The sequence below is a fragment of the Conexibacter sp. S30A1 genome, from assembly GCF_023330665.1.
GTDB lineage: Bacteria > Actinomycetota > Thermoleophilia > Solirubrobacterales > Solirubrobacteraceae > Palsa-465.
This window is the reverse complement of sequence record NZ_CP097127.1, coordinates 3231983-3343861: the sequence shown is the minus strand read 5'-3', so window position 1 is coordinate 3343861 and position 111879 is coordinate 3231983. Positions and strand designations below refer to the sequence as shown.

At 69.3% G+C, this 111879-nt stretch carries 111 protein-coding genes, 2 tRNA genes and 1 pseudogene (1 of these 114 running past the window's edge); 43 read left to right on the top strand and 71 right to left on the bottom strand.

All coding sequences use genetic code 11. From position 1 onward, the window contains the following. Positions 1–26 precede the first annotated feature (26 nt). The 4 genes from M3M54_RS16025 to M3M54_RS16010 all read left to right on the top strand — a co-directional run bounded on the left by M3M54_RS16025 (position 27) and on the right by M3M54_RS16010 (position 1436). A tRNA-Ser gene (locus M3M54_RS16025) sits at positions 27–114 on the top strand. Between the two features lie 201 nt (positions 115–315). Then, complete coding sequence (locus M3M54_RS16020; RefSeq protein WP_249020024.1) at positions 316–573, top strand: hypothetical protein; 258 nt, start codon at positions 316–318, stop codon at positions 571–573. After that, positions 560–856: a hypothetical protein gene (locus tag M3M54_RS16015; protein WP_249020023.1), complete on the top strand. Its 297-nt coding sequence runs from the start codon at positions 560–562 to the stop codon at positions 854–856. The genes M3M54_RS16020 and M3M54_RS16015 overlap by 14 nt, the downstream gene beginning before the upstream one ends. A gap of 409 nt (positions 857–1265) precedes the next feature. After that, positions 1266–1436 (top strand): hypothetical protein, encoded by a 171-nt coding sequence (locus M3M54_RS16010; protein WP_249020022.1) that lies wholly within the window; start codon positions 1266–1268, stop codon positions 1434–1436. Positions 1437–1691: 255 nt separating this feature from the next. Here M3M54_RS16010 and M3M54_RS16005 read toward each other — a convergent pair whose 3' ends face one another. The 8 genes from M3M54_RS16005 to M3M54_RS15970 all read right to left on the bottom strand — a co-directional run bounded on the left by M3M54_RS16005 (position 1692) and on the right by M3M54_RS15970 (position 6251). Beyond that, entirely contained in the window at positions 1692–2189 is a 498-nt protein-coding gene (locus tag M3M54_RS16005; RefSeq protein WP_249020021.1) for a GNAT family N-acetyltransferase, read from the bottom strand. Then, complete coding sequence (locus tag M3M54_RS16000; protein ID WP_249020020.1) at positions 2186–2437, bottom strand: DUF1778 domain-containing protein; 252 nt, start codon at positions 2435–2437, stop codon at positions 2186–2188. The genes M3M54_RS16005 and M3M54_RS16000 overlap by 4 nt, the downstream gene beginning before the upstream one ends. A 169-nt stretch (positions 2438–2606) precedes the next feature. Continuing rightward, on the bottom strand, positions 2607–2951 hold the full coding sequence (locus tag M3M54_RS15995) for a hypothetical protein (RefSeq protein ID WP_249020019.1): 345 nt from the start codon (positions 2949–2951) through the stop codon (positions 2607–2609). 275 nt (positions 2952–3226) lie between these two features. Then, positions 3227–3700 carry a MarR family winged helix-turn-helix transcriptional regulator gene (locus tag M3M54_RS15990; protein WP_249020018.1) on the bottom strand — a complete coding sequence of 158 codons (474 nt, stop codon included), beginning with the start codon at positions 3698–3700 and terminating at the stop codon, positions 3227–3229. Beyond that, positions 3697–4122, bottom strand: coding sequence for a hypothetical protein (locus M3M54_RS15985; protein WP_249020017.1), 426 nt, complete (start codon positions 4120–4122; stop codon positions 3697–3699). Before M3M54_RS15985 ends, M3M54_RS15990 begins: the two co-directional genes overlap by 4 nt. Positions 4123–4225: 103 nt before the next feature. Then, positions 4226–4990: an ABC transporter permease gene (locus tag M3M54_RS15980; protein ID WP_249020016.1), complete on the bottom strand. Its 765-nt coding sequence runs from the start codon at positions 4988–4990 to the stop codon at positions 4226–4228. Then, positions 4987–5925: an ATP-binding cassette domain-containing protein gene (locus M3M54_RS15975; RefSeq protein WP_249021793.1), complete on the bottom strand. Its 939-nt coding sequence runs from the start codon at positions 5923–5925 to the stop codon at positions 4987–4989. Before M3M54_RS15975 ends, M3M54_RS15980 begins: the two co-directional genes overlap by 4 nt. 104 nt (positions 5926–6029) lie before the next feature. After that, positions 6030–6251, bottom strand: a complete 222-nt coding sequence (locus M3M54_RS15970) for a DUF2892 domain-containing protein (RefSeq protein ID WP_249020015.1) — start codon at positions 6249–6251, stop codon at positions 6030–6032. A gap of 45 nt (positions 6252–6296) precedes the next feature. Between M3M54_RS15970 and M3M54_RS15965 the strand changes: the two genes are divergently transcribed. Further along, complete coding sequence (locus M3M54_RS15965; RefSeq protein ID WP_249020014.1) at positions 6297–7088, top strand: sigma-70 family RNA polymerase sigma factor; 792 nt, start codon at positions 6297–6299, stop codon at positions 7086–7088. Between the two features lie 78 nt (positions 7089–7166). Continuing rightward, complete coding sequence (locus tag M3M54_RS15960; RefSeq protein ID WP_249020013.1) at positions 7167–8609, top strand: glycosyltransferase 87 family protein; 1443 nt, start codon at positions 7167–7169, stop codon at positions 8607–8609. Between the two features lie 70 nt (positions 8610–8679). Here the strand turns inward: M3M54_RS15960 and M3M54_RS15955 are convergent, their stop codons facing one another. The 6 genes from M3M54_RS15955 to M3M54_RS15930 all read right to left on the bottom strand — a co-directional run bounded on the left by M3M54_RS15955 (position 8680) and on the right by M3M54_RS15930 (position 16304). Then, positions 8680–10146: an aldehyde dehydrogenase gene (locus M3M54_RS15955; protein WP_249020012.1), complete on the bottom strand. Its 1467-nt coding sequence runs from the start codon at positions 10144–10146 to the stop codon at positions 8680–8682. A 19-nt stretch (positions 10147–10165) separates the two neighbouring features. Next, a complete protein-coding gene (locus tag M3M54_RS15950) occupies positions 10166–10942 on the bottom strand; it encodes a GntR family transcriptional regulator (RefSeq protein WP_249020011.1) in 777 nt (258 codons plus the stop codon). Beyond that, entirely contained in the window at positions 10942–12000 is a 1059-nt protein-coding gene (locus tag M3M54_RS15945; RefSeq protein WP_249020010.1) for an ABC transporter permease, read from the bottom strand. Before M3M54_RS15945 ends, M3M54_RS15950 begins: the two co-directional genes overlap by 1 nt. Further along, the gene (locus M3M54_RS15940) at positions 11997–13661 is read right to left on the bottom strand and encodes a sugar ABC transporter ATP-binding protein (protein WP_249020009.1); all 1665 of its coding nucleotides are present in this window, start codon (positions 13659–13661) and stop codon (positions 11997–11999) included. The genes M3M54_RS15945 and M3M54_RS15940 overlap by 4 nt, the downstream gene beginning before the upstream one ends. A 51-nt stretch (positions 13662–13712) precedes the next feature. After that, positions 13713–14948 (bottom strand): hypothetical protein, encoded by a 1236-nt coding sequence (locus tag M3M54_RS15935; RefSeq protein WP_249020008.1) that lies wholly within the window; start codon positions 14946–14948, stop codon positions 13713–13715. Between the two features lie 207 nt (positions 14949–15155). After that, positions 15156–16304 carry an acyl-CoA dehydrogenase family protein gene (locus tag M3M54_RS15930; protein ID WP_249020007.1) on the bottom strand — a complete coding sequence of 383 codons (1149 nt, stop codon included), beginning with the start codon at positions 16302–16304 and terminating at the stop codon, positions 15156–15158. Positions 16305–16382: 78 nt separating this feature from the next. On the opposite strand from M3M54_RS15930, the gene M3M54_RS15925 reads away from it, so the two are divergent. The 3 genes from M3M54_RS15925 (at position 16383) to M3M54_RS15915 (ending at position 18776) form a co-directional block, all read left to right on the top strand. Then, complete coding sequence (locus M3M54_RS15925) at positions 16383–17357, top strand: LLM class F420-dependent oxidoreductase (protein WP_249020006.1); 975 nt, start codon at positions 16383–16385, stop codon at positions 17355–17357. Beyond that, positions 17357–18604 (top strand): aminopeptidase, encoded by a 1248-nt coding sequence (locus M3M54_RS15920; protein ID WP_249020005.1) that lies wholly within the window; start codon positions 17357–17359, stop codon positions 18602–18604. The genes M3M54_RS15925 and M3M54_RS15920 overlap by 1 nt, the downstream gene beginning before the upstream one ends. 84 nt (positions 18605–18688) lie before the next feature. Further along, positions 18689–18776, top strand: a tRNA-Ser gene (locus M3M54_RS15915). A gap of 66 nt (positions 18777–18842) precedes the next feature. Here M3M54_RS15915 and M3M54_RS15910 read toward each other — a convergent pair. After that, positions 18843–19439 (bottom strand): O-methyltransferase, encoded by a 597-nt coding sequence (locus M3M54_RS15910; protein ID WP_249020004.1) that lies wholly within the window; start codon positions 19437–19439, stop codon positions 18843–18845. Positions 19440–19498: 59 nt separating this feature from the next. Next, on the bottom strand, positions 19499–23203 hold the full coding sequence (hrpA, locus tag M3M54_RS15905) for an ATP-dependent RNA helicase HrpA (RefSeq protein ID WP_249020003.1): 3705 nt from the start codon (positions 23201–23203) through the stop codon (positions 19499–19501). 87 nt (positions 23204–23290) lie between these two features. Here hrpA and thyX point away from each other — a divergent pair, with 87 nt between their 5' ends. Continuing rightward, positions 23291–24076: an FAD-dependent thymidylate synthase gene (gene thyX / locus M3M54_RS15900; RefSeq protein WP_249020002.1), complete on the top strand. Its 786-nt coding sequence runs from the start codon at positions 23291–23293 to the stop codon at positions 24074–24076. Positions 24077–24113: 37 nt separating this feature from the next. Here thyX and M3M54_RS15895 read toward each other — a convergent pair whose 3' ends face one another. The 14 genes from M3M54_RS15895 to M3M54_RS15830 are packed head-to-tail and all read right to left on the bottom strand — an operon-like array spanning position 24114 to position 39103. Then, positions 24114–25751, bottom strand: a complete 1638-nt coding sequence (locus M3M54_RS15895) for an NADH-quinone oxidoreductase subunit N (RefSeq protein WP_249020001.1) — start codon at positions 25749–25751, stop codon at positions 24114–24116. After that, positions 25748–27418: a NuoM family protein gene (locus tag M3M54_RS15890; protein ID WP_249020000.1), complete on the bottom strand. Its 1671-nt coding sequence runs from the start codon at positions 27416–27418 to the stop codon at positions 25748–25750. The genes M3M54_RS15895 and M3M54_RS15890 overlap by 4 nt, the downstream gene beginning before the upstream one ends. Before the next feature lie 22 nt (positions 27419–27440). Further along, positions 27441–29456 carry an NADH-quinone oxidoreductase subunit L gene (gene nuoL, locus M3M54_RS15885; RefSeq protein WP_249019999.1) on the bottom strand — a complete coding sequence of 672 codons (2016 nt, stop codon included), beginning with the start codon at positions 29454–29456 and terminating at the stop codon, positions 27441–27443. Continuing rightward, the gene (gene nuoK, locus M3M54_RS15880) at positions 29453–29752 is read right to left on the bottom strand and encodes an NADH-quinone oxidoreductase subunit NuoK (protein WP_249019998.1); all 300 of its coding nucleotides are present in this window, start codon (positions 29750–29752) and stop codon (positions 29453–29455) included. Before nuoK ends, nuoL begins: the two co-directional genes overlap by 4 nt. Then, positions 29752–30426 (bottom strand): NADH-quinone oxidoreductase subunit J, encoded by a 675-nt coding sequence (locus M3M54_RS15875; RefSeq protein ID WP_249019997.1) that lies wholly within the window; start codon positions 30424–30426, stop codon positions 29752–29754. The genes nuoK and M3M54_RS15875 overlap by 1 nt, the downstream gene beginning before the upstream one ends. A gap of 13 nt (positions 30427–30439) precedes the next feature. Beyond that, positions 30440–30988, bottom strand: coding sequence for an NADH-quinone oxidoreductase subunit NuoI (gene nuoI / locus M3M54_RS15870; protein WP_249019996.1), 549 nt, complete (start codon positions 30986–30988; stop codon positions 30440–30442). 22 nt (positions 30989–31010) lie between these two features. Further along, on the bottom strand, positions 31011–32030 hold the full coding sequence (gene nuoH / locus M3M54_RS15865) for an NADH-quinone oxidoreductase subunit NuoH (RefSeq protein ID WP_249019995.1): 1020 nt from the start codon (positions 32028–32030) through the stop codon (positions 31011–31013). Then, positions 32027–34468 carry an NADH-quinone oxidoreductase subunit NuoG gene (gene nuoG / locus M3M54_RS15860; protein WP_249019994.1) on the bottom strand — a complete coding sequence of 814 codons (2442 nt, stop codon included), beginning with the start codon at positions 34466–34468 and terminating at the stop codon, positions 32027–32029. The genes nuoH and nuoG overlap by 4 nt, the downstream gene beginning before the upstream one ends. Next, positions 34455–35732, bottom strand: a complete 1278-nt coding sequence (gene nuoF, locus M3M54_RS15855; protein ID WP_249019993.1) for an NADH-quinone oxidoreductase subunit NuoF — start codon at positions 35730–35732, stop codon at positions 34455–34457. The genes nuoG and nuoF overlap by 14 nt, the downstream gene beginning before the upstream one ends. Before the next feature lie 7 nt (positions 35733–35739). Beyond that, on the bottom strand, positions 35740–36414 hold the full coding sequence (locus tag M3M54_RS15850; protein WP_249019992.1) for an NAD(P)H-dependent oxidoreductase subunit E: 675 nt from the start codon (positions 36412–36414) through the stop codon (positions 35740–35742). Beyond that, the gene (gene nuoD / locus M3M54_RS15845) at positions 36411–37652 is read right to left on the bottom strand and encodes an NADH dehydrogenase (quinone) subunit D (protein WP_249019991.1); all 1242 of its coding nucleotides are present in this window, start codon (positions 37650–37652) and stop codon (positions 36411–36413) included. The genes M3M54_RS15850 and nuoD overlap by 4 nt, the downstream gene beginning before the upstream one ends. Further along, positions 37649–38158, bottom strand: coding sequence for an NADH-quinone oxidoreductase subunit C (locus tag M3M54_RS15840; protein ID WP_249019990.1), 510 nt, complete (start codon positions 38156–38158; stop codon positions 37649–37651). The genes nuoD and M3M54_RS15840 overlap by 4 nt, the downstream gene beginning before the upstream one ends. Next, positions 38151–38693: an NADH-quinone oxidoreductase subunit NuoB gene (locus tag M3M54_RS15835; protein WP_249021792.1), complete on the bottom strand. Its 543-nt coding sequence runs from the start codon at positions 38691–38693 to the stop codon at positions 38151–38153. Before M3M54_RS15835 ends, M3M54_RS15840 begins: the two co-directional genes overlap by 8 nt. A 50-nt stretch (positions 38694–38743) precedes the next feature. Continuing rightward, on the bottom strand, positions 38744–39103 hold the full coding sequence (locus M3M54_RS15830; RefSeq protein ID WP_249019989.1) for an NADH-quinone oxidoreductase subunit A: 360 nt from the start codon (positions 39101–39103) through the stop codon (positions 38744–38746). A 102-nt stretch (positions 39104–39205) separates the two neighbouring features. Between M3M54_RS15830 and M3M54_RS15825 the strand changes: the two genes are divergently transcribed. Further along, positions 39206–39649: a hypothetical protein gene (locus M3M54_RS15825; RefSeq protein ID WP_249019988.1), complete on the top strand. Its 444-nt coding sequence runs from the start codon at positions 39206–39208 to the stop codon at positions 39647–39649. Between the two features lie 117 nt (positions 39650–39766). Here the strand turns inward: M3M54_RS15825 and M3M54_RS15820 are convergent, their stop codons facing one another. Further along, complete coding sequence (locus tag M3M54_RS15820) at positions 39767–40963, bottom strand: hypothetical protein (RefSeq protein ID WP_249019987.1); 1197 nt, start codon at positions 40961–40963, stop codon at positions 39767–39769. Between the two features lie 181 nt (positions 40964–41144). Here M3M54_RS15820 and M3M54_RS15815 point away from each other — a divergent pair, with 181 nt between their 5' ends. The 4 genes from M3M54_RS15815 to serS all read left to right on the top strand — a co-directional run bounded on the left by M3M54_RS15815 (position 41145) and on the right by serS (position 44504). Next, positions 41145–41792, top strand: coding sequence for an RNA polymerase sigma factor (locus M3M54_RS15815; RefSeq protein WP_249019986.1), 648 nt, complete (start codon positions 41145–41147; stop codon positions 41790–41792). A gap of 1 nt (position 41793) precedes the next feature. Further along, a complete protein-coding gene (locus M3M54_RS15810; RefSeq protein ID WP_249019985.1) occupies positions 41794–42489 on the top strand; it encodes a hypothetical protein in 696 nt (231 codons plus the stop codon). Positions 42490–42735: 246 nt separating this feature from the next. Further along, positions 42736–43224: a hypothetical protein gene (locus tag M3M54_RS15805; protein ID WP_249019984.1), complete on the top strand. Its 489-nt coding sequence runs from the start codon at positions 42736–42738 to the stop codon at positions 43222–43224. 53 nt (positions 43225–43277) lie between these two features. Then, positions 43278–44504 (top strand): serine--tRNA ligase, encoded by a 1227-nt coding sequence (gene serS / locus M3M54_RS15800; protein ID WP_249019983.1) that lies wholly within the window; start codon positions 43278–43280, stop codon positions 44502–44504. 26 nt (positions 44505–44530) lie between these two features. Here serS and M3M54_RS15795 read toward each other — a convergent pair whose 3' ends face one another. Genes M3M54_RS15795 through M3M54_RS15780 form a run of 4 tightly spaced genes read right to left on the bottom strand, consistent with a single transcriptional unit; the run spans position 44531 to position 48571 of the window. After that, positions 44531–46276: a cation acetate symporter gene (locus tag M3M54_RS15795; RefSeq protein WP_249019982.1), complete on the bottom strand. Its 1746-nt coding sequence runs from the start codon at positions 46274–46276 to the stop codon at positions 44531–44533. Further along, positions 46273–46623, bottom strand: coding sequence for a sodium/substrate symporter small subunit (locus M3M54_RS15790; RefSeq protein ID WP_249019981.1), 351 nt, complete (start codon positions 46621–46623; stop codon positions 46273–46275). The genes M3M54_RS15795 and M3M54_RS15790 overlap by 4 nt, the downstream gene beginning before the upstream one ends. Then, positions 46620–47399, bottom strand: coding sequence for a LytTR family DNA-binding domain-containing protein (locus tag M3M54_RS15785; RefSeq protein WP_249019980.1), 780 nt, complete (start codon positions 47397–47399; stop codon positions 46620–46622). Before M3M54_RS15785 ends, M3M54_RS15790 begins: the two co-directional genes overlap by 4 nt. Then, positions 47396–48571: a sensor histidine kinase gene (locus tag M3M54_RS15780; RefSeq protein ID WP_249019979.1), complete on the bottom strand. Its 1176-nt coding sequence runs from the start codon at positions 48569–48571 to the stop codon at positions 47396–47398. The genes M3M54_RS15785 and M3M54_RS15780 overlap by 4 nt, the downstream gene beginning before the upstream one ends. A gap of 183 nt (positions 48572–48754) precedes the next feature. Here M3M54_RS15780 and M3M54_RS15775 point away from each other — a divergent pair, with 183 nt between their 5' ends. Further along, the gene (locus M3M54_RS15775; RefSeq protein WP_249019978.1) at positions 48755–49381 is read left to right on the top strand and encodes an acetate uptake transporter; all 627 of its coding nucleotides are present in this window, start codon (positions 48755–48757) and stop codon (positions 49379–49381) included. A gap of 94 nt (positions 49382–49475) precedes the next feature. Further along, entirely contained in the window at positions 49476–51473 is a 1998-nt protein-coding gene (gene acs / locus M3M54_RS15770; protein ID WP_249019977.1) for an acetate--CoA ligase, read from the top strand. Positions 51474–51537: 64 nt separating this feature from the next. Here the strand turns inward: acs and M3M54_RS15765 are convergent, their stop codons facing one another. Beyond that, positions 51538–52392: a hypothetical protein gene (locus M3M54_RS15765; protein ID WP_249019976.1), complete on the bottom strand. Its 855-nt coding sequence runs from the start codon at positions 52390–52392 to the stop codon at positions 51538–51540. Positions 52393–52438: 46 nt separating this feature from the next. On the opposite strand from M3M54_RS15765, the gene M3M54_RS15760 reads away from it, so the two are divergent. Genes M3M54_RS15760 through M3M54_RS15750 form a run of 3 tightly spaced genes read left to right on the top strand, consistent with a single transcriptional unit; the run spans position 52439 to position 53702 of the window. Continuing rightward, positions 52439–52711, top strand: coding sequence for a hypothetical protein (locus M3M54_RS15760; protein WP_249019975.1), 273 nt, complete (start codon positions 52439–52441; stop codon positions 52709–52711). 18 nt (positions 52712–52729) lie between these two features. Next, positions 52730–53227 (top strand): GNAT family N-acetyltransferase, encoded by a 498-nt coding sequence (locus M3M54_RS15755; RefSeq protein WP_249019974.1) that lies wholly within the window; start codon positions 52730–52732, stop codon positions 53225–53227. A gap of 7 nt (positions 53228–53234) precedes the next feature. Beyond that, positions 53235–53702: an NUDIX hydrolase gene (locus M3M54_RS15750; protein ID WP_249019973.1), complete on the top strand. Its 468-nt coding sequence runs from the start codon at positions 53235–53237 to the stop codon at positions 53700–53702. A 40-nt stretch (positions 53703–53742) separates the two neighbouring features. Here M3M54_RS15750 and M3M54_RS15745 read toward each other — a convergent pair whose 3' ends face one another. Then, positions 53743–54141, bottom strand: a complete 399-nt coding sequence (locus tag M3M54_RS15745) for a type II toxin-antitoxin system VapC family toxin (protein ID WP_249019972.1) — start codon at positions 54139–54141, stop codon at positions 53743–53745. Continuing rightward, positions 54138–54368, bottom strand: a complete 231-nt coding sequence (locus M3M54_RS15740; protein WP_249019971.1) for a hypothetical protein — start codon at positions 54366–54368, stop codon at positions 54138–54140. The genes M3M54_RS15745 and M3M54_RS15740 overlap by 4 nt, the downstream gene beginning before the upstream one ends. A 173-nt stretch (positions 54369–54541) precedes the next feature. On the opposite strand from M3M54_RS15740, the gene M3M54_RS15735 reads away from it, so the two are divergent. The 4 genes from M3M54_RS15735 (at position 54542) to M3M54_RS15720 (ending at position 58246) form a co-directional block, all read left to right on the top strand. Beyond that, positions 54542–56515, top strand: coding sequence for a S9 family peptidase (locus tag M3M54_RS15735; RefSeq protein ID WP_249019970.1), 1974 nt, complete (start codon positions 54542–54544; stop codon positions 56513–56515). Positions 56516–56746: 231 nt separating this feature from the next. Next, positions 56747–57016: a type II toxin-antitoxin system Phd/YefM family antitoxin gene (locus M3M54_RS15730; protein ID WP_256465794.1), complete on the top strand. Its 270-nt coding sequence runs from the start codon at positions 56747–56749 to the stop codon at positions 57014–57016. Continuing rightward, positions 57000–57419: a type II toxin-antitoxin system VapC family toxin gene (locus M3M54_RS15725; protein ID WP_249019968.1), complete on the top strand. Its 420-nt coding sequence runs from the start codon at positions 57000–57002 to the stop codon at positions 57417–57419. Before M3M54_RS15730 ends, M3M54_RS15725 begins: the two co-directional genes overlap by 17 nt. Before the next feature lie 206 nt (positions 57420–57625). Beyond that, positions 57626–58246, top strand: a complete 621-nt coding sequence (locus M3M54_RS15720) for a DJ-1/PfpI family protein (protein ID WP_249019967.1) — start codon at positions 57626–57628, stop codon at positions 58244–58246. 67 nt (positions 58247–58313) lie between these two features. Here M3M54_RS15720 and M3M54_RS17105 read toward each other — a convergent pair. Beyond that, a pseudogene (locus M3M54_RS17105) lies at positions 58314–58664 on the bottom strand (type II toxin-antitoxin system VapC family toxin); the annotation flags it as partial. A 2-nt stretch (positions 58665–58666) separates the two neighbouring features. Here M3M54_RS17105 and M3M54_RS15715 point away from each other — a divergent pair. Beyond that, on the top strand, positions 58667–58852 hold the full coding sequence (locus M3M54_RS15715; RefSeq protein ID WP_249019966.1) for a hypothetical protein: 186 nt from the start codon (positions 58667–58669) through the stop codon (positions 58850–58852). A gap of 86 nt (positions 58853–58938) precedes the next feature. Here M3M54_RS15715 and bcp read toward each other — a convergent pair whose 3' ends face one another. The 3 genes from bcp to pstS form a co-directional block, all read right to left on the bottom strand. After that, positions 58939–59400 (bottom strand): thioredoxin-dependent thiol peroxidase, encoded by a 462-nt coding sequence (bcp, locus tag M3M54_RS15710; protein WP_249019965.1) that lies wholly within the window; start codon positions 59398–59400, stop codon positions 58939–58941. 34 nt (positions 59401–59434) lie between these two features. Then, positions 59435–60706: an MFS transporter gene (locus M3M54_RS15705; RefSeq protein WP_249019964.1), complete on the bottom strand. Its 1272-nt coding sequence runs from the start codon at positions 60704–60706 to the stop codon at positions 59435–59437. 142 nt (positions 60707–60848) lie between these two features. Next, positions 60849–61985 (bottom strand): phosphate ABC transporter substrate-binding protein PstS, encoded by a 1137-nt coding sequence (gene pstS, locus M3M54_RS15700; protein WP_249019963.1) that lies wholly within the window; start codon positions 61983–61985, stop codon positions 60849–60851. 159 nt (positions 61986–62144) lie between these two features. Here pstS and pstC point away from each other — a divergent pair, with 159 nt between their 5' ends. The 5 genes from pstC (at position 62145) to M3M54_RS15680 (ending at position 65587) form a co-directional block, all read left to right on the top strand. Further along, positions 62145–63140, top strand: coding sequence for a phosphate ABC transporter permease subunit PstC (gene pstC / locus M3M54_RS15695; RefSeq protein ID WP_249019962.1), 996 nt, complete (start codon positions 62145–62147; stop codon positions 63138–63140). Next, positions 63137–64039 carry a phosphate ABC transporter permease PstA gene (gene pstA, locus M3M54_RS15690; protein ID WP_249019961.1) on the top strand — a complete coding sequence of 301 codons (903 nt, stop codon included), beginning with the start codon at positions 63137–63139 and terminating at the stop codon, positions 64037–64039. Before pstC ends, pstA begins: the two co-directional genes overlap by 4 nt. Before the next feature lie 31 nt (positions 64040–64070). After that, on the top strand, positions 64071–64937 hold the full coding sequence (gene pstB, locus M3M54_RS15685) for a phosphate ABC transporter ATP-binding protein PstB (RefSeq protein ID WP_249019960.1): 867 nt from the start codon (positions 64071–64073) through the stop codon (positions 64935–64937). 138 nt (positions 64938–65075) lie between these two features. Continuing rightward, a complete protein-coding gene (locus M3M54_RS17100; protein WP_371878604.1) occupies positions 65076–65285 on the top strand; it encodes a type II toxin-antitoxin system CcdA family antitoxin in 210 nt (69 codons plus the stop codon). Continuing rightward, entirely contained in the window at positions 65252–65587 is a 336-nt protein-coding gene (locus tag M3M54_RS15680) for a type II toxin-antitoxin system PemK/MazF family toxin (RefSeq protein WP_249019959.1), read from the top strand. Before M3M54_RS17100 ends, M3M54_RS15680 begins: the two co-directional genes overlap by 34 nt. 54 nt (positions 65588–65641) lie before the next feature. Here the strand turns inward: M3M54_RS15680 and M3M54_RS15675 are convergent, their stop codons facing one another. Further along, positions 65642–66520 carry a DNA-formamidopyrimidine glycosylase family protein gene (locus M3M54_RS15675; protein ID WP_249019958.1) on the bottom strand — a complete coding sequence of 293 codons (879 nt, stop codon included), beginning with the start codon at positions 66518–66520 and terminating at the stop codon, positions 65642–65644. An 86-nt stretch (positions 66521–66606) separates the two neighbouring features. Between M3M54_RS15675 and M3M54_RS15670 the strand changes: the two genes are divergently transcribed. Then, complete coding sequence (locus tag M3M54_RS15670) at positions 66607–66906, top strand: hypothetical protein (RefSeq protein WP_249019957.1); 300 nt, start codon at positions 66607–66609, stop codon at positions 66904–66906. Between the two features lie 33 nt (positions 66907–66939). On the opposite strand, the gene M3M54_RS15665 is transcribed toward M3M54_RS15670, so the two are convergent. The 5 genes from M3M54_RS15665 to M3M54_RS15645 all read right to left on the bottom strand — a co-directional run bounded on the left by M3M54_RS15665 (position 66940) and on the right by M3M54_RS15645 (position 72138). Beyond that, positions 66940–68445: an aldehyde dehydrogenase family protein gene (locus M3M54_RS15665; RefSeq protein ID WP_249019956.1), complete on the bottom strand. Its 1506-nt coding sequence runs from the start codon at positions 68443–68445 to the stop codon at positions 66940–66942. Positions 68446–68460: 15 nt separating this feature from the next. Continuing rightward, positions 68461–68919 carry a peptidylprolyl isomerase gene (locus M3M54_RS15660; protein ID WP_249019955.1) on the bottom strand — a complete coding sequence of 153 codons (459 nt, stop codon included), beginning with the start codon at positions 68917–68919 and terminating at the stop codon, positions 68461–68463. Between the two features lie 141 nt (positions 68920–69060). Further along, entirely contained in the window at positions 69061–69873 is an 813-nt protein-coding gene (locus M3M54_RS15655) for a hypothetical protein (protein WP_249019954.1), read from the bottom strand. Positions 69874–70083: 210 nt separating this feature from the next. Next, a complete protein-coding gene (locus M3M54_RS15650) occupies positions 70084–71511 on the bottom strand; it encodes a DEAD/DEAH box helicase (RefSeq protein WP_249019953.1) in 1428 nt (475 codons plus the stop codon). 42 nt (positions 71512–71553) lie between these two features. Continuing rightward, entirely contained in the window at positions 71554–72138 is a 585-nt protein-coding gene (locus M3M54_RS15645) for a hypothetical protein (RefSeq protein ID WP_249019952.1), read from the bottom strand. A gap of 82 nt (positions 72139–72220) precedes the next feature. Here M3M54_RS15645 and lipB point away from each other — a divergent pair, with 82 nt between their 5' ends. The 3 genes from lipB to M3M54_RS15630 are packed head-to-tail and all read left to right on the top strand — an operon-like array spanning position 72221 to position 75353. After that, complete coding sequence (lipB, locus tag M3M54_RS15640) at positions 72221–72922, top strand: lipoyl(octanoyl) transferase LipB (RefSeq protein WP_249019951.1); 702 nt, start codon at positions 72221–72223, stop codon at positions 72920–72922. 4 nt (positions 72923–72926) lie between these two features. After that, positions 72927–73901, top strand: coding sequence for a lipoyl synthase (lipA, locus tag M3M54_RS15635; RefSeq protein WP_249019950.1), 975 nt, complete (start codon positions 72927–72929; stop codon positions 73899–73901). Between the two features lie 30 nt (positions 73902–73931). After that, entirely contained in the window at positions 73932–75353 is a 1422-nt protein-coding gene (locus M3M54_RS15630; RefSeq protein WP_256465793.1) for a Tim44-like domain-containing protein, read from the top strand. On the opposite strand, the gene M3M54_RS15625 is transcribed toward M3M54_RS15630, so the two are convergent. The 3 genes from M3M54_RS15625 to M3M54_RS15615 all read right to left on the bottom strand — a co-directional run bounded on the left by M3M54_RS15625 (position 75334) and on the right by M3M54_RS15615 (position 77865). After that, positions 75334–76086, bottom strand: a complete 753-nt coding sequence (locus M3M54_RS15625; RefSeq protein WP_249019949.1) for a phosphotransferase — start codon at positions 76084–76086, stop codon at positions 75334–75336. The genes M3M54_RS15630 and M3M54_RS15625 overlap by 20 nt on opposite strands. 64 nt (positions 76087–76150) lie before the next feature. Then, positions 76151–77398: an MFS transporter gene (locus M3M54_RS15620; RefSeq protein ID WP_249019948.1), complete on the bottom strand. Its 1248-nt coding sequence runs from the start codon at positions 77396–77398 to the stop codon at positions 76151–76153. Next, a complete protein-coding gene (locus M3M54_RS15615; RefSeq protein WP_249019947.1) occupies positions 77395–77865 on the bottom strand; it encodes a MarR family winged helix-turn-helix transcriptional regulator in 471 nt (156 codons plus the stop codon). The genes M3M54_RS15620 and M3M54_RS15615 overlap by 4 nt, the downstream gene beginning before the upstream one ends. A gap of 276 nt (positions 77866–78141) precedes the next feature. Here M3M54_RS15615 and M3M54_RS15610 point away from each other — a divergent pair, with 276 nt between their 5' ends. The 4 genes from M3M54_RS15610 (at position 78142) to M3M54_RS15595 (ending at position 82194) form a co-directional block, all read left to right on the top strand. Further along, positions 78142–79344, top strand: coding sequence for a glycosyltransferase family 4 protein (locus tag M3M54_RS15610; RefSeq protein ID WP_249019946.1), 1203 nt, complete (start codon positions 78142–78144; stop codon positions 79342–79344). Then, entirely contained in the window at positions 79337–81340 is a 2004-nt protein-coding gene (locus M3M54_RS15605; RefSeq protein WP_249019945.1) for a glycogen debranching N-terminal domain-containing protein, read from the top strand. Before M3M54_RS15610 ends, M3M54_RS15605 begins: the two co-directional genes overlap by 8 nt. Then, complete coding sequence (locus M3M54_RS15600) at positions 81337–81522, top strand: hypothetical protein (RefSeq protein WP_249019944.1); 186 nt, start codon at positions 81337–81339, stop codon at positions 81520–81522. The genes M3M54_RS15605 and M3M54_RS15600 overlap by 4 nt, the downstream gene beginning before the upstream one ends. A gap of 201 nt (positions 81523–81723) precedes the next feature. After that, a complete protein-coding gene (locus tag M3M54_RS15595; protein WP_249019943.1) occupies positions 81724–82194 on the top strand; it encodes a universal stress protein in 471 nt (156 codons plus the stop codon). 66 nt (positions 82195–82260) lie between these two features. Here M3M54_RS15595 and M3M54_RS15590 read toward each other — a convergent pair whose 3' ends face one another. The 11 genes from M3M54_RS15590 to M3M54_RS15540 form a co-directional block, all read right to left on the bottom strand. After that, a complete protein-coding gene (locus M3M54_RS15590) occupies positions 82261–83346 on the bottom strand; it encodes a DUF190 domain-containing protein (RefSeq protein WP_249019942.1) in 1086 nt (361 codons plus the stop codon). Beyond that, a complete protein-coding gene (crcB, locus tag M3M54_RS15585; RefSeq protein WP_249019941.1) occupies positions 83343–83708 on the bottom strand; it encodes a fluoride efflux transporter CrcB in 366 nt (121 codons plus the stop codon). Before crcB (M3M54_RS15585) ends, M3M54_RS15590 begins: the two co-directional genes overlap by 4 nt. Further along, the gene (gene crcB / locus M3M54_RS15580; protein ID WP_249019940.1) at positions 83705–84100 is read right to left on the bottom strand and encodes a fluoride efflux transporter CrcB; all 396 of its coding nucleotides are present in this window, start codon (positions 84098–84100) and stop codon (positions 83705–83707) included. Before crcB (M3M54_RS15580) ends, crcB (M3M54_RS15585) begins: the two co-directional genes overlap by 4 nt. After that, positions 84097–84546, bottom strand: a complete 450-nt coding sequence (locus M3M54_RS15575; protein WP_249019939.1) for a universal stress protein — start codon at positions 84544–84546, stop codon at positions 84097–84099. Before M3M54_RS15575 ends, crcB (M3M54_RS15580) begins: the two co-directional genes overlap by 4 nt. Then, the gene (locus M3M54_RS15570; protein WP_249019938.1) at positions 84546–86525 is read right to left on the bottom strand and encodes a proton-conducting transporter membrane subunit; all 1980 of its coding nucleotides are present in this window, start codon (positions 86523–86525) and stop codon (positions 84546–84548) included. Before M3M54_RS15570 ends, M3M54_RS15575 begins: the two co-directional genes overlap by 1 nt. After that, positions 86522–87289, bottom strand: a complete 768-nt coding sequence (locus M3M54_RS15565; RefSeq protein WP_249019937.1) for a hypothetical protein — start codon at positions 87287–87289, stop codon at positions 86522–86524. The genes M3M54_RS15570 and M3M54_RS15565 overlap by 4 nt, the downstream gene beginning before the upstream one ends. After that, on the bottom strand, positions 87289–88773 hold the full coding sequence (locus M3M54_RS15560; RefSeq protein WP_249019936.1) for a hypothetical protein: 1485 nt from the start codon (positions 88771–88773) through the stop codon (positions 87289–87291). The genes M3M54_RS15565 and M3M54_RS15560 overlap by 1 nt, the downstream gene beginning before the upstream one ends. After that, positions 88770–90296, bottom strand: coding sequence for a proton-conducting transporter membrane subunit (locus M3M54_RS15555; RefSeq protein WP_249019935.1), 1527 nt, complete (start codon positions 90294–90296; stop codon positions 88770–88772). The genes M3M54_RS15560 and M3M54_RS15555 overlap by 4 nt, the downstream gene beginning before the upstream one ends. Beyond that, complete coding sequence (locus M3M54_RS15550; protein ID WP_249019934.1) at positions 90293–91924, bottom strand: NADH-quinone oxidoreductase subunit H; 1632 nt, start codon at positions 91922–91924, stop codon at positions 90293–90295. Before M3M54_RS15550 ends, M3M54_RS15555 begins: the two co-directional genes overlap by 4 nt. 218 nt (positions 91925–92142) lie before the next feature. After that, the gene (gene eno / locus M3M54_RS15545) at positions 92143–93405 is read right to left on the bottom strand and encodes a phosphopyruvate hydratase (RefSeq protein ID WP_249019933.1); all 1263 of its coding nucleotides are present in this window, start codon (positions 93403–93405) and stop codon (positions 92143–92145) included. Between the two features lie 203 nt (positions 93406–93608). Beyond that, complete coding sequence (locus M3M54_RS15540; protein WP_249019932.1) at positions 93609–95144, bottom strand: MFS transporter; 1536 nt, start codon at positions 95142–95144, stop codon at positions 93609–93611. A gap of 115 nt (positions 95145–95259) precedes the next feature. On the opposite strand from M3M54_RS15540, the gene M3M54_RS15535 reads away from it, so the two are divergent. Next, positions 95260–95913: a TetR/AcrR family transcriptional regulator gene (locus tag M3M54_RS15535; RefSeq protein WP_249019931.1), complete on the top strand. Its 654-nt coding sequence runs from the start codon at positions 95260–95262 to the stop codon at positions 95911–95913. On the opposite strand, the gene M3M54_RS15530 is transcribed toward M3M54_RS15535, so the two are convergent. From M3M54_RS15530 to M3M54_RS15485, 9 genes are all read right to left on the bottom strand, one after another. Next, positions 95896–98046, bottom strand: a complete 2151-nt coding sequence (locus M3M54_RS15530; protein WP_249019930.1) for an NADP-dependent isocitrate dehydrogenase — start codon at positions 98044–98046, stop codon at positions 95896–95898. The two genes, M3M54_RS15535 and M3M54_RS15530, sit on opposite strands and share 18 nt — an antisense overlap. Before the next feature lie 20 nt (positions 98047–98066). Further along, complete coding sequence (locus tag M3M54_RS15525; RefSeq protein WP_371878686.1) at positions 98067–99722, bottom strand: FAD-binding dehydrogenase; 1656 nt, start codon at positions 99720–99722, stop codon at positions 98067–98069. A 30-nt stretch (positions 99723–99752) separates the two neighbouring features. Beyond that, positions 99753–101078: a C40 family peptidase gene (locus M3M54_RS15520; RefSeq protein WP_249019928.1), complete on the bottom strand. Its 1326-nt coding sequence runs from the start codon at positions 101076–101078 to the stop codon at positions 99753–99755. A gap of 43 nt (positions 101079–101121) precedes the next feature. Continuing rightward, positions 101122–101508 (bottom strand): DUF192 domain-containing protein, encoded by a 387-nt coding sequence (locus M3M54_RS15515; RefSeq protein WP_249019927.1) that lies wholly within the window; start codon positions 101506–101508, stop codon positions 101122–101124. A gap of 1 nt (position 101509) precedes the next feature. Continuing rightward, positions 101510–103147 carry an AMP-binding protein gene (locus M3M54_RS15510; protein WP_249019926.1) on the bottom strand — a complete coding sequence of 546 codons (1638 nt, stop codon included), beginning with the start codon at positions 103145–103147 and terminating at the stop codon, positions 101510–101512. A gap of 38 nt (positions 103148–103185) precedes the next feature. Then, positions 103186–104388 (bottom strand): hypothetical protein, encoded by a 1203-nt coding sequence (locus M3M54_RS15505; protein ID WP_249019925.1) that lies wholly within the window; start codon positions 104386–104388, stop codon positions 103186–103188. A 154-nt stretch (positions 104389–104542) separates the two neighbouring features. Continuing rightward, entirely contained in the window at positions 104543–105475 is a 933-nt protein-coding gene (locus M3M54_RS16770; RefSeq protein ID WP_256465792.1) for an NADP-dependent oxidoreductase, read from the bottom strand. Between the two features lie 55 nt (positions 105476–105530). Then, positions 105531–106214: a cation transporter gene (locus M3M54_RS15490; protein WP_249019924.1), complete on the bottom strand. Its 684-nt coding sequence runs from the start codon at positions 106212–106214 to the stop codon at positions 105531–105533. After that, positions 106135–107505: an aspartate aminotransferase family protein gene (locus M3M54_RS15485; protein WP_249019923.1), complete on the bottom strand. Its 1371-nt coding sequence runs from the start codon at positions 107503–107505 to the stop codon at positions 106135–106137. The genes M3M54_RS15490 and M3M54_RS15485 overlap by 80 nt, the downstream gene beginning before the upstream one ends. A gap of 223 nt (positions 107506–107728) precedes the next feature. Here M3M54_RS15485 and M3M54_RS15480 point away from each other — a divergent pair, with 223 nt between their 5' ends. The 4 genes in view from M3M54_RS15480 to hutI are tightly spaced (each overlapping or abutting the next) and all read left to right on the top strand, a layout consistent with a single transcriptional unit that may run on beyond the window. After that, positions 107729–108583 (top strand): MurR/RpiR family transcriptional regulator, encoded by an 855-nt coding sequence (locus M3M54_RS15480; RefSeq protein ID WP_249019922.1) that lies wholly within the window; start codon positions 107729–107731, stop codon positions 108581–108583. Further along, positions 108583–109869 carry an allantoate amidohydrolase gene (locus M3M54_RS15475; RefSeq protein ID WP_249019921.1) on the top strand — a complete coding sequence of 429 codons (1287 nt, stop codon included), beginning with the start codon at positions 108583–108585 and terminating at the stop codon, positions 109867–109869. The genes M3M54_RS15480 and M3M54_RS15475 overlap by 1 nt, the downstream gene beginning before the upstream one ends. Beyond that, positions 109862–111394, top strand: a complete 1533-nt coding sequence (gene hutH / locus M3M54_RS15470) for a histidine ammonia-lyase (RefSeq protein WP_249019920.1) — start codon at positions 109862–109864, stop codon at positions 111392–111394. Before M3M54_RS15475 ends, hutH begins: the two co-directional genes overlap by 8 nt. Next, positions 111391–111879, top strand: the 5' portion of a protein-coding gene (gene hutI / locus M3M54_RS15465) for an imidazolonepropionase (RefSeq protein ID WP_249019919.1). The gene runs 762 nt beyond the window's last position; the window shows 489 of its 1251 coding nt (coding positions 1–489); it begins with the start codon at positions 111391–111393; its stop codon lies beyond the right edge, outside the window. The genes hutH and hutI overlap by 4 nt, the downstream gene beginning before the upstream one ends.

Sequence of the window (111879 nt, the reverse complement as noted above, 5' to 3'; positions counted from 1 at the left end):
CGCTACCTTTGGTCACGCCTGACCCCGGAGAGGTGGCAGAGCGGTTGAATGCGCCGGTCTCGAAAACCGGTTTGGGCTTTCAGTCCAACGGGGGTTCGAATCCCCCCCTCTCCGTTTGTCCGTGGGCAGGCGGAGGTAGCCAGCCTCCTTGCGGGTCAACAGCTCAGCCCCGCTTATGGCGATTCTCGCCGGGTTGCGCTTTCGTGACCGCGCGGGCATCTGCTGAGGTCACGAGCGCGTCGTGACCTCAGCCTCGAACACAGCGGCGAGGTTTGGTGTATCCGTGAGGCCACAGGTGCGTGCCACAATTCGGTCATGACCAGAGCTGAGCTGCATGAGATGGTTGACCGCTTGCCTGATGAGGCTGTGGATGGCGCCGCGGTTCTGCTTGAGGAGATCACCGCTGGTCGGATCGATCCTGATCAGGCCTGGTTTTGGACGGGTGAGTGGCAGTCGATGGAGCGTGAGGCTGAGGAGGATCACCTCGCGGGCCGGGCTACCGCCTACGGCAGCGACGAGGAGTTCCTAGCGGCGCTGGACGCGCGCACCAAGCCGCTCGATGCCAACGCGTGAGGTGCTTGCGTCGTTCTGGCGCGATTGGGACCGGCTGACGCCGCAGCAGCAGCGCGCTTTTCGTGCCGCGCTCGTGCAGTTCGTAGCCGATCTGGGCGCGGGCGGGCAGGCCTTCAGTCCGGCGCTCGGGGTCAAGCGCACCCAGGGACATCCGCGTGTGTGGGAGATGAGCTGGGCACCTGATGGTCGCGCGACGTTCGCATACGGTCAGGAAGTCCGGTCAGGTGAGCCGCACGTGATCTGGCGGCTGGTTGGGACCCACTCCATCTTTCGCCGGCCGTAGGAGCAGGTGCCGCGAGCGCGAAGGCGCAGGCGGTCGGCCCGGTTCGCAAGAGTTGGTGGTTGGTGGCAATGCGGACGTCTGAAACGGTGGCCACACGGCTTCTTCCGGCCGCGCGAATAGTCCTGGGTTCGACGCGTCCACGACGCGCAGACAGCGCCGCCGTGGCGAGACTGGTGCCTGCATGCTGTTGCAGTGTGAAGTTCTCGATCGTTGTGCCAGAACAGCTCCAGTGGCTCACCCGCCCGCACGAACCCGGCGAGCCTGCTCGACACGTTGCCGAACTGCAGCCATCGGTAGGCTTTCGGGACAGTCGCGCAAACGTCTGGCGCTACGAGCCCGGGGCGCGCGGCAAGCGTCACGTGCACGACGAGCAGGAGGAAACCTTCGTCGTTCTCGCTGGCCGTCGACGATGCTTCTCGGCGATCCGCCAGAGCGCCACGAGGCTCCCGTGGGCGGCGTCGTCCACGTTCGAGCCGGAACTCCGCTGCAGACCGTCAACGATGGCGAGGAGGACCTCGTCGTATATGCATATCGGTCTCCTCCCGACGACGGCGCTGAGGTGCTCTCCTCCGCCGTGTAGACGTTGGCGGCGGCACTTGACGCGTCGCTGCTCCGCTGCTAAGGCGGCCACGTCGCACGCCCACGGGACGTCGCTGCTTGGCGCGGAATGCGGCCATGAGATGCGCGCCGACCGCGTGACCCTTATAGGCAAGCATGAGTCACGGTTGGGGCCGGCGCGGGGATGGTCGACGAGACCTGCCTTCGTTGCTGCACGGGCATCTCCTCGGCGATCACCCAGCGCCCTGCTTCGCGCGGCAAGCAGGGCGCTGGGTGATCAGCCGAATGTGCGGCGGAGGTCCTTGATAAGGACCATGAGGTGCAGCGCGTCCGTTGGTGACCGGGTGAATCCGAGGCGTTCGTAGAAGCTGGCGGCTCGTTCGTCTCGTGCGTGGACGAGCATCGCGCGGGCACCGACGAGATCGGCGGCCTGGAGCGTCCGGATGGCGGCATCGGCCATCAGCGCGCGCCCGTATCCTTGTCCCTGGAAGGACCCGTCGACCGCAAGGCGCGCGAGGAGGATGACGCCGATCGGACGGGCGGGCATGCCTTTGGCGTGCCGTTCGGGAAGCTCGTGTCGGTTGACCGCTGCGGGCGTCAGCGCGTAGTACCCAAGCACGCGGTTGCCGTTGGCTAGAACGTAAGTTTTGGCGGTGCCGGACGCGTCGGCCACGCGAGCGAAGCGGTGCAGCCATCGATCGAGCTCGTCGGCGCCACTCGCGAACGCTTCGAGTTGGTGGCCGCGCTCGAGTGGACCGATCCGAAGATCGCTCAAGGCGCGATCAGACGATCACGCAGCTCACGACCGCGCCGCAGCTCCGGCAAGTCCTTCGCCGGGCGATCCAGCTCCGCGACGAACCGATCCCAGGCCTCGGAGTCGAGAACGAACTCACGTCGATCAGCCAGCACCTTGTCGGCAGCCACGGACGCCGCACGCTCGACAAACGCACTCGTGCTTACGCCGGAAGCGGCGGCCGCGCGCCGGATCCGGTCGTCCGCTTCCTCGGCCAGCCGCAGGTTCATTCGTGCAGTCCTCACAGTGACACACATTGTATGCACTGAGCGGTCGAGTGCACCCCGCGACGGTCTCGGGGCCACGCCAGCGACCCGCATTGCCCTCAAGGCGTGCATCCTGACGCTCTTTCCGCAGGTCTGAGGGGCGATATCCCTCCCCCGCGGCGGGGCCGCTCGCTCAGTTGAGCGGGCCGCTGGTGTAGGCGCTGGCGGGAACGTCGAGGAGGTTGAGCAGTTGTTGCTGTAGCTCGGTCAGCTTGGGGTCGAAGGTCTTGAGGTGCTGGCCTTGGCTGGTGAGCTGGTGGCGTTGGACGCTGGCGAACTGCTCATAGACGCGGGCGGTGGTCGGCGCGGTGCAGGCGCGCTGCTCGTGGTAGAGCGGCAGCTCGCGGATCTCACGGCGTGCCATCGCTTGGCGCAGTTCCCGTTCGATCAGGCAGTTGATCAGCTGTGCGATGACCTGGCAGGTGATGAGAACGACGACTTCGCTTGGCCCCACCGTGACGGGGCGAGTTCCAGTCAACGTCGCAACAGTAGACAGGAAAACCCTACCGGTTGTGGTGGCGGAGCGCTACAGACCGGGGTGCTGCGACGGCGTGTGCCGAGCGTTCGACAGGGGGCGACGCGAGCCTCGTCGACGAAGTCGCAAGCGGGCCTACGAGTCGGTCGGTCGGTGCTTGTCGAAGCGCGCGCAAGCGGGAGCTCAGGGATCAGTCATCAGCGCTCGCAACGGTGCGGTCTGCACGGTCTGTTGCCGCGAGGTGTCGGTGCGCCAGCGCCCTTGCGCACGAGCGGCGGCTAACTGCCCCGCTCCGGGCCAGGCGACGATCCCGGTCGTAGTCCTGCCTCCTGCGCGAGCAGCCGCTGCAGCGTTGGTGTGATCGCCTCTTCACCGTCGAAGAACTGCGCGTCGATGTCCTCGACGATCGTGATCGCGCGCAGGGCCAGACCGACCCCCTGGGCGGTGAGGCGCAACCTGCGGGCACGGGTGTCGGCGGGGTCGATCTCGCGGGTGAGGAGCCCCTTGGCCTCGAGCTTGCGCAGCACCTGGGAGGTCATCTTCGGGTCGGTGCCGGCCTGGTGGGCCAGCTGGAGTTGATTGGGGGCATCTCCCTGGTCGGTGAGCCACCAGGTGCAAGCCAGCAGCACGAACTGCACGTGGGTCAGTCCCGTTGGCGCAAGCGCGCTGGTGATCGCGCGCTGCCAGGAAAGCGTGAGGCGCCAGAGCAGAAAGCCGGGACTGCTCGCCGGCCCCTCCGGGAAGCGGCTCACGCCCGTGCCGCGGAATCCAGCCGCGCGGCGTGTTCCACCAGCGCCTGAAGCGTCTCGGCGAAGTCCGCGCTGACGGCTGAGCCGATCTGCTCGGCCAGCGGACCGGTGGACTCCAGGCGATGGACGACCCGAGTGCGGGCGGCGTCCAAGCGCTCGAGGCTGTGGCTCATACGCACGACGGTGCCACCGAGCGTGGCCTCGTCGACGAATCGCACGCCGCCCACGACTTCGCTGAGACGCAGCTGGACCGGGTCCTGCCCGCGCGGTGTCATCGTGATCGTGCTGCCAGCGGCAAACGGGCCGCTCAGCTCGGCGCGGGTGACGCCCGCGTCCCACTCTGGCCAGCGCTTAACCTCAGCCCAGGCCAGCCAGATGGCGTCTCGTGAGACAGCCGTCTCGACGCTGTGTTCCATTCTCCACATACCCGTCTCCTTACTCTCCGCGTAGATGATCCGTGCGGAGAGCAACGTCCGTCGCTTGGCGCTGTCAACACTCTCATACCGCCGCAGGACCGCGCGGGCCTCGCTAGCGGCTGGCCGCGCGCCGGTAGCGGCGCACCGCCAGCGGCGAGAACACAAGCAGGATGAACGCCACCCAGGCGAACGCCTGCCACAGCTGGTCCGGTGAGGGTTGGCCGGTCCACAGCCAGCGCAGCTCGTTGACAATGATCGTGAACGGGTTGACATCGGAGAACTGGCGCAGCGGGGTCGGCAGCGACTGCCCCGGGACGAAGGCGGAGGAGATGAACGTCAGCGGGAAGACGGCGAGGAAGCCGACCGAGTTGGCCGCCTCGGGCGACTTCACGAGCAGCCCGAGGAACGCGAACACCCACGAGAAGGCGTAGCCGAAGGTGAGCGCCAGCACCAGGCCGATCAGCACATGCAGCACGCCGGTCTGGAACGAGAAGCCGATGATCAGGCCCGTGACAACCAGGATCGTCATCGACAGAGCGTTGGTCACGATGTCCGCCGAGGTCCGGCCCGCCAGCACCGCCGCGCGCGACATCGGCAGCGAGCGAAAGCGGTCGATGATCCCCTTCTGCATGTCCTCGTTGAGGCCGAGCGCGGTGACAAACCCACCAAAGGCGATGTTCTGAACGATGATCCCCGGGATCAGGTACTCCGCGTAGGAGCCACCCGGGACCCGGATCGCGCCGCCAAACACGTAGCGGAACAGCAGCACGAACATGATCGGCTGGAGCGTGAAGGCCAACAGCAGCTCGGGGGCGCGCGGCAGCCGGATGAGGTTGCGCTCGGTTACCACGAGCGTGTCTGAGAACAGGCGTCTCATGCCTGATCCCCGTCCTCGGCCGCGTGCCCGGTGAGCGCCAGGAACACGTCGTCGAGCGTCGGTCTGCGCAGCGCGATGTCGTCGACGCCGACGCCGGCGCCGTCGAGCCTGCGCACCGCCTCGATGATTGCACCGCTGCGGCCCTTGACCCCGATGCGAATCAGCGCCTCCGAGAGCAGCGGCTGCTCATCGGACATCGTCGCGAGCGCCTGCGCGGCGGCGGTGGCCTGCGAGGCGTCCTCCAGGTGCACCTCTAGCCTTTCCCCGCCGACCCGGTCCTTGAGCTCGTCGGGCGTGCCCTCGGCGATCACGCTGCCATGGTCGATCACCGCAATCCGATCAGCCAGGCGGTCGGCCTCATCCAGGTACTGAGTGGTCAGCAGCACGGTCGTGCCCTGGCTGACGAGCTTCTCAATCACGTCCCAGAGATCGAGCCGGCTGCGCGGGTCAAGGCCCGTGGTCGGCTCGTCCAGGAAGAGCACCGGCGGCTTGGCGACGAGCGCCGCCGCGAGGTCGAGCCGGCGGCGCATGCCGCCGGAATAGGTCTTCACCGGCCTGCTGGCGGCCTCGACGAGATCGAACTGCTCGAGCAGCTCGCGGCCACGGCGCTTCGCGACCGCGCGCCGGAACCCGTAGAGCCGGCCCACCATCGTCAGGTTCTCAAGGCCCGTCAGGTTCTCGTCCACGGCGGCATACTGGCCCGCCAGCCCTATACGCTCGCGCAACCGGTTCTGGTCTGCCACAACGTCAAGGCCCGCGACTGAGGCTGAGCCCGCGTCGGGTGCGAGCAGCGTGGCGAGGATGCGGACCAGGGTTGTCTTGCCGGCGCCGTTGGGGCCGAGCAGTCCGAGCACCGTACCCTGCCTGACATCGAGATCGACCCCGCGCAGCGCGCGCACATCACCAAAGGACTTGGAGATGCCGCGCGCGCTGATCGCAGCCGCTGCGTTGACGGTGGTCTCGCTCCCGCCCGAGCCTTGCCCTTCGATCCTCGCGCGCACGCCCCCACTATGCCGCATCAAGGGGCCGCCACGCCGGCTCAGGAGCGGGCGCGGCGCGGCTTGCCGCGCAGGTCACAACCGAGCGCCGGGGCGAGCAGGCACACGTTCAGCGCCCCGGCGCCGAGCGGAACGAGCCCGACGATCGCGAGAATGATCCCGCCGGTGGAGCCGATCGCCAGGCCGGCCACGATCATGGCCGCACCAACGACGATCCTCGCGCCTCGGCCGACTGAGCTTCCCATGAATGAAACAACCGACATGACATCTACCTCCGGTTTCGTTTACCTGTACACCTGTTAGACGCGATGAGCGCCGAGAACTGGACAGCAGCGGCGGGCGAGGCGCGCGACCGGGAGCTCGCGAGCCACATCGAGCGCGAGCTGCCGGGCCTGCTGGCGTTCGCCACCCGCCTGACCGGAGACCCAGGCGAAGCACGCGGCGCCGTGCAGGACGCGCTCGAGCGCGCCTGGCGATCACGGGAGCAGCTGCGCGATCCCGCCGCCGCCGGCGGCTGGTTGCGGAGCATCCTCGCCCGGCGTGTGATCGACCGCCACCGCCGGCAGCGTGAGACGCCCGCGGGCGATTCGGTCGCGCTCGAGGAGCTCCTGCTCCCGGACGTGGCAGACCCTGCCGCCATCCTCGCGGCCTCCGAGTCGACGGCCGCGATGCGTGCCGCCCTGCGATCACTGGGCAGCGAGGATCGCATCGCGGTGGTGCTGCACGACGGCGAGGACTGGACCGCCTCAGAGCTGGCGGCGCTGCTCGGCATCAGCGTCGAGGCCGCGCACAAGCGTGTGCAGCGTGCCCGTGTGCGGCTGCTCACCGCGCTCGCCGCACCACACACGATCACGGCCCCATCGGGCGCGTGTGCCACGGTCCGCGCACACGCGCACGACTACTTGGACGGCGGTCTTGACGAGCCGGCCCGCTCGAGCGTGCGCGACCACCTCGACAGCTGCCCCCGCTGCCCGGCGGCGCTGCAGGCCGCTGCCGCGGTGGTCGACTCACTGGGCGCCGACCACGAGGTCGCCAGCGTCCCAGCCGCCCTGCGCGAGCGCCTGCGTCTGCTCGTGGCAGAGGCTGAGAACACCGACTGAGGCCCGACGCCCGGGCGTGACGGCGTTGGCTCACGCAGACCTATCTGCGGTTTATCTCACCAATCGAAAATGCGCGCCGTGGGGAACCACGACACATCGGCAAGGGGCGGCCGGCACAGCGAGACCTGGCTTGGCTGGTTGGCGCCGCTTGTCTTCATCGCCTCGGCCGCGGCGCTGGGGGCGATGCTCAAAGGGCAGCTGCAGGTGCCGCTCGTGCACCCGCTCAACCACTTTGGCTTCTTTGACCTGAGGATCTACCGGCGTGCAGCCGGGGTCCTGAGCGCGGGTCGGGCACTGTATAAGGCGAAGCTTGGACGCGGGCTGGGCTTCACCTACCCACCGGCGGCGGCGGCGATGTTCCTGGCGCTGCGCGTGCTCAGCGTCCACCGTGACGAGATCGCCGTCACCGTGCTCAACGTGCTGCTGGTCGCGGCCGGCGCGCACCTGGCGCTGCGCCTGCACCGGCCCGACGATGATCGCCGGCTCGCGCAGTTCGGCGTGGCGCGTCTGCGGCGGCGGCGCTGGGTGATCGCCTGGCTGGCGGCAGCGGCCGCGCTCTGGGCCGAGCCGGTCAGCACCGCAATCGGCTACGGCCAGATCGACGTGCTGATCGCGGCGCTGGTGGTCTTCGACCTCGCCTACAGCTCGACCGCCCCGCGCCGAGCCGACGGCACGCGCGCGGAGCGACCGTTGGCCGGTGTCGCGATCGGCGTTGCCGCCGCGATCATCCTGACGCCGCTCGTGTTCATCCCCTACCTCGCGCTGAGCGGCCGCTGGCGCATGGCGCTGCGCGCCGGCAGCACCTTTGCGCTGTCGATCCTCGCCGAGGTGATCGTCTTTCCGCGCGACGCCTGGACCTACTGGATCGACGGCAGGTTCATGGACGTCACACGCGTCACCGGCCGGCTTCACCTCGCCGGCTCCGGCGCCGCGGACCAGTCGCTGCGCGGGGCGCTCCTGCGCTTTTTGCCGAACCTCGCCGACCAGCACCAGGTATGGCTGGCCTGCTGCCTGGTGGTCGGGTCGGTCGGCCTGCTGCTCGCCGCCCGCGCCGCCCGGCGCGGCGACGACGCCTGGGGCTTTATGCTGACCGCCCTGACCGGCCTTTTGATCTCGCCGGTCTCATGGACACACCAGTGGGCGCTCGCTGTGGTGGCAGTGATCGGGCTTGTCGGCTCCCGCGGCTGGTCGCCGGTCGGCGCCCTGCGCGCGGGGCTGGCGGCCGCCTGCGGGCTGGCCGCCGGCAGGATCTGGCTGGTCGTCGCGCTCGGCCCCGGCCGGCAGCTCAGCCCCGGCGAGCTTTTGCTCGGCAACCTCTACGTGATCGCCGCCGCCGCCACGCTGGCGGTGGCAGCGGTGATCGACCAGCGCCACGGCGCACGCGCGCGGCCGGACACAGAAGCGGGGGCCACACGCCGACCAGCCCTGCCCGAGCCCGCGGCGCAGCCTACGCTGGCCGCACTCTCGGCCGGGGGTGGCGAGCCACCCGCGCTGGTCGGCAACGCGCTCCTTCAGAGCTGATTGGCGCCGGCGGAAGCGCCATGGCAGGGGCCGGCCAGCGGGCCGGCCCCACCGCTGTCAGGGTCGAGCGTCAGATCGGGTATTCGCGGCGCTCGTCCTGCACGCTGATCCAGCGCAGCTCGGTGAACTCCTCGGCCGCCCACTCGCCGCCGAAGCGGCCCCAGCCGGAAGCCTTGACGCCACCGAAGGGAGCCTGCGGCTCATCGTGGACGGTGGCGTCGTTGATATGGCACATGCCGCTCTGGATGCGGGCCGCAAGCTGCTCGGCACGCTTGACGTCGCGCGAGAAGATCGCGGCTGAGAGGCCGTACTCGGTGTCGTTTGCGACCTCGATGGCTTGATCGGAGCCGTCGACCTCGACGATCGACACCGCTGGGCCGAAGGTCTCCTCGTGGTAGATGCGCATCTGTGGTGTGACGCCGCGCAGCACGGTCGGTTGGTAGACCAGCCCGTCCGCGTCGCCACCGGTGAGCAGCTGCGCACCCTTCTCGACGGCGTCCTGAACCAGCTCACTGACACGGTCAAGTGCTGCGGCGTTGACCAGCGGACCGATCTGAGTGGAGGGGTCGCGCGGGTCGCCGACGTTCAGCGCAGCGGCGCGGGCGACGAGGCGCTCTGCGAGCTCGTCACAGACGCGGCGGTCGACCACGACGCGCTCGGTTGACATGCAGATCTGTCCCTGGTGCATGAAGGCGCCGAAGCTGGCGGCCGCCGCCGCGGCATCCAGGTCCGCGTCGTCGAGCACCACCAGCGGTGCCTTGCCGCCGAGCTCCAGCAGCACCCGCTTGAGATGCCGGCCGGCCTTTTCGGCGATGATCCTGCCGACGTGGCTTGAGCCCGTGAAGTTGATGCGGCGCACCGCCGGATGAGCGATCAGCGCCTCGACGACCTCGGCGGCGTCCGCGGGCGCGTTGGTGATCAGATTGACAACGCCGTCGGGCATGCCGGCGTCCTTCAGGCAGGCGACGATCAGTCCGTGGGTCAGGGGCGAGTTTTCCGACGCCTTCATCACAACCGTGTTGCCGTGGGCGAGCGGCGCCGCCAGCGCGCGCGTGCCGAGGATCACCGGGGCGTTCCACGGCGCGATCCCGACCACCACGCCCGCCGGCTGGCGCACCGCGCGCATGCGCTTGCCGGGAATGTGGGACTCGATCTCGCGGTCATGCACGGCGGCGGCATGCACCCCGGCGTCGCGCAGCATGCCGGTGGCGAGCATCACGTTGAACATGCCCCAGCCGAAGGTGCCGCCCGTCTCCTCGGCAACGGCCCGCGCGAAATCGGTCTGGCGCTCCTCCATCAGCGCCGCCGCCGTGGTGAGCAGCTCGCCGCGCCGGGCGACCGGCGTCTGCGACCACTGCTCAAACGCCGCCTGCGCCGCGTCGGCGGCGCGGCGCGCGTCGGCCACCGTTGCCGCCGCGGCGACCGAGGCCGGCTGCGCCGTGTAGGGGTTCTGGACCGTGAAGGTCGCGCCGCTGGCTGCGTCGCACCACTCACCACCGATCAGCAATTGCTGCCGGCTGACGCTTGCATCGCTCATCTGCTTGTACCTCGCCTTCTCATCCGCGCTCGAGCCCGGCGACAGCCTGGACGGACCAGGCCGCGTCGGCGCTGATCAGGCTGCTGCCCGGCAGCCGTTCATAACCCCCGTCGCGCATCACTGCCTCGAGGTTGCGCACGGTCAGCTCCGCATGAGCGCGCGCAAGCCGCTCGGCCTCGTCACCGTCACCGGCTTCGATCGCGTTCAGGATCTCGTGGTGCTGGGCGTTGCCGGTGGCGAGCGTCGGCTCGAACTGGCTGGTGTCAGCCTGCGCCTTGAGGAACGAACTGGGCTGCGCGAACGGCAGCGCGAGCACGTGCTCGTAGGCGGCACGCAGCACCTCGCTTCCAGCGAGCACAAACAGCTCGTTGTGAAACTCGTCGTTGAGCTCGACATAGAGCTCAAACTCCTCGCCGGTTGGCGCGCCCTCGGTTGCGACGATGCGGTCGAGCTTGGCCACGCAGGCGACGAGGTTGCCGAGGGCACGCGGGCCGTTGTTGCGCCGCGCCGCCAGCCGTGCCGCCGTGCCCTCGAGCACGCCGCGCAGCTCGATCGCGTCCACCACCTGCCGTCCGGTGAAGGAGCGCACGACGAAGCCGCCGCCGGCCACCGGCTCGAGCAGGCCCTCATGCTCGAGCTGGGCGAGCGCAAGGCGCAGCGGCGTGCGCGAGACCTCCAGGCGTGCCGCCAGGCGCACCTCTGAGAGGCGGTCGCCGGCGCGCAGCTCGCCGTCCATGATCAGTTGACGCAGCCCCAACACGGCGGCGAGGCCCTGCGAGACCGGGGCCTCAGCCATCAGCCCGCGCCCCTTGCAGCAGCGGCGGCGGCTCGGCGGCGGTTGATCACACGCGAGGCGACGACCGCGACCACCAGGAAGATGCCGTAGAACAGCGACTGCACATAGCTCTGCGCGCCGAGCAGGTTCATGCCGTTGACGGCGATCGCCAGGAAGAACACCGAAACACCGGCACCGATCGCGTTGAAGCGCCCGGGCTGGATCGTCGTGAACCCGAGGAAGGCGGCCGCGTAGACCGACAAGAGCAGCGTGCCCTGGTTCTGCGGCGTGGCCGCGCCCAGCACCCCGTCGTTGATCACACCGGAGAGCGCGGCGATCAGGCCCGCCACGACAAACGCCCAGAAGCGCGTGGAGCTGACCCGGAAACCGCTCAAGCGAGCGACCTCGCGCGACTGCCCGACAAACAGCGCCCGCTGTCCGAACGGCGTGAAGGTGAGCACATAGAACATCACGAGCATCAGCACTATCCCATACCAGAAGTCCAGTGGAATGCCGAGCACGTGTGTGAGCACCGTCCAATCCGCCAGGTGGGTCGAGATACCGGGGATCGTCTGCTGGTTTGGCAGCCAGAAGGCGATGCCGTCAAAGATGCTGCCGGTCGCCAGCGTGATGATGAACGGGTTTACGTCGAAGCGGACGATGATCCAGCCGTTGAGCGCACCGCAGAGCAGGCCCACGGCCAGCGCCACGAGGATCGCGGGCACGATCGCCCAACCCTGGTTGACGTTCAGCCAACCGACCAGCACCGCCGTCATGCCCGAGATCTCGGCCACGGAGAGGTCCAGATCGCCGTTGGTCAACGGGATCAGAAGGGCCATCACGAGGATGAACTCGACCGAGTTCAGCCCAAAGATGCTGGTGAAGTTAGACCACTGAAAGAAGGTGTCCGGCCTGGCGATGCTGAAGCCGATGATCACCAATAGGAACGCGAACGGCAAAAGCGACGCCTCCGCCAGGCGTGGGCTCAGGCGCCCACGTGAGCGGCGGGCGGCGGGCGGGGGCCCGCCGGCCTTCGCGGGGCCAGCCTCGTCGGCAGACGGCTCGACGTTGGTTGTCATGATCCGGTGCTCACCTCTCTGGCAGCGCCACCCGCGGTGGCTGAGTAGACAGCGCTCGTTATCTTGTCGCGGCTGTAGGGCGCTGCGAGCACGCCCTGGATCTCGCCGTAGGCGCAGATCAGGATCCGGTGAGATACGGCCGCAAGCTCGTCAAAGTCAGTCGAGACCCACAGGATCCCCGCTCCCTGCGCGGCGCGCTCGCGCATCAGCTCATAGATCTGATGGCGGGTCGCGACATCCACACCCTGGGTCGGTTCGTGCAACAGCAGCACGCGCGGGCCGCGCTCGAGCCAGCGCGCGAGCACCACCTTCTGCTGGTTGCCACCCGACAGCGAGGACATGCTGAGCGATGCGTCACGCGGTCTCACGTCGTACTCTTCGGTGCGCTCGTTGGCGACGCCGAGCAGTCGGTCAAGCCGCAGAAATCGGCTGTGCATGAAGCTCTCAAGCGAAAGCGACAGCATGTTCATGGAGACCGGCAGCTCCGGCACCGCGCCATGCGCCTTGCGGTCGGCCGGCACGAGCGCGACGCCGTGCCTGATCGACTCACGCGGGCTGAGCTGCGAGACCTGCCCGCGCCAGTCGCCGATACTGACCTCACCACCACCGCCCGGCAGATCGCCGAAGAGCAGGTACGGGAGATCCTCGCTGCCGGCCCCCAAAAGCCCAGCGATACCGAGGATCTCGCCGGCATGCAGCTCAAAGTCCACGTTGCGCACACGCCCGCCGCTGACACCGTGCGCCGCAAACACCACCGCTCCAGAGGCCGCCGCGCCGTCTGAGCTTTCGGCCGAGTCGCGCGCTGCGGCACCACCGGTCACGCGCTCGATCTCGGAGCGATCCAGGCGATGACCGGAGACCAGCTCGATCAGATCGGCGTCACTGGCCTGCTCCATGAGCACGTCGCCGACCTTGGCGCCATCGCGCAACACGACCGCGCGGTGGGCGATCTCCCGCACCGCGGTCATGTCGTGAGAGACGAACAGCACCCCGAAGCCCTCGGCGCTGATGCGACGCACAAGGTCAAACAAAAACACCTTCTCGTGCTCGGGCAAAAACACGGTCGGCTCGTCGAGCACGAGCACGCCACCGGCGCCACGGTTGTGCTCACGGTAATCGCGCAACTCGTAGGCGGCGCGAACGATCGCAAGCAGCGCCTGCGAAGTGGGCCGCAGGCGACCGACCTGCGCTGACGGGTCAAGCTCGACGCCGTAGCGCGCAAAGATCTCGCGGGCATGACGGCGCTCTGAACGCCAGTCAATCCGAGCCGCCGAGCGCAGGCCGCGGGTCACGCGCTGGCCGACAAAGAGGTTCTCCACCACCTGCAGCTCACCCGCCAGACCGAGGTCCTGGTATACGAAGCTGAGACCCACGGTGCGTGCCTGGCCAAGCGGCACCGGCAGCGGCACCTCGACACCGCTCATCCGCAGTGACCCACCCGGATCGGGCTCGTGGTAGCCGGAGAGGATTTTCACAAGCGTCGACTTGCCCGAGCCGTTCTCGCCCAGCACCGAAACGACCTCGGCCTCGCCGATCTCAAGATCAACGCCCTTCAGTGCGCGAAAGGCCCCGAACGTCTTGGCGAGGTTTCTCGCCTCAAGCGCCGGGGCGTTCGCGTGCGCGGGCCTCCCGGACGTCGCCTGCTCCATACCGCTGCTCATCTGATCAACTTGTACAGAACGAAAGTGCAGGCGACGCCCTGGGTCAGCGCTCTACTTCTTGACTTCCCAGAGCTTCAGGAAGTCGGTGATGAAAGCACCCTTGCTGTAGGCCTGGTCGCTGTATGCCTGGCCCCTGCCACCGACCGAGAAGATCTTCGCGTTCTTCTTGGTGAAGAAGATGTTGGGCGCGATCTCCTTGCCGACCGGTGCGGCACGCTTGTGTGAGAGCAACCGGATCACCTGGTCAAGCTGGTTGTAGGCGTCCCACTGCTCATTCGGACCGGAGTCACCGAGGAAGGTGTTGCTGATGCTGACGTCCTTGATCTCCGCCAGGCCGCCGCCCCACGCGTACATCTTGAGGCCCGGGTGGCTCGAGGCGTCCTGCGCGATCGTGCTCTCGATGCCGTCGGTCATGCCGTCGAAGGTGACGATCACCGTGTTGATGCTCGGGTTGGCCTGCAGATCGCTTGAGATCGCGGCGGTCTCGGTCGGGCCGCTCCACTCGGTCGTCGGGAAGTTCTCCTGCTTGACGATCGAGCAGCTGGTCGGGCACCACGCCTTGATCGCCGCCTTGAGGCCGCCGAGCGCACCCGAGTCCTGGGCAACCTGCGAGCTGTCCAAAAACAGGATCTTGGCCGGCTTGCCGTTCAGGTTGACCAGCGCGTCGGCGAGGTCGGTCTGCACGCCCTGAATGGTGTTGACGCCGCTCTCACCGGAGAGCCCCTTGAACGGGAACGCGGGGTTGCCGCCGGTCTGGTTGTAGTTACCGTCCACAACCGGGATGTGGTGGGCGGCAAGCGTCGCCAGCTGTGGCGCGAGCACCGCGGCGGTCGGACCGCAGAGCATGACCACGGCGCTTGCCTTGTCGGTCACCGCCTGCGCGAGGTTTGCCTGCCAGCCGGCGGGCCCGGTGTTTGACGACAGCGCGCGCACATGCGCGCCGAGCGCCGCGGCCTCCTTGTCGAGGTAGCCCTGCTGGCCCTTGGTGTTGCAGGCGTCGATCTCGGAGCTGATCGGGAACGTGACGATCGTCTTGCCGCGGAGCGCCTTGCGGGCGTTGACGGGCGGGCCGGGGGCGTACCACTTGGGCGCCTGCTGGGCCTTGGCCACGTCGACCTTCAGCTTCGCGAGCGTGGCCTTGCTGATCGTGGCGCTCGCCGGATGTCCGACCTTGCGCGCGGACGCGCTTGACGTCGCGATCACGCCACCTGCGACCGCGGCCGCGGCGACGAAGGGGACCGCGGCGATGCGCCCACGAGCCACCAGTCTCTGATACTTCGAACTCATGGAGGTACCTCTCTCCTCTGTGCTTTACACGCCGGACGCACAGCACAAGCCAAGCGCCCGTCAATCCTCACACCAGTGAAGCCGTCGGTGATTGCGCGCCGGTTAGGTTCGCGTTTTCCCCTTGGCTGCATGCAAAGGGTACCGAAAGCACGCAGGAAGTGCCAAGCGCATTTTTGAAGGCCATGCGCACGCCGCGCCGGGGGCCGCTCACAGCCCCAGCGAGCGCCCGATTATCTCCCTCATGATCTCGTTGGTGCCCGCGTAGATGCGCGAGACGCGCGAGTCGACGAAGGCGCGCGCGATCGGATACTCGAGCATGTAGCCATAGCCGCCGTGTAACTGCAGGCAGCGGTCGACGACACGCCCCTGCATCTCGGTGCACCAGCTCTTGGCCATCGCCGCGTCCACCGCCGAGAGCTTCCCCTCGTTGTGAGCGAGGATGCAACGGTCAACGTAGTGGGTGGCGATCTCAACCTCGCTGGCGACCTCCGCGAGCACGAAGCGACTGTTCTGAAAGCTGCCGATCGGCTGCCCGAAGGCCCTGCGCGACTTCACGAACTCGAGCGTGTGCGCAAGCGCCGTGCGCGCCATCGCCACCGCCGAGACGGCGATTGACAGACGCTCCTGCGGCAGGTTCGAGGTCAGGTAGCGAAAGCCCATACCCTGCTCACCCAGCAGGTTGGCCTCCGGTACGAACACGTCGTGGAAGAACATCTCCGCCGTGTCGGCGCTGTGCAGGCCGACCTTGTCGAGGTTGCGTCCGCGCTCGAAGCCGTCCATCCCACGCTCCACCACCAGCAGGCTCAGACCACCGTGGCGGTCGCCGGGGTCGGTGCGAACCACGACCACCACCAGGTCCGAGTTGATGCCGTTGGTGATGAACGTCTTGGCGCCGCTGACCACCCAGCCACCATCGGCGCGCACCGCGCGGGTCGCGATCCCGGCGAGATCCGAGCCGGCGTCGGGCTCGGTCATCGCCACCGCGGTCAGGTATCGGCCGCTCACGATCCCCGGCAGCCAGCGCTCCCGCTGTTCCTCGTTGCAGTAGCTGGTGAAGTACGGCAGGCAGATGTCGTTGTGCAGGGTGATCCCGCCGACGACGCCGCTCAGCCCCAGGCTCAAACCGACCTCGTGCAGCATCGCGTTGAAGCGGAAGTCGCGCACACCGGCACCGCCGTAGCGCTCATCGACCTCAAACGCGAAAAAACCGTCACGGCCCGCGGCGCTGAAGAAGTCGCGCGGGACGATCCCGTCGCGCTCCCACTGCTCGTAGCGGTCCTGCGCATGGCGGCGCAGGAACTCGCCAAACGACTCTCCCAGATCCCTGTGCTCAGCCTCGTAAAGCGTCCGTTCCATCTAGAAAACCCGCTCCTTTCCACCTGTGCCTGGCGTACCTGCCTGAGCTCCGAGTATGTCGCGCTAGGGTCTGGGCCCATGCGCGTACCAATCACACTCTCGCTTCACATTCCGAACTACAACTTTCCGGGCGTTGGCTCAGACCGGGTGTTTGAGCGGATCATCGAGATCGCCACCACCGCCGAAGCATCCGGTTTCAGCTCCATCTCGGTGATGGACCACCTACACCAGATCGGGCCCGTCGGCCCGCCGGAGAACTGGATGTTCGAGGGCTCGACGATGCTCGCAGCGATCGCGGCACGGACCTCGAGGTTGACGATGGGTCTGCTCGTCGGCAGCGTCACCTACCGCAACCCGGCGCTGGCCGCCAAGATTACCACAACGCTCGACATCATCTCCGGCGGGCGCGTCTGGCACGGGATCGGCGCCGGCTGGTTCGAGGCCGAGCACGTCGCCTACGGCTACCACTTCCCGACGCTGCGCACGCGCTTTGAGATGCTCGAGGACGCACTCCAGATCGCGCGCGCGATGTTCACCCAGGAGCGCGCACAGCACAGCGGCAGGCACTACCACGCAAGCGGCGCCTTCAACAACCCCAAGCCCCTGCGCGGCGACATCCCGATCCTGATCGGCGGTAGCGGTGAGCGCAAGACGCTGCGTCTGGTGGCCAAGTACGGCGACGGCTGCAACCTGTTCGGCGACGCGCAGCAGGTCAGACACCTGCTCGGCGTGCTTGAGACCCACTGCGAGGCGGTCGGCCGCGACTACTCGCAGATCACCAAGACGGGCACCGGGCGGGTGCTGATCGCCCCCACCCACGAGCAGGCGGAGGCAAAGAAGCGGGCGCTGCGCGAGCGCGGCGTACCACAGGAGTCGATCGACTCGATGATCGCCGGGGACCCCGACACGGTCGCCGAGCAGGCCTCAGAGCTCAAGCAGGCGGGGCTCGAGGGCCTCTGCTTCTCGATGGTCGGAAGCGAGGATCCGGAGACGGTCGCGCTGGCCGGACAGACCCTGTCCAAGGTCTTCCCGATGACCACGGAGGCCGCGTGATGACGCCGGCACAGCAGTCACACGCCACCCCGAAAGGCACGGGGCGATTTGAGCAGCGCGTCGAGGCGCTCGCGCAGCTGGCGGTCGGGATCGGCGCCAACGTCCAGCCTGGGCAGATCGTGACGCTGGCGGTCGAGCCGGGGCAGGAGCCGATCAGCCGCGCCGTGGCCGAGGCGGCCTACAGGCGCGGGGCGCAGTTCGTCGACGTCGGCTACTTCGACCCGCACGTAAAGCGCTCGCGGCTGCTACACGCCCCCCGTGAGACGCTCTCCTTCGTGCCGCCGTGGATCGGCGAGCGGATGCTTGCGATCGGCGAGGCCGGCGCGGCGCGGATCTCCTTCCAGGGACCGGTCGAGCCTCACCTGCTGGACGGCATCGACGCGGAGCTGCTCGGAATCGACATGCTGCCGCGCACCAGGGAGTCGATCATCGTCACCGGCAAGCAGCAGACCAACTGGTGCATCGTGCCGTTCCCGACCCCCGGCTGGGCGGCTCTGGTGCACCCGGAGCTCGAGCCGGAGGCCGCCTACGAGCGGCTCTGGCTGCAGATCGAGCGGATCCTGCGCCTGGATGAGCCCGACCCGACCGCAGCCTGGGAGGCGCGGCTCGCGCAGCTGAATGCGGTCTCAGCCCGGATGAACGAGCTGGCGCTCGACCACCTGCGCTACGAAGGCCCTGGCACCGACCTGACGGTCGGGCTGCTGCCGGGCTCCACCTGGATCAGCGGGGCGATGCAGAGCATCCACGGGGTGCGCTTCACCGCCAACCTGCCCACCGAGGAGACGTTCACCGCCCCGGACCCGATGCGGGTCGATGGCGTCGTGACCGCGACCAAGCCGCTGCTGGTCCCGGGAGCCGCCCCGATCGAGGGGCTGCGGGTGCGCTTCGAGGGCGGGCGCGCGGTGCAGATCGACGCAGAGACGGGCGCCGAGACGCTGCGCGCGATGTGCGCCAAGGACGAGGGCGCGAGCCGCCTCGGCGAGGTCGCCCTGGTCGACCGCGAGAGCCGCGTGGGCCAGAGCGGCTCGGTCTTCTACTCGATCCTGCTCGACGAGAATGCCGCCTGCCACCTGGCGCTCGGCAACGCCTACCCGTTCAGCGTCGCCGGCGGCCCGGACCGCGCGCGCGCCAACCAGAGCTCGATCCACGTCGACTTCATGGTCGGCTCAGAGCAGGTGGCGGTCACCGGTGTGCGCGCCGACGGCAGCGAGGTGCCGCTGCTGCGCGACGGGGCGTTTGTCATCTGAGCAAACCGTTGCGGGGGTGGTCCCGCTGGACCACCCCCGCCACCCACCGCGCCGCCGGCGACCGCTACGCTAGGCGAGATTCCCGGAGAGGTGCCGGAGCGGTTGAACGGGCACGACTGGAAATCGTGTAACGGGGATAACTCGTTCGGGGGTTCGAATCCCCCTCTCTCCGCTGGTTCACCCACCCAGCTCAGGACGCCAGCGCATCGCCGCGACCTGAGCACCGCTCCCACCGGGGTCAGCCAGAGAGCCGCGCCCGGACGACGAGCAGCAGCCCCGCGCCGACCGGAACCAGCGCCTCGCTGACGCCCCGCTCGGCGCTGACGAGAGCCCGGAAGGCGGCCACCTCATCGGCATGGGAGAGCACGTTGTCCACGGCCAACAGCCCCCCGGGTCTCAGCACGCGCAGCAACTCGGGCCAGTAGCCAGGGTAGGCGGGGCGTTCGGCGTCAAGGAAGACGAGGTCCCAGTGCGCGTCAGCGGAGCGCGCAAGGGCGTCAGCGGCGTCCTCGACGCGCAGCTCAACAACATCTGCAAGGCCGGCACGCTCGAGGTTCCCGGCGGCCTGTGCGCTGCGCCCGGCGTCGAGCTCGACGCTGGTCAGGCGCCCGCCGTGCTCGCGCACGGCCGCGGCCAGCCAGAGCGTCGAGTAGCCGTTTGATGTGCCCAGCTCGAGCACCGAGCGCGCGCAGGTCGCGCGGACCAGCAGCGCGAGTAGCGCCGCAGTCTCAGGCTCGAGGTTGCGCAGCCGGTCCAGGCGGTCGGTCTTGCCGGCGTCGTGTGCGACACCGTACTGGTGCAACTCGTCAAGCAGTGCGCTCAGGTGCTGATCCATTGGCGACCGGTTGCGGCAACGCTACCACCGGCCCAGCGGCGGCCGGCGGGCAACAGACGTCAAGCCCGCGGCGGCTGCGCAAGCACCTCGCGCACACGCCTGACGGTCGCGCCCGGCCGCACAAGCGGCCCGGGCGCCAGCTCCGTGACGCGCAGCTCTTCGAGCAGCCAGAAAAGCTCGCGCCACCGGCCGGCCGCATGCGCTTCGGCCTCGAGCTCATTGATGACCGCCATGCGCTGCTGGTCGGCTGCCAGGTTGCGCGGCAGACGTTCCAGCCGCCAGAGCGCCGCCCGCAGGTAGCGCTCGACGTCGGCGAGTCGCGCCATGCCGCTTGAGGCGAGCATGCCCTGGTAGACCAGCCGGCCGAGTTGGCGGGCAACATCCTCGCGTGCGGGCGCGAGCGGCGCGCTGGCGGGCAGCGACGCGAGCGCCGCGCGCACGGCGCTGGCCGTCTCGAGGATCGCGCCGAGCGCCTCCAGAGCCGCGAGCGTGGTGGGGCGAAGCTCGCCGCGGACGTGCTCGCACAGCGCCGCGAAGGCGGCCGCGTCCCAGGCCGGCCCGCCGCCGCTCGCGATCAAGACGTCCATTGCGGCGCTCACCGCGTCAGCCATGACCGCATCGAGTGAGCCGTGTGGCGCGGTGGCCAGGGTGAGCGTCAGCCGCGTCCCGAGCTGCGCCTGCACCCAGCTGCGCGGCGAGGGCACGGTGAGCAGCAACAGGCGGCGTGTGCCGCGCCACATGCTCGCCGCCTGCCGCTGCGCGCTGTCAAAGACCGCCACACCGACCAGTTCGCCCTCGTCGACGAGCGCCGGGTAGCCGAGAAGGCCGCCGGCGAGCGGCACCGTGCGCGGCAACGCCTCCAGCTCAAAGCCGCGCATCCCGCGGCGCTCGAGCTCCGGCGCCGCGCGCAACACCCGCGCCATCAGCACCGGCCGAAGCTCTTCGCGCAGCGCCGCAAGCGACGGCCCTGCGGCAAGCACGCCGCCGTCCTCGTCCTCGATCGAGAAGGTCATGCGCAGATGCGCGGGCAGCGTCTCAAGCGACCAGTCACCGGCGCCGATCGCCACGCCCCGCAGCCTCAGGATCGCCTCGGCCAGCACCTCCAGCAGCGGCCCCGAACGCGGCCTGAGCGCTGCCAGGAGCGCTCTGGCGGTGTCGGGGATCGGCACGAGCTGGGTGCGCAGGCGCTTGGGCAGGGAGCGCAGCAGCGCCACCACGAGTTCCTCGCGCAGGGCGGGCACAAGCCACTCAAAGCCCTCCTCCCGCACGGCGCCAAGCAGCGCGAGCGGGACGTGCACCGTCACCCCGTCGGCCGCCGCGCCGGGGTCGAAGCGATAGGAGAGCGCAAGCTCGGTGGTGCCCTGCCGCCACCGCGGCGGCCGACCGGCGCCGTCGGGCGCCACCTCGCCCCTGATCAGGAGCTCCATCGGGTAGTGAAGCAGCGCCGGGTCTGAGCGCCGCGTCTGGCGCCACCAGCGGTCAAACTCGCGCCCACCGACCACCTCGGCGGGCAGGCGCTGCGCAAAGAAGTCCTCGCGCAGCGATTCGTCGGCCAGCAGATCGCGGCGACGCAGCCGCGCCTCGAGCGACTCGACCTCCGCCACGCGCCGCTCGTTCTCGCGCATGAACGCGTGGTGCTGATCCCAGTCACCCTCAACCAGCGCGCGGCGGATGAACAGCGCGCGCGCAGCCTCGGGGTCGATCCGCCCGTACTGGACGGTTCGCGAGCTGACGATCGGCAGGCCGTAGAGCGTCACGCGCTCGGGCGCGACCACGGCAGCGCGCCGGCGATCCCAGCGCGGCTCACCGTGGGAGCGCTTGACCAGGTGCTCGGCCAGCCGCTCGACGCGCCGCAGCTCAACTGGTGCCGCCGTCCTACCCCACAGGCGACCGGTCTCGACGAGCTCTGCGACCATCACCCAGGCCGGTCCGCGGCGCGCGAGCACCGACCCCGGCGCGATCGCAAAGCGCGCGCCGCGGGCGCCCGTGTACTCGCGCCCCGCACCGTCCCGCAGGCCGATGTGCGACAGCAGCCCGGAGAGCAGCGCCGCATGGATCTCCGCGGGCTGCGCCGGTGCCTCGTTGAGCACAAGGCCGGCTTCACGGGCGGCGTCCTTGACCTGCGCGACGAGGTCCTGCCATTCGCGCACGCGCAGGTAGTGCAGGAATTCGGCGCGGCAGCGTCGGCGCAGCTGCGAGCGGGAGAGCTCCTGCTCAAGTGCGGCCAGATGGTTCCAGAGGTTCAACAGACCGATGAAGTCCGACGTGCGATCCACAAAGCGGGCGTGCAGCTGATCGGCCTGAGCGCGCTGTTCGCCCGGACGCTCGCGGGGATCCTGGATCGACAGGCCGGCGGCGATCACGATCACCTCGCTGGCGCAGCCGAGACTGTCTGACTCGATCACCATGCGCCCCAGCCGCGGGTCCAACGGCAGCCGCGCGAGCGTCCGCCCAATCGGCGTGAGCGGCACCCTTGCACCCGGGTCGAGCGCCCGCAGCTCGTGCAGCAGCGCCACGCCATCACGCACCTGACGGCGATCCGGTGGGTCCAGAAACGGGAAGCTCTCCACCTCACCGAGCCCGAGCGCGGCCATCTGCAGGATGACGCTGGCGAGATTCGTGCGCAGGATCTCGGGATCGGTGAAGGCCGGGCGCGCCGCGTGGTCCTCCGGCGAGTACAGCCGCACACAGACGCCGTCCGAGACCCGGCCGCAGCGACCCGCGCGCTGGTTGGCCGACGCCTGGGAGATCCGCTCCACCGGCAGCCGCTGCACCTTCAAGCGCGCGCTGTAGCGCGAGATCCGGGCGAGGCCGGTGTCGACCACGTAGCGGATGCCCGGCACCGTCACCGAGGTCTCCGCGACATTGGTCGCGAGCACCACGCGCCTGCCCGCCGGCCCGCCTGGCCGGCGGGCGAACACGCGCTGCTGGTCGGCGGCCGCCAGACGCGAGTAGAGCGGCAGGACCTCGACCTGGGGGCCCAGCCGCCCGGCGAGAAGCTCCGCGGCGTCGCGGATCTCGCGCTCACCGGAGAGGAACGCGAGCAGGTCCCCGTCGCCCTCGGCGAGCAGCTCGACGACGGTGTCGGCCAGCGCCTCCAGCAGGTCCTCGTCCTCGCCCGGCGGGCGGTAGCGAACCTCGACCGGATAGGTGCGGCCCGAGACCTCGACGATCGGCGCGTCGGCGAAGTGGGCGCTGAAGCGCTGCGGGTCGATCGTGGCGCTGGTGATGATCAGCTTCAGGTCCGGACGCCGGGGCAGGATGCGGTGCAGGCAGCCGAGCAGGAAATCGATGTTCAGCGACCGCTCGTGGGCCTCATCGACGATCACCGTGTCGTAGCGGCGCAGCAGCGGGTCGCGGCGCAGCTCGGCCAGCAGCAGGCCGTCGGTGACCACACGCACGAGCGTCTCAGCCGAGCCGCGGTCGTCGAAGCGGACCGCATAGCCGACGGCGCCGCCAAGCGGCACGCCCAGCTCATCGGCGATCCGCTGGGCGATCGTCCGTGCTGCGATCCGCCGGGGCTGGGTATGTGCGATCGTGCCGCTCACGCCGCGCCCGAGCTCCAGGCAGAGCTTGGGCAGCTGCGTGCTCTTCCCCGAGCCGGTCTCACCGGCGACGATCAGCACCTGGTTTGAGGCGATCGCCGCAAGCAGCTCGTCGCGGTGGGCCGTGACAGGCAACTGCTGCGGGTAGCTGATCTCCGGCACCGACTCGCGGCGCCGGCGCATCAGCTCTCCCCGGGCTGCCTTCTCCACACGCGCCATCGCGATCCGAGCATAGGCCGCGACAGCGCCCGCGCTCGCCCCTGCCCACCGCTTACGTCCGGGCGATGCGGTTGCATGTGCAACCCCATGCATGAGACCACGCCAGAGGTTTTCCTGATCGCGCGGCCGTCGGTTGACCTCGAGGCCATGCGCGCCTACCTGGCCGCGGTCGGCGGGGACTCGTGGCTCGAGCTGCGCGAGGCCGACCGTGAGGAGCTAAACGACGGGGAGCTGCTGGCCGAGTTCGCCGGACGCATGTGCTATCGCAGCTGGGAGCCGGGGCTCAACCGCAATGTCACGCGGATCCGCACCGACCAGCGCGAGTACTTCGCAAACGTCCTGGCCAGCGCGCACGGCAGCGTGCTTGAGCACGCTAACTACAGCTTCGCGTTTCGCAACGTCTCACGTGTTTTCACTCACGAACTTATTAGGCATCGCGCCGGGTCGGCCTTCAGCCAGGAGAGCCTGCGCTACGTGCGCCTGGCCGACATCGGCTTCCGCGTGGCGCCGGCGCTCGAGCCGCTGCGCGAGCAGGTGATCAGCATCGTCGAGCAGCTTGAGGAGTTTCAGCGAGACGCGGCCGAGCAGCTTGACCTAGATGGCGAAGGACTGCCGTTTGCGGTCAAGAAGGAGATCACCTCGGCACTGCGGCGCCTGGCGCCGATCGGCCTCTCGACCGACATTCTCTGGACCGCTAACGTCCGGACGCTGCGCCACGTGATCGAGATGCGCACGGCGCCGGGCGCGGAGGAGGAGCTGCGGCTGGTCTTTGACGCCGTGGCAGCGCTGATGCTCGCGCAGGCACCCAGCCTGTTTCAGGACTTTGAGCGCCGCGAGGATGGCGCCTGGGTCCCGCAGTGGCGCAAGGTCTGAGTCCGGCTCGGAGCGTGGCCCCAGGGCGCGCGTGGCCTCAGCGCAGGCCGACGAGCGCCGCGCCGGCGTGCGCGACGAACTCGAAGACCGGACCGGGAATCACCCCGAAGACGATGCACAGCGCGCCAAACACGCCAGCCACCAGCAGCAGCTCGGGGTCGCCGGTCAGCCGCTCCACGCCGAGCGCACCACCGCCGGCCGACGCCTGCAGATCGGCCTCGGGCGAGCCGCCTGCGATCGGCGGAAAGGCGGCCACGGGGGCGCCGGCCAGCGGGCCGGCGCCGGCGACTGCGACACCGCGCGCGTCGGCGGGCGTCATCCAGATGGCAGCCACGACGCGCAGGTAGTAGCCCAGTGAGATCATCGCGCCGACCACCAGCACGATCGCAAGCCAGCCGTAGCCGCCGTTCACCAGCGAGTGGATCAGCTGGACCTTGCCGATGAAGCCGATCGTGCCCGGGATGCCGGCGAGCGCCAGCATCGCGATCGTCAGCGACCAGGCCAGCAGCGGCGACCGGCGCCCGAGGCCGGAGAGGGCCGCCATGCGGTCGCTGCCCGAGACGCGCTCCTGGTGGACGATCACGGCGAACGCGCCGAGGTTCATCAGCAGGTAGGCGACGACATAGAACATGGTTGCCGAGACACCCAGCCGGGTGCCGACCACCAGGCCGGTCAGCATGTAGCCGGCCTGCGCCACCCCGGAGTAGCCGAGCAGGCGCTTGAGCGAGCTCTGGCCCAGCGCACCGACGTTGCCGACGATGATCGTGACGCTCGCGAGCGCCGCCAGCGCCGGCGCCCAGTTGACGTGTTCGGCGGTCAGCGTGAAGTCGAAGAAGCGCAGGAACACGGCGATCGCGGCGGCCTTGGTGGCGGTCGCCATGAAGGCGGTGATCGCCGTCGGCGCGCCCTCGTAGACGTCGGGCGTCCACTGGTGAAACGGCGCGACGGAGGCCTTGAAGGCAAACCCGACGATCACCAGGGCAATGCCGGTGAGCAGCAGCGGGTCGCCGAGCAGACCGCCGCCCGACTGGCTGGCCAGCACGTGCGCGACGGCACCGAAGCCGGTCTGGCCGGTGGCGCCGTAGATCAGCGCGAGCCCGTAGACCAGCGTGGCCGAGCCGACCGAGCCGATGATCAGGTATTTGAGCCCGGCCTCGAGCGAGCCCTCGCGGCGGTATTCGGCGGCGCACAGCACATACAGCGGGATCGACAGCAGCTCGAGGCCGAGGAAGAGCGTGATGAGGTCCTGGGCCGAGACGAGCACCGCCATACCCATCAGGCTGAACAGCATCAGCGAGTGGAATTCACCCTGGCCCGCCTCCCGCGGCGCCCGGGCGCGCCACGCGAGCAGCACCGCCGCAACCGCTGCGACCGCACAGACCAGATCGGCGATCAGCGCCAGGTCATCGATCCGCAGCGCCCCGGCGACGATCGTCTGCGGGGCGTGGCTGAAGCGCCAGATCTCGGTGCCGATCGCGCCCGCGATCGCCACCAGCGTGAGCGTCGGCACCAACCGGGCGCGGACCATCTGGCTGCTCGCCAAGCCGACCAGCAGCACGACCAGGGCGCCGACGCCGAGCACCGCGATCGGCGAGAGCTCGGCCCAGCTGATGTGCGGTCCGTGGATGTGCGCGGTGGCGAGCAGGAAGCTCATGGCGTAGGGGTGTGCGTTCATTGCCCGCTCCCGGACCCGGATGACGCGGTGGTGTAGGTGTAGATCCGGCGAGGCTTGCCCGGCAGGCTGTGGCTGACACCCGCAAGCAGCGGGTAGGCCCACCAGCCGGCCGGGCCGTCCAGCGAGGCGAAGGTAGGCAGCAGCGCAGCAGCGGACTGCGAGCCGCGGAAGGCGCTCGTTGTGGCGGGCGCGATCGCCAGGTTGACCGACGCCTGCGAGCGGCTGAGGCCGAACTGCGGGTAGAAGGCGAGCACCAGGATGATCAGGCACAGCGGCACGATCGCGATCGCCTCAGAGCGCTTGATCTCAAACGACTGCACCCGGCCGCCGACCCGGTTGTGCATCGCGCCGATGAATAGGCGCAGCCCGTAGAAGGCGGCGCCAACGACGCCGAGCGACGCGATCAGCGCGATCGCCAGGTGCGACTGGAAGGTCCCGAGCAGGATCATGAACTCGCCGATGAAGTTCGAGGAGCCGGGCATCGCCAGGTTCGCGAGCGTGACGATCAGAAACAGTGTGGCGAGCAGCGGCGCGCGGAAGGCGATGCCGCCCATGTCATCCATGCGTTCGCTGCCGCCCGAGCGCGCGGCCACCGCGGCCACGATGAAGAACGCCGCCGCCGTGACCAGGCCGTGGTTGAGCATCTGCAAAAGCGCCCCCTGGGCGCCTGGGGCCTGCAGCGAGAAGATGCCCAGCAGGATGAAGCCCATCTGCGCGACGCTCGAGTAGGCGATCACGAGCCGCACGTCGCGGGTGGTGAACGCCATCGCCGTCGCCCAGAGGATCGAGACCAGCGCGATGATCAGCATCAGCACCTGGAAGTGGTGTGAGGCCTGCGGGAACAGCGGCAGCACGATCTGCAAGAAGCCGTAGCTTGCGACCTTCGCGACGACACCGGAGAAGACGGCCACCGCGGGGATCGGCATCGACTTGTAGGCGTCGGCCAGCCAGCCGTGGAACGGCACGACCGGCATCTTGACCAGGAAGGCCACCGCGAAGCCGAGGAACAGCCACTCGCCGTCGGTGCGCGAGACCGGCAGGTGCTCGAGCGCCCCGAAGGTGAAGTTCAGGGCGGTGTGGTGGTCGCCCGCCGCGATCACGCCGGTCGCGATCGCCGCCGCCAGCATCAAAAACGAGCCGACGGCCGTGTAGATGACCATCTTGATCGTCGCGCGCACACGCTCGCCGCTGCCCCAGGAGCCGACCAGGAAGTAGAAGGGGATCAGCATCAGGTCAAAGAACGCGACGAACAGGATCAGGTCCTGGGCGAGGAAGGCGCCGAGCACGGCGCTCTCGGCCAGCCCCAGCCAGAAGTAGTACAGCCGCGGACGCTCGATGTCGCGCAGCGCCGACCAGGCGAGCGACACCGTGAAGAGCACCGTGGTCAAGAGCACCAGTGAGACGTTCAGGCCGTTCATCGCGAGCGCGTAGTGGATCCCGAGCGACGGGATCCAGCTGTGGTCTGTGACGAACTGCGGGAACGGGTAGCTCGAGTTGAAGTTCGCCACGAACGTGACCGCGAGGGCGAGCGGCAGCAGGCTGAGCGCCGCCAGCGCCCGGCCCGTGACGCGCGCAGGCAGCGCCGCGCAGACCAGTGCCAGCGCAAGCGGCAGCCAGATCAGGATCGAGAGCGAGAAGGGCGCGGATGAGGCGTGGGCGAAGATCACGGTGCGAGGTCGAAGGTGACGGTTACTTTGCGGAGATCAGGAAGTAGAGGACAACAGCGGTCAGGCCGAGCACCACCGCACCGGCATACAGGCGCAGCAATCCGGTCTGGGCACGGCGCACGGCGGCCGACCCGGAGCGGACGATGCCGGTGACGCCGCCGGTCAGCGCACCGGAGATGAAAACCCGCTCGAGCACGGCCTGAGCGAAGCGTCCGAGGGTCAGCGCCGGGCGGACCACCACCACGTCGATCAGCTCGTCGAAGTACCACTTGTGCACGAGGAAGTTGTGCAGCGCCGCAAAGCGCGCCTGCAGCGCCGCGGAGGTGCCGGGCTTGGCGATGTAGACCCGGTAGGCCACGCCGATGCCCAGCAGACCGACGATCGCGCCGACGACCAGGCCGATCCAATCGAATCCAACGGATGGCTGATCTGCCGGAGATGCAAGCGGCGTGTGCACGAACGCCGTGGCAAGGAATTTGCTGATGACTGCGTCCACTCCGGCAACCTGAACAAAGCCTCCGACAAGCGCGAGGATCGCGAGGATCCCCATGGCGACCTTCATCGCCGGCTCGCGCTCGGCGATCACGTGCTCGGGACCGGGGAAGCCGACGTCGGTGTCCTCCTCTTCGCCGTTGGCGGGGTTGCGGTGCACCTCGGCGTGGGCCAGGTGCCCGTGCTCCAGCTCGCGCGCCTCGGGCGATGGCTCGCCGTAGAAGGCCCGGAAGATCAGGCGGAAGGTGTAGGCACCGGTCAGGAAGGCGCCGACGTAGCCGAGGATGCCGAGCACCTCGTAGATGCCGCCGCGGTGGTCCATGAAAGCGAGGATGTCGTCCTTGGAGAACCAGCCGGCGAACGGGGGCACACCCGACAGCGCGAGCCCGCCCGCCAGGAAGCAGATGAACGTGAACGGCAGCGCCTTGCGGAAGCCGCTCATCCTGTCAAGCGACTGCTCGCCGGCCATCGCGCCTATGATCGAGCCGGCACCCATGAACAGCAGCGCCTTGAAGAAGGCGTGCGTCATCAGGTGAAAGAGCGCCCCCGCATAGGCGCCCGAGGAGGCGCCCATGATCATGTAGCCGATCTGCGACATGGTCGAATAGGCGATCACCCGCTTGATGTCGGTGACGACCAGCGCGATCGTGCCGGCGATGAGCAGCGTCATGCAGCCGACGATCGCGCCGACCTCCGCGGCCGTCGGCGCGAGCTGGAACAGCGGGTGCAGGCGCACGATCAAATACACGCCGGCGGTGACCATGGTGGCAGCGTGGATCAGCGAGGAGACCGGGGTCGGGCCCTCCATCGCGTCCGGCAGCCAGGTGTGCAGCGGCACCTGCGCCGACTTCGCGAACGCGCCGACCAGAAACAGCAGGCAGCCGGCCACGAGGTCCGGCGAGTCGGTGTGGAAGACGTGCGGCGCCGCGGCGAAGCTGCCCAAAAACGACACCGTGTGGGTGTGGCGATAGATGAAGAACGTCCCGAGCACCAGGCCGACGTCGCCGAGCACGTTGATCACAAACGCCTTGATCCCCGCGCGGGTGGCGGTCGAGCGGCGGTACCAGAAGGAGATCAGCAGGTAGGAGGCGGCACCGACGAAGGCCCAGCCGATGATCAGCATGATGAAGTTGCCGCCGGTGACAAGCACGAGCATCGACAGCACGAAGAAGTTCAGGTACGCGAAGTAGCGCGAGTAGCCCTTGTCCGAGCGCATGTAGGCCGTCGAATACAGGTGGATCAGCGTCGAGACGCCGGAGACCACGAGCATCATGAAGACCGAGATCGGGTCGATCAGGATCTGCAGCTTGGCGTCGACACCGGCGCTCACGTCGTAGTTCCAGAGGCTCGAGACGACCTCGCGGTGGGTGCCCGTGCGTCCGAGCAGCGCGATCAGCGCGCCGACCGAGCAGACGAAGGCGAGGAAGATCGCGGCGGTTCCGATTACGCCGGCGGCCCTGCTGTAGGTCCGAAAGCCGAGGCCGATCGTGATCGTGCCCAGCAGCGGAAACAGCAGGACGAGCCAGCCCCAGGTGGTCGGGCTCATCCGTTCAGCTCGTGCAGTTTGTCGACATCGATGGGAAGGTTGCGGCGGCTGATCGCGACCAGCAGGCCGAGCCCGACGGTCACCTCGCAGGCTGCGACGACCATCACGATCAGCGCGAAGATCTGGCCGGCCTCGCCGCCGTGCATCCGCGCGAAGGTGATCAGCGCCAGGTTGGCCGCGTTCAGCATCAGCTCCAGGCAGAGCAGGACGACCAGGGGGTTACGTCGCACGAGCACGCCGCCGGCGCCGATGCAGAAGATCAGGGCCGAGACGGCCAGGTACCAGTCGAGCGCCATCAGCTCTGCTCCTCGGAACCGGGGGCGCCAGCGGGCACAACTTCGGTGACGCCGCCGTGGGCCTGTTCGAGCTGCTCGCGCACGCGCCGCACACCGACACCCTCGGCGATCGTGCCGGTGTAGGCCGGACGCGGCATCGCCAGCAGGTCCTTGAGCTCGAGCGCGCCCTCCTCAAGGCCACGCCGGCGGCGGGCCAGGACGACCGCGCCGATGGCGGCGACCAGCAACAGCAGCGAAGCCACCTCGAAGGGGAACAGGTAGTCGGTCAGAAACAGCCGGCCGATCTGCTCGGGTGTGCCGAAGCCGAGCTTGTAGGGCGCGCCGTAGCGGTGGATGCCGGAGAGCGCCGAGCCGAGCAGGGCGATGAACAGCTCGACCGCCAGCGCCAGGGCGAACAACGGCCCCAGGATGCGCAGCGTGCTGCCGGCTGAAACCTCCTCACCCCCGCCGACATACGCCACCACGAACACGTAGAGCACCATCACCGCACCGGCGTAGACGACCACCTGCGCGGCGGCGACGAACTCCGCGCGCAAAAGCAGAAACAGCGCCGCGAGCGCGACCAGATGACAGACCAGCGCGAGCACCGAGTACAGCGGGTTGCGCAACGTGACCACGCCGATCGCGCCGATGATCGCCGCACCCGCCGCCAAAAAGAACATGACAACCGACATCGCTTAGCTCCCGCTACTCCGCCGCCGTCCGCAGTGGCGTGCGCTCAAGTGGCTCCGCCAACAGCATCTCCTTGGTGAAGATCAAATCAGAGCGCGTGTAGTCGGACATCTCGTAGTCGTGGCCCATCGTGATCGCGTCAAACGGACAGGCGACCTCGCAGTAGCCGCAGAAGATGCAGCGGCTCAGGTTGATCTCATACACGGCCGCGTAGCGCTCGCCGGCCGAGACCCGGTGCTCGGGTGTGTTCTCGGCGGCGACGACACGGATGCAGTCGGCCGGGCAGGCGGCGGCGCACAGCGAGCAGCCGACGCACTTCTCGAGGCCGGGGTTGTCGGGATCGCCGGTCTCGAAGCGGTGCAGCTTGTGGCGGCCACGAAAGCGCGGGTAGACCGGCGTCTTCTCCTCCGGGTACTGGATCGTCAGGGGACCCTCGACCACGCGCGCGAGCGTCGTCTTCATGCCGCGCAACGTCTCGCCGAAGATGCGGTAGGTGCTGGCCGCCGCGCTGCGCGGCGGGTGGCGCATCACCTCCACTACGTCTTTACCGGGGTCGTATGGCATCGGTCTGTCCTGATCTTCCTCGCTAGTGGACGACGATGATCGCCGTGACCAGCAGGTTGAGGGTTGCCAGCGGTAGCAGCACCTTCCAGCCGAAGGACATCAGCTGGTCGTAGCGCAGGCGCGGTAGCGTCGCGCGTATCCAGATAAAGAGTGTCATGAACAGCATCATCTTGGCGAGCACCACGAACGGGTCCACCCAACCGGGCGGGTGGATGCCGAACGGCAACAGCCACCCACCCAAAAACAGGGTGGCCGCCATCGCCGAGACGACCATCATGTTCACGTACTCGGCGAACAGGTAGGCGACAAAGCCGGTGCCGCCGTACTCGGTGAAGTAGCCACCGACCAGCTCCGCGTCGGCCTCGACGAGGTCAAACGGCGCGCGGTTGGTCTCCGCGAATGAGGCGACCATGAAGATCAGAAAGCCGACGATCTGCGGGATGAAGTACCACATGCCACGCTGGGCGTTGACGATTCCGGTGAGCGAAAGGGTCTGGGCGGTGATCAGCACGCCGACCAGCGCGAGCCCCTGCGAGACCTCGTAGGAGATCAGCTGGGCAGCAGCCCGCATCGAGCCCAGAAACGAGTATTTGGACCCCGAAGCCCAGCCGCCGAGCAGGATCCCGTAGAAGGAGATGCCACCGAGCGCAAAGACGTACAGCGGCCCGATCGACACGTCGATGCCGTAGAGCCCGATGCGGGTGCCCAGGATGTTCTGCACGTTGCCCCAGGGGATCAGGGCCAGGCCGCCGACGGCGGTCAGGATCGAGATCGCCGGCGCCAGGCGGAAGAGGAAACCGACCGAGCCGGTCGGCCTGAACGCCTCCTTGCGGGCGAACTTGACGATCTCCGCCAGTGGCTGCATCAGCCCGTAGGGCCCGACGCGGTTGGGCCCGTAGCGGTGCTGGAAGCGTCCGAGCAGCTTGCGCTCATACACGGTCAAAAGCGGCAGCACCCCGAAGATCACCAGGAAGATCAAAAGCGCCTTGACGATCTGGATCCACCAGGGCTCAAAGTAGTTGACGTCGGCGAAGGCGATCATGCCCGCGAGACCTCGACCAGCGGCTCGGTCAGCGCGTTTGCCGACTCCTTGGCGATCCCGGCTGCCATAAACGCGGTGCCGGCGGGCACGCCGGAGCGGATCGCCGCGCGGCCGTGCAGCCGCGTGCCGTTCTGTGCCACCAGCACCGCACCGCCGTCCTCGATGCCCAACCGGTCGGCGTCGTGCGGTGAGAGCTCGACGACCTGCTCGGCGATGGTGAAGTGCAGCGCCGGTGAGATCTCGACCTCCGGCGCGGCCCAGATCGGTCGGTAGGTGCCGAGCCGCAGCCGGCCGTTCATCTCCGCCTGCGGCCCGCTGGCCGCAGACGTCGCCCCAGCGCCAGCGTGGGCGGTGATCGCCCCGGGCTCGGGCATCGCGTCGGCGGCCTCGGCCTGCGGCCAGCGCACGCCGCGCCCGCCGATCGCATCGAGCGTCAGACCCTCGTAGAACGGCACCGCGGCCACCAGTTGCTGGAAGGCCATGCCGGCGGTGAGCACGCCCGTGTCAAGACCGACCGCCTTGGCGAGGTCTGAGAGCACCTGCCAGCCGGCGCGCACCTCGCCGGGACGCCTGATCGCGCTGCGCAGGCGCTGCAGGCGGCCGTCGGGATGGACGATCGTGCCGTCCTTCTCGGCGCTCGACTCGGCCGGGAAGACCACGTCGGCGTGGCGGGCCAGACCGTCCGTGAGCGTGCTTGCGTGCGCGACCACAAGCTTTGCGCCTGACAGCGCCGCCTCCCAGGCTTCGCGGTCTGGCAGCTCGCGCAGCGGGTCGATCTGGAAGAGGTGAAGCGCGCCGATCTGTCCGGCCGCCGCGGCGGCGGCGATCTGCGGCGCCCCACGGCCGGCGGGCGCGTCGCTGTAGCCGGGTCCGGCACCGGGCAGCGCCCCCGCCTCGCGGATCCCGCGCGCGTTGGTGCCGAGCGGCACCTCGAGCAGGCCCGCCCCCTCGCGGCCGGCGAGCCCGAGCCGCTGCGCGATGCGCAGAAGCGACGCGCGGGCGGGCGCCGAGAGACCTTCGCCCCAGAGGATCACGACATCCTCGCCGCCGTCGCGCAGCAGCGCCGCGAGCTGGTGCGTCTCACCGGAGCCGGGGGTCCCGAGCGCCCACTCAAGCGACTCCAAGAACTCCGCCTCGCCGCCCGGGGCGTAGCGGATCGAAAGCTCGGCGTTTGCGTCCAGAGCACTGGGCCGCGCGCTTGCGATCGCGAGCTTCACACCGTTGCGCCTGACCCCCTTGCGGATGCGCAAATCGAGGATCGGCGAGTCGTCGAGCGGCTCGGTGCCGAGCACGAGCACGGTGTGCGCGAACTCGATGTCGGCCACGCCCGCCTGCAGCGCGGGCGCGGCCAGCGCCCGCATCAACCCCAGGTCAAGCTCGGTTGCGCCCGTCAGCCGCGAGTCGATGTCATGAGAGTCAAGCCCCTCGCGCAGCAGACGCGCGAGCAGGAAGGCCTCCTCGTTGCTCGCCTGGCCGCCCACCAGCGTGGCCGCCTGGCCGCGGTGCCCGGCCAGCGCGCTGGCCGCACGCAGCGCCTCATCCCAGCTGGCGGGCTCAAGCGTTCCGCCGGCGGCGCGCACGAGCGGCGTGGTGACGCGCTCGTCGACGTGGATCGCCTGGTAGGCGAAGCGCCCCTTGTCGCACAGCCAGCCGTCGTCGACGCCCGGGTTCTCGCGCGCAAGCACGCGCGTGACCTTGTCGTCGCGCACCGTGAACTCGACGTTGCACTGTGACGGGCAGAGCGTGCAGATCCCGCCTGAGCCCTCGATGTCCCAGGGCCTCGCACGGAAGCGGTAGGGCCGCGAGGTGAGCGCCCCGACCGGGCACAGCTCGATGATGTTGCCGGAGAACGGGGCCACGTAGGGGTGGCCGTCGTGGGTGCCGACGAACGTGTGCGCGCCGCGCTCGGTGAAGATCAGCTGCCAGTCCTCTGAGATCTCCTGGCTGAAGCGCACGCAGCGATAGCAGAGGATGCAGCGCTCACGGTCGATCGCGATCAGCGGCGAGAGCGCGAGCGGCTTGACGAAGTGGCGCTTGGGCTCGATCACCCGCGTGCGGCCCTTGCCCCAGCCGAAGGTGATGTCCTGCAGCGGGCACTCACCGCCCTTGTCGCACACCGGGCAGTCGAGCGGATGGTTGACAAGCAGGAACTCGACGATCGCGTTCTGCGCCTCCTTGACGCGCTCGACGGTCGTGTTGACGACCATGCCGTCGCGCACCGGGGTCGAGCAGGAGGTCTGCAGCTTCGGGATGCCCTCGATCTCCACCAGGCACATGCGGCAGGCACCGACCGGCGCCCCCAGCTTGGGCTCGTAGCAGAAGTAGGGGATCTCAACGTCCGCGGCCTTGGCCGCGTCCACCAGCATGGCGCCCTCGACGGCCTGCACCTCGCGACCGTCGATCGTGAGGTTTATGAGCTTGCGTTCAGGCCGTGGCATAGGTGAGTGAGTTGGCGCGCTCGCGCGCGGCCTCGATCTCCTCCGCGAGCTCGTCGCGGAACTTTTCGACGATGGAACCGACCGGCATCGCCATCGCGTCGCCGAGCACGCACAGACAGTGTCCGATGATCTGGCTCTGCGCAGAGGCGAGGATATCCAGGTCCATCGGCGTTGCCTCGCCAGCCTCGATCCGCTCGATCATCTTGAGCGTCCAGTTGGTGCCCTCACGGCAGGGCACGCACTTTCCGCAGGACTCGTGCGCGTAGAACTTGACGACCTTCTGCATGACCTCCAGCGCGCTGTGGCTGTCGTCGACGACGATGATCGCGCCGGAGCCGAGCATCGAGCCGGCCTTGGCCAGTGTGTCGAAGTCGTAGGCGAGATCGAGGTCGGACTCGAGCAGCACCGGTGAGCTCGAGCCGCCGGGAAACCACATCTTGACGCTGCGCCCGTCGCGCGGGCCGCCGCACAGCCCGTAGATGATCTCGCGGCTCGGGGTGCCTAGCTCGATCTCGTAGTTACCGGGCCGCTGCACGTCGCCGGAGACCGAGATCAGCTTGGTCCCGGTCGAGCCCTGGGTGCCGATCTTGGCGTACTCGGCGCCGCCCATGTTGATGATCGTCGGGACGGTACTCAGCGTCTCGACGTTGTTGACGAGCGTCGGGCCGGCGTAGAGCCCCTCGATCGCGGGGAACGGCGGCTTCAGGCGTGGGTTGCCGCGCTTGCCCTCGAGCGAGTCGAGCAGCCCGGTCTCCTCGCCGCAGATGTAGGCGCCGGCGCCGCGGTGCACGACCAGCTCGAGGCTGTGGCCGGAGCCGAGGATGTTCTCGCCGAGCAGGCCGGCCGCCCTGGCCTCGGCGACCGCCTGATCGAGGATGTCGGCCTGCAACTGGTACTCACCGCGGATGTAGATGAAGGCGCGATGGATTCCGGTCGCGTAGGTCGTGATGATGATCCCCTCGATCAGCGCGTGCGGGCACTTCTGCATCAGCTCGCGATCCTTGAAGGTGCCGGGCTCTGACTCGTCGGCGTTGCAGACCAGGTACTTGGCCATCTCGCCCTTGGGCAGAAACGACGCTTTCTGCCCCATCTGGAAGCCGGCGCCGCCGCGGCCGCGGATCGCGGACTGCTTGATCTCCTCGATGATCGCCTCCGGCGGCATCGCAAGCGCGCTGCGCAGGGCGCTGTAACCGCCGCGGCGCTCGTACACGGGGATCGTGTTGAGGCCCGGCTCGTCGATCCTGTCAAAGAGCAGATGTGGCATTGCGCTCCTAGTTTCCCTCTTGCCCGACCGGGGCGAGCCCGTCGAAGTTCTCCACCCGGCCCTTGGCGTCGGCGACCGCTCGGCGGCGCAGCTGCTTGTGCTCGAGCACCGGTCGGCCCGCCTCGACGTCCTCGACGATCAGCGCCGGGTCGTCGAGGTTGAGCGGCCCGACGTACTCTCCGTCGACCGATGCCATCGGCGCGATGTCGCAGGCGCCGAGGCACTCGAAGCCGCGCACGGTGATGTCGTGGCCCTCGGCGGCCTGGCACATGCGCTCATACAGCTCGTCGGCGCCGAGCAGCGAGCAGGTGATGTTGGTGCAGACGTAGACCTCGTGGGCGGCCTTGGGCTGCAGGTAGAACATGTCGTAGAAGCTCGCCACCGAGGTCAGGTAGGCCGGTGTCAGGCGCATCACGCAGGCGACCTGGGTGATCGCCTCCGGCGAGCACCAGCCGTGGTGGCGCTGGGCGATGTGCAGGGCCGGGATCGAGGCGGAACGCCGGTCGGGGTACTTGGCCATCTCGGCCTCGATCGCCTCGCGCAGCTGTTGGGGCACCGGCGTGAGCGCCGGGTCCGGTACGGTGGCGGGCGCCTTCTCGAGGTCGACCGCCTCATCCCACCCGGGCACACGCGAGCCGTGCGCGTAGCGCGGCACGGGCGGACGACGGTCGATCGCGCTCATCGGTCCACACCTCCAAGGACCGGATCCACCATCGCCAGGGTGGCGATCAGGTCGGCTATGTAGGCGTCCTTGACCATCGGCGCGGTCGCCTGCAGGTTGACGAAGCTGGGGTCGCGCATGTGCACGCGCGCGGGCTTGGCGGAGCCGTCTGCGCGCACGAAGCAGCCGAGCTCGCCGCGCGGCGACTCGATCGGGTAGTAGCACTCCCCCTCCGGCACGCGGAAGCCCTCGGTCACCAGCTTGAAGTGGTGGATCAGCGACTCCATGCTGGTCGCCAGCTCGTGGCGGGGCGGCAGCGCGACCTTGCGGTCCTCAACGATGTGGGGCCCCTCGGGCAGGCCGTTCAGCGCCTGCTGGATGATCTTGGTCGACTCATACAGCTCCGCGTGGCGTACCCGGAAGCGGTCGTAGTTGTCGCCGACGGTGCCGACCGGGATCCTGAAGTCGAAGTGGTCGTAGCTCGAGTACGGGGCCGCCTTGCGCAGATCCCAGGGGTTGCCCGCGGCCCGCAAGAGCGGTCCGGTGACGCCCCAGCCGAGCAGCGTCTGCTCGTCCAGCACGCAGGTGTCGCGCAGGCGCGAGAGCAGGATCTCGTTCTTCTCCAGCAGGTCCGCGTACTGGTCGGCGCGGCTGGGCATCTCGTCGATGAACCTCTGGACGTTGCGGGCGAAGCCGGCAGGGATGTCCTCGATCACACCGCCGACCTGGAAGTAGCGGGTGTGCATGCGCTGTCCCGATGACATCTCGAACAGGTCGAGGATCGTCTCGCGCTCGCGGAAGCAGTACCAGAACATCGACATCGCGCCCAGGTCCAGGGCGCTCGTGCCAAGCCACACCAGGTGCGACATGATCCGGTTGAGCTCGAGATGGATTATGCGCAAGTACTGGGCGCGGGGCGGCACCTCGATCCCGAGCAGCGTCTCCACCGCGCCGCAGTAGGCCATTGCGTTGAAGTAGTAGGAGAGGTAGTCCATCCGCTCGACGACCGGGATCGCCTTCCAGTAGGACTTCTGCTCGGCGGTCTTCTCGATGCCGGTGTGGACGTAGCCGATGATCGGCTTGATGTCGCGCACGACCTCGCCCTCGAGCGTCGCGATCAGCCGCAGGACGCCGTGGGTGGCGGGGTGGTGAGGGCCGATGTTGAGCGTCAAAAGCTCGTGGGTCTCACCCATGCCCACCGGCTCGCTGGACATCGTGATCGACTCCTCGCGGCGCCGGTAGTCGCTCAGGGCGCTCATCGGTCGGCTCCGTAGCCGTCGGTCTCGTTGTAGGTGAACAGCACCGGCTCGCCGCCGACCGGGAAGTCGCGCCGCTGCGGGTGGCCCTCGTAGTCCTCTGGCATCAGGATGCGGCGCAGATCAGGGTGGCCGTCGAAGCGCACCCCGAACATGTCGTAGACCTCGCGCTCGGGGAAGTCGGCGCCCGGCCAGAGCTCAAGCACGCTCGCGATGCTGGGCTCGTCGGTGGAGACGCGAGCCTTGACCGACACGCGGTCGACGTTCCTCATGTCGAGCAGCTCATAGATCACCCCGAGGCGCGGCTCGTGTGGGTAGTAGTCCACGCCGTGCAGGCTGGCCAGGAAGCTGTAGCCCTGCGCGCGCAGCCACGCAAGCACGGCCACGTTCTGCTCGGGGGCGATCTGGATCTCGGCGCGGCCGTGGGCGTGGCTGGTTGCGAGCACGCTGCCGGCGAGCGCTTCGCTCAGTTGCTGCGCGAGGGCCTCGAGCCCGGTCTGGTCAGGCACCCAGGATCTCCTCGGTGCCGACCGCGCCGTAGCGCTCGCGCCAGCCCTCCCGATCGGTTCCCTGCACCTTGTCGCGCAGCTTGAGGATGCCGTGCGCCAGCGCCTCAGGCCGGGGTGGGCAGCCGGGCACGTGCACGTCGATCGGCATGAACTTGTCGCTCGGCACCAGCGCGTAATTGTTGAAGACGCCCATGCTCGAGCAGCACGCCCCCATGCTGATCGCGAACTTCGGCTCGAGCATCTGATCGTAGATGCGGCGTATCACCGGGGCCATCTTCATCGAGACGCGCCCGGAGAGAATGATCAGGTCAGCCTGGCGCGGCGACGCGCGGAACGCCTCAAAGCCGAAGCGTGCGATGTCGAGCCTTGCCGCCACGATCGACATCATCTCGATCGCGCAGCAGGCAAGCCCGAAGGTCAGCGGGTAGATCGAATTGCCCTGCGCCCAGGCGACGGCGCGGTCGAGCGTCGTGGTCATCACGGCCTGCTCCACGTAGCGGTCCAGGTCATCACCCTCGAGCGATCCGCGCAGCATGTCGCGCGCCATCAGCTGGCGTGAGCGGAACTCGTGGTCCGGCTGGCGTGTCACTTCCATTCCAGTGCCCCCCGTCGCCAGACGTAGATGAAGGCGATCATCAACAGGATCACGAACGTGATCGTCTCGCCGAGCGCGAAACCGCCGAACGAGCGCAGCTCGACCGCGATCGGGTAGATGAAGATGACCTCGATGTCAAAGAGGATGAACAGCATCGCGATCAGATAGAAGCTGATCCCGAAGCGAAAGCCGCGCTGGATCTCAGACGGCAGGCCGCACTCGTAGGGAGTGGAGCGGTTGAGGTTCGGGCGCGTGCGGACGCCCGTCAGCAGGTTCAGGGTCGAGAACAGGCCCCCGACCGCACCGCCGAGGATCAGGAAGACAACCGCTGGCAGGTAATCCCTGAGCACATTTAGGAGTTTTATCACCGCTCGCCATAAGAAGGCTCCGCCAGGCGCCGCCGCGGCCTGCGAACGCGCACCGGGCGCGAAGGCTCTATCTTCGCTTGCGCCGTGAGGGATGTGCACATCGTCGTCGGAGTGCTCGCACTGGCACTCAACCTGGTCGCCTTCGTGATCGGCGCGGTCGCGTGGTTTCGCCGGCGCCCGAGCCGCGTCTTCTGGCGGACGCTGCGGGCCGGACAGGCCGCGGTCGCAGTCGAGGCGGCGCTCGGCGGGATCCTTTTGCTGATGGGCTATACGGCGGTGCCGCTGCACTACCTCTACGGCGCGCTGCCGCTGATCGTGGGCCTGATCGCCGAGCAGCTGAAGATGTCAGCGGCGATGATGATCCTCGACGCGCGCGGGCTCGCGAGCGCCCAGGCGGTCGCCGCCCTGCCCGCCGCCGAGCAGCGGGAGGTGGTGGTGGCGATCCTGCGCCGCGAGACGGGCTCGATGACGCTCGCCGCCCTGGTCGTGACCGCGCTGTTGTTCCGCGCCGCGACCGTCGTGCACTGAACCTCAGGCTTCCCCTGAAGCCCGTGTGGGGGCGGGCTGCATGCTCAGCGCATGCAGCCCGCCCCCACGTTGCGGCCGGCCGCGGTGCTCGCGGCCGCCACTGCCCAGAAGTGCTGCTCAGCGAGCCACGGCCGGCAGGTTGGGCCCTCCCATCGGGCCGGTCAGCTGGTAGAGCATGTTGTTGTCGTCGTCGCCGAAGTAGATCGCCATCTGACCGGGGCCGGTCATCGTCGCGGCGATCCCAAACAGCGCCCCTGGGGCCTGGTTTGGCAACAGGTCGCGGCTCGCGACCAACTGGCCCATTGGCGTGTATTCGAGCAGATCGTTGTTGCCCGCGCCGTTGACAACGAGGAGGTCGCCGTTGGCCGGGTTTATCGCGATGCCCTGGGGCGTGTTCAGCGCGCCTCCGCTGACCAGCGTCGTGGTCATGGGGCCGCCGACACTGTCGATGCCGGTGATCGCATCGATCGTGTTGTTGTAGTCGTTGGTGACATACAGGGTGCTGTTGCTCGGGTCATACACCGTTCCCTGTGGCCCGGCGGCGGTGGCCGCGGTCGTGCCCGGCATGTTGTTGTAAGGCAGACCGCTGGCCAGCTCGGTGTAGGAGGCGCCAAGCGGCTGACCGCTTACACCCGCCCCAGGCGTGAGCTGCCAGACGGTTCCGCCACCCATGCCGGTCGTGCCGTCGCCGACGTTGGTCCATATGAACGAAGGCTTGCCGTTGATCGCGGCGAAGGCCTGGCCCCAGACGCCCGAGAAGATCTTCGTGTCGGTGGTGGCTGCGTTGAAGGTGTACTTCAGCGTGCCGTTCGGCAGGATCACGTCGACGTTGGCGGCGGAGCCGTCGTACGCGCCAGAGGTGGCGTTCGCGGGGCCGTAGTCACCGACCCAGACGATGTCGTTGGTCGGGTTGATCGCGATCGCGACCGGTCCGACCAGCGTTGTCTTCCCCTGGAAGAAGGTCATGCTCTGCCCGGTCGTCGGGTTGATCTCGACGATCGTCGTGCCCGCACCCGCAGTGCCGGCAGAGTTGTTGAAGTTCGCCACCAGGACATCACCCTTGACGAGCTTGCCGGAGGTCAACGGCACCACCGCGACCCCGTAGGGGTTGGTGTCGCCGTTTGTTGCAACGGTCGATCCGACCGCCATCTCGTGCAGTCGGCTGAGCTGCCCCTGTACGCCGGGCGCCGGCATCGGCGGGGTCATCATCGGCTTGGCGGCCAGCGCCGAGCCGCCGCCGAGCGCCAGCGCCGCGACCGCGCCGGAGACGCCGAGTGCTCCCGCGATGACCTGCCTGCTTGTTCTTACTTTCATTGGTCCTCCTACGTCTGTCTTTGACGCCGCGGGCGCGGTCGCGCCCGTGGCCCTTGGACACACCGCCAGCAGACGGCCTGTCCTAGAGGTCTACGGGCCAGACGCCGAGATGGATTGCGCTGAGCGGAGACTTCGGAAGTTCTTAGCTTCAGATGCGCCTCGGCGCTAGCGTTTAGCCATCGTGCTGACCACGGCGCCAACCGACGAAGCGCTGCTCGAACTCGTCGCCGCAGGCGATCAGGAGGCCACGAGCGTGCTGGTCAGGCGCTATGAGCGTCGCGTGTACGGACTTGCGCTCGCCGTCCTCGGCGACCCGCACCGCGCCCAGGAGGCCGCCCAGGAGGCGATCGAGCGCGTTTATCGCCGCGCCGCAAGCTTCGAACCAAGCCGCGGCAGCGCCGCCGGCTGGATCCTCACGATCGCGCGCAACGCCGCGATCGACGAGCGCCGCCGCACAACCGGAGCACAGCAGGCGGTCGCACTGGACGGCCTGGAGCTCTCGAGCCAGGGTCCGGACCCGCTCGATCAGGCGATCACCAACGAGTCGCTGGCGGCGATCCGCAGCAAGCTCGCCGGGCTGCCGGAGGGCCAACGCCGGGCGCTCGTGCTCGCGGCCTGGGGCGGGCTGACCGCCGCCGAGATCGCCGAGCGCGAGCAGGTGCCGCTGGGCACGGCCAAGACACGCCTGCGCAGCGGCCTGCTGAACCTGCGGAGCGCGCTGGACGGACCGAATTCACCGCTGCCGCCGGCAAGCCACCAGCCGGCCGTCGCGTTCGGGCTCGCCGGCGCAACCCATGCCTACGCCGCCCGGATCGAGGAGGGCGCCTGAGATGAACGCCGATATGCACGGGACGCGCAGCCCGGAATGCCAGGCGGTGGCGTCCATCAGCGCCGAGCTCGCGCTCGGCCTGCTTGACGCCACCGAGCACGAGTCAGCGCTCAGGCACATCCACGCCTGCGACGCCTGCGCCCAGGAGATGCGCGCGCTCGAGCACACGGCCGTGGCTCTACTCGAAGCGGTGCCAGCGGCCACCCCCCCGGCGCCGCTGCGCGTCCCGCGGGCCCCACAGGAGCAGGCACACCCCGGACGGATGCGCCGCGGCTTCCCACGCCGAGGTTCACTGCGACGCGGTTCACTGCGACGCGGCCTGCTCACGCCGGCCTTTGCGGTCACGGCGGCGGCGCTGGCGGCGATCATCATCCTCGCCGGCGGCGGTCAGCTGTCGGCTCCGAGCCGCGCCTCCGCACAGCTGACGCTGGCCGGGCGGACACTCGGCCAGGTCAGCCTGACCACGGGACAACGGGTGGCGGTCGCGATCTCGCTGCGCAACGCAAAGGGCGTGCGCAGCGTGCGCTGCATCGTCTGGCAGCACTCGGGTCGGGGCGCGGTGATCGGCAGCTTCGCGGTCAGCGGCGGCCGCGCGAGTTGGAGCGGGCAGAGCCCGTGGCCAATCTCGACGCTGCGCTCGGTCGAGCTGGTCTCCACCGCTGGCCACAAGGTGGCCGTCGCCCGCATCCACACCTGAGCGCCCGAACTCGACCTGGCAGCCCGCTCCGCCGCCGGCCGCCGGCAGGCGGAGCTTCGCCCCAGCGCCGGCCGTTTCAGGTTGCCGCCTTGAGAGACGCCCGCGAGCCCAAGGGGGTGACGGGGCGGGCGTCGGCGGCCGGCGCCGGGGGTTGCTCAGCGCACCAGTTCGCCGTGCGGACGCGAAAACCTTCCGCTCACCGCTGGTGAGACCTTCTCGCTGTTGGTTCCGTATGATCCGCGGCGGATGCGCCACAAACGACTCTTCGCAAGCCTGCTGGCCGCAGTGGCCGTTGCCTTCGTGGTATCAGCCTGCGGCACCGAGGCGATCGGGGTCCCGAAGTCCGACCCCACCTACGCCTCCGACAGCATCGCCGCCCACCTCTTCAACGAGCGCTGTGGTGGCTGCCACACGCTCTCCTACGCAGGCACGCACGGCTCCGGGGTGAACCCCACGACGTTTGCCACGATCAGCGGCCCGAGCTTCAACCAGCGCTGCGAGCGGCCCGCGATCCGCGTGCTTTACGCGATCGAGAACGGCGGCTTCTCCGGCGCCTACATGCCCCAGAACATCTTCGTCGGCAAGCAGGCACGCGAGGTGGCTGACTTCGTCGCACGCTTCTCCGGCCGTGACGCCCCACCGGAGCCTGGTGTCACCCCGTGCGTCAACAAGCCGCTCCAGCTGCTGCCACTGACCGGGCCGCTGCCCGAGCTGAGCGGCTCAAACCACAGCTGAGCGCGCCACCCGGACCGCAGAACCACGCCCGCTGGTAGCGTGCTAGCGCAGAGATGCTGGACATCAGGCTGATTCGAAGCGAGCCAGACGCCGTCGCCGCCGCGCTGGCAAGACGCGGCGACGTGCCCGCGGACGCGATCAGCCAGCTGCTCGCGCTGGACGAGCGCTGGCGGGCTCTGACCGCGGAGCTTGAGGAGCTGCGGGCGCAGCAGAACCGCGCAAGCCGCGGGCGGCGAGGCGCGCCCAGCGAGGACGAGCGCGCGCAGATGGCCGCGCTGGCGGCGCGCGGCCGCGAGCTCACCGACCAGGAGACCCGGGCGCGCGCCGAGCTCGACGCACTGCTCATCACGCTGCCGAACATCCCGGCGCCGGACGCCCCGGCCCGTGACACGGTGCTGCGCGAGGCCGGCAGCGCCGGCGCAACCGGGCGTGACCACCTCGAGCTGGCCGGCACGATGATCGACATGGAACGCGGCGCCAGGCTCTCGGGCTCGCGCTTTGCCTACCTGCGCGGCGGGCTGGTGATGCTCGAGCTCGCGCTCGTCCAGTACGCGCTCTCCAAGCTGGTCGCCGAGGGCTTCGAGCCCGTGCTGCCGCCGGTGCTGGTGCGCGAACGCGCGCTGGTTGGAACCGGAATGCTGCCCGACACCGAGCAGCAGATCTACCGCCTGCCCGAGGACGACCTCTACCTGGTCGGCACCTCGGAGGTCGCACTGGCCTCGCTGCACCGCGACGAGATCCTCGACGCCAGCGAGCTGCCGCGCCGCTACGCCGGCTTCTCCGCCTGCTTCCGCCGCGAGGCCGGCGCCGCCGGCAAGGACACACGCGGGATCTTCCGCGTGCACCAGTTCGACAAGCTCGAGATGTTCTGCTTCGTCGAGCCGGACGCCTCGCAGGCCGAGCACGAGCGCATCCTCGCAATCGAGGAGTCGATCCTCACCGAGCTTCAGATCCCCTACCGGGTGGTGGCGATCGCGGTTGACGACCTCGGCTCATCGGCCGCGAAGAAGTACGACTGCGAGGCCTGGATGCCCGGTCAGGGCCAGTACCGCGAGGTCACCTCCTGCTCCAACACGACCGACTTCCAGGCCCGCCGGCTCGACATCCGCTACCGCCCGGCAGACGGGCGCCCGGCGACGCTGCACACGCTCAACGGCACCGCCGTCACCTGGCGCCACATGATCGCCCTGCTCGAGAACGGCCAGCAGCCGGACGGCAGCGTCGTGCTGCCCGAGGTGCTCACCCGCTTCGGCGCGCCGGCGACGCTGGACGCCGCCTGACGCGCCGCCGCACGAACGCGGCCGCCTCAGGCCAGCAGCTGCGCCCGCTCCTCGTCGTCGAGCCGCAGCCCGAGTCCCTCGGGCGCGTGCAGCGCGAGCATCTGCTGCTCCACGTCGCTCACGCGCAGCGGATCAACGAGCGAGATCCCGATCATCGTCGCAAACGCGACCGGCACCGAGACGATCGCCGGCTGCTCGAGCAGCGCCAGCGCCCCGCCGGTCGGCTCCCCGAGCGCCAGCCCCGCAAAGATCATGCCGGTTGCGACCAGCATGCCGGCGACCATGCCCCAGGCCGCGCCGCGTGCGGTCAGCCGCGTCCACCAGATCCCGAGCAGGAACATCGGGCAGAACGAGCTCGCCGCCAGCGCAAACGCCCAGCCGACGAGAATCGCGATGTCGACCCCCTGAGCAACGAGCGCAACCAGCGCCGGGATCACAACGGCGCCGAGCGCCGCCAGGCGGAAGTGCAGGCGCCTGAGCGACGCGCCCTGCGGCCGCCCGCGCGCAAGCCGCGGCCAGACATCGTGGCTGAAGGTGCCGGCCAGCGACACCAAAAGGCCGCTTGAGGTTGACAGGAAGGCGGCGAACGCGCCCGCGCAGGTGACCGCCGTGAGGATCGTGCCGCCCGCGCCCGGCCAGGCGATGCGCGGCAGCGAGAGCACCACATCGTCGGTCTGGCCGGTGATGTAGAGCTGCGGTGCGAGCACCCGGCCGAGCGCCCCATAGATGGCGGGAAAGAGGTAGAAGAGCGACAAAAGCCCCAGCACGCGCACGGTCGTGCGCCGCGCGGCGTAGCCGTCGGGGTTGGTGTAGAAGCGCACGAGCACGTGCGGCAGACCCATCGTGCCCAGAAACGTGGCGATCAGCAGCGAGTAGACCAAAACCGGCGCGCCCTGACCGGTCCCACCCACCGGCCGTGACCACCGCGCCCCGGTCAGCGCGGGTGTGCCGGCGGCGACCGGGACGACCCCGCCCGGCGGGATGCTGATGGGCGTGTGCGCGGGCAGGCTGACCCAGCCCCCGGCGCGCACGTGCACCGTCTGTCCGTGCACGATGAAGCTTCCGGCCTGCGGAAACTGCGCCCGCTGGCGGCTGCCCAGGCGCACCGTGAGCCCTCTGGAGCCGGCGTGCGGCAGCGAGCGCCCAAACAGCGCGGCACGCTCAGGCAGCCCACCGAAGTGGATCAGCAAAAGGATCGCCGGCACCGCGATCGCAAACACCTTGATCCAGAACTGAAAGGCCTGCACGAAGGTGATCCCGCGCATGCCGCCGAGCGCGACGTTGACGGCCACGATCACCGCCACCACCACCACACCCACCCAGTAGGGCGAGCCGATCACAACGTTCAGCGCCAGGCCCGCGCCCTTCAGCTGCGGCACCAGATAGAAGCCGGCAATCACCAGCACGATCGCCGCCGCCACCAGCCGCAGCGTCGGGCTGTGCAGCCGTGCCTCGGCAAAGTCGGGGATCGTGTAGGAGCCGTAGCGGCGAAGCGGCGCGGCGACGAACAGAAGCAACGCCAGGTAGCCGGCGGTGAACCCGAGCGACTGCCACAGCGCGCTTGCGCCGATCTGCATCTCGAGGCCCGCGATCCCCAGAAAGCTCGCGGCCGAGAGGTACTCGCCGGAGATCGCGGCGGCGTTCCACCACGGCGTCACGAGCCGGCTTGCCACCAGCAGATCCGAGGTCGTGCGGGCAAAGCGCATCCCCCAGGTGCCGAGCCCGAGCGTGCCGAGCGTCACCCCGGCGACGGCAACCAGCGCGACGATCAACGCTCGACCAGCTCGCGGAAGGCCTCATCGGCGGCGTCGGCGCGCCGCTGGTAGATCCAGCCGATCAAAACGAAACCGGGCAACATCGGCACGACCACGATCCACAGGCCCAGGGGCACGCCGAAAAGCTCGAGCCGCGCGAAGGCCGGCACCAGGTAGAGCGCCAGCGGCAGCACGCCGAAGATCGCCCCAAAGGTGACGAGCGCCAAAAGCGACAGCGTCAGCTGCTGGCGCTGCAGGCCGCGCAGGTAAACATGGCCGTGGGCGGTGGCGTCGGCGAGCTCCTCGCGCGGCGTGCGCAGGCCGCGGCGCACGATCCGGCGCCGTCCCGGTACCGAGGGGCTCACATCCGCAGCCTCCGGCGCAGATCCGCCACCTGGCGGCGCGCGACCGGCACCTCGCTGCCGTCGACCATCATGATCGTCACCGTCCCACCGAGCTGCGGCCTGATCTCAACCGCCCGGCGCAGGTTGGCGATGTAGCTGCGGTGCACCCGCACGAACCCGTGCTGGGCCCAGCGCTCCTCGATGTCGGCGAGCGCCGCCCGCACCAGAAAACGCCCGCTGTCGGCGTGGATGCGCACGTAATCGCCCTCGGCCTTGATGTAGAGCACGCTGCTGCGGTCAAGCAGCTTGGTCGTGCCGCCACGCTGATGCTCGACGGGGATGATCTCGCCGGCGCCGTCGCCGTCCGGGCCAAGCCACTCCTCTCGGCCGCCGGCCCGCTGGCCGGCGGCCGGACCCCGGCCGCCCACCCCGCCGCCCCCCAGGACCCGCTCGAGCGCCTGCTCGACCCGCACGCGCGAGACCGGCTTCATCAGGTAGTCAAGCGGCGTCAGGCCGTGCTCGAAAACCGATACCGCACCGTCCTCGTAGGCGGATACGAAGATCAGCGCTGGCGGGTCGGCGAAGCGCTCAAGCGCCTTGCCGAGCTCGAGGCCATCGATATCGGGCATGCGCACGTCCATGAAGACCACGTCGAACTGACCTGCGGCCAACAGTCTGAGCGCCTCGGTGCCGCCGTCGGCGAGCACCACGTCCTCCACGTTCGGCGAGGTCTCGAGCAACCGCCCGAGGTCCTCGAGCGCGGGCCGCTCGTCGTCCACCACCAGCACGCGGGTCATGCCGCCCGGACCCCGGCGCGAAACTTCGGCAGGGTCATCGTGACGGTCGTGCCGTGACCAGGCTCGCTGCGCAGCTCCAGGCCGTAACCGGGCCCGAAGATCGCCTGCAGCCGCGCCTGCACGTTGGCGATGCCGACCCCGCCGCCCTGACCCGCCAGCACCGTCGCAGCCCGCTCCGCGTCCATGCCGACACCGTCGTCTGTGACCCGCAGCTCCACGTCGTGGTCGAGGTGGCGACCGACGATCTCGATGCGGCCGAAGCCGCGCCGCTCGACCCCGTGGCGCACCGCGTTCTCCACCAGCGGCTGCAGCGAGAGCACCGGCACCACCACCGGCAGCACCTCGGGCTCGACCTGCAGGCGCACCTGCAGGCGCTCGCCGAAGCGGGCGCGCTCGAGCCGCAGGTACTTCTCCACGTAGCCGAGCTCGTCGGCGAGCGTCACGTACGGGCGCTGGCTGCGGAAGGCGTAGCGCGTGAACTCGGCGAACTCGGTGAGCAGGTCACGCGCCTCGTCGGGGTTTGAGTGGATGTAGCCGGCGATCGCCGCCAGGGCGTTGTAGATGAAGTGCGGCGAGATCTGTGCCCGCAGCGCCCGCAGCTCGGCCCGCGCGAGCCGCTCGGCCTGCTCGTCCATCGCGTTCAGCTCGAGCTGCGCGCTGACCAGGCTCGCGGCCTCGGCGGCGGTGCGGGTGTCGTTGGGGGTGATGCGACGCCCGCGCGCGTAGAGCGCCACAAACGAGCCCACGAGCTCGCCGGCGACCAACAGCGGCGCCGCGATCACGGGGCCGAGCGGGCAGTCGGGATGCTCGCAGGCCAGGCGCGACTCGACGTGCAGGCGGTCCTCTCGCGCGGGCGCTGTGATCTTGATCAGCTCGTCACCGGCGTGGTGATGATCGTGCCCAAGGCCGTCAAACGCCAGCACCCGGCGCTTGTCGCCGAGCGCTACGGCGGAGGCCTGGGTGAGCGTCAGCAGATGACCGGTGACCTTCCGCGCCGAGTCCTCGGAGAGGCCGCGGCGCAGGTCGGGCAGCATCCCGTTGGCGGCGTGCAGCGCGGTCTGCAGGCCCCTGACCTCGTCGGAGACCACGCGCGGCGGTCGCAGCAGACGAAGGGCCGCCACCGCCGAGGCGGCTATCGCCAGGCCGACGACAACACCGATCAGGAACCCCACGCTCTGACAGCAGAGCATACCGACGCCCGCGAAGCGCCGGAGCAGCCGTCAGCGGACGCCGTTTGGCTCGCTTATCTGACCGTTCGGCGCACGGCACGCACCGAACGGCGCTTGCCGCACTTGACCGCCGCCGCGGAGGATATTGTGCCGCCTGTCACGTGTTCTCTTAGGAGAGGAGAGAAGTTGGCCACAGTAAGTGAATCAGGGGGCGCTCAGGGGCAGGCAGCGAGCAGCTCCTCCATGACCGGCGGGGCGAGCTGGATGCCGGCAAACCCGGCGCCGCTCGGGCTGATGGGCTTCGGCATCACAACCTGCACGCTGAGCTTCATCAACGCCAATCTCGTCGGCGCCGGGGCGACTGGTGTCGTATTGGGCATGGCGCTTGCCTTCGGCGGGCTCTGCCAGCTGTTGGCTGGCATGTGGGAGTTCCGCACCGGCAACACCTTCGGGGCGGTTGCGTTCTCGGGGTACGGCGCCTTCTGGATCTCGTTCTGGGTGCTCGTTAACTTCAACGCCGCCGGCCTGGGCAAGGAGGCGGCCGCAGGACTTGGTCTGTACCTGTGGATGTGGGGCATCTTCACGGTGTGCCTGTTCCTCTGCACGTTCGCATCGCCGCGGGCTCTGCAGCTGCTGTTTTTGCTGCTGGCGCTCACGTTCATATTCCTCGGAATCGGCAACAGCGGCGGCAACGCCAGCATCATCCACATCGGTGGATACCTCGGCATCGTCACGGGCGGACTCGCCCTCTACATCGCAACAGCCGACATCATGCAGGCGGTCTACAAGCGCTCCGTGCTGCCGGTCGGCTGAGCGCTCGCAGTTTCACAGATAGGAGACCGCGGACGCGCCCGACCAAGCCCTTGGTCGGGCGCGTCCCACGTTTTTAACGCGAGGGAGATTCGATATGGCACAGGGACAGACGGCGCGCGACGAGAACGAGCTCGAGCACGAGCTGGCGGCGATGCTCGACATCGAGCGTTTCGAGCCACCGGCGGAGTTCGTCAAACACGCGAACCTCACCGATCCGGCGATCTACGAGCAGGCGGACTCGGACTGGCAGGGCTGGTGGGCCAGCCAGGCTGAGCGTCTGCACTGGTTCAAACGCTGGGATCAGGTGCTCGATGACTCAAACCCCCCGTTCTACAAGTGGTTCACCGGCGGCAAGCTGAACGTCTCCTACAACTGCCTTGACCGCCACGTCGAGGCCGGCCTCGGCGACCGCGTGGCCTACCACTGGCATGGTGAGGAGGGCGAGGAGCTCGATATCACCTACGCCGATCTGCTCGACCGTGTGCAGCGCTTCGCCAACGCGCTGAAGGACCTCGGGATCGAGAAGGGCGACGTCGTCGGGATCTACATGGGCATGATCCCCGAGGTTGTCGTCTCAATGCTCGCCTGCGCGCGCATCGGCGCGATCCACAACGTCGTCTTCGGCGGCTTCTCGGCCGAGTCGGTGCGCGAGCGCATGGAGTTCTCGCAGGCCAAGGCGCTGATCACCGTTGACGGCGCCGCCCGCAAGGGCAACGTCGCCCCGGTCAAGCAGAACGTGGATGCGGTGATGGGCGACCTCGAGCACCTGAAGCACATCATCGTCGTGCGCTCCAAGGGCACCGAGTGCGAGATGAAGGCGGGACGCGACGTCTGGTATCACGAGATCGTCGCGGCGGCCGCCGAGGTCTGCCCACCGGAGGAGATGGATGCCGAGGACCCGCTGTTCATCCTCTACACATCGGGATCGACGGCAAAGCCGAAGGGGATCGTCCACACCACCGGCGGCTACCTGACCGGCGCCTCAAGCACGCACCAGAACGTCTTTGACCTCCACGCCGACACCGACACCTACTGGTGCTGCGCGGATGTGGGCTGGATCACGGGCCACACCTACATCGTCTACGGGCCGCTGGCCAACGCCACCACCGGGATCATGTATGAGGGTGCGCCGGACTACCCGCACCGCGGGATCTGGTGGGAGCTCGTGGAGCGCTACAAGGCGACGATCTTCTACACCGCGCCGACCGCGATCCGCGCCTGCATCAAGTGGGGCGCCGAGCATCCCGACCGCTTCGACCTCTCCTCGCTCAGACTGCTCGGGACGGTCGGTGAGCCGATCAACCCCAAGGCGTGGCTGTGGTACCACAAGGTGATCGGCGGCGAGCGCTGCCCGATCGTCGACACCTGGTGGCAGACCGAAACGGGGGCGATCATGATCTCGCCGCTACCCGGCATCACCGCCACCAAACCGGGGTCTGCGACCAGGCCGCTACCAGGCGTCCTCGCCGAGGTGGTGGACGAGCACGAGGGCAAGCCGATCGATCAGGGCCAGGGGCTCTTGGTGCTCAAGCGGCCGTGGCCGTCGATGCTGCGCACCCTCTACAAGGAGGATGACCGCTTCGTCCAGGTCTACTTCAAGAAGTTCGGCATCGACACCTACTTTGTCGGTGACGCCGCCCGCAGAGACAAGGACGGCTACTTCTGGGTGATCGGCCGGGTCGACGACGTCGTCAACGTCTCCGGCCACCGCCTCTCAACCGCCGAGGTGGAGTCGGCGGTCGTGGCCTGCGAATCGGTGGCCGAGTGCGCCGTGATCGGCCAATCCGACGAGCTGACCGGACAGGCGATCACAGCCTTCGTCACCCTGCAGGGCACAATCGACGGCACGCCCGAGATCGAGGATGAGATCCGCGCCGGCGTGGCCGAGCGGATCGGCAAGTTCGCCCGCCCCAAGCGGATCATCTTCGCCGACGATCTGCCCAAGACCCGCTCGGGCAAGATCATGCGCCGGCTTCTGCGCGACATCGCCGAGGGCCGCGCGCTCGGCGACGTGACAACCCTGCGCGATCCGAGTGTGATGGCCGTCCTGGAGGAGAAGATCCAGGCCGAGCAGGCCGCCGAGGAGAGCTAGGCCGCCGGAGCGCTGCGGCGGTGGGGGTGGCCAGCGGGCCACCCCCACCGGCTGACGGCCCCGCCTACTTGCGGCGCTTGCGCTTGGCGCGCCCGGCCCGGGGGTTCGGCGGCGTCTCGTGTGACTCGACCGCGGCAAATACCTCTGAGTCTGAGACACGGCGGCGGCGCTGCGCCTTGGTGCCGCGCTGGTCGGGTCCGCGCTGCAGTGGCGTCCACGGCATCGCTGTGCCGCTCTCCCAGGCCGGAGGGTCGCCGCTCGGCCAGCGGCGGTAGAGCAGCACCGCGGTTGAGGCCAGCCAGAAGCCCTGAACGATCGGGGTCAGCAGCGGCACGCCGATGATGAACAGCGCGCCCGCAACCACGCCCGCGTAGCCGATCGTGCGCGGGATCAGGCCGACGCGCATGACGCTCAGGACGACCAGCACGACGCCGACCGCCATCAGCAGGTCACCGAGTTCGAGCACGAGCTGTGGCAGGAACCAGATGGACGAGCTGAACAGGTGCGCCGCCTCCGGGTAGCCCTGGTTGCCGGTGGTGACGAACTGGTGGGCCTTGATCGTGAACAGCACGGTGTACACCATCGCCATCACCGCCGCGATCGCGGCGCCACCGGACGCCGTCCAGCGGGTCGCGGTCCGCAGCGTCGGCTCGCGCGCCTGGGAGATTCGGTGCAGCCAGTAGACCAGGGCGGACATGGCCAGCAGACCGATCATGTCGACGGCCGAGCCGATCAGGTCGATGGTCGCGCGGGCGTTCTCGGTGATCAGGGTGACGGTCGCTTCGCTGACCGGCGGCTGGGGTCCGGAGAGCTCGAGAAGTTGGGACAGGACCAGGCCGATCGCCGCGACAAAGGCGACCACCGCCCAGCGCGAACGGGTGCGCGACTCGTACTGAACCTGGTCTGAGACGATCGCCATTCGCAGGCGATGTTAGAGAAGCGCGCCGAGGGAGTACGATTGGGTCATGGAAGGCAGCGGCTTTGGCGGTCTCTTCGGGGACCCAGACGAGATTCAGCGGCGGCTAGGTGAGTTCGCCGAGCAGATGCAGGGCGCTCAGCGGATCGCCTGGGCGGACAATGCGATCAAGCTGGCCGTGGACCTGACGGTCGCGGCCATTAACCGCATGAACATCCAGGGGACCACCGAGCAGCAGGCAGAGCAGCTGCGCGCCACGATGGCGGTCGTGTTCCCTGAGGCAGTGACACTCGTGCGCGAGGCGCGCGAGGGTCTAGCCTGACATCGGGCGCGAGGCCGCGTGCTGCGGCTGCGTCCCTTTCGGGCTGATGACGAGCTGGCCGCCCGGGCCGCGCACGAGGAGATGCGGGCCGAGTTTCCGTTCCTGCTCGACTACGTGCCCAGCGACCCATGGTGGGAATACCTGCGACGCCGCGAGGCCAACCGGCATGGCGAGCTGCTGCCGACTCGCTGGGTGCCCACCACCTTCCTGGCGGCCGTGGACGACGGCCGCCTGGTGGGACGCGCATCGATCAGGCACGAGCTCAACGACTGGCTTGCCCGCTACGGCGGGCACATCGGCTACGCGGTCATGCCCGCCGAGCGCCGCCGCGGGTACGGCACCGAGATCCTGCGTCAGTCGCTGGTGGTCGCGCGGTCGCTCGGGATCGAACCGGTGCTCGTCACCTGCGACGTCGACAACATCGCTTCGGCCGGGGTGATCGAGCGCTGCGGTGGTGAGTTCGAGTCAGTCGTCGCCGGCGACGGCGCACCCAAGCGCCGTTACTGGTTTCGGTGAGCTGCCGATGACCGGCCATGGGATGCCGAGTCCGTTCTACCGCGTGTCGGTCAAGGCGCTGGTGGCAGACGGCGCGGGACGCCTGCTGATCCTGCAGAACAGCGACCTGACCTGGGAGCTTCCGGGCGGCGGCTGGGAGCACGGAGAGACGCTCGAGCAGTGCCTAAAGCGCGAGATCGACGAGGAGCTGGGAGTGGCGGTGGCGGCGATCGACAGCGGGCTCGTGCACCCGAGCGTCGGGCTCTCCCAAAACGCCAGCTACCCGTGGTTGAAGCTTGCCCTGCCGGTCGCGCTGGCCAGCCACGAGTTCAGGATCGGACGGCGGGAGGAGCGAATGCGCGCGGTGCGCTACATGACGCTTGCGGAGTTCGCCCAGGTGCAGATGCACCGCTCGGATCGCTGCCTGCAGAATGACGCCAAGCGGCTGTGGGAGATCGCGGCCTCAAGCAGCCTGGCCAGCGGGCACCAGACGTGAAGGACGAGGTCCCGACATGGCTGCTGGGTGTCGGCCGGTGCTACGGCGTGCTGACCGCGCAGCGCAGGCCGGGAGCGGCGGCGATGCGCCTGTCCAGCGTGACCAGGGCAGTGCTGGTGAGTTCGGCGAGCGCAACGTAGCTGCCGTCGTAGGTCGACAGGTTGTCTCGCAGCTCCCAGGCGCGCTTGGCGAGCAGCTCATACGGCCACTGTTCGATGGCGAGATGGAGCAGATCGAGGTGCGCCTGGGCCGCCTGATCGGCGCTGATCAGCCCGGCCAGCTCGTGGCGGCGGATGATGTTGGCGGCTTCGAACTCGATCAGGCTCGGCGCCAGCAGGCCCGCATCGCTCAGCTCGCTGGTCGCCCAGCGGCCATCCGGCCCGCCATCCAGCAGCATGGCCACGATCGCCGAGGCATCGCAGACGACTCGCCGGCTCACCGGCGGTCAGCGTCACGGGCGACGAGGATCGCCGCAGCATCAACGCGCGCGCCTGTCGCCTCCACCCGCCCGCGCGCGCGGGCGATCACATCCGCGACCGGCGGGTGCGCGGTCGCGTCGATCAGCATCGCGCGCAGGTACTCCTGCAGCGACTTGCCGGCGCGCGCAGCCCTTGCTGCAAGCTCGTCCCGAACATCGTCGGGCACGTCCCGAACCGTGATTGCCACACCCACTAGCTGCACTTTAGCAGCATTGCTGCTGTGATGCCAGCAACAACTGCATGGTTGCCTGCTCATCGCTGATGCCAGGAGTTGTCGCGGAGCCGGGGATCTGGGAGACTCGGGTCGGGAGCATGGGACGCAAGCCGCTTGAGGCGAGAGATCTGGGCAGTGTTCGGTGGGTGGGTGACGCACAGCTGTCTGCGGACGGCGCCCAGATCGCCTGGGTGCAGACCGCGCTCGACCGCGATCTCGACCGGCCGGTCACCAACATCATGGTGGCGCCGAGCGAGGGTGGCGCGCCTCGCCGTTTCACCGAGGGTCCCGGTGACAGCACTCCAAGGTGGTCCCCTGACGGGCGTTATCTCGCATATCTGTCGGTGGTCGAGGACTCGCCCGCGCTGCACCTCGCGCCGCTGGCTGGAGGCGTGCCACTGCGGGTCAAAGCGCCCGGACCGGTGAGTTTTCTGGCGTGGTCGGCGTCCGGGCACGCGTTGGTGTTGGTGGTCACCGTGATCGCTGAGCCGCCCGCAGCGGACGGCCCGAGCAGAGAGAGCGCGCCGAAGGTGGTCCGCGGTCTGCTCAACCGGCTCGACGGGCGCGGCTACCTCGCCGGCCGCAACCAGCTCTTCATCTACACCGTCGCTGACGGGTCGCTGCGACAGCTGACCACCGGTGACTATGACCACAGTCAGCCGTGCTGGTCGCCGGACGGCAGCGTGATCGCCTGCTTCTCAAACCGCACGCGTCAGCGCGACGACGACCTGCTCTTCACGGATCTCTGGCTGATCCCGACCGCCCAAGGACGCTCGCGCAAGGCCGTGTCGAGGGTGCTCGACGGGTCAGAGCCAGCGTTCTCGCCCGACGGCAAGCAGATCGCGTTTCTTGGCACGGTCGGCTCCGCCCGGCCACTGGTGGGCCGCAACCAACGCCTGCAGGTGATGCCGGCCGACGGTTCGGACCAGCCCATGCCGGTGGCAGCCGACCTTGACCGCCCGATCACGGCAGGGCTCTCGGGTAGCGCCTACACCTGGATCTCAAACCGTGAGCTGCTCTTCTGCGTCGCCGACCACGGCACGATCAGCATGCAGCGCGCCAGGCTCGGCGAGCGGCTGCCGCGGACCGTTGTCACCGGTGACCGGCAGGTCATGGGCGTGAGCGTCGCTAGGCGCGGTAAGACACTCTTGGCAGCCTTCACCGCCACCTGGGTCGATAAACCGACCGAGGTCTTCTGCCTTGACCTAGACGCGGAGAACGGTCGCGCCCGCCGGGTGAGCGACGCAGGTAGGGGCGTTCTGGATGCCTTTGAGCTTTTGCCGGCCAAGCGCCTCAGCGCCAGGGCGCGAGATGGCAAGGAGATTGAGTACTTCATCATCAGCCCCCGCTCCGGCGAGCGCCCGCCGCCGATGTTCCTCGAGATTCACGGTGGCCCCCAGATGTGGAACCCCCTCGACCCTGTGTTCTACAGCTACCAGGTGCTCGCCGCCGCCGGTTATGCGGTCGTTTTGCCGAACCCGCGCGGCAGCATCGGCTACGGCGAGCAGTTCGCAATGGCGGTCAACGAGGACTGGGGAGGCGAGGATTACCACGACCTGCTCGCGTGTGCCGATGATGCGATCCGGCGCGGCCTGGCTGACGAGGATCGCCAGTTCGTGGGCGGCTACTCCTACGGCGGCTACATGTCGGCCTGGATCATCGGCCACACGGACCGGTTCCGGGCGGCCTGTGTGGGCGCGCCCGTGATCGATCTGGTCGCCGAGTTCGGCGCGAGCGATGCCGGCCCGTGGCTGGCCGAGGAGCTTGGTGGCGACCCCTGGGATCCAAGCGGTGTGCTGCAGGAGCGCTCGCCGCTCAAACACGTGCCCAACGTGAACACGCCCGTGCTGCTGTACGTCTTCGAGGGCGACCTGCGTTGCCCGCCCGACCAGGCAGACGCGCTCTATACCGGCCTGCGCTGGCACCACAGGGAGGTCGAGTACGTGCGCTACCCGGGTGGGTCGCACATGTCCATAGCCGACTTTGGCGCGCCGCCGTCGCAGAGCGAGGACCGCCTCAACCGGATACTCGCGTTCCTGGCCAAGCACGGCGGCGTCAAAACTGGGCGCGCCGCCGTGGCCACGCGGCCAGCGCGCAAACGCCGCAAGCCGAACGCCTGACGGTCGGCGCAAGGCTCGCGTTCGGCGGCGGGCATCGCGGCTTCCTTGACCGCCTCCAGCCCCCAAACCTCCCGCCGCGAGCGAGCTTTGTGCACTTGGGGCGATGGCAGCGCACCACGTGCACAAAGCTCATGCCAGAGCGGAGATTTGGGGCCGAGGGGCGGTCAGAGGGGCCACTCCAGGGCTACGAAGCGATCGACTTCGCCCCTGGACGGTGATACCGTGTGATACATGGGCGCGAATGTCACGGTCAGAGACCTTCGAAACCACGGCGGAGAGGTCCTGGCACGCGTGCAGGAGGGCGAGACGCTGACCGTCACGTCGCATGGCGCGCCGGTCGCGGAGCTGCGCCCGATTAAAGGCCGCTATCTGACCACGGCCGAGCTCCTGGCGCGCAAGCGGAAGCTGTCGGCGATGGATGCGGACCGCCTGCGCGCCGACATAGACGCGGTCATCGACCAGACCATCGACGACCCGTACGCGCGTGCCCAGCAATCCTGAGCGCGGGTTGCTAGACACATCGACGTTCATCCACAGTGAGCGGGTGGCCAGTCCCGGCGACTCGCTGCCCGCCCAAGTCTGCCTGAGTGCAATCACTCTCGCCGAGCTTTCACTCGGGCCGCTGCTTGTGGACGATCCGGCCGAACGCGCCAGGCGCCAGCAGCACGTTCAACTGGCCGCCGAGGTGGAGATGCTGCCGTTCGACGCCGCCTGTGCGCAGATGTTCGCGCCGATCGCCGCGCACCTGCATGCCGAGGGCGGCAAGCGCCGAGCGCGGGCCTTCGATGCGCTCATCGCGGCGACAGCCATCGCGAACGGTCTGCCGCTCTACACCGGCAACTCCAAGGATTTCGAGGGCATTCCTGGACTCGACCTCCGTCCCGTGCCCGTACCGGCTGCCTGACGAGGCTCAGCCAGCCAGCACGGCCAGCACCTGCGCGTCGTGCTCGGAGTAGTCAAAGACTGTCGCGGACTGACGTCACCGCCAACGACATCGGCGACGCTACGGAACCTACGCGAGTCCAGAGAAGGGAGCAAAGCAGGCTCAGGATTAGTCATATATGCGGTGCGCGGGTGCTCGCGGTAGTGGGGCTTTCGTAAGCGTCGCCGGTGCCCAACGACCCGCGTCGCCTTTCCGTCGTGCTCTTCGAGGGATTCGAGCTGCTGGACGTGTTCGGGCCGGTGGAGCTGTTCGGCCTGGTGCCCGACCACCTCGCAGTCGAGTTCATCGGTCCCGAGGCGGGGCCGGTTGCGAGCAGCCAGGGCGTTGAGGCGGTCGCGACCATCCGCTACGCGAGGGCCCCGACCCCGGACATCGTGCTCGTTCCCGGCGGACAAGGCACGCGATCACTCGTCAGTGACAGCGCGTTTCTAACTTGGCTGCGTGACTGGTCCGCCTCCGCGTCGTTGGTGACATCGGTATGCACGGGTTCCGCGCTCCTGGCGGCGGCAGGCTTGCTCGACGACTACCGGGCGACATCTAACAAGGCGGCTTTCGAGTGGGTGCGCCAGCATGGCGAGAACGTCGAGTGGGTTGCGGAGGCTCGATGGGTCGAGGACGGCGACCGTTGGACATCATCGGGCATAGCGGCAGGGATGGACATGGCCGCCGCGCTGCTGGCGAACCTGTTCGGCAACGACGTGGCGGAGACTGCCACGACCCGCGCCGAGCTTGAAACTCACAAAGACGCGACCTGGGACCCATTCGCCAAGATCCACGGCCTGGTCTAAGTGTGCAGCGACTCAGGGCAGACGGAGAACGCGGGCTCGTGCCAAGGACGCCGACGGCAGCTTGGTATAGCCCGTTGTCGCCGGTCAGCAGCGTCGACCCTCTGACGGCCTCGGCCAGCGCGAGGTAGCTCGCGTCATAGCTTGAGAGGTTGTGGCGCAGATCCCAGACGCGCGGACGAAGCATCCGGTGGCGATAGCGCACGATGTGCGCGGCCTCCAACTCCTGCGCCGCTGCGTCGCCGTCGGCCTCCGTGATCTCGCTCCGACGGACTAGGCGACGAAGCGTATTCAGACACTCAAGGTCGATCATCTCGGGGGCGTGCATCGGCTCTCGGCCGACGACCTCGGCTACGAACGCAGCACCACCAGACCTGTCGAGCAACAGCTCGACAAGCGCCGTCGCGTCGATGACGATCACCGGTGACGGAGGTTCCCGTCAAGCTGCTCTTCGCGCTCAGCACGTTGGGCGCGTACAGCCTCAGCGATTGGCGGCCCGGTGTACGGCTTGTGGCCGGGCCGGGAGCGGATCTCCGCGAGCAGATCAGCGGCGGCAAGCTTCCCCCCGGCGTTGCGGAGCTGGTCATCCATCTCCGCTCGCTCGGCTAAAGTCATCTCTTTCCAGATATCGCGCGCGGTGCTTGACATACCCGCATCGTATTACTGCGCCCAGCAGCAATCCGCCCAGGCGAGCGCTACTCAGCCAGCGCCGCCAGCACCTGCGCGTCGTGCTCGGCGGGCTTGACCTTGCGGAAGACCGCCTTGACCACGCCGTCGGGGTCGATCACGAAGGTCGTGCGCTCGTTGCCGAAGTAGGTCTTGCCGTACATCGACTTCTGCACCCAGACGCCGTAGGACTCGGCCACCGCATGGTCCTCGTCGGAGAGCAGCGTGAAGCCGAGCTCGTACTTTTCGGCGAACTTGGCGATCGGCTTGACGGGGTCCGGTGAGACGCCGAGTACAACCGCGCCCAGCTTCGCGTAGTCGGCGCGGTGGTCGCGCACGCCGCAGGCCTGCGTCGTGCATCCGGGGGTATCGGCCTTGGGGTAGAAGTAGAGGACGACCGGCTTGCCGCGCAGCGCGGAGAGGGTCACAGGCTCGCCGTGCTGGTCAGGCAGCGTGAAGTCGGGGGCGGGGGTTCCAGGTTCGATGGCCATGGGGGCATCGTAGCTGCCGCTGGCACCACACCCGCTACGGACCCGCTTGCGCCTGGGCCAGGGCGCCCGACTCGTGCTGCAGGTCGGTCATCCGGTCCACACCTGCCAGCTGCGGGAAGAGTCCGGCCCAGCCGGCCGCGATCGCGACCGTCAAGAGGCCACCACCGACCACGGCGGTGATCGTGCCAAACAGGGTGGCTGCCAGCCCGGACTCGAAGGCGCCCAGCTGGTTTGAGGCGGAGATGAACACGAGCTCGACAGCATTGACCCGGCCGCGCAGCGCATCCGGCGTGGCAAGCGCCGAGGTCGTCGAGCGGATGTTCATCGAGAACATGTCGACGAACCCGCTCGCCGCCAGCGCCGCTAGCGACAGCTCGAAGTTGCGCGACAGGCCGAAGACGACGATGGACAGGCCAAAGGCCGCAACGACACCGAGCAGGACACGGCCCGCGTGCCTTGAGACCGGCCGGCGCAGCATGAAGAGCGCCCCAAAGATGGCGCCCACCGCGGGTGCCGCACGCAGCGCACCAAGGCCGACCGCGCCCACGTGCAGGTAGTGGGCGGCAAAGATCGGCAGCAGCGCCACCGCCCCACCGAACAGGACCGCGAAGAGGTCAAGCAGGATCGCGCCGAGCACGATCGGCGTGCGGCGCAGGAAGCGCAGCCCCTCGAGCACCGAGCGCAGGCTCGCGGCCTGCCTGCGAGCCTCAACGCCAGCCTGCGCCCCCACACCCGGGCCGATCAGCAGCGCCAGGGCGGTGCTGACGAGCAGCGCGACTGCGGCCAGCAGGTAGACCGCGGTGGGCGAGAGCGCGTAGACCAGCCCGCCGACCGCCGGCCCGATGATCCCCGCCCCCTGCCCGGCGAACGAGCGCAGCACCATGGCGTTGGGGATCAAATCGCGGCCGACGAGCACCGGCGGCATCGCGCGTGAGGCGGGCGAGCCGATCGCCATCGTCACCCCAGCACCGAGCGCCAGGGCAAAGTACGGTGTCGGCGCGTGCACGCCGGCAGCGGTGATCGCGGCCAGGCCGAGCGCGACGCCTGAGCCGAGGAAGGTTGCGGTGGCGAGCACGCGCTGGCGCGGGAAGCGGTCGGCGATGTGTCCGGCCGGCAGCGCCAGCACGAACAGCGGGATGAACTCCGCCAGCCCGATCCACCCCAGATCCAGCGCGCTGTGCTGGTGGGAGTAGACCGACCAGCCGATGATCACCTCGAGCATCTGCAGCGCCACGCTCATCGCGAAGCTGGCGCCAAACCACATGCGGAAGTCGCGCACCGCGAGCGCTGGAGCAAGTCGCCTCACGCGCTCACAAGCTAGCGGCCTGGGCAGAGCGTGCCGCTCGAGCGAGCAGTCAAGGCGAGGGGGGCGGCAGGCAAAGCCTGCCGCCCCCCTCATAAGGACAACCGCTAACGGCTCGGCCCTGTGGGCCGGTCCCGAAGTGCAGCTACAGAGAGCCCACGACCTTCGCGTCGGCCGCCGCGACCGCGGCTGGCAGCGGGGCAAACTGGATCGAGGGACCCTTCGCCTGCTCCTTGGCGCTGATCGCGAACTTGATGAACCGCTTCACCAGCGGCAGGTTCGCGGAGTTCGGGCGGACGAGCACATAGGTGAAGGTCGAGAGCGGGTAGGCATTGGCCTCCTCCTTCTGGAGGGCGGTGAGCTTCGGCGTGACCATCACCATCTTCTTGCCGCGCTTGACCTTCCGGGCCTTCGGGCCCGTGTAGGGGCAATCGACCACCGCCAGCGCGTTGGCGATCGTGTCGGCCGTGCCCGGGTTGAGGTTGCGGAAGTTAGGCACCTTCTTGAGGATCGCGCTGGCCGCGTCGGCCACGTTCTTCACGTACGGGTAGATGAACCTGCCGGCGTTGTTCTCGACAGCGACCGCGTGCAGGTGGTCGTCGTGGATGTAGAACCACGAGTTGTTGCCGATCGCGCCCACCGTGGAGCTGACGATCTCAGCCACACCGCTGTTGCCGTCGCCGCCGGTGCCGGTCGGCCAGTTGACCGACGTGGCGTAACCGACATTGGTCGCCCACGCCTGGCTGACATCGGAGAGGTAGTGCGTGAAGGCGTAGGTGTCACCCGAGCCGTCGCTGCGGTGCACGGGCGTGATCTTCAGGTTGGGAAGCTTCTCGCCAGGGTTGAGCTTCTTGATCGCCGGGCTGTCCCAGTTGGTGATCCGTCCGAGGAAGATCTCGGCGATCACCGGCCCGGAGAGCTGCAGCGTCTTGACGCCGGGCAGGTTGTAGGAGAGGCCCGTCGAGGCAAGCGCCCACGGGATCTCGATGCAGCCCGAGCAGGCGGCGGACTGTGACGAGGTCAGCGGCCCGTCGGAGGCGCCGAAATTGACCGTGTTAGCCGTGATCTGGGAGATCCCGGCGCCGGAGCCGACGGCGCCGTAGGTGACGGTGTTGCCCGTCGCTTTCTGAAAGTCTGGCGCCCAGATGTTCTCGACCGCCGGCGCGACGAGCGTGGAACCGGCGCCGGTGATCGAACCGGCAAAGGCGTTGGCACTACCGGCCAGCGCGAACGAGCCCACAGCCGCTGCGGCGACCGTCAGGCTCAGCAAGTGACGTCTCATAGTTACGAGCTTCCTCCTGGTTGATACGGGTACGCGCCACAGCGTCGCGCCTAACTCCAGGCTGCGCGTGACCAACCGGTGAGCATGCTGTTTCTATCTTGTGAACGCTTACGGCCCACTCCCCAGATGTGAACACAGGGCTGTTTATGATCCGCCCGCATGAGCATCCAGGGCACCGCCTCGAGCACCTCACTTTCACCCACCGGCCGGGCCGGCGGGCGCTTCGGCGACCGGCTGCTGACCGTGCTCACCAGTGGTGCAGCGCTCGCGACGATCGCGGTGCTGGTGCTGCTGGTCGAGCAGGTGGTGAACGGCTCGAGCCTCTCGATCTCGGCGTTCGGACTGGGCTTCCTGTGGCACTCGACCTGGAACCCGACGCTCTCAGCCGGCGCGGTGAACGCGAACGTCTACGGCGCCGCCGTGCTGATCTATGGAACCGTCGTGACCTCGGTGATCGCACTGGTCATCGCGGTGCCGCTGGGGGTCGCGATCGCCGTGTACCTGGCCGTGCTCGCACACGGGCGCGTGGGTGCGGTGATCGGCCCGCTGGTCGAGCTGCTCGCGGCAGTTCCAAGCGTGATTCTCGGCCTGTGGGGGATCATCGTCCTGGCACCCTTTTTGCGCACGACGATCGAACCGGCGCTGCACGCGGCGCTGGGCTGGATCCCGATCTTCGGTGCGCCGAACCCGACCGGCCTGGGCGTCTTCACCGCAGGTGTCGTGCTGGCGATCATGGTCCTGCCGATCATCGCCGCCGTCTGCCGCGACCTGTTTTTGACCGTGCCACAGGATCTCAAGGACGGCGCGCTTGCACTGGGCATGACGCGCTGGGAGATGATCCGCGGCGTGGTGCTCGACTCCTCGCGCGCCGGCATCGGCGCCGCCACGATCCTCGGCCTCAGCCGCGCACTGGGCGAGGCGATCGCGGTCACCCAGGTGATCGGTACCGGCTCGACGATCACCGCAAGCCTCTTTCAGAACGGCGACACGCTCGCAAGCCGGATCGCCGAGCAGTTCATCGGCACCGTCAGCCGGCTGCAGACGGCGTCGCTCTTTTACTGCGCGCTTGTGCTGCTGGTGATGGAGCTGATCGCAAACCTCGCCGCACAGCTCATCACCCGCCGCTTCCAGAAGCGCAGGGGGCTCGCGCTGTGAGCACGGCAACCGGCTCTTCGACAACGCTGCTTGGCGCCGAGGACCGCAACCTGCGGCGCCGACGCTTGACCGACAGGCTCATGCGCCTGAGCGCAACCGCAGCCGCCGGCCTTGCGGTTGCAGTGCTCGCGATCGTCGTCGGCTCGGTCCTCATCAAGGGCGCAAGCGCGCTCTCGATCCCGTTTCTCACGCAGAACCCTGCGGTGGGCCTCGGGGCCGTGGGCGGCGGGATCGCCAACGCGATCGTGGGCAGCGCGCTGATCGTCGCCGTCGGCACCGCGATGGCGCTGCCGCTGGGCATCCTGATCGCGCTCTACCTCACCGAGTTTGCGACGCCGCGCACGGCGCCGCCCATCAGGCTCGTGCTCGACCTGCTCAACGGCACGCCGACGATCGTGATCGGCGTCTTCATCTTCGGCCTGCTCGTGGTCTCCCACAGCCAGACCGGCTTTGCGGCGTCGATCGCGCTGGCGATCATCATGCTGCCGCTCATGGCGCGTACGACCCAGGAGATGCTGCTCTTGGTTCCAGGCGACCTGCGCAACGCCGCGCACGCCCTCGGCGTCAGGCGCTGGCGCATGATCCTCGGCATCGTTCTGCCCTCGGCGCTCGGCGGCATCCTCACCGGCGCGATCCTGGCCATCGCCCGCGCCTTCGGCGAGACCGCGCCGCTGCTTCTGTGCGACTCGGTCTTTGGCAACACCACCACCCTGAACATATTCGGGACCGCGATCCCGAACATCCCGATCGACATCTACCGCTACTCGGAGTCTGGATTCCCCAGCGATCACGCCCGCGCGTGGGGTGCCGCGCTGGTGCTGATCGCGCTCATCCTGGTGGGCAACCTCTCCGCTCGTGCGATGCTCGCAAGGCAGCGGCGGAAGCTGGCCGGCCGATGATCGCACCCAATCGACAAGGAGACCTGCGCAGATGAGCCTCAGCCCCCCCGAGAAGACCGCCGAACAGGAGCGCTCGCTGCTGAACGTGGAGGTCGCAGGCGAGAGCGCGGTGGCCACCGGCAGCACCGAGGTCGTCTATGAGCTGCGCGGCGTCGATGTCCATTACGGCCAGGCGCTCGCGGTCGGCGGCATCAACATGCGGATTCACAAGAACGTGATCACCGCGATCATCGGCCCGTCGGGCTGTGGCAAGAGCACGATGCTGCGAACCCTCAATCGCATGAACGATGCGATCCCCGGTTTCAGACTCTCCGGCGAGGTCCTCTACCACGACCGCAGCATCTACGAGCGCAACATCGACCCCGTCGAGGTGCGCCGGCGCATCGGCATGGTGTTCCAGCGCCCCAACCCGTTCCCGAAGTCGATCTACGAGAACATCGCCTGGGCGCCCCGCATACTCGGCCTGCGCGCCGATCTCGAGGAGCGGGTCGAGAACGCGCTGCGCGGCGCCGCGCTCTGGGACGAGGTCAAGGATCGCCTCAAGCAGAGCGCTCTGGGACTCTCTGGCGGTCAGCAGCAGCGCCTGTGCATCGCACGCGCGCTGGCGATTGAGCCGGACGTCCTGCTGCTCGACGAGCCGTGCTCGGCGCTTGACCCGATCGCCACCGCCTCGGTCGAGGAGCTGATGCACGAGCTCAGGCGCGACTACACGCAGGTGATCGTCACCCACAACATGCAGCAGGCGGCGCGCGTGGCTGACCGCACCGCCTTCTTCAGCCTGAACGTGGAGAACGGCTCGCGCAGCGGCGTGCTCGTCGAATACGACACAACCAAGACGATCTTCACGAGCCCCGGCGATCAGCGCACGGCCGATTACATCGCCGGCAGGTTCGGCTGAAGCAGCGAGGCAGGCAACGCCAGCAGGCAGCGGTGCGGTTCACGGGAGCGGCTCCGGCCTCGCCGGCCCACAGCAGCGCCAACCACGATGCTCCCGGCAGGCATCATCTACCGCGACACAAGTAGCTAGCATCAGGGTATGGCACCGACCCGGACGACCTTTACCTTGGACAGCGAGCTAGCCCTCCAGGCGCAGGGGTTGGGCATCAACATCTCAGCAGCAGCACGCAAGGGAGTGGCTGACGCCGTACGGACGGCGATGGCACAAGCCGATCGTGACGCGTACCTGCGAGCACCCGAACGGCCCGACAGCGGTTGGGTCCAAGCCGAATCCTGGGGCACGCCCTGAAGCGCGGCGAGGTCTGGCTCGCCGAGGTCGGCGCCAAGCGGCGTCCTGTGCTCGTGCTCACCCGGACCGCGGTGCTGGATGTCCGGCTGCTCGTGACCGTTGCCGAGATCACCACGTCCGTCCGCGGGCTCGCAGCGGAGGTCGCACTGGACGACACGATCGGCCTTGACCAGCCGTCGGTGGTCAACTGCGACGGCCTTCACACCGTGACGCAGGCGTCGCTCAGCGAGTTCGTCGGCTCGGTCAGTGACAGCACGATGTCACAGGTGTGCATCGCCGCCCGCTATGCGCTTGGCTGTTGATCGGGCATCACGTTTGGGGTCGAACGTCCTCTCCACGGGTCGCGCACGCCATGACTACTTCAAAAGCCGGCTGAGCCTGCGGTCCTTGAGCACCCTGCCGCCGGTCTGGCAGGTCGGGCAGTAACACATCACGTGCTCCTCGTAGAAGACGGCCTCGATCGTCGTCGCGCAGCGCGGGCAGGGCTCGCCGTTGCGCCGGTGCACGGCCAGCGGCATCGGCAGCTTGTCGGGCAGCGGCAGCGCGAGCTCCCGCTCGTAGTGGGCGACCGCCCGGCCCAGGCACTCATGGATCGCATCGGCCAGCAGCGCGGCCTCCTCGAGCGTCAGATCGCTGCCGCGCTTGAAGGGTGAGAGCCGCGCGGCGTGCAGGATCTCGTCAACCCACGAGCGGCCGATGCCGGCGATCACGTGCTGGTCACGCAGCGCCGCATGCACCGGGCGCGGCTCCCGCAACGCCGCGCGCAGCGCCTCCGGCTCGAGCGTGTCCGGCCACGCCTCCGGGCCGAGCGCCTGAAGCGTCTCATCGCGACCGAGCTCGCTGTTGCGGATCAGCTTGACCCAGGCCTGCTGCCTTGTCCCGAACTCGCGCAGGCGCAGCTCACGCCCGTCGGCCAGGCGCAAGAGCACCCGGGAGCTGCGGTCGCGGGGCGCGGCGGGGCGGTCGAAGAGCTGCAGGCGCCCCGCCGACATGAGGTGCACCACCAGCGTCAGGTCAGCCGGCGGTCCAGCAGGACCGCCGGCGTGCAGATCGATCAAAAACAGCTTGCCGCGGCGGCGAATCGCCAGCACCTCAGCGCCGGCGAGCACGGTGAGCGGCGGGTCGAAGCTCTTCACGGCGTTGATCCCGGGGGCGGTAGCCGACTCGATCACGGCTCCGGCCAGGGTGGCGCCGATCAGCCTCGCGGTGATTTCTACCTCGGGCAGTTCGGGCACGGCTGATCAGGGTATAGAGCAAGGTGCGATGCGATTCCTAACAAACCTTGATCTGGCTTTAACTGACGCGACCGAAGCTGAGAGACATGAGTGACATTCTCGCCATCGTCGAGCAGGCCGACTCCGACGAGCAGCTGATCGACGAGATCGCCCTGCGCCACCCGGATCGCGTGACCGTGCTGGTCGAGGACGGCTCGCTCGAGACAGCTCAAGCGGACGGCAGCCCTCGGTCGGGCGCACTCAGCGAACGGCTCGCCAGGCTCTTGGCCGCGATCGAGCAGCGCACCGGCGCGGTCGTGGTGGGTCTCGCGGGCAGTCGCGAGCAGCTGCGGGGCTGGCGCTTTGACCGCATCGTCGGCGCCCACGGCCCGATCCCGGCGCTCTGACGCCACCGGCCGCTGGCGGACCTGGGTGCCGGCTCAGCCCCGCAGCCGGGCGCGCCGCCCGTAAACCGTGCGCTGCAGCCGGGCCAGGAGTCGTGTGACGCGCGCGCTGTAGGGGAACATGAAGAGCTCCCGGCGCAGGCCGAAGCCGCTCACCAGGATCGACTGGGTGTGGCAGTACTTGCGGATGCCCTCGGCGCCGTGGCGGGTGCCCAGGCCCGAGCGCTTCCAGCCGCCCATCGGCAGGTTCAGCGCGAAGTAGTTTATCTGGGCCGCGTTCACACACACCGCGCCGACCTCAAGCCGGCGGGCGAGCCGCTCGCCGCGCGGCGCATCGCGCGTGAACACGCTGGCCTGCAGGCCGTAATCGGAGTCGTTGGCGAGCCTGACCGCCTCGTCGATATCGGCGACGCGCATGATCGGCAGCACCGGGCCGAAGGTCTCCTCGCGCATCGTCAGCATCGTGTGGTCAACGTCGACCAGCACCGTCGGCTCATAGAAGCGGCCGTCCCCGGAGCCGCGGCCATGGCCGCCCACGAGCGCCCGCGCACCGCGCTCGAGCGCGTCGCGCACGTGCGCGTCGATCGTCTCGAACTGCGGCGGGAAGGTGATCGCGCCGAGCTCGACGCTGCCGGGGCCGGCGGGCGGGCCCTGGCGCAGGGCGCGGACCTTCTCAACTACCCGGCGTACGAACTCGTCATAGACCGGCGCCTCGACGTAGACACGCTCGACCGAGATGCACACCTGCCCCGAATTGTTCATCGCGTAGTAGGCGGCGGCGTTGGCCGCCTTCTCGATGTCGGCGTCGGCGCAGACGATCATCGCGTCGTTGCCGCCGAGCTCGAGGTGACAGGGGATGAGCCGCTCGGCGGCCGCGACCGCCACCGCCCGGCCGGTGCGCGTGGACCCCGTGAACATCACGCAATCAACGCGCGCGACCAGGGCCACGCCCGTCTGAGCGTCGCCCGTGGCGACCTGGAAGACGCCGTCCGGCATGCCGCAGGCGGACAGCATCTCCGCCATCAGCAGCGCTGATAGCGGCGTCACCTCGCTGGGCTTGAGGATCACGGCGTTGCCGGCCATCAGCGCCGGGATGCAGTCGCCAAAGCCGTTGACAAGCGGGAAGTTCCAGGGCCCAATCACGCCCACCACACCCAGCGGCACACGGCGCAGCACGAGCCGCTTGCCCGCCAGGACCGGGTTGCCCCAGTAGTGGGAGCGCTCGTCTGCCAGGTAGCGCTCGCTGTGAGCGGCCCAGAAGCCGAGTGCCTGCACGCTGTAGCCGAAGTCGGTGAGCTGCGCGTCCTCGTAGGTTTTGCCGGTCTCGGCCACGACCGTGTCGATCACCCGCTGCGTGTTCTCAAGCAGCCAGCGCTGCGCCCGCCACATGACCGCCGCACGGGCTGCGAAGCCCAGCTCCTGCCATGCGGGCTGGGCCGCGCGCGCACGGCTGTGAAGCTCCGCCACCTGCGCGGCGTCCATCAGCGGCACCTCGGCGAGCGTCGCGCCGGTTGCCGGGTTGGCGACGGCGATCGTGCCCACTGCGCGAGCGGCCCGTCAGTCGCCGAGCTCGACCGACTCGATCACAGCGGGCTCCTTGGGCCGGTCACGGCCGTCGGTCGGCAGCCCCTCGATCGCGTCCACCGCATCCATGCCCTCGGTCACCTGCCCAAACACCGTGTGCTTGCCATCGAGCCACGGGGCCGATGCGGTCGTCACGATGAAGAACTGCGAGCCGTTGGTGTTCGGGCCCGCGTTGGCCATGGCGATCGCCCCGCGCACGACCTTGTGGTCGTTGAACTCGTCGGCGAACGTGTAACCGGGCCCGCCCGTGCCGGTGCCCAGCGGGCAGCCACCCTGAATCATGAAGTCCGGGATGACGCGGTGAAAGCTCAGGCCGTCGTAGAAGCCGTCCGTTGAGAGCTTGCGGAAGTTCGCGACGGTCTCGGGGGCATCAGCGTCGAAGAACTCGAGCGTGATCGTGCCGTGGTTGGTGTGCAGCTTTGCTGTGCTCATGCTCTGACCGTAGCTGTTCGGAAGACAAAACGGCCCGCCCATCCAAACCCGAGGCTTCAGAGCACGGGTGTCGGACCGACGGGCCGCTGTGCGACCGGTTCCGCCGCGCCCATCAATGCGGGCGCGGCGGAACCCTCCACGTTACGGCCGGACTGAAGCAGCCGTCGTGGTCGTCGTCGTCGTTGTCGCCGTCGTCGGCGGCGCCAGCGTCGTCGCGTAGACCGTGGCCGAGGCGTTGAGCACGCCCGCGCCGGTGATGCCACCGGTGGTGGCGTCCATGCAGGTCACCGAGGCGGTGCTGCTGTTCGGGCTCTCAGGCTGGATCACCGTCAGCGGGATCGACGCGGAGGCCGTCGCCTGGCCGACCGGCAGGTAGATGCTGACCATGCGGGTCTCGGTCGCCGTCGTGGCGGTGCCGGAGGCCAGCGTGCAGCTCACGTTGATGGTCTGCGCCGCCACGTCGTTGTTGCCGGTCACCGTGATGTATGGGGCGGCCTGCACCATGTACTCGGTCCCTCCGGCCAGCGACATGCTCGCGATCGTGGCCGCCGTCGTCGTGAACGGCTTGGCGGTCGCCACACCGGTGTCAAACTCGCTCGGCGAGGTGGACCCGCAGGTCACGCCACCCTCGATGTTGACCGAGGTCATCGCCTGGTTGGCAGCCATGCACGTGCCATTGACACGCAGCTGCACCTGGTTCTTGTCGACGCGTACGACGCCGACCGCGCCCGGCATGATCTTGCGATAGCCAACCGACTCGTTGGCGAGCTTCGGGTTTGTCACGGCAAACGTCCTCAGCTGGGCTGAGCCGACGCTGTGCGCGGGCAGCACCACTGCCGCATAGCTTGCACCACCGAGTGACAGGAACAGGGCGGCCAGTGCCACCATCATCGCCGGGGACGGCCGGTGCAGCCGGCTCGTTCGGCCGCGCAGCAGGGAGCTTGGTTTGCGCATATAACGCCTCCAGTTGTCTTTGAGTTACTTCCACTGAATCCAACACGGCGGGGCGTGCGGAGTCGCGGTCTTGGCTTTGTCCTGCCTATACCCGGATCGGCCCATTCCGAACAGGTCGCACGGGTAACTGCACAGACCGGGCCTGTAACTGCCCAACGCGCACGGTGTCAGACGCGCAATACCAACGCCGCCGCGGGCGGCGCGTGAAGCTCAGGCGCGGACCAGCTCGAGCCGCAGCGGCCGGCCGTGAAGCTCGACGCCGCTGGCTGCCTGAAGCACGTGGTCGGCGTCCTGGGCTGGGATCTCGGCGAACGCGTAGTGCTCGAGCACGACGACGTTGCGGACCGCCTCGCCGTCGAGCTGCGTGGGGGCCGTGAGCGCGCGGACGACATCGCGCGGCTCGACACCCTCGGCCCGTCCTCCCGCGATGATCAGCTTGCGCAGCTGCGGCTCGCCGCCGTCGCGCTCCGCGTCATGGGGCTTTGAGTGGCGCTTGGGGCGCGGGCGGGCGGGCTCCGCGTCGCCCTGTGCGTCCTTGCTCCAGGGAGTCAGCCTGACGCCCGAGTGCGCTTCGATCGCCTCCACGTCGCGTTGCTGACGCGCCTCGTAGAAGGTGATCGCGCGGCCGCTGCGGCCGACCCGGCCGGTGCGGCCAATGCGGTGCACGTAGATATCCGGCGAGTTCGGCATGTCGAAGTTGATGACGTGCGAGACGGCCGAGATATCGAGCCCGCGCGCGGCGACATCCGTTGCCACGAGGATCGGGGTGCGGCCCTCTTTGAAGCCGATCATCACGCCGTCGCGCGCCCCTTGCGTCATGTCGCCGTGCAGCGCCTTGACGTTCATGCCGTTGTCACGCAGTGTGCGGTACAGCTGCTCGCAGCGGATCTTCGTGCGGCAGAAGACGATCGCCTGGCGCGGGCGTTCGGCGCTCAGCACCTCGAGCAGCGCCGCCACCTTGTCCTTGGAGGCGACCTGCAGGCCAAACTGCGCCACCGTGTCGACGGTCAGCGTCGCTGCCTTGACCTGCACCACAACCGGGTTGTAGAGGTATTGGTCGGCAAGCCGCCTGATCTCAGGCGGCATCGTGGCCGAGAAGAGCGCCGTCTGACGGCTCGACGGAGTCAGCGCCATGATGCGCTCGACATCCTCGAGAAAACCGAGGTCGAGCATCTCGTCAGCCTCGTCGAGCACCACGAAGCGGCAGGAGTGCAGCATCAGCGAATGGCGGCTGATCAGATCCTTGACGCGACCGACCGTGCCGACCACGACATGCCCCCCGGCGCGCAGCTGCGCCTGCTGGCTGCGGATCGGGGCGCCGCCGAACACGGCGACGACATCCACACCCTTGCGCACGCCGTAGGAGCGCAGGGCCTGCGTCACCTGGATGCACAGCTCGCGTGTCGGGGTCAGGACGAGCGCCTGAACCTCGTGCTCGGTGGGATCAACGTAATCGATCAGCGGCAGGCCGAAGGCGGCGGTCTTGCCGGAGCCGGTCTGCGCCTGGCCGATCACGTCCAGCCCCTGCAGCAGATGCGGGATCGCCTGCTCCTGGATCGGGCTGGGTTCGTGGTAGCCGACGTCGGCCAACGCCTCGAGCGTCGGCTGCGACAGTCCCAGTTCGGCAAAACTCGTCATCGCAGCCCACGATAGACGGCCCCGGTCACAGGTGCGGCGCGCCTAACTGCTGCCCTCGGCCAGCAGCCAGTTGGGCTCGGCGCCCGCGTAGTGGACGCTGCGGCCGAACGGCTGCGAGCGGTTGACCACGACGCAATAGTCGCGGCTGCCGCTCACGTCACTCGCGCAGAAGCGGTAGATGAGCGGCTCCTGCATCACATAGGTGTCCAGCGTTCGCACGTCCGCCTGAAAGCTCGCCGGTGCGTGCGCGCCGATGTAGGCCTCCGCGCGGGCGGCTGCGTCCGCGAGTGCCGCGCGGTCGGCCCGCACCGTGCCCTGATTCACAAGACCGGCGGCCAAGAACGCCAGCGTGATCGCGAGCGTCAGGAGCGCTCCCGCATAGTTACGCGCGACCACCGCCGGCATGTCACTCCGCAGGCGGCGCACGACCTGCCCACCCGCGCGTCCGAGCAGCACGATCGCCAGCAGGTTGAGCACCGACGCGAGCAGCCAACCCCCCACCCAGGTCGCGCTGTCGCCGGCGGGCGGCAGCGCATGGATGATCGTCGCGTCAGCGAGGCTGAGGACCAGAAAGGACGGCCACAGCCAGGCGCCGCGCAGGCGCCAGCGCAGGCGGGTGAGGCTCATCAGGCGATCCTACGCAATCGCCGAGGCCCGGACCACCGCGCGCCGTATTTGCAACACCCGCACCCGCTCTAGGATGAATGACATGCCCGAAATGTGGGTCTGTGAGCTGGGCCAGGTCGGCTACCGCGACGCGCTCGCGCTCCAGGAGCGGCTGCGCGAGGCCCGCCAGCGGGGCGCGATCCCCGACACGCTGCTGTTGCTCGAGCACGACCCGCCCGTCTACACGCGCGGGCGTCGCTCTCAGCCCGGCGAGCTCAGCATGGGCGAGGCCTTCTACGCCGCCCGCGGCATCGAGATCATCGAGACCCGTCGCGGCGGCAAGGTCACCTACCACGGCCCCGGCCAGCTCGTCGGCTACCCGATCGTCGCGGTGGAGGACGTGGTCGCCTACGTGCGCCTGCTCGAGCGCGCCCTGATCGCCACGCTCGCGGCGCTCGGCGTAAGCGCCCGCGCCCGTGATGACGAGGGCCCCGACTACACGGGTGTCTGGGTCGATGAGCGCAAGATCGCCTCGATCGGCGTGCACGTCTCCCACGGCGTCACCACCCACGGCTTCGCGCTCAACGTCGAGGCCCGCGCGCTTGAGCCCTTCGGCTGGATCGTCGCCTGCGGCCTGCCCGACGTGCAGATGACGTCGATCGAGTCCGAGGGCCGCCGCGTCGGCGTCACCGACTGCGGCGAGCTCGCCGCTGCTTCGCTCGCCGGCGCGCTCGGCCACGAGGCGCTGCCGGTGACCCGCGCGGCGATCGAACAGGCCACCGGCGCACCAGCGGTACGCTTGTAGCTGTATGAGCGCCACCCGCGCACGCTCCAACCCCGGTGGAATCGCAGACGTCCTGACCGTGCTCGGGCCCGAGGTGCAGCCGCACCGCGGCCGCAAGCCGTCCTGGTTCAAGGTCCCCGCCCCCGGCGGACCGCGCTACCGAGAGCTGCAGTCGCTGATCCAATCGGAGAACCTCAACACCGTCTGCCAGGAGGCCGCCTGCCCGAACATCGGCGAGTGCTGGCAACGCGGCACCGCCACCTTCATGATCCTCGGCGACACCTGCACCCGCCGCTGCGGCTTCTGCAACGTGCGCAGCGGCAAGCCGACGTGGGACGATCCGCTCGAGCCGGCCAGGGTCGCGCGGTCGATCGCGCGCATGGGCCTGCGCCACGCCGTGATCACGAGCGTCGACCGTGACGACATGTACGACTACGGCGCCCACGCCTTCGTCGGCGTGATCCGCCAGATCCGCCGCCAGTCGCCGCAGACCAAGATCGAGGTCCTCACGCCCGACTTCCGCGGCCAGGAGATGCCGCTTGCGAAGGTGGTCGCCGAACGCCCCGACGTCTTCAACCACAACGTCGAGGTCGTGCCCCGCCTCTACACGGTCGCCCGCCGCGGCTCCACCTGGGAGCGCTCAAACCGGGTTCTGCGCAACGCCAAGGAGCTGGGCGGCGATGAGGTCGTCACCAAGTCCGGGCTGATGGTCGGCCTCGGCGAGTCCTTTGAGGAGATGGTGGACGCGATCGGCACGCTGCGTTCAAACCACGTGCAGGTGCTGACCGTCGGGCAGTACCTGCGACCGACCGAGAACCACCTGCCGATCGTGCGCTACTGGCACCCGGAGGAATTCGCGGCGCTCGAGGCGGAGGCCTACCGGCTCGGGTTCGAGCATGTCGCCGCCGGGCCGCTGGTGCGCTCGAGCTACCACGCCGACCAGCACGTCCCGCAGAGCCAACCGGGCGTTGGGCCGCTGGCCGCGGCCGCGGCGAGCTGAGGCCGGACCTGTGATGGGGCGCACGCGCCGATGAAACCGTCCCGCGGCAGGATCATCTTCGCGCTGGCGCTGGCGGCCACCGTGGCGCTGGTGCTCGCACCGGCGGCGTTGGCGTCGGCCGGCGGCGGCTCGGCCGGCTTCAGCGGTGGTGACGGCGGTGGCGGCGGCGGTGGCGGGGCGAACGTCTTTGTCGTCTTTTTGATCTTCCGCGTGATCATCGACCTGGCGATCGCCACCCACGGCGTCGCGCTGATCTTCATCGCCGCGGCTGCCGCGATCTGGTGGGTCTACACGCGCGGCATGCCGAGCTTTGTGACCTTCTGGGCCGCGCGCCAGCGCCAGGGCCGCGCGCACCGGCGTGAGAGCCGCCGGCGTGAGCGCCGCGTCGAGCTGGCGGCCGCGGAGGCTGAGGATGAGAACCCGATCTTCGGACCCACGGCGGTGCGCGAGGCCGCCGCGGCGCTGTTTTCAGACATCCAGCGGGCCTGGTCCGAGGATGACCGCATCGCCCTGCGCGGGCTGATCACGCCCGGGCTGCTGGTCGAGTGGGAGCGGCGCCTTGACGACTTCGAGCGTCGCGGCTGGCGCAACCATGTCGAGCCGGTCGGCGAGCCGAAGGTCCAGTACGTCGGCCTGTTGCGGCGCGAGCGCGGCGAGCAGGACGTGGACCGGGTGGTGGTCAGGATCGAAGCGAAGCTGCGCGACTACGTCACCGACCGCGGCGGGCGGCACATCAAACGCGCCGGTGCGGTCACCGAGTCGGTGCGCATGCGCGAGTACTGGACGCTCGAGCGTCGCGGCGAACACTGGGTGCTCGCCGCGATCGAGTCCGGCGCCGAGGGTGAGCACGCGCTGAAGGACCGGATCGTGCAGACCCACTGGGCCGACGAGCAACAGCTGCGCGACGAGGCCATGGTCGAGGGCGCGGTCGCCGAGTCGGCACCCGCCGGCGTGAAGGTGTCGGAGCTGGCGGCGCTGCAGTTCACCGGCGACGCGCACGCGGCGGCGATGGATCTGAGCCTGGCCGACGGGCGCTTCGCGCCCGACGTGCTCGAGGTCGCGGCACGCCACGCCGTGGACGCCTGGGCGCAGGCGGTCGACGGCTCAGACCAGGAGCTGCGCGCGCTCGCGACGGCAGAGGCGGTCAGAGAGCTGCTGCACCCCGGCGATCCGAGCGCCTCAACGCGCCTGGTCGTACGCGGGCCGCAGGTCGCGCGCATCCGGATCGTGGCGCTCGATCCCGCCGCGCAGCCGCCGACGATGACCATCGATGTGGACCTGCGCGGGCGCCGCTACATCGAGGACCGTGACACCGCCAAGGTGCTCGCGGGTAGCGCCACGCGGCCGGTCGGCTTCACCGAGCGCTGGACGCTCGCGCTGTCAGGCGACGAGGCGCAGCCGTGGCGGATCGTCGCGGTCAAGACGCCCGAGCTCAGCGCGACAGCGCGCTAGCCCAGATCTCCTGGTGCCCGGCTACGTAGCGCGTGGCGCGCGCCCAGTGGTCGCCGTGACCGCTTGCGTACATGCTCGCCCAGGGCTCAACGCCGGTCGCGTGCGATGAGCGCAGCAGCTCGTGCATCGCGGCCGCGCGATCGGCCATCGCACGCGGGAGCGCGGCTCGCAGGCTCGCGTCGGCCCCGTAGCCTGTGACGAACGCCGCCAGACACGCGGCGCTGTCTGCGGTGGGCGCCGCCGGGTCGTTGAGCGTGAACGCCTGCGCCGCGTAGGCGAGATCCCACAGGCGTGTGCTCGGCCCGGCGCCGTCCCAGTCGATGAAGACCCAGCGCTCACCGACGATCAGGTTCCAGGGTGCGAGGTCGCCGTGGCAGATGAGCTCGGCGCCGGGCGCGGGGATCGCCGCCGCCCAGTGCGGCTCCGCGCGCGGGACAAACCCGGCGCACGCCTCATGGATCGCACGCACGATCCCACCGACCCGGCCAAGCTCCGCGGGCGCCAGCGGGTCACTGTGCAGCGCGAGGGTGCCGGGCACGTAGGCGAGCATCTGGCGGCCGCGCTCGTCGCGCCCGAGAAAAGCGGGCACGTCGACGCCGGCGTCCCGCACGGCGGCCATCAGCTCTACCACCGCCGGCGTGGCGGCGCTCCAGGGTTTGCGCACCGTGTCGCCCACCCGCACGACCCGGCCGCCGGCGTTGCCTCCGGTTAGCGGCTGCTCGGGCTCGGTCACGGCGGGAGCGTAGCGGGATGGCGTCAGGTCCAGGCGCCGAAGCAGCGGCGAGGCGCCCCGGGGGTCAGGCGGCCACGAGTGGCTCGGCGGCGCGGCGGGCGCGCACCACGCGCAGCGCCATGGCGCCGCCGGCGGCGACGATGAAGCAGGTGAGCGCGCCGAGCGCGAGGCCGGCGCGGGCGCCGTACTGGCTCATCACCAGGCCGACGATCGGTCCGCCGATCGGGGTCGAGCCCTGCAGGGCGATGAACCAGAGCGCCATCACACGGCCGCGCATTTCGGGCGCGGCTGAGAGCTGAATCGTGGCGTTGGCCTGCGACATGAAGGAGATGCTGGCGGCGCCGACAAGGGCCAGCGCGACGAGTTCGAAGGCGAGCGTCGGTGCGAGCGTGGCAAAGGTCATCATCGTGCCGAAGGCGATGCAGGAGAGCACGAGCGTGCGGATCCCGGTCTTGCCCTTGGTCGCCACCACGAGGCCCCAAACCGCGGCGCCGGCGCCCATCGCGGCGGTCATGAAGCCGTAGGCCGCGGGGCCCGCGTGCAGGCCGTGCTGGGCCAGATACGGCAGCGAGACCTGAAACTCGTAGGTGAAGCAGCCAACGATCCCCATCATCATCAGCGGGATCACCAGGCGCGGCACGCCGCGGACGTAACGGATCCCCTCGCGCACCTGACCCTTCGTGCGCGGGGTCGGGGGCACCGGGTCGAGCTGGCTCTTGTCCATTCGCATCAGCGAGCTGATCACGGCGATGAAGCTGACGGCGTTGAAGATGAAGCACCAGCCGGTGCCGACGGCGGCGATCATCAGCCCGCCGATCGCCGGCCCGACCAGACGCGCCATGTTGACCATCGTCGAGTTGAGGCTGACAGCGTTACGGAGGTGCTCGCCACCAACGAGCTCGAGCATGAAGGACTGGCGCGCGGGACCCTCAAAGGCGTTGTTGATGCCGAGCACCACGGCCAGCACGCCGATCTCCCAGACGTGCACGTTGCCGGTGATCGTGAGGATCCCGAGCGTCAGCGCCTGGAGACCCATCAGCGCCTGGGCGACGATGGTGGCCTTGCGCTTGTCGACGCGGTCGGCGATCAGCCCGCCGTAGGGCGCGAGCAAAAGCACCGGCAGGGTCTGCAACGCGACGATGATGCCGAGCATGGTGGCCGAGTGGGTCAGCTGAATCACCAGCCACGACTGGGCCGCCATCTGCATCCAGGTACCGGTCAGCGATATCCCCTGCCCGTAGACGTAGAGGCGGTAGTTGGGGACCTCGAGCGCCGAGAAGGTCCTGGTGGAGATGCGCCGCAGCGGGCTCATGCGGACTCCTGGGTGAAGTGCTCGACGAGGCGCTCGAGCGCGGGCAGGGCGGCCTCGATCCGGTGGCGCTCAGCGTCGCTCAGACCGGCGAGCGCATCGTGCAGGGCGGCCGTGCGCTGCGCGCGGATGCGCTGGGCGAGGCGGCGGCCGGCGGGCGTCGGCGCAACCCAGGCGACGCGCCGGTCATCGGGATCGGGGAAGCGCTCGACCAGGCCGTCCTCCGCCAGGGTCGCGAGCGTGCGCGAGAGCAGCGTCGGATTGAGGCCCTCCTGCTCAGCCACGTCGGCAAGCCGCGCCCGGCCGTTGCGCACCGTGTTGAGCAGGACCGCCGTGCGGGTGGGCGTGAGATCGGCGGCGAGGGTCGCGTCCACCGGGCGCAGAAGCCGCGTCAGGTGGCCCACCACCCTGCGCAGGCGCTGGGCCACATCGGCCTGCACCTGCTGCTCTGCTTCCGCGATCCGTGTCATGCCGCCCCTTCAACCCGATCGCTCCCACTACGCGAGCGCCGGTATTTATTTGCTTGCCAGCAAGCATCTTAGCAGCAGCCCGCCGGATCGCAGACGCGCGCAGCGCGGGGATGGCGCACGCTTCTATCCCGACCACAGCGGTCGGATTTATGGATACGACTGGTATGCTCAACGTGGTTCTTCGCGTCGCCAGAGAAGTGAAGTCCAGCGCTCTCCTGGTCCTTTCGACCTCTCTACCTCGCGAGCGACCTGCCTGAGAGGCAGACGGGAGCTTGAATGGATGCCGCCAGAGCGGTGCGCGCGGTGAGACCCGGCGGCCGGTCGGCTGGCCACACCGGCTCCGTGCACATGCGCAAGCCCTCGCCCACGCGCACGCGGCCGGACGCATCGCGAGCGCACGCATCAGCAGCGCCACTGCGCATCGCGATGCTCGCACCGCCGTGGATCTCGGTGCCGGCCCCCGGGTACGGGGGCGTCGAGTCGGTTGTCAGCACCCTCACCGAGGAGCTCGTCCGCGGCGGTCACGACGTGACCCTGTTCTGCGCCCCCGGCTCGGTGTCAAGCGCCCACGTGGTGACACTCCTGAAGCGCTCCCATCCCGATGAGATCGAGCGCTCACTCTATGAGGTCGACCATGTCGCCCAGGCGTTTGACAGGATCGGCAGCGCCAGTGGCGCCGAGCGCTTTGACGTGATCCACGACCACTGCGGCTTCACCGGGCTGGCGATGGCAAACCGCATCGCCACGCCGCTCGTGCACACGCTGCACGGGCCGTTCACCGCGGATACCGCCGCCTTCTACGCACGTCACGGCCACAAGGCTGGCCTGGTTGGGATCAGCCGCGCGCAGCTGGTCTCCGCGCCGGCCACCCTGGGCACGATCGAGCCGATCCCCAACCCGATCGACCTCTCGATCTGGCCGCTTGAGGAGCGCAAGGGCGACTACGTGCTGTGGATCGGGCGGATGACCCCCGAGAAGGGTCCACAGCGAGCCATTGCGGCGGCGCGTGCGGTGGACGTGCCGCTGATCCTCGCAGGCGTGATCCAACCCGGACAGCAGGCCTTCTTCGAGCGCGAGGTCGCGCCCCACATCGACGGCAAGCGCGTGCGGTTCGTCGGCGAGGTCACCGGCGCCGCCAAGCGATCGCTGTTCGGCCACGCGCGCGGGCTGCTGATGCCGATCCGCTGGGACGAACCGTTCGGCATGGTCATGATCGAGGCGCTCGCCTGCGGGACACCGGTGATCGCCTTCCGTGAGGGCGCCGCGCCGGACGTCATCGTGGACGGACTGACGGGCTACCTGGTGGACGACGAGCGCGGTATGGCCGAGGCGATTGGAAAGCTCGAGCGCATCGCCGGCCGGGATTGCCGAGCCTGGGTCAGTCGCAACTGCGACGTCGCTGTGGTGGCCGCGGCCTACGAACGCACCTACCGGACCGCAGCGCTGCGCAGCGGCTCGTCGGGAGCAGCAGGTGTCTGATCAACCGCTCAGCGTGCTCGACGGGAGCACGTTCGTGATCGGTGACCGACTCGGCGACGTGCGTGCCGACGACGGCTCCGAGCACGGCTTCTACTCGGATGACACACGCTTCATCTCGCGCTGGGTGCTGAGCGTGGGCGATACCCCCCTTGAGCTGTTGAGCCTCGATCAGAGCGCACACTTTGACGCCCAGTTCTTCCTGACCCCGCGGGTCCGACCCGATCAGCAGGCGCCGTGCTCGCTCGTGCGTCACCGCCTCGTCGACCACGTTTGGATCGAGGAGATCGTGCTGACCAACCACCGCCACCAGACCAGTGTTCTGCATCTCACGCTCGCCGTGGACACCGACTTCGCCGACCTCTTCGAGGTCAAGGACGGGGCGATCGCGACCCGCGGGATCGACTTCACGCACACGGACTCGGCGCTGACCCTCGCCTATGAGCGCGACGGCTTCAGCCGCTCGGTGACGGTCAGCTCGAGCACCCGCCCGGCGGCGATCACCCGCACGGGCTTCGCGTTCGATCTGACGATGAAACCGGGTGAGCGCTGGTCCACGAGCTTCACGGTCTCACCGTCGGGCGCGCAGCCCGGAGCCACCTTTCCAAGGCGCCGGCCGCGCGCGACGCTCACGCGCCTGCTTGAGACCAAGTCGGCCGAGCTTGACAGCTGGCTCTCCGGTGTGCCGGCCCTGGAAGCCGAGGACCCGGAGCTGGCCCGCACGTACCGGGCGAGCCTCACCGACCTGGCGGCGCTGCGACTGCACCCCGACATCGGCGCCGGGGCGACGATGCCCGCCGCCGGGCTGCCGTGGTTCATGGCGCTCTTCGGGCGCGACAGCCTGATCACGAGCTTCCAGGCGCTGCCGTACCTGCCGGGGCTCGCCGCGACGACGCTGCGTGTGCTGGCCGCCCGCCAGGGGACCGTGCGCGACGACTTCCACGACCAGGAGCCCGGCAAGATCCTGCACGAGCTCCGCTTCGGCGAGCTCACCGCCCGCGGCGAGCGGCCACACTCCCCCTACTTCGGGAGCGCCGACGCCACCCCGCTGTTCCTGGTGCTGCTGGACGAGTACCACCGCTGGACCGGGGATGACACGCTGGTGCGCGAGCTGGAGCCCAACGCCCTTGGGGCGCTTGAGTGGATCGAGCGCAGCGGCGATCTGGATGGCGACGGCTACGTGGAGTACGCGTCGCGCAACCCCACCACGGGTCTCGTCAACCAGTGCTGGAAGGACAGCTGGGACTCGATCCAGTTCGCGGACGGCACGATGGCCACCGGGCCGATCGCCACCTGCGAGATCCAGGGCTACGTCTACGACGCGCGGCGCCGCAGCGCCCGGCTCGCGCGCGAGGTCTGGAAGGACCCGCAGCTCGCCGAGCGCCTCGAGCGCCAGTCAAAGGAGCTGCAGGCACGCTTCGCACACGACTTCTGGATGCCGGAGCGGGGCTTTCCCGCGCTCGCGCTCGACGGCCACAAGCGCCAGGTGGACTCCTTGAGCTCGAACATCGGCCACCTGCTCTGGTCGGGAATCCTCGACACCGGCCAGGCGGCGGCCGTGGCCGGGCGGTTGCTTGACTCAGAGCTCTACTCGGGCTGGGGCGTGCGCACGCTGGGCTCGGGTGAGGCCGGTTACAACCCACTCGGCTACCACACCGGAACCGTCTGGCCACATGACAACTCGCTGATCGCCGCGGGGCTTGCACGCTACGGCCACACGGAGGCCGCGGCCACGATCGCAGCCACGGTGCTGGCCGCCGCGCCCTACTTCGAGAACCGGCTGCCCGAGGTCTTCGCCGGCTTTCCGCTGGCGCTCGCCTCCGTCCCCGTCAGGTTCCCGACCGCGTCGCGACCGCAGGCGTGGGCGGCGGGGACCCCGCTGCTTTTGCTGACCACGCTGCTCGGGCTCGAGCCCGGCTACACCGACGCCCAGACCGACCAGACGGGCGCGATGGGAAAGATCACCATTCACAACAAAACCCACAGGAGGAACACATGACCACACATGGCGCCGATGAGGCTGACGACCAGGTGCAGGAACCGCCCCCAGGCGACACATCCGCCCGCGGCAAGCGCCTGAACGACGCGTCGCGCAGGATCAAGGACGCGGCCGACAAGCTGGCCGAGCGGATCAGGCTCCCCGGCTCGGGCGCGCGGTCGCTCGGTACCCCGCAGCGGTAGCGGAGCGCACACCGGCTGCCCAGCCCCCACTCCGATGCAGGTCACGCCGAGATGCTCGGCATACGCCCGGTTGCGCGTGCTTGAGCAGGCGGGCGTCACGGTGCTGGCCGGGCTCGCTGCTGCCGCCGTCAAGCGCGACGCGCAGCGAGCTGCGGCAGAACTTCCTTCAGGCCTGCGAACTGCAGCACAATGTATCCCTGCATGCAGATCACACCGGAGACTGAAGGACGAGCCGCGGCCAGCTCCTCAGAGCACACCGAAAAGGGCGTGCTCGCCGTGTGCGACCTTTCGCGCGGCGGCCGTGCTGCCCTGCGCTGGGCCGCGGACGCCGCGCTCGCCCGGGACACGCAGCTGACCGTGGTTGAGCTGGTGCGCCGCGAGCGCGGCGACGTGGGTTGTGGGCACTGCCGGCAGGGCGCGGCGCTGTGGAATCAGCACCTTGACGAGATCGCCTCCGAACGGCTGGCACGGGCGCAGGCGCTGATCGGAGACGGTCCCCGCGTCAGCTTCGAGGTGGCTGAGGAACCGGCCGTGAGCGCCGTCGCCCAGATCGCTGGGCGCGTCCGCCCGGACCTGATCGTGCTGCCCCGCCACGGCCTGGGGTGGCGTCGTGGAGCATCCGCCGCCGCGCGCCTGCGGCAGCTCGGCGAGTGGAGCGTGACGGTCATCTGATCGGCGTGAGCGCCGAAGGCGCCAGGACGGCGTCCGGGGCGGGCGGCGGCCGCCGCCACGCTCGCCTCAGAGCCGGTGGCGCGCCAGCCGTAATCCGCCGCGCGTCTCCTGCTCGCTCATCGCCTGGGCAGCGGGGACCAGCTCGCTGGTGACCAGGCCGTGCTCCGAGGTGATCTCGTCGATGATCTGAAAGGAGCGGGCGATCCGCTCGGGTCGGTCGATCACGATCGTGGTGACCGGGACGTGACGGCGGACCTGAAAGAAGCGGTCACCGTGCGCGGCGTGCTCGCCGTGAAAGCCCCAGATGCCGCGCAGGACGGTCGCGCCGGCTGCCTCGCTGTCGTGCATCAGCCGGTGAATGATCTCCAGGTGAAGCGGACGTCCGTGTGCGCCGGTGGCGTTGTGGGAGCTGTAGATCATCAGCTTCTGCCAGAGCGCGAGGCCGTGCTCGTCTGCGCCGGGCAGCTCGCGCGGCGTGGCGAGCAGCTCGCCGTCGCGTTTGCAGATGCGCACGCGCTCGAGCGTCAAAAGCGGCTGCTCGAGCAGGCCCCCGATCTCGGGCAGCACGGCCGCGATGCGCTCGCCTGCACCGACCGCGATGACCATCATCGGCACATCGGCGTTGCGTGCAAAGAACTTGGCGCGGGCGCGCAGACCGCCGCGGGTGCCGTCGACGCCGAGCAGCACGCTTGCGCCCGCAACTCCCCGGCGCTGCAGCAGCTCACAGATCGCCAGATGCGCCGGGGCGCCACCGACCCGCTCCCCCCTGCCCACATACACGGTCAGCTTGGTCGCCTCGCCGAGCTCCTCCGGCAGCTCAACGCGGCCGATCTCACCCGAAGTGAGCCGCGCGCGCTCAAGCGTGACCAGCCCACGGCGCTTGACCGCGAGCACCGTTCCGAGCACCTGCTCGATCCGCGCGCGCTCATCGACGGCGACCGAGACGACCGGCAGATCCTCCGAGGAGGTGAGCTGACGGTCGGTGTGCAGGTGGTGAAGACGCCCGAACCCCTCGGCGCCGCGCAGCAGGACGCTTGCGGCCAGCCGGTGGGCACCGTAGATGTCCATCAGCTCGTCGGCGAGCAGCCGGCCCGCCTCGGTGCGGTCACGCTCACCGAAGTAGGTGGTCAACTTCAGGCAGTCCTCGTTCATATCGAGCGTCCGATCGCACGTCCGAGCAGCGCCGCGGCGAACCCGAGCAGCAGACTGGCCACCGCGTTGACCACGGCCGGCCATGGCTCCGCGTCCTCGGCCAGCCGGTAGCTCTCGAGCATCCAGGTTGAGAACGTCGTGTAGGAGCCGATGAGCGCCGTGCCCGCCAGCAGGTCGAGTTCGCCGACCGCCCCCACCCCCGACAGGAAGCCGAGCACGAGCGCGCCGCTCAAATTGATCGCGAGCGTCCCCAGCGGAAAGTCACGCCCGAAGCGCCCGGAGATCACCGCGTCGGTCACGAACCTGACCACCGCCCCTGCCCCGCCGATCGCCGCCACCGCAAGCCACAGCCACCAGCTCATGCGAGCCTGGCCCTTCTGACGATCGCAGACGCCAGCCAGATAGCCACAAGGCCCGCGCTGAGGCTTGCAAACCCATAGCCACAAGCCAGCCCCCAGTCGCCCGCCACGGCCATCTTGACGATCTCCACCTGCATGGTTGAGAACGTGGTGTAGGCGCCACAGAAGCCGGTGCCGAGCGCCGGGCGGCGGTATGTGGACTGCGGCAGACGCTCCTGCAGGCGGGTCGCCAGGTACGCGAGCAAGAACGAGCCGCTGACGTTGATCGCAAAGATCGTCCACGGCCAGGAGGTATCGCCCTGCGTGAAGCGCTGGCTGAGCCACACGCGCACGAGCGCGCCGATCGCGCCCCCGGCGAAGATCGCCGAAAGCTCCCGCCTGTCCAGGCCGCTCATGCGCCCCGTGAGCCGCCGTACTCGTAGTCACCGACCACCAGGACCGGCGCGCCGTTCTCGATCAGCGCGGGCACCACGCCCTTGAGCAGCAGCCGGCCCGCGCGGCCCGCGCGATGGTGACCGGCGACGATCAGGTCAAAGCCGTGCGTGTGACAGTGCGCAAGCAGAGCCTGTGCGGGATCATCGCCCTCGATGATCTGGTGGCTGACCTGCACGCCGGCGCGGTGCGCGCGGTCGGCAACCTCCTCAAAGGACCCGGTGAGGTAGCGGTGCGCGGCCTGCGCTGTCTCCGCGCGATCGGCGGCGGTCTCCGCGTGCGCGGGCGAGTAGGCGACCGAGACGGCGACCAGCTCGGCGTCGTAGCGGCGGGTGAGATCGATGGCGGCGTCAAAGGCGCGCAGCGCGACCTCTGAGCCGTCCCAGGCAAGCAGGATTCGTTGAAACATCAGTGCAGTATGGGGATCAGGGACAGGGCAGCCAAGAGCGCGACGAGCATGTAGAGAAGGTAGGCGGACAGACGCCCGGACTGGGTGGCGCGCACGCGCGCAGCCACGCGCAGAGCCAGGTTCGTCGCGGGCCGGTAGAGGAAGCGGTCGACCGCGAACACGACGCGGGCCTCACGCACGTAGGGCTCGACCGCCTCATCCTCGCCCGCGGTGCGCACGCGGGTGTGGAAGCCGAGCGGGCCGCGCAGGATCACGCGCATCGGGTTTGAGTAGGCCGAAGGCCGGTACTGAACCGCGGGCAGCCGGGCGCCGCTGCCGGTGACCCACACCGGCGCGCGGCGCACGCGCCGGCGACGGTCGCCGCCAAGTGCGATCAGCGCCGCGAGCACCGCGTAGAGCGGCAGCACCAGGCTGAGCCAGGTCGGGTCGAGCACCGCAAAGCCTTTGAACACCGGGGTCAGCACCAGCGGGTGGCTGATCGTGGTGCTCGCGAGGTTGAAACCAAGCTCGGGCGCCAGGCCCGACCCGATCGCGTGGATCTCCCACGGCGCCACGGTGCCGAGGAACAGGACGACGACCGCGAGCGCGCCGGCGCCGAGCGGCCAGCGCGAGGGCTCGCGCAGGTGCGAGAGCCGTTCGCGCGCGCGCCCCAGGAAGATGAAGCTGTAGTACTTCGCGAAGGCGAGCAGACCGAGCCCGGCGGTCAGCGCGAGCGTCGCGGCGGCGAGCGCACACAGCAGCCTGGAGAGCAACGTCGGCATCCGGAAGGCCTGCAGCAGCGCCTGGAAGGTGAACCACTCACTGACGAACCCGCCGAGCGGCGGGATCGCCGCCAGGGTCAGTGTCGCCAGCCCCAGCGACACGGCGCTGAACGGCATGCGGCGCGACAGCCCGCCGAGCGGGTCCAGAGTGCGCTCACCGCTCGCCAGGGCCACACGGTCGATGCTGATCAGCGCCAGCGTCTTGGCGAGGTTGTGCGCGCAGACGTGCAGCGTGCTCGCCAACAGGCCGGCGGCCGCCAGCGTGCGGTCGTGGGCGGCCAGCCCGAGCAGCGCCACCGCAAAGCCGATCAGCGCGATGCCCGCGTGCTCGACGGTCGAGTAGCCCAAGAACCGACGCAGGTCATCCTGGGCCAGCGCGTAGGCGATCCCGCTGACCGCGGTGAGCGCACCCAGGATCAAAAGCGCGTCGCCGCAGGCGGTCGGCAACGGGCCGAGCACGTCGAACTCAAAGCGCCAGATGCCGTAGAAGCCGGCGCACAGCGCGACCGACAGCGACGCGGCGCCGAGCCTCGGCGCGGCGCTGTAGCCGGCGGGCAGCCCACCCTGCAACGGCAGCATCCCGACCTTGGTCGCAAAGCAGATCAGAAACAGCGCAAAGAGCACATCCCGCGTTCCCGCCGAGAGGTGGGCGTGGCGCCAGACCTCGATCGAGAAGCTGTGCGTGTGCGCGTAGAGCAGCGCGAAGGCGATGAGCAGCGCGGCGCCGCCGAGCTTCGCAAGTCCGCCGGTGAGGTAGCCACCGATGAAGTCCTCGCGGGTCTCACCGGCGCTTGCGATCAGGTACACGCAGAGTGTGATCGCCTCCCAGGCCAGGAAGAACAGAAAGCCGTTGTCAGCGCCGATCGCGACCGCGATGAAGAGCACCAGCGCGCTGGCGAGCGTGGTCAGCCAGCGCCCGGCGGGCAGCTCCGTGTAGGCGAGCGAGACCGCGGCGCCGGTGACCCCGGTGAGCGCCAGGAAGATTCCTGAAAGGCCGTCGGCGCGCAGGGCGCTGTGCCCGAAGGCGAGCCAGGAGCCGAGGTCAACGACCGGCGCCGCACCACCAAGCGCCGCCGCCAGGCCGACGATCACGAGCAGCACGCACCCGACGGCGGAGGACAGTGCTCCGAGGCGCTCGCGCCAGCGAGGCGGACCGAACCACGCCAGCAGCACCGCCAGCGCGAGCGTGCCCATCGCGACCCGGTACAACGCGCTCACGCCATCACCTGTCCCGCCGTCAGGATCCCGGCCGCCAACAGCAGGCCGTGCATGATCGCGATCGGCGCGGGCGGGGAGCCCGGCACGTACACGTCAACCGGCAGGATCCGGTCAACCCCACCCCAGTCGTGTAGCCCGCCGCCACAGGCGTCGGTGCCGACCGCCACCAGTGCTTTGGGCTGCGGCATCACCTCCCAGGTGCGCTCTAGCGGCGCGCGCATCGGGTCGGTGACCGGCCCGGTCACAAGCAGCACGTCGGCGTGTCTGGGGGAGTTGGTGAGAAAGAAGCCGAGGCGCTGGATGTCGTAGTAGGGGTTCCACAGCGCGGTGATCTCCCACTCCTCGGCCCCGTCGGAGCCGCAGTCGATGTGGCGCACATGGATCGAGCGGCGCAGCATCGCGGCCTGGTCTGCGAGCGCTCCGCGGCCCGGCTCGGCAGAGGCCTGGTCAGCGCCGGGACCGGTGAGCAGCGCCTGCCGGGAGCCTGCGGCGCTCTCATACACGGAGGCGAACGCGAACACTTGAGGCAGCGCGCGGACGCACTCGCCGCAGAGGATGCAGCGGCCACGGTCAAGCGACACGCTCCCGGCGTTGTCAACGGCGATCGCGCCGGTCGGGCACAGCTCGGCGAGCGCGGGCGGGACCGGCTCGCCGCTTACAACATCGATCCTGCCGTGAAAGCCTTCGGGGGCGGGCTCGGGGACCCGCGGATACCGGGTGGTGATCCTGCGCTTGCCAAGGCCCCGATAGATCCACTCGAGCATCAGCGATCGGCCCCCGCCGGCGTAAGCCCGAAGCTGTGCTCGATAAAGACGAAGTCGGTCAGCACGTCCCTGGGGAAGGCGTGATCAAAGAGCGCCCAGTTGCGCAGCGACGGCGAGGCGATGTGCACACGGTGGACGAGGCCCTCGTGCAGCTCGACCCAGAAGAGCAGCTCGCCCTGTGGCGCCTCGGCCCAGCCGCAGGCGGTGCCGCTGCCCCGCTTGGGCAGCGGCACCGAGAGATCTCGCGCTCCCCGCCCGAGATGCCCGGCGAGTTGGCGGATCAGCCGCAGCGACTCAAACAGCTCGCCGAAGCGGACGTTGATGCGCGCCATCGCGTCCCCCTCGCGCATCGTCACGACCCGCAGACCGAGCCGCCGGTAGTCGTCGTAGGGGCGCTCGTGCCGGGCGTCGGTGGAGAGCCCGGACCCGCGCGCCAGCGGACCGACGGCGCAGTGGCGCTCGACCAGTCGGCGCTCCAGCCGACCGGTGCCGATCAGCCGGTCGGTCATCGAGCTGGTCTTCAAAAACAGCCGGCGGTCGCGCTGAAGCTCGCGCTCGATCGCATCAATCGCGTTGATCAACTCCCCCGTGCTGAGCCCGGCTTCGCCGCGCACCCCGCCGGGCACGACCACACCGCGGCCAAAGCGGCTGCCGGACAGCCGCACGCGCAGCCGCTGCACGCTCTCCTTGAGGATCTGAAAGCGTGCCTGGCCGACATACAGCGCAGTGGTCTCGGCCTCCTTGGCGATCACGTCCAGGTGGCAGGCCATGCGCTCCAGCTCGCAGTGGATCGCCCGCCAGCGCTGCGCCTGGCGTGGCGGCTCGACACCCAGGGCGCGCTCGACGGCATGGGAGAACGCACACGCGTAGGCGACGCTTGCGATCCCCGCCACCCGCTCGGCCACGTGCACCCCCACATCGGGGGCGAGGCCCGCGAAGCGCGCCTCCATGCCGCGGTGCTTGAAGAACGGGCGGGTGTGCACGCGCATGACGTCCTCGCCGCCGGTCTCGATCAAAAACTGGATCGCCTCAAAGACACCCGAGCGGACCGGGCCGTAGGGGATCGCAAAGACATCCAGGCCGGCCACCTCGTGCTCGATCAGGTCGGGGTCCGGCGCGGTCAGGCGCTGTCCTGTCAGGGGATGCTCGCCGCCGCTGTGCGGCTCGCGCTCGAGCAGCTCACGCTCGGCCCAGGCGATCGCCGGCCAGCGGTCGGCGAGCTCTCCGAGCCCCGGGACGCCTCCGGCCTCAAGCGGCGCCTGCAACAGCAGAAGCTCGCCTTGCAGCGCAAAGACGGCGCTCAGCGCCGGCCGTGGCGTCTGCGCCGTAAACAGCGTGATGAAGCGCGCCTGCGCGGCGCGCAGCTCGTCCACCGCAGCGGCGAACTGGCCGGCGTCCACGGCCAGCCTGTGCTCGCCTGCGCCGCCCGGCTCGAGCCCGGCGCGCAGCCACTCGGGCAGCTGCTCGATGCCGGTGGCACTCATGCGCCCGGTACCTCCAGTCGGTGGCGGGCGCTATCGAGCAGCGCCACCAGGTCGCCGGGCAGGTGCACGCCGAGCCCGACGACCACCACCAGGCAGCCGAGCATGCCGGCGACCATCCACGCGCTGCGTTCGCGGGCGGCCAGCGGGCCGCCCGCAACGGGCAAAGCGCCCGCCGGCCCGCCGCCAGGCTGCGCGGACGCCGCAGCCGGGTCGCGGCCGATGACCATGCTCGAGCTGTGCCAGATCACGCCGAAGAAGGCGACGTTCACGAACACCACCAGCAGCGTGACACCGACGTACTGGGCGGCCTGAAACCCGCCTGTGACGATCTCAAACTCGCTGCGAAACACGCCGGAGAGCGGCAGCCCGCAGAGCGCGAGCGTCCCGGCCATGAACATCGGCCCCGTCCACGGCATGCGCCGGCCCGCGTCACGCACGTGCTCAACCTCCTTGGTGCCGTAGCCGCGCAGCAGCGAGCCGGTGCCCAGGAAGGCGAGCGCCTTGGTGGAGGCGTGGGTGATCACGTGCAATAGCGCGCCCGCGACCGCGAGCGGCACGCCGAAGCCGATCCCGAGCGCGATGATGCCCATGTGCTCGATCGATGAGTAGGCGAGCAGCCGCTTGAAGTTGCCCTGGCGCAGCACGAAGAAGCTCGCTGCGATCAGCGAGATCGCGCCGAAGACGATCAGCACGTGTTGGGCGAACGCGCGGTCACCGTTGGCGACGGCAACCTGAAAGAAACGCAGGATCGCGTATAGCGCCGCCGCCAGCAGCGAGCCTGACAGCATCGCCGAGGCGGGCGCGGGTGCCTCGCTGTGCGCGTCGGGCAGCCAGGTGTGCATCGGCACGAAGCCGACCTTGGTGCCGAAGCCGACGACCGCCAGCACGAACGCGAGCTTCACAGCGTCGGGGCTCAGCGTGTGTGCGTGGGCGATCAGGCGGGTGAAGCGCGGGATGTAGGCGCTACCGAGCGCCTGGGTGCCGGTCGCATAGATGACGATCACGGCCAGCAGCGCGATGCCCAGACCGCTCGAGGCGATCAGCACGTACTTCCAGGCGGCCTCGAGCGCCCCGTCGGTGCGGTCGATCGCGACCAGCAGCGCGGAGACGATCGTGGTCAGCTCGACCGCCACCCACAGCACGCCAAAGTCAGACGCCAGCGGCACCAGCAGCATCACCGCGCCGAACAGGTTCAGCAGCGAGAAGTAGCGTCTGGCAAACCAGCCAAAGCCGGCGCCTGCGCGCTCCACGCCGATGTAGCCGACCGAGAACACCGCCGCCATCGCATATACGAAAGCGGTGGCCAGCAGGAACACGGCGCCCAGCGAATCGACCCGCAGCCAGCCGGCGGCGGTGTCAAACACGCGGCCGTGGCTCACCCTGATCGCGATCGCGATCGCGACGCCGAGCGCGAAGAGGCCCGCGATCACCGTCACCGCCCGAGCCAGGCGCCAGTCGGGAAGCAGGCTCGCCAGGGTCGCGGCGAGCGGCACGGCGAGGATCGTGTAGAGCGCCCAGCTCATCCGGTCAGCCTGTCCAGGGCGTCGGTGCGGATCGCGCTGCGCTCGATGGCGAGGTACTGCACCAGCACCACAAACACGAGCACACCGACGAGCACGTCGAAGAGCAAGAGCAGCGCGAGGATGATCGGAAGCCCCGGCGCGATCACGATGCTGGCAACGGTGGCGGCGTTCTCGAGCGCGAGGAAGCCGAGCAGTTGCGAGGGCGCATGCGGGCGCAGCACCATCAACAAAAACGCCACCAGCACGCCGCCCACCGCGATCGGCAGCGCCGATAGCGGTAGCGCTGCCTCGGCCCCCAGATGCACGGGCGCCAGCGCGATGAACGCAAAGCAGCACAGGAGGATCGCCAGCAGGATCGCTGAGGGCACCCCGATCATGGAGCTCACGCGCGGCTCGGCGTCCAGACGCCGCAGGATGTAGCGGATCCCGAGCGGGAAGAGCAGCGCCTTCAGGCCGATCGTGACCGCGCCCAGCGCATACAGCGAGCCCTCGCCGTGCCCGGTGGCGGCGGTTATGAAAGCGAGCGCCGCGACCACCACCGAGCCGAGCGCGTAGAGCCGCAGCTGCTCCCAGACATCCTGCGAGCGCAGCAGCCCGAACTCGAGCAGCAGCACGATCACGGCGGTGATCGTCGCGCCCGCCCCGAACACGGTCAGCTTCAGATCGCCGTAGGCGGGCTCGAAGAGGAAGACCAGGACCGCCAGCACCGCGAGCAGGAAGCTCGCGACCGTGAACTCGGGGATCTTGTAGAGCCGCAGCTTGGCGAAGCTCGACTCGATCACCACCACCACCGCCCCGACCGCGAGCGCCTTACAGAACAGCAGGCCGATCGCGATCAGCACCGAGCCGAGGTTGCCGGTGGCGGCCATGCCCCAGGGGACGACCAGCACGTTCATCAGGATCGTGAACAGCAGAAGCTGCTTGACGCTCGCGCCCCAGCGCAGGAATGCGAGCCCGGGCCCGGAGTGCTCTGCCACCCGGCCCTCGTCGATCTGGCCGAACTCGAGCGTGCCACCGTGGTTCTCAACCGGGATGCGCCCGGTCTCGTTCAGCACCAGCATGAAGAAGGCCGCGAGCATCAGCAGGTGACTGGGCCTGAAGACCTGGACCGTCGCCGAGCGGATCGTCGCCCCGAAGGCGTAGGGCAGGTCGGTGTGCGTCGTGAGCGCCAGCACGAAGGTCACGAAGATCACGGTCGGCTCGTTGAACGCGCCGAAGGAACGCAGGCGGCTCGAGCCGAGCTGCGCGTAGGGGCTGCCGCTGTCCACCGCGGCGATCGAAACAACCCAGCTGGCCAACGCGAGGATCATGCCCACGCCGAAGAAGTCGGCCATGTAACCGAGCGGCAGCGGGAAGGTCGTGAGCACCGGGATCAGCAGCGGCACGGTCGCATACGCCGCAAAGCTCACATACGGGGCGGCGCGGAACACCGGCCCGGCCGGCTCCGGCAGCACGGTCTCCTTCTGCAGCAGCTTGAGGATGTCGTAGTAGGGCTGCAGGATCCGCGGCCCGCGGCGCTGCTGGATGATCGCCTCAGCCCGGGCGATGATCCCCGTGACAAGCGGCGCCATCACCAGGATGACGAGCACCTGGAGGACCTGAAGCGCCCAGTCGGGAAGCGTCGGCACCGCGGCTACCTACTCCTTTCGCGTCAAGTGACATGCGGATCACTGCGAAAGGAGCCATCAACCCTTGTTCCAAGCCTGGGCGGTTCGGGGTGTCCTGCGCCTGTCGGCGCCCGGCACTCGCGTCAGGACTCCATCTGACGCGACAAACGTATCACAGGTGCCCCCGCGTGCCCTGCAGGCGCGCTTCAGGGCGCGCGGGGGCGCGCGGGGGCGCGGAATTACGCGCGACCCGCGAAGCGGGCACGCGATCCGAGCTCTCCCTCGATGCGCAGCAACTGGTTGTGCTTGGCGACGCGCTCGGAACGCGCAGGCGCCCCGGTCTTGATCTGGCCCACACCGGTGGCGACCACGAAATCGGCGATGAACGGGTCCTCGGTCTCACCGGACCGGTGCGACACCACAGCCCGATAGCCGGCGGCGCGGGCGATCGCGATCGTCTCGAGCGTCTCGGTGATCGTGCCGATCTGATTGAGCTTGATCAGCACCGAGTTGGCGATCCCAGCCTTGATGCCGCGCTTCAGGATCTCAGGGTTGGTAACGAAGATGTCATCGCCGACGAGCTGCACCCGTGCGCCCATCCGCTCGGTGAACAGCCGGAAGCCATCCCAGTCCTCTTCGGCCATCGGGTCCTCGAGCATCACGATCGGATAGCGGTCAAGCAGGGGCTCCCAGTAGTCGATCATCTGCTCCGAGCCGAGTGTCCGGCCCTCGCCTTTCAGCTCGTAGGCGCCGTTCGCGAAGAACTCGCTGCTGGCAAGATCGACGCCGATCCCGATCTGCTCACCCGGGTGATACCCAGCCGCTTTGATCGCCGCCACCAGCAGCTCCAGCGGCGCCTCGTTGGATGTGAGCGCCGGCGCAAAGCCGCCCTCGTCACCTACACCGGTGGACAGGCCGCGTTCGTGCAGAATGGCCTTCAGCCGATGATAGGTCTCGGTCGCCATGCGCATCGCATCTGCGAACGAGGCGGCTCCGTACGGCACGATCATGAACTCCTGAAAGTCCACGGGGTTGTCGGCGTGCATGCCGCCGTTGAGCACGTTGAACATCGGCACCGGCAGCAGGTCTGTGCGCTCGTCGCCGAGGTAGCGCCAGAGCGGCTGCCCCTGCTCGGCGGCGGCTGCTCGGGCCACCGCCATGGACACGCCAAGGATCGCATTGGCGCCCAGCCTGGCCTTGTTCGGCGTACCGTCAAGCTCGATCATCACGCGGTCGAGCTGAGCCTGGTCCTCGACATCGAGCCCCCGCACGGCGGTGGCGATCTCGCCGCTGACATGCTCCAGCGCACGCGTGACCCCCTTGCCATCGTAGGCCTTGCCGCCATCGCGCAGCTCGACCGCCTCACGCGTGCCGGTCGACGCACCGGAAGGGACGGCGGCACGCCCGATCGCTCCGGACGCCGTGGTCACGTCCACCTCTACGGTTGGGTTGCCGCGACTGTCGAAGATCTGGCGGCCGTGGACTGCGGTGATCTTGGTCATGCCTCTCAACCTACCGCCTCCGACCAGCGGTGAGGGCACGGATTTCCACCGATACAAGTAGGGACTCTGGCCCCTTGTCGATGCCACGATCGCGACCCATCTATCAGTGAGACTGGCCACGGAGGGGCGCCCGCGCCGGCGCAAACGGCACCCGCGTTTGCCTGGCAGACCGCCGATCCACGCCGCGCCCGGGGCTGAGCTGCTCAGGCAGCAGCGGCTACCTCTGCGACCTGCGCGGGCACCTGGTGGAAGTCGCGCTGGCGGATCGTCAAAAGCGCCATGACCATGCCGAAGAGCGCGATCCCCGCGCCGATCAGCAGGATCGTGTTGAGCCCGTCGCCGTAGCTGCTGCGGGCAACCGAGAGGACCAGCCCCTGATAGCGGTGCGGGGCCTGGGCCAGCGCCTGGCTGAAGCCACCGGCGCTCAGCGCGGTCGCAATCGTGTGCGCCTGAGCGTGCAGCGGCGTCAGCGACAGCTTTGCGATGACGTCGGATCTGATCTTGCTGATCAGGATCGTGCCCAACAGCGCCACGCCGGTGGCGATACCGACCTGCCGCAGGGTGGAGTTGATGCCCGAAGCCATGCCTGCGCGCTGCGCCGGCACGACGCCCACCGCGGTGGAGGCCAGTGGCACGTTGATCAGGCCCGTACCCACGCCCGCGACGATGAAGCCGGGCAGGAAGTGCGTCCAGCTGCCGCCGGGGGTGACGCCGTGCATCAGCAGCAGGCCGACGGTGACCAGCGCGAAGCCGCCGCCGATGAGGAAGCTGATCGGCACCTTGGTCGTGAGCCTGCCTGCCACACCGGCCACCAGGAAGATGCAACCGCTGAGCGGCAGAAAGCGCAACCCGGCGCCGATCGCCGAGAAGCCCAGAAGGTCCTGGAAGTAGATGATCAGGTAGGTGAGCAGCGAGAAGATCGACGCCGAGACGGCCCATGCGGCGGCCAGGCCACCGTTGAAGGTCGGTACGCGCAGCAGGCTCATGTCGAACATCGGCCCCTTGATGCGGCGCTCGATGATGACGAAGGCGACCAGCAGGACCGCGGCAGCCGCCAGCGAGCCGATCACCTCGAAGCCGCCCCAGCCTTCGCTCTGGCTGCGGATCAGCCCGTAAACCAGCCCCGCCAGAGCGAGGCTGAAGGTCAAAAAGCCGAAGATGTCGGGCCGCGGCGCCCCCGGCAGCCGCGACTCCTCGACACGCCGCAGCGTGACGGCCAGCGCGATGACGCCGATCGGCACGTTGACGAAGAAGATCCAGCGCCAGGAGAGGCCGCTTGTGATCGCACCGCCCAGCACCGGTCCGATCGCGACCGCCACGCCGGTGACCGCTCCGAAGGCGGCGAACGCCACGCCCCGGTCGCGCGGCTCGAAGGCCTGCGCGATCAGCGCCAGTGAGGTGGCGAACATGATCGCGCCGCCGACGCCCTGCAGCGCCCGCGCGAGCGAGAGAAACAGCGAGCTCTGCGCGAAACCGCAGAGCGCCGAGCCGAGCGTGAAGATGACGATCCCGCTGGCGAACAGGCGTCTGCGGCCGAACAGGTCAGCCAGCGAACCGGCCGTCAACAGCAGCGCGGCGAGCATCAGCGCGTAGGCGTCGATCACCCATTGCAGATCTGAGAGGCTGGCGTTGAAGGCCTTCTCGATCTGCGGCAGGGCGACGTTCACGATCGTGAGGTCGAGCAGCAGCATGAATACGCCTGTGCAGACGGCGATCAGCGTCCACCACTTTCGGTCCATCCGCGAGCTCCAGTTCTAGGTCATTTAACTGAGTTCGCGCTCAGAATATCACTCGGACGCTGAGCTGCCGCTCAGAAAGTGTGCTGGCGACCAGCTAGGCTCCGTCCGGCGAGCGATGACCGACACGGACGAACAACCCAGGCGCAGGGGCCGGCCACCGACCGGCGGCCGCGAGGCGATCCTCGACGCCGCGCTCACGGTCCTGCGCGAACAGGGGATCGCACACCTGACAAGCCGCGAGATCTCATCGCGCGCCGGCGTCTCAGACGCGAGCGTCTACTACCACTTCCACGACCGCAACGGCTTGCTGGAGGCGATCTTCGAGTGCGGCATGAGACCGCTGTTTCTGGTGGGCGTGGAGGAGTCCGACGCGCGCGAGCCGATGAGCGTGCTCGAGCGCGCGGCAGACCGGCTCGAGCAGTTCTTTGACGACGTGCTCCCGATCCTGCACGCGGCCCAGTCAGACCCCGACCTCAAGGAGGCCGTCGCCCGCTATATCGAGGCCAAGGACCTTGGCCCGCACAAGGGGGTTGAGGCGATCAGCGCCTACCTGCGAGCCCAGCAGCAGGCCGGCCGACTCGGCGCAGGCTTCGACCCACGGGTCGTCGCCATGTTGGTGATCGACACGAGCTTCGCCCGCGTCGTGCGGCGGCAGATGCACCTCGGTGGCGAGGAGCGCCTGCCGCCGCGCAGCGCAGTGATGGAACAGATCTGGCGCCTGATCCGGCCCGACGCGGCCGAGCCGCGCGCCCTAACGGAAGTCGGCTAGCACCGTATTGAGCGTCGCGGATGGTCGCATCGCGGCGTCCACCAGCGCGAGGTTCGGGTGGTAGTAACCGCCGATGTCGACCGGAGCGCCCTGGACGGCTTCCAGTTCGGCGACGATCCGTCCCTCCGCTGCCGCCAGGCGCTCGGCGAGCGGACCGAAGCGCTCAGCCAGCTCGGGCTCGTCACCCTGCGCGGCCAGCTCCTGCGCCCAGTACAGCGCCAGATAGAAGTGGCTGCCACGGTTATCAAGCTCGCCCACCTTGCGCGACGGCGAGCGGCGCTCCTCAAGCACGCGGCCGGTCGCACGATCCAGGGTCTGGGCCAGCACCCTGGCGCGCGGGTTCGCGTCGCGGTCGGCGACCAGCTCCAGTGAGACGGCGAGCGCCAGGAACTCGCCCAGCGAGTCCCAGCGCAGGTGGTTTTCGCGCACAAACTGCTGCACGTGCTTGGGGGCCGAGCCGCCGGCGCCGGTCTCGAACATCCCGCCCCCATCCATCAGCGGCACGATCGAGAGCATCTTCGCGCTGGTCCCGAGCTCGATGATCGGAAACAGGTCCGTGAGGTAGTCACGCAGAATGTTGCCGGTGACCGAGATCGTGTCCTGGCCGGCACGAGCACGAGCCAGCGTGAAGCGGGTGGCTTCGGCGACCGGGAGGAACTCGATCTGAAGCCCCTGGGTGTCAAGCCGGGAAAGCTCATCCCGCACCTTGACAAGCAGCTCGCGGTCGTGCGGACGGGTCTCATCCAGCCAGAACACCGCCGGCGCGCCGGTCGCACGCGCCCGTCCCACGGCAAGGCGAACCCAATCACGGATCGGGGCGTCCTTGGCCTGGCAGGCGCGCCAGATGTCGCCGGCCTGCACCTCGTGCTCGATCAGCGTCGCGCCGTGCGCGTCGACGATCCTCACCGTGCCGGCCGACGGCGCCTTGAAGGTTTTGTCGTGTGAGCCGTACTCCTCCGCCGCCTGGGCCATCAGCCCGACGTTGGGGGTGGTGCCCATCGTGGCTGGATCAAAGGCGCCGTTGCGCCGGCAGTCGTCGATCGTCTCCGCGTAGAGCGCCGCGTAGCCGTGGTCGGGGATCACGAACTTCGTGTCCTGCTGGAGGCCCTGTGCGTTCCACATCTGGCCCGATGCGCGGATCGCCGCGGGCATCGAGGCGTCGATGATGACGTCGCTGGGGACGTGCAGGTTGGTGATGCCGCGGTCAGAGTCGACCATCGCAAGCGCCGGCTTGCCCTCATAGTTGACCGTGGTCCCGGCCGGCAGCGCGCCGAGCCCGTCGTCGGGATCCCAGCCCGGGGTCCCGATCAGCTCCGGGAAGAAGGTTGTGACGGCGTGGCCGAAGATGATCGGGTCCGAGACCTTCATCATCGTTGCCTTGAGATGCACCGAGTAGAGCAGGCCGCTCTCCAGAGCATCCGTCACCTGGTCGGTGAAGAATGCGCGCAGCTCGGCAACGCGCATGACCGAGCCGTCCAGCACCTCGCCGGCCTGCAGCGGGAGGTCGGGCTTCAGGATCGTGACCGTGCCGTCCTTGGCGACGTGCTCGATGCGCGCCGTGGTCGCCTCAGGAACCGTCATTGACAGCTCGGTCGCGCGGAAATCGCCGTCGCTCATCGTCGCGACGTGCGAGCGTGATTGCGAGGACCAGGGGCCCATCGTGTGCGGATGCTTGCGCGCGTACGCCTTCACCGAGGCGGGCGCACGACGATCGGAGTTGCCCTGTCTGAGAACGGGGTTCACAGCGCTGCCCTTGACACGGTCATAGCGGCTGCGGATCTCCTGCTCTTCCGCCATCTGTGGATCGTCCGGGTAGTCGGGGATGTCGAAGCCCTGCGCCTGCAGCTCGCCGATGGCCGCCTTCAGCTGCGGCACCGAGGCGCTGATGTTGGGGAGCTTGATGATGTTGGCCTCGGGGGTCTTGGCGAGCTCACCGAGCTCGGTCAGCGCGTCGTGGGTGAACTGCTCGGCGCTGAGGCGGTCAGGGAACTGGGCGAGGATCCGCCCAGCCAGGGAGATGTCTCGGGTCTCGACCTCCACGCCAGCGGCGGCGGCGAAGGTCTCAAGGATCGGAAGCAGCGAGCCGGTGGCGAGCGCCGGCGCCTCGTCGGTATATGTGTAGATGATCTTCATGCTGCCGGTCACGTTAGTCCTCAAAGGCGCGCGGCGATGCTGCGGGCGGCCTGCAGGCCGCTGAACAGGCAGCCCCCCAGGAACGAGCCCTCCAGTGCGCTGTAGCCGTGCATGCCGCCGCCACCGAAGCCGGCGACCTCACCGGCCGCCCAGAGACCACCGATCGGCCCACCGTCGGCACCGAGAGCGCGCGCCTCCAGGTCGGTGGCCAGCCCACCCAGGGTCTTGCGCGTCAGGATGTGCAGCCTGACCGCGATCAGCGGTCCCGCGGCCGGGTCAAGGATCCGGTGCGGCGCCACGACGCGGCTCAGACGGTCGGGCAGGTAACGCCTGGCGGAGCGGACCGCCATCAGCTGCAGGTCCTTGCCGAACGGGTTGGCCAGCTCACGGTCACGCGCGACGATCTCACGCTCGATCAGGTCGTGCTCGATCAGCCGCTCGCCCGTCAGCAAATTCATGCCGTCCACGAGCTCACGCAGATTGCCGGCCAGCACAAAGTCCTCACCGTAGTCAAGAAAGGCCTGGATCGGGCCGGGCACCTCCGGCAAAAGCCGTGAGCGCAGCGTGGCCTCGAGATCCCTGCCGGTGATGTCGGGGTTCTGCTCCGAGCCAGAGAGCGCGAACTCCCGCGCGATGATCCTGCGGTTCAGCACGAGCCAGCTGTGGTCATGACCGCTGGCGCGCAGATGCGCGAGCGTCGAGACCGTGTCAAACCCGGGAAAGAGCGGCGCGGGAAGGCGGCGGCCGACAGCGTCAAACCACATCGCCGAGGGCCCCGGAAGGATCCTGATCCCGTGGTTTTCCCACACCGGGTTCCAGTTGCGCACACCCTCCGTGTAGTGCCACATGCGATCACGCCCGATCCAGTGCGCGCCGGCTCGCTCCGCCACCTGGAGCATGCGCCCGTCGGTGCTCGCGGGGACACCGGTGAGCACCTCGCTCGGCGGCGACCCCAGGCGCTCCGGCCAATAGCGGCGCACCAGCTCGAGGTTGCCGCCGATGCCGCCGCTTGCAACCAGCACCGCGCCGGCACGCGCCTGGAAGCGGCCGACCGGCTCGCGCGAGCTCGCCTGGCCCCGACCGACGAGCGAGCGCGCGAGCAGCGCCCCGTCGACACCCACCACCCCGCCACGCTCAACGACCAGCTCATCGACCCGGTGGCGAAACGCAAGCTGCACCAGCCCGCGCCCGGCCGCCTCCCGCACGCGCCGCTCGAACGGCTCGACCAGCGCCGGCCCGGTCCCCCAAACCAGATGGAACCGCGGCACCGAGTTGCCGGGGGCAAGAGCGTGCCCGCCACCGCGCTCAGCCCAGCCAGGGCTCGGCAGCAGGCGCACGCCGAGCGAGCGCAGCCAATCGCGCTTCTCGCTGGTGGCGAACTCAACGTAGGCGCGGGCGAAGCGACGCGGGTGCTCATCCTCGGGCCTGTCAAAGCGCGCACTCGCAAGCCAATCCGACCACGCGAGCTCAAACGAGTCGTGGATGCGAGCCCGCCGCTGCTCGGGTGAGTCAACCAGAAACAACCCGCCGAGCGACCAGAACGCCTGACCACCGAGCGAAGCCTCAGGCTCTTGGTCAAGCAGCAGCACCCGCCGGCGCTGGGCCGCCAGCTCGGCCGTGGCGACCAACCCGGCCAGCCCGGCACCGACGACGATCACGTCGGCATGCAGCTGCAGATCGCTCACCGGTCCTGAGGCTAACGCTCGCTAGAGCCCCTTGGGGTGCAGGATCCGGTTGAAGCTCTTCAGGTAGGACGGGCTCGGGTCGAGGATGCGGTGCACCATCGCACCGCCGCCGTCGGCGGTGGATCCGCCGCTCTCCCACCACTGCCCGTCGATGTCGATGATCACGTGCTCGTCGTTGTTGGTGGTGTCCTCGCTGGGAACCAGGCGCGTCACGCGCACCGTCTTCCAGGCCCCCACCCAGCGTGGCAGCGTGATCGCGATCGCATCCGCCCCCCGCGCGCGCCGGCCGCGGGTCACATGCACGCCAAACGAGCTGGGTGCCACCACCTGGCGCACCGTCCTGGTCTCGCGCTTCTTGACGCGCACGCGCAGCGTCGCGATCGTGCGGTCATAGATCGTCACGTACCTGCCAGGGCCGCCCAGGATGCCCGGCGAGCCGGGGAGCGTCTGGGTCGTATCGGGCGAGTCCAGGTATCCGCCGGCGTGCAGCACGGCGGACACGAACCCCGAGCAGTCGTAGCCTGAGCCGACAACCCAGGCGGGGTTGGTGTGTCCGCCACCCCAGACGTAGGGGAGACCGTCGAGCAGGTGGGCTTCGTCGAGCATCGCCCTGATCCTCGCTCGCGGCGAGGCCGTGGCGGCAAGGTGCGTGTCGGTCGCCTGCGCAAGCGTCAGGACGGCCTGCGGGCTGACGCCGGCGCCGCCCAGCGCCGCGGCCACAGCGGGACCCGGGCGCTGGCGCGCGCCCGCCGCCGCCAACCTGCGCGCCACGCGCAGGAGCGCCGGGCTCGGGCCGGTCGCCTGTCTGGCGACCTGCGCGAGCACATCCCCGTCGATCGCGAGCGCGCCCGAGCTTCGTAGCTGCGCCGCGAGCGCCCGCTCGCCGTGCGTATCCACCCCGGCGCGCACGTCACCGTAGCCCCCGGTGACGTACTCAACCGCGGCCAGCAGCCGCCAGGGGATGCGGTAGCGAGCCGCCGCGGCACGGTAGTCGCCCATCAGCGCAGGTGCCGGGTCATAGCTGGTCGAGCCGCTGGCCAGGCTCACGAGATCGGCCCCGCTGAGCACGTGTGGCGAGGCTGCCACGGCGCCGGCCGCAGGCGGCGTGCGCACGCTCGCGTGGGCCACGCCGGCGGCCGCATGGGCGCGCGACCCGCGATCATGCACACCCGCGCGCAGGTTCTCGCGCACCACGACGGCCAATGCCGGTTGCACGGCCGGGCCGGAACCCGCCCGGTTTGAAAGCACGAGCGCGGCTCCAACGCCCGCCAGCAACAGCGCGATCACGGGTGCGGCGATCCAGCGCGCCGTCCGCGATTGGCGGCGTGCCACATCGGTCGCCGGCACCGGGCGATGGTGCGGGCTGAGCTGGAGCGGCGGGACCCGCCGCTCAGCGTCCGCTTTGTTCGCTTGCGTCGACACTGCCGCTCTCCACTTCGGCCAGCTGGTCGCCGATCGCCACACCACTGCGCGCGATCTCTCCGGCCGCGAGCTCAAGCACGTTGCGGGCGCCACGGGCGCCGCGCACCCGCCATGGTGGGATGCGCTCTGCCAATCCCACGACACGTAGCTCGCGATCCATAAACACAGCATCGAAGCGGAAGCGCATAAAGGCGCTGTGAATCGAGGACTCGCCACGGAACAGCATGCCCTCGCCGGCGGGCAGCGATGCGCGTCCAAGCAGGCCACGCAGCCGCGTGAGCGGGTTCTCGGCGACTCGCGCGCGGGCGCAGAGGACCGTCTCTCCGCGACTGCGATTGACGATCGTGACCTCCATCTCAGCGACCCAGCAGCTCCCGTTTGAGCACCTTCCCGGTCGGGTTGCGCGGCAACTCGGCCAGGAATGTGACGCTCCGTGGCACCTTGTATCTGGCTAGGTTCTCGCGCACGTAGCGTTTCACCTCCTCCTCGGAGAGCTGGACGCCGGGCCGGCAGACCAGGTACACGCTCAGGCGCTCGCCGTAGTTCGGGTCGGCGACGCCAACTGCGGCCGCCTCGAGCACCGCCGGGTGGGCGTGCAGCAGGTCCTCCACCTCGCCCGGAAACACGTTCTCACCACCGGAGACGATCATCTCGTCGTCGCGCCCGTCGATGAACAGCCGGCCGGACTGGTCGAAGTGACCGACGTCGCCGGAGGCGACCATCCCGCGGATCCGCTCCTTGTCGCCGCCACCGGTGTAGCCCTCGAAGCGGATCATGTGCCCCACGAAGACGCGCCCGACCGCTCCGGCCGGCAGCTCCCGGCCGGCCCCGTCGAGGATCGCGATGCGGGCGCCGCGCACCGGCCGGCCGACGCACGCCGGCTCGGCCGCCAGATCCTCCGGGCTTGCGATGGTCGCGTAGGCGATCTCCGTCGAGCCGTAGAGGTTGTAGAGCACCGGACCGAGGCGAGCAAGCGCCTCGCGCGCCAGCGCGGTCCCGAGCTGCGAGCCGCTCAGATAGACGATCCGCAGCCCCGAGAGATCGTGGCGCTCAACCTCCTCGCCCAGGGCCAACAGGCGCTGGAGCATCACCGGCACGGTGATCCAGGTGTTCACGCGCCTTGAGGCCAGTGCGGCGAGCGCCTGCCCGGGGATATAGCGCCGCTGCAGCACGAGTGTTGCACCGAGGCCGATCTGCAAAAGGCCCTGGGTGAAGCCGAGCGCGTGAAACAGCGGCGCCGAGATCAGGGTCCTGTCACCAGAGCGGAAGGGCACCTTGCTGAGCGGGCCCCCGACCGGCGCCAGCGAGAAGGGCACGTGGCGACCGGCGCCCTTCGGGGTTCCGGTCGTGCCGCTGGTCAGGATCACAAGCTGCGGCGACCGGGCCGGCTTAGGCGGCGGCGCGCTCGATGCCGACGCGACCAGCGTCGCGATCGTCGGCCCGGATGCAGCCGGGTCCTCGACCCACGCGCGCACGCAGCCGAGGCGCGGCTCCAAGCCCTCGCAGAGCGGCGCGAACTCATCATCGTGGACGAGCAGATCCACCCGCTCGCTGTCCAGCACCGCACGGAGCTGCGGAGGCGAGAACCCGGTGTTGACCAGGACCACGCGGGCCCCGCACTTCGCACCCGCAAAGAGCGCTTCAAGAAAGCCGCGGTGGTTACGCGTCATGATCGCCAGACCATCGCGTGGCATCAGCCCGGCGCTGCGCCAGGCGTTGGCGAGCGCGTTGACGCGGGCGTCGAGCTCGCCGTAGGTCAGGCTGCCGAGCTCGTCGATGACCGCGGTCCGCTCAGGGTGCCGGATCGCGGCCACCGCGACCCCGCCGCCCAGCATCCCATAGTCCGCGAGCGCGTTACCCACCGCCAGCACACGGGCCGGTGACTCGACTCCGAACATGCCGCTGCGCAGGCAGTACCCCAGGTAGCAGGCCTCGTTGATCAGACGCTCAGCAGACGTCCCCTCCAGAAGCCGTTCAGCACTCGCGATCTTCATGGTCAACCTCATCGACCACGATTATCGAGCGCTGAGGCTCAGCCCGCAGCGGAGGTGGTGGTCGTTCCCGTAGCGGAGGTCGTCGTTGGCGTGGTGGCGGTCGTCGTGCCCGGGGCGGGCGTCGTCTTGCTCGGCGTGACCGCTTTCACCAGGCCATAGGTGACGGTTCCGCGGTTGTCGACCTCGACGCAGATCGTCCGGTTGCAGGCGATCTGGCTGAGTGTCGCCTGCGAGGCCCGCTTGAGCGGGCGGGCAACGCTCCAGTGCCCGCGCACCGGGAAGTTGGTCGTGTAGACGTTGGAGGCGGCGTCGGCGGCCACACAGAAGTTGCGCAGCGGACAGGCGACGCTGTCGAGCACCCCGGCGCCCAGCGCGGGCGGATCCGAGCCCACGACCGAATTGGTCCAGGTCGCGGCGGTGGGCGTCGAGGATGCGGTCGCGAGCCCGGCGCCGGCGTTTCCGTAGCCGACCCCGATGCACAGCTTGAGCGTGTTGCAGTCAAGCGAGGCGATCACGGAGTCGCTTGAGCTCAGCGAGGTGACCGCCTTCCAGGCGCTTGCCCCACCGGTCGGGTCGGTGCTGTAGTAGCCGTCGGTGCCGCCGACCATGCAGAACGTCGCCGAGACGCAGTTGACGGCATCGAGCGTGACGCCGCTGCCCAGCGGGGTCAGGGTCCAGGCGCTGGCTGGACCTGTGGGGTCGGTGGTGACCGCCACCTGTCCGTTGGGCGAGTTGTCCACGGCCACGCAGAGCGTCGTGGTCGGGCACGAGATGGCCGCCATGCCGGCGAAGCCGCCACCTGTCTGGGTCGCCTTGTCGATCCGCCGCGGATGGGTCCAGTACTTCGCCCCGCCGAGCGGATCGAGCGTGTGCATCACCTGACCGTGGGCGTCGACCGCGACACAGAGCGTCGTGGACGGGCAGCTCACACCGGTGATGGCGATCGGCGGGTCGATCACCTGCCGCTGCCAGAACGCGGCGCTGCGTGCCGGGTGCGCTGACACCAGCACGTCGCCCCTGACATCGCCGGCCACGCACAGCAGCGCGCGCGAGCTCGCCACCGTCGGGGCGCAGCTGACCGCGTCCAGACCGCCGCCACGGTTGGGGTTGTCAAGCAGTACCGAGCGGTTCCACCTGACGATGTGCGTGGCGGCTGCCGCCGCGGCGGGCAGCACCAGCAGGGCGCCGAACACGGCGGCCAGGACCAGCAGGCGCTGGGTGCGATTCAGACTCGGGCTCATCGGCTTGGGGAGTTCGCTAGTTCTAGCAGCCGGCTTTACGGATTCGGCAGCAAAACGTGCAGGTCGCCCGTGGCTGGACGGCACGACCCGCACCTCAACAAACCCGACGCATGCACGAAGGTTGCGCGCCTGCGGCCGCACACCAACGGACCGCTCACGGCATCAGGACGATCTTGCCGGCCGGATGGCTTGCCTCAAGCAGCTCATACGCTTCGCGCACACGCTCGAGCGTGAACGTCGCGGCGACCGGCAGCTCGACCGCGCCCGCGACGATCAGCGCCGCGACCTGACCGACGGCGGCCACAATGTCCGCCAGCGCCGACTGGCCGTCGGCCTTGACACCGTGCTCGCGGGCGGCATCAAAGTCGGCGATCGTGTCGATCCGCTCGGGCGCTATCCCGAGCTCCAGGGCCAGCTCCACATAGCCGTGGCCAACCGTGTCGATCAGCGCCGTCGGCCGCCCACCGGCCCGCGCCGCGGCCGCCTGCACGCGCTCCTCAAGGCCGTCGCCATAGGCCACCGGCACGATCGAGCGTGAGCGCAGCCAGGCATGGTTCTTCTCGCTCGCCACACCGATCACGGCCGCGCCGTGGTGGACCGCCAGCTGCGCCGCAAGACAGCCGACGCCACCCGCCGCGCCCGCCACCACCACGCAGTCCTGCGCCTGCACGCCAACGGCCTCGACGGTCGCCACCGCCGTGCTCGCAGCCGTCCACAAGCCGCCCGCCACCGCCCAGTCAAGCTGCGGCGGGCGCACGAGCAGCTGGCTGGGGTTGGCGAGCACCAGCTCGGCATGGCTGCCACGGCCGGCACTCGCGCCGAACACCTCGTCACCGGGGGCCATGGTCTGCACGGCTTCGCCGACACGCTCGACGACCCCGGCGACATCGGTCCCCTGTGCCGCCGGGAAGCTCACCGGGATCTGACCGTCGAACAGGCCGCGTCTGAGCTTGCTCTCGAACGGGTTGAGGCCCGCCGCGCGGACGCGCAGCAGCACCTGATCAGCGGCCGGTACGGGTGTCTGCACCTCAACCACGGCGAGCACCTCCGGCGCTCCGTAGCGCTCAAACCTGACCGCTCGCGACATCACGTACCTCCTGGCCGGCGTTTGCCAAGAGACTTTGGCAGATCGGCCCCGACGCTCAGTCGGATGCCCGTTCGGCCACGAGCAACGTACGCGCCTCGAGCGCGGCGACCGCCGCGATCACCAGCGCCACCACGCGGTCAGCCCACCACCAGCCGACCAGGTGAAACAGCGCCAGCCCGATCAGCGCGAGCACCGCGGTACCGGAGCCGATCGCGCTGATCGTGCTGTCACCGCGCAGAGCGTGGCTTGCAAGCCGCGCTGCGGTCACGCGCTTGAGGGCCGCCAGCGGCGCCAGCACCACGAACGAGACCGCCGCGACGACGATCGTCAGCACACTTGACCCGGGGTGGCTGCCAGACAGCAGCGCGCTGAGCGACTCGTAGGCCAGCGCCAGCGCGATGAGCGCGAGACACCCGACAACGGCGCGGGTGGCGAGTGCCTCCAAGCGCTCGCCGTGGCCGCGCGCTGTGCGTTCTGACCAGAAACGCCACACCAGGACGATTGAGCTCATCACGTCGGCCAGCACCGAGAGCCCAGCGGCCAGCACGCCGAGGCTGTGGTCGGCGATCCCCGAGGCGACCGACAGCGACCCCGCCGCCAGGCCGAAGCAGATCGACGCCCAGGACAGCCAGAGCGCGTGCGCCAGCAGTTGCTGGCGGCTATGTGAGCGCGAGCTCGTGCTGGGCTCCGACGAGGACCTCGCGCATCTTCTCGACGATCTCGTCGAGCACGTCTTCATCTGCGATGAGCGGTGGCGCGATCTGAAGCACCGAGTCGCCGCGGTCATCGGCGCGGGCGATCAGCCCGGCCCGCTGCAGCGCCGGCACCATGTAGCCGCGCAGCAGGCGTTCACGCTCGTCGGCGTCAAAGCGGGTGTTGTCCTCGTCCTTGACCAGCTCCACAGCCCAGAAGAAGCCGGCACCGCGGACGTCACCGATGATCTGAAGCTCCTGCGCAAGCTGCTCGAGCCGCGCCCGCAGGCCGGCCTCGCGCGCGCGCACGTTCTCGAGCACGCGCTCGCGCTCGAAGATCTCAAGGTTCTTGAGCGCGATCGCGGCGCTCAGCGGATGACCGCCGAAGGTGACCCCGTGCATCAGCGTGCGCCGATCCTCATACAGGGGTGCGGCAACCCGCTCGGCGACCAGCACGGCGCCCATCGGCGCGTAGGCGGAGGTGAGCCCCTTGGCGACCGTGATCAGATCCGGGCTCACGCCGTAGCGACTGACGCCAAAGTACTCCCCCAGACGGCCAAAGCCGGTGATCACCTCGTCGGCGTGCAGCAGGATCCCGTAGCGGTCTGCGATGCGGCGCAGCCCCTCCCAGTATCCGGGTGGTGGCACCAGGCAGCCGCCGGCGTTCTGCACCGGCTCGGCGACGATCACGGCGACCGTGTCGGGCCCCTCCTCGATGATCGCGTCCTCAAGCTCGGAAAGCAGCTTGGCGGTCAGCTGCTCCCCCGACAGCTCGGAGCGGAATGCGTTGGTGTTGGAGACGTGGCGAGTGTGGATCGCGGGTGGGCCGAACTGCTCCTTGTACGCGGGCACACCGGTGAGCGCCAGCGCGCCGAGCGTCACACCGTGGTAGGCGATGTTGCGGGCGATCGCCTTGAGCCGCTGCGGCTCGCCGTTTGCCACGTGGTACTGGCGCGCGATCTTCCACGCGGCCTCAACGGACTCCGAGCCGCCCGAGGTGAAGAACACGCGGTCGATCCCGTCGGGGGCCAGGGCGGCGAGCCGGTCGGCCAGCTCGAGCGCCGACGGGTGGGCGGTTCCCCACATCGTGTTGAAGGCCAGCCGCTGCAGCTGCGCTGCCGCGACCGCTCCCATCTCCTCGCCGAACGAGTAGCCGATCTGCGCGCAGAAGAGGCTTGAGAGCCCGTCCAGGTAGCGGTTTCCCTGCGTGTCGAAGACGTAGGCCCCCTCGCCGCGCTCGAGCACCATCAGCTCCTGGCCACCGGGACCGAAGTTGCCGTTGCGCGTGAAGTGCAGGAGTGCCGAGCCCTGCGCGTAGGTACCTGCCTGTGGGGACATATGCCGCCTCCCGTTCTGGTCTTCTGCCACCGACTCTTCGTTTGGACTCTACCGAGCCGCCGCGGACAGCCCGAAGGCGCGCGCGCATCTCATACATCACGGCTCAGACGGCGACTGCACACGCGCCGCTGCGGCGCATCGGCCGGTATCGCGGGTCCAGTGAGCTGCGGCGCGGCGCTTCAGGTAGCGCGCCATACCAATCTCAGCTAGCGTGTATGAATCAATGCCGAACAGCATCGCGGCACCGCGGCAACTCGCCGACCTGTTCGACCGCGCGCGACTCACCCCGGTGCAGCGCCGGATCGCCGCGCACATCATCGAGCGCGGACCGCAGGCGGCGTTCAGCTCGAGCGTGGAGCTGGCCGAGCAGGTCGGTGTCAGCCAGCCGTCGGTGACGCGCATGGCCACGTCGCTCGGGTACGCCGGCTTTGCCGAGCTGCAGCGCGAGATCCAGGCAATCGTCCTGGAGCAGCGGGCGCCCAGCGGGGCGCCCGCCGCCACACAGAACAAGATGCAGCGCGCCGTGGACCACGCGATCGCATCGCTGCTCGAGCTCCGGCACCAGCTCGCCGACCTGAGCGCCGTGCAGCATGCCGCGGGGGTACTGTCACACAGCCCGGTGATGCCGGTGCACGGCAGCCGCAGCGCCGCCGCGTTGGCGGCCGAGTTCGCCTTCTTCGCGGCCAAGATCCACCCCGACGTGCGGCTGCTGTCCGGCTCGCGCACCGAGGTGCTCGACGCGCTCGCGCGTGCCGCCGAGGGCGGCGCCAGCGCGATCTTTGCGGTGTCGATGCCGCGCCACCCGCGCGAGCTGATCGAGGTGCTCGAGCTGGCGGCCGACCATGGGCTCGAGGTGGTGCTGCTCACCGACTCGTCACTGGCACCACCCGCCCAGCATGCAAGCGTGACGCTGGCCGCGCCGGTCAGCTCCGAGCTGGTGTTCGACGCGGCGGTGGCGCCGCTGGCGCTTTTGGCGGTGCTCCTGGAGGCGCTCGCCGACGCGCTGCCGGAGCGGACGCGCGAGCGCCTGGAGCGCTTTGACGCCCTGGCCGACGAGCGCGACTACTTCCTCTACTGATGGATCCCTCCGAGCCCGCATACGCCCGCGAGCTGTTCGAGCGGCTGTTTGCGCAGCTGAGCGCGATCGGGCTGGACGAGACCGGCGCCACCACGCGCCTGGCGTGGACACAGGAGACCACAGCCGCTGAGCGCTGGTTTGAGCAGACCGCCCGCGCGCTGGGACTCGCGCCGGAGCGTGACCGCAACGGCAACCTGTGGGCGTGGCTCGGCGAACGCGGCCCGGGTGCGCTGGTGACCGGCAGCCACCTGGACAGCGTGCGCGAGGGCGGGCGCTTCGACGGCGCGCTCGGGGTGGTGGCCGGGTTCGTGGCGGTGGCTGTGGCCGCCCGGCGCCTTGGCGTGGACACTGAGGACGGCGGCCCGCTGGCCGCCGTCCCGCTGGGGGTGGTGGCGTTCGCCGATGAGGAGGGCGGGCGCTTTGACACGCCGACGTTCGGCAGCCGGGCGCTGTGTGGCGCCCTGGATGTGGAGGCGGCGCTCACGCGTCGTGACCGGGCCGGTGTCAGCCTGCGCGACGCGCTTGAGGCGGCGGGGGTCGATCCGCAGGGGATCGGACCGGACCCTGAGCGCCTCGCGCAACTGGGGGCACTGGTTGAGCTGCACATCGAGCAGGACGCGCTGCTCGAGCGTGAGGGCTGCGCGCTCGCGCTCGGCACCGGCATCATGCCGCACGGCCGCTGGCGCGTTGATCTGCACGGCCAGGCCGCGCACGCCGGCACCACGCCGCTTGAGGTGAGGCGTGACCCGATGCTCGCACTCGCGGCGGCGATCCTCGCTGCCCGCCGCGAGGGCACGGCGCACGGGGCGCTCGCGACGGTCGGCAAGGTCGAGGTCTCGCCCAACGGGACCAACGCCGTCGCCGGCCAGGTGAGCTTCTGGCTTGACATCCGCGCCCATGATGAGCAGGCGGTGTCGGCCACGCTCGATCAGGTACTTGAAACCACACGCGCGCAGGCCAACCGTGACGGCGTTGCGTTCGAGCACCGGCGCGAGTCGTTCACCGCGGCGGTCGAGTTCTCGCCGGCGCTGCGCGCCCGGATCGAGTCGGTGCTCCAAGGCGAGGGCATCCAGACGGTGCCGATCAGCACCGGCGCCGGCCACGACGCCGGGGCGCTGGCCACGGCGATCCCGACGGCGATGCTGTTTGTGCGCAGCAGCGGCGGCGCCGGCCACTCGCCACAGGAGCATGCGAGCGCAGATGATTGCCTGACCGGCATCGCGGCGCTGACCGACGTGCTGATAAGCCTTGCAACCCAAAGGAGCGAAGCGCTTGCAGATGTCTGAGCAGACGGTTCTGGTTGGCGGTCCGGCGCTCACGCCGGAGGATGTCGTGCTGGTCGCGCGTCGCGGGGCTCGCGCGGCGCTTCACCCGGACGCGCAGGCACGGATCCGGGGCGCGTATGAGCGGATTCAGAGCCTGTCCGCGTCCGGCAACCCGGTCTACGGCGTCTCGACCGGGTTTGGGGCGCTTTCAACAACCCGCATCCCGCGCGAGCAGTGGACGCAGCTGCAGCACTCGCTGGTGCGCTCCCACGCCGCCGGCATGGGCGAGCCGGTTGAGCGCGAGGTGGTGCGGGCGATGATGCTGTTGCGCGCGCGGACGCTCGCGCTGGGGCACTCGGGCGTTCACCCGGACACCGTCGCGGCGGTGCTCGCGCTCTTGAACGCCGGGATCACGCCGATCGTGCCCGAGCACGGCTCGCTGGGCGCAAGCGGCGACCTCGCGCCGCTTGCGCACTTCTCGCTGGCGCTGCTGGGTGAGGGCGAGGTCACAGACCGCGAGGGCCGGCGTGTGCCGGCGGCCGAGGCGCTCGCCCAGGCGGGCCTTGAGCCGATCACGCTCGGTCCGAAGGAGGGTCTTTCACTGATCAACGGCACCGACGGCATGCTCGGGATGCTGTGCCTGGCGTGCATCGATCTGGAGCGGCTGTGCGCCACCGCAGATGTGGCGGCGGCGATGAGCGTGGAGGCGCTGCTCGGCACCGACTCGGCCTTTGACCCCGCGGTGCAGGCGCTGCGCCCGCACCCCGGCCAGGCGGCGAGCGCCGCCAACCTGATGGCGCTGATGGCCGGCTCTGAGATCGTCGCCTCGCACCGCGAGAACGATGACCGTGTGCAGGACGCCTACTCGATGCGCTGCGCCCCGCAGGTGCTCGGCGCCGCGCGCGACGTGCTCGCCTACGCGCGCGGCGTTGTGGCAATCGAGCTTGGCTCGGCGGTTGATAACCCGAGCGTGCTCGACGACGGGCGCCTGATCTCAAACGGCAACTTCCACGGGATCCCGCTCGGCTTCGCGGCCGACTTCATGGCGATCGCCGCCGCGGAGATCGGCGCGATCGCAGAGCGCCGCGTCGACCGGATGCTCGACGTCACCCGCTCGATCGGCCTGCCGGCGTTCCTGGGCGAGAGCCCCGGCGTCGACTCGGGGCTGATGATCGCCCAGTACACCGCGGCGGCGCTGGTGGCCGAGAACCGGCGGCTCGCGGCACCCGCGAGCGTCGACTCGATCCCCACCTCCGGCATGCAGGAGGATCACGTCTCGATGGGCTGGAGCGCCGCGCACAAGCTGCGCCGCACGCTGCACAACCTCACCCGCATCCTGGCGGTCGAGCTGCTCTGCGCGGCGCGCGCACTGGAGCTGCGTGCGCCGCTCGCACCGGCGCCGGCGACCGCCGCGGTGACGGCGCTGATCGACCCACAACCGGGCCCGGACCGCAGCCCCGCGCCGGAGCTCGAGCGCGTCGCCGGACTGGTCGCAAGCGGCGCGATCCTTGCGGCGGCTGAGGGGGAGATCGGGGCGCTCGCGTGAGCGCGCCGCTCGCGCTCACCGGCGCCGCGCAGGTGCTGCGCCTCCCCGACGACCGCCTCGAGCGCCTGGCCCAGAGCAGGGCGACGGAGCTGACGCTGGAGCCCGGCGAGGTCGTGACAGACGGCGAGCTGATCGCGGGCTTTGAGGCCGACGCGAGCTGCGTGCCTGTGCCCTGTGACGGCCTGTCGCTCTTACCGGGGTTCGTCGACTGCCACACGCACCTGCCGTTTGCCGGCTGGCGGGCGCAGGAGTACGCGCTGAAGGTGGCTGGCACCCCCTACGAGCAGATCGCCCACGCGGGCGGCGGGATCCGCGAAAGCGCGCGGGCCTTTGCGAGCTCAAGCGACGCGCAGGTGCTTGACCAGGCCCGCGCGCTCGCGGCCGAGGCGCTCGCGCACGGCACCACGACACTCGAGTGCAAGAGCGGCTACGGGCTCTCGGTCGCGGGCGAGCTGCGGGCGCTGCGCCTGGCCGGCGAGCTTGCG

What these genes read in the sequence shown, in the direction of transcription:
- M3M54_RS15730 (WP_256465794.1), top strand. Translation starts at nt 56,747, where the DNA reads ATGGGCGCGAATGTCACGGTCAGAGACCTTCGAAACCACGGCGGAGAG.
- M3M54_RS15590 (WP_249019942.1), bottom strand. Translation starts at nt 83,346, where the DNA reads ATGAACGAGGACTGCCTGAAGTTGACCACCTACTTCGGTGAGCGTGAC.
- M3M54_RS15965 (WP_249020014.1), top strand. Translation starts at nt 6,297, where the DNA reads ATGAGCGCCGAGAACTGGACAGCAGCGGCGGGCGAGGCGCGCGACCGG.
- M3M54_RS15655 (WP_249019954.1), bottom strand. Translation starts at nt 69,873, where the DNA reads ATGCGCAAACCAAGCTCCCTGCTGCGCGGCCGAACGAGCCGGCTGCAC.
- pstC (WP_249019962.1), top strand. Translation starts at nt 62,145, where the DNA reads ATGAGCATCCAGGGCACCGCCTCGAGCACCTCACTTTCACCCACCGGC.
- M3M54_RS15480 (WP_249019922.1), top strand. Translation starts at nt 107,729, where the DNA reads ATGCCGAACAGCATCGCGGCACCGCGGCAACTCGCCGACCTGTTCGAC.
- M3M54_RS15555 (WP_249019935.1), bottom strand. Translation starts at nt 90,296, where the DNA reads ATGAGCTGGGCGCTCTACACGATCCTCGCCGTGCCGCTCGCCGCGACC.
- nuoD (WP_249019991.1), bottom strand. Translation starts at nt 37,652, where the DNA reads ATGAGCGCCCTGAGCGACTACCGGCGCCGCGAGGAGTCGATCACGATG.
- M3M54_RS15540 (WP_249019932.1), bottom strand. Translation starts at nt 95,144, where the DNA reads ATGGACCGAAAGTGGTGGACGCTGATCGCCGTCTGCACAGGCGTATTC.
- M3M54_RS16010 (WP_249020022.1), top strand. Translation starts at nt 1,266, where the DNA reads ATGCTTCTCGGCGATCCGCCAGAGCGCCACGAGGCTCCCGTGGGCGGC.
- M3M54_RS15505 (WP_249019925.1), bottom strand. Translation starts at nt 104,388, where the DNA reads ATGAGCCCGAGTCTGAATCGCACCCAGCGCCTGCTGGTCCTGGCCGCC.
- crcB (WP_249019940.1), bottom strand. Translation starts at nt 84,100, where the DNA reads ATGAGCGGCCTGGACAGGCGGGAGCTTTCGGCGATCTTCGCCGGGGGC.
- M3M54_RS15630 (WP_256465793.1), top strand. Translation starts at nt 73,932, where the DNA reads ATGAAACCGTCCCGCGGCAGGATCATCTTCGCGCTGGCGCTGGCGGCC.
- M3M54_RS17100 (WP_371878604.1), top strand. Translation starts at nt 65,076, where the DNA reads ATGGCACCGACCCGGACGACCTTTACCTTGGACAGCGAGCTAGCCCTC.
- M3M54_RS15955 (WP_249020012.1), bottom strand. Translation starts at nt 10,146, where the DNA reads ATGAGCGATGCAAGCGTCAGCCGGCAGCAATTGCTGATCGGTGGTGAG.
- M3M54_RS15515 (WP_249019927.1), bottom strand. Translation starts at nt 101,508, where the DNA reads ATGGAGGTCACGATCGTCAATCGCAGTCGCGGAGAGACGGTCCTCTGC.
- M3M54_RS15895 (WP_249020001.1), bottom strand. Translation starts at nt 25,751, where the DNA reads ATGAACGCACACCCCTACGCCATGAGCTTCCTGCTCGCCACCGCGCAC.
- thyX (WP_249020002.1), top strand. Translation starts at nt 23,291, where the DNA reads ATGCATGAGACCACGCCAGAGGTTTTCCTGATCGCGCGGCCGTCGGTT.
- M3M54_RS15985 (WP_249020017.1), bottom strand. Translation starts at nt 4,122, where the DNA reads ATGTGGAGAATGGAACACAGCGTCGAGACGGCTGTCTCACGAGACGCC.
- pstB (WP_249019960.1), top strand. Translation starts at nt 64,071, where the DNA reads ATGAGCCTCAGCCCCCCCGAGAAGACCGCCGAACAGGAGCGCTCGCTG.
- M3M54_RS15475 (WP_249019921.1), top strand. Translation starts at nt 108,583, where the DNA reads ATGGATCCCTCCGAGCCCGCATACGCCCGCGAGCTGTTCGAGCGGCTG.
- nuoL (WP_249019999.1), bottom strand. Translation starts at nt 29,456, where the DNA reads ATGAGCCCGACCACCTGGGGCTGGCTCGTCCTGCTGTTTCCGCTGCTG.
- M3M54_RS15920 (WP_249020005.1), top strand. Translation starts at nt 17,357, where the DNA reads ATGACGCCGGCACAGCAGTCACACGCCACCCCGAAAGGCACGGGGCGA.
- M3M54_RS15760 (WP_249019975.1), top strand. Translation starts at nt 52,439, where the DNA reads ATGGAAGGCAGCGGCTTTGGCGGTCTCTTCGGGGACCCAGACGAGATT.
- M3M54_RS16020 (WP_249020024.1), top strand. Translation starts at nt 316, where the DNA reads ATGACCAGAGCTGAGCTGCATGAGATGGTTGACCGCTTGCCTGATGAG.
- M3M54_RS16000 (WP_249020020.1), bottom strand. Translation starts at nt 2,437, where the DNA reads ATGAACCTGCGGCTGGCCGAGGAAGCGGACGACCGGATCCGGCGCGCG.
- serS (WP_249019983.1), top strand. Translation starts at nt 43,278, where the DNA reads ATGCTGGACATCAGGCTGATTCGAAGCGAGCCAGACGCCGTCGCCGCC.
- M3M54_RS15645 (WP_249019952.1), bottom strand. Translation starts at nt 72,138, where the DNA reads ATGAGCCTCACCCGCCTGCGCTGGCGCCTGCGCGGCGCCTGGCTGTGG.
- M3M54_RS15490 (WP_249019924.1), bottom strand. Translation starts at nt 106,214, where the DNA reads ATGAAGACGTGCTCGACGAGATCGTCGAGAAGATGCGCGAGGTCCTCG.
- M3M54_RS15600 (WP_249019944.1), top strand. Translation starts at nt 81,337, where the DNA reads ATGACCACACATGGCGCCGATGAGGCTGACGACCAGGTGCAGGAACCG.
- eno (WP_249019933.1), bottom strand. Translation starts at nt 93,405, where the DNA reads ATGACCAAGATCACCGCAGTCCACGGCCGCCAGATCTTCGACAGTCGC.
- M3M54_RS15805 (WP_249019984.1), top strand. Translation starts at nt 42,736, where the DNA reads ATGCGCCACAAACGACTCTTCGCAAGCCTGCTGGCCGCAGTGGCCGTT.
- M3M54_RS15925 (WP_249020006.1), top strand. Translation starts at nt 16,383, where the DNA reads ATGCGCGTACCAATCACACTCTCGCTTCACATTCCGAACTACAACTTT.
- M3M54_RS15810 (WP_249019985.1), top strand. Translation starts at nt 41,794, where the DNA reads ATGAACGCCGATATGCACGGGACGCGCAGCCCGGAATGCCAGGCGGTG.
- nuoH (WP_249019995.1), bottom strand. Translation starts at nt 32,030, where the DNA reads ATGATCGCCTTCGCCGACGTCAACTACTTTGAGCCCTGGTGGATCCAG.
- acs (WP_249019977.1), top strand. Translation starts at nt 49,476, where the DNA reads ATGGCACAGGGACAGACGGCGCGCGACGAGAACGAGCTCGAGCACGAG.
- M3M54_RS15935 (WP_249020008.1), bottom strand. Translation starts at nt 14,948, where the DNA reads ATGAGTTCGAAGTATCAGAGACTGGTGGCTCGTGGGCGCATCGCCGCG.
- M3M54_RS15485 (WP_249019923.1), bottom strand. Translation starts at nt 107,505, where the DNA reads ATGTCCCCACAGGCAGGTACCTACGCGCAGGGCTCGGCACTCCTGCAC.
- M3M54_RS15820 (WP_249019987.1), bottom strand. Translation starts at nt 40,963, where the DNA reads ATGAAAGTAAGAACAAGCAGGCAGGTCATCGCGGGAGCACTCGGCGTC.
- M3M54_RS15575 (WP_249019939.1), bottom strand. Translation starts at nt 84,546, where the DNA reads ATGTTTCAACGAATCCTGCTTGCCTGGGACGGCTCAGAGGTCGCGCTG.
- nuoK (WP_249019998.1), bottom strand. Translation starts at nt 29,752, where the DNA reads ATGGCGCTCGACTGGTACCTGGCCGTCTCGGCCCTGATCTTCTGCATC.
- M3M54_RS15565 (WP_249019937.1), bottom strand. Translation starts at nt 87,289, where the DNA reads ATGCTCGAGTGGATCTATCGGGGCCTTGGCAAGCGCAGGATCACCACC.
- M3M54_RS15530 (WP_249019930.1), bottom strand. Translation starts at nt 98,046, where the DNA reads ATGAAGATCATCTACACATATACCGACGAGGCGCCGGCGCTCGCCACC.
- pstS (WP_249019963.1), bottom strand. Translation starts at nt 61,985, where the DNA reads ATGAGACGTCACTTGCTGAGCCTGACGGTCGCCGCAGCGGCTGTGGGC.
- M3M54_RS15535 (WP_249019931.1), top strand. Translation starts at nt 95,260, where the DNA reads ATGACCGACACGGACGAACAACCCAGGCGCAGGGGCCGGCCACCGACC.
- M3M54_RS15785 (WP_249019980.1), bottom strand. Translation starts at nt 47,399, where the DNA reads ATGACCCGCGTGCTGGTGGTGGACGACGAGCGGCCCGCGCTCGAGGAC.
- M3M54_RS15620 (WP_249019948.1), bottom strand. Translation starts at nt 77,398, where the DNA reads ATGAGCCCGCTGCGGCGCATCTCCACCAGGACCTTCTCGGCGCTCGAG.
- M3M54_RS15930 (WP_249020007.1), bottom strand. Translation starts at nt 16,304, where the DNA reads ATGGAACGGACGCTTTACGAGGCTGAGCACAGGGATCTGGGAGAGTCG.
- M3M54_RS15950 (WP_249020011.1), bottom strand. Translation starts at nt 10,942, where the DNA reads ATGGCTGAGGCCCCGGTCTCGCAGGGCCTCGCCGCCGTGTTGGGGCTG.
- bcp (WP_249019965.1), bottom strand. Translation starts at nt 59,400, where the DNA reads ATGGCCATCGAACCTGGAACCCCCGCCCCCGACTTCACGCTGCCTGAC.
- M3M54_RS16015 (WP_249020023.1), top strand. Translation starts at nt 560, where the DNA reads ATGCCAACGCGTGAGGTGCTTGCGTCGTTCTGGCGCGATTGGGACCGG.
- hrpA (WP_249020003.1), bottom strand. Translation starts at nt 23,203, where the DNA reads ATGGCGCGTGTGGAGAAGGCAGCCCGGGGAGAGCTGATGCGCCGGCGC.
- M3M54_RS15940 (WP_249020009.1), bottom strand. Translation starts at nt 13,661, where the DNA reads ATGAGCAGCGGTATGGAGCAGGCGACGTCCGGGAGGCCCGCGCACGCG.
- crcB (WP_249019941.1), bottom strand. Translation starts at nt 83,708, where the DNA reads ATGAGCTGGTGGCTGTGGCTTGCGGTGGCGGCGATCGGCGGGGCAGGG.
- M3M54_RS15650 (WP_249019953.1), bottom strand. Translation starts at nt 71,511, where the DNA reads ATGACGAGTTTTGCCGAACTGGGACTGTCGCAGCCGACGCTCGAGGCG.
- M3M54_RS15615 (WP_249019947.1), bottom strand. Translation starts at nt 77,865, where the DNA reads ATGACACGGATCGCGGAAGCAGAGCAGCAGGTGCAGGCCGATGTGGCC.
- M3M54_RS15970 (WP_249020015.1), bottom strand. Translation starts at nt 6,251, where the DNA reads ATGTCGGTTGTTTCATTCATGGGAAGCTCAGTCGGCCGAGGCGCGAGG.
- M3M54_RS15875 (WP_249019997.1), bottom strand. Translation starts at nt 30,426, where the DNA reads ATGTCGGTTGTCATGTTCTTTTTGGCGGCGGGTGCGGCGATCATCGGC.
- M3M54_RS16770 (WP_256465792.1), bottom strand. Translation starts at nt 105,475, where the DNA reads ATGTCGCGAGCGGTCAGGTTTGAGCGCTACGGAGCGCCGGAGGTGCTC.
- M3M54_RS15835 (WP_249021792.1), bottom strand. Translation starts at nt 38,693, where the DNA reads ATGCTGCGCGGATCGCTCGAGGGTGATGACCTGGACCGCTACGTGGAG.
- nuoI (WP_249019996.1), bottom strand. Translation starts at nt 30,988, where the DNA reads ATGCCATACGACCCCGGTAAAGACGTAGTGGAGGTGATGCGCCACCCG.
- M3M54_RS15595 (WP_249019943.1), top strand. Translation starts at nt 81,724, where the DNA reads ATGCAGATCACACCGGAGACTGAAGGACGAGCCGCGGCCAGCTCCTCA.
- M3M54_RS15765 (WP_249019976.1), bottom strand. Translation starts at nt 52,392, where the DNA reads ATGGCGATCGTCTCAGACCAGGTTCAGTACGAGTCGCGCACCCGTTCG.
- nuoG (WP_249019994.1), bottom strand. Translation starts at nt 34,468, where the DNA reads ATGCCACGGCCTGAACGCAAGCTCATAAACCTCACGATCGACGGTCGC.
- M3M54_RS15945 (WP_249020010.1), bottom strand. Translation starts at nt 12,000, where the DNA reads ATGACAACCAACGTCGAGCCGTCTGCCGACGAGGCTGGCCCCGCGAAG.
- M3M54_RS15750 (WP_249019973.1), top strand. Translation starts at nt 53,235, where the DNA reads ATGACCGGCCATGGGATGCCGAGTCCGTTCTACCGCGTGTCGGTCAAG.
- nuoF (WP_249019993.1), bottom strand. Translation starts at nt 35,732, where the DNA reads ATGCCACATCTGCTCTTTGACAGGATCGACGAGCCGGGCCTCAACACG.
- hutH (WP_249019920.1), top strand. Translation starts at nt 109,862, where the DNA reads ATGTCTGAGCAGACGGTTCTGGTTGGCGGTCCGGCGCTCACGCCGGAG.
- M3M54_RS15660 (WP_249019955.1), bottom strand. Translation starts at nt 68,919, where the DNA reads ATGAGCACAGCAAAGCTGCACACCAACCACGGCACGATCACGCTCGAG.
- lipB (WP_249019951.1), top strand. Translation starts at nt 72,221, where the DNA reads ATGCCCGAAATGTGGGTCTGTGAGCTGGGCCAGGTCGGCTACCGCGAC.
- M3M54_RS15910 (WP_249020004.1), bottom strand. Translation starts at nt 19,439, where the DNA reads ATGGATCAGCACCTGAGCGCACTGCTTGACGAGTTGCACCAGTACGGT.
- M3M54_RS15560 (WP_249019936.1), bottom strand. Translation starts at nt 88,773, where the DNA reads ATGAGTGCCACCGGCATCGAGCAGCTGCCCGAGTGGCTGCGCGCCGGG.
- M3M54_RS15510 (WP_249019926.1), bottom strand. Translation starts at nt 103,147, where the DNA reads ATGAAGATCGCGAGTGCTGAACGGCTTCTGGAGGGGACGTCTGCTGAG.
- M3M54_RS15850 (WP_249019992.1), bottom strand. Translation starts at nt 36,414, where the DNA reads ATGAGCGCGATCGACCGTCGTCCGCCCGTGCCGCGCTACGCGCACGGC.
- M3M54_RS15980 (WP_249020016.1), bottom strand. Translation starts at nt 4,990, where the DNA reads ATGAGACGCCTGTTCTCAGACACGCTCGTGGTAACCGAGCGCAACCTC.
- M3M54_RS15670 (WP_249019957.1), top strand. Translation starts at nt 66,607, where the DNA reads ATGAGTGACATTCTCGCCATCGTCGAGCAGGCCGACTCCGACGAGCAG.
- lipA (WP_249019950.1), top strand. Translation starts at nt 72,927, where the DNA reads ATGAGCGCCACCCGCGCACGCTCCAACCCCGGTGGAATCGCAGACGTC.
- M3M54_RS15610 (WP_249019946.1), top strand. Translation starts at nt 78,142, where the DNA reads ATGGATGCCGCCAGAGCGGTGCGCGCGGTGAGACCCGGCGGCCGGTCG.